Origin of the sequence: Bacillus cereus group sp. MG16 (assembly GCF_040459875.1) — a bacterium.
GTDB classification, from domain to species: Bacteria; Bacillota; Bacilli; order Bacillales; family Bacillaceae_G; genus Bacillus_A; species Bacillus_A paranthracis.
The window spans coordinates 4,625,172-4,740,514 of the sequence record NZ_JARVHE010000001.1; the positions used below are offsets into that span (position 1 = coordinate 4,625,172).

Below are 115,343 nucleotides of genomic sequence, written 5' to 3' on the forward strand. Positions count from 1 at the left end.
AAAGACTTATCGGCTACGTTATGGAATCCTTTCCCACGTTCACGAGCAGCAGACGATCCAGGGATTCCTTCTAACTCAGCAACGTTTGCTCCTTCGCCGACTAATTCACGAATGTAATCACTAGCCATTTGACCACCTTCGATATTATTAGATGCAATGTGAGAAACAACCTTACCTGAATTCGCAACGCGGTCTACTGTAATAACAGGAACATTCGCTGCATTTGCTGCACTTACTGCTGAAGCAACAGCATCTGAATCGGTTGGATTAATAACAACTACATCGACACCTTTTTGAATTAAATCTTCAACATCATTTGTTTGCTTTGCTGCATCATTTTGCGCATCAACAGCAATCAATTCAATGCCGCTATCTTTCGCTTTCTTTTCTGCACCCTTTTTCAAAGTTACAAAAAATGGATTGTTTAAAGTTGAAACAGAGAATCCAACTTTAATAGTTTTATTTCGACCTTTATCGCTAGAATCCTTTGCCCATTCTGGTGGTTCCATTGAACAACCAGCAGTAATGACCATAATACATGCAACGAGTATAAGTAACCATTTCTTCATGAACTGTCCCTCCATTACGCTTCTTTTCGGCGATCAATTAATACAGCTAGTAAGATTACAAGTCCTTTTACAACTTGTTGGAAGAAAGAAGATACACCTAATAAATTTAAACCGTTATTTAGTACACCGATAATAAGTACACCGATGAATGTACCAACAATCCATCCTCTTCCCCCAGAAAGACTAGTTCCACCTAATACAACTGCTGCAATTGCATCTAATTCGTAAGAAGTACCTGCAGTCGGCTGTGCAGAATCTAGTCGTGATGTTAAGACAATACCTGCAAGCGCTGCCAAAATTCCGGAAAGACCGTAAATCATTACTTTAATTCTCGTAACATTAATACCTGATAATGCTGCTGCTTCATTTCCACCAATTGCAAATGTACGGCGACCAAATGTTGTTTTCTTCAAAATGAAGTACAGTACTGCGAAAGCAATCATCATTGTAACAGCTGGTACCGGAATACCAAGAAAATAACCGCGGCCAAACATTTGGAACATTAAATGATCACCAAGGCCAGTGATCGGACGTCCGTCCATATAAACAAGCGTCAACCCGCGAAAAATAGTCATTGTTGCTAAAGTTGCAATAAATGGAGCTACTTTTCCTTTCGCAATGATGATACCGTTTACAATCCCCATTACAAGACCTGCCAATAATCCAACTGCCATTGCAAGAAACGGATCCATGCCACTTGCCATCATTCCAGCAACAAGTGCACTTGATAATGCTAAAATAGAACCTACCGATAAGTCAATACCCCCTGTTAAAATTACAAAGGTCATTCCGAATGCAATAAGCGCATTAATCGATACTTGACGCAGTATATTAAATAAATTTGGAATTTCAATAAACGCTGGATTTAAAGCCGTAATTACTACAATAATTAGCGCTAGTCCAATTAAAGACCCAAGTTGTTGTAATACATTCCCCTTCTTAGCCATCCTTACTCTCCCCCTGTAGCTAGTGCCATAATAGACTCTTGTGATGCCTCATCTTTCTCTAAAATGCCGCCGACTTTTCCTTCATGAATAACAAGAACGCGATCACTCATCCCTAAAACTTCTGGAAGCTCAGATGATACCATAATAACGACATCTCCTTCTTCGGTAAGCTTATTCATAATAGAGTAAATTTCTTTTTTTGCTCCAACATCAACACCCCTTGTTGGCTCATCTAAAATGAGTAACTGCGGGTGGATACCTAGCCATTTTGCAATTACAACCTTTTGCTGATTTCCACCAGAAAGAGATTTCACAGCTTGCTCTCCACTAGATGCTTTCACATTAAGAAGCTTCATCATGTCCGCTGTAAACTGTTGTTCTAGTTCGTTACTTACGACACTCCCCTTTGAAAGACTTTCTAAATTCGTTAAAGCCAAATTTTCCCGAATTGAGAAATCTAACACTAATCCTTCAGATTTTCTATCCTCTGTAATGAAAGCTATTCTTTGTCTAATCGCATCTATCGGACTATCAATCTTTACTTCTTGTCCATTTATAAAAATTTGGCCAGAATCTAAAGGTTCGTATCCAAATATCGCTTTCATAATATCTGTACGGCCAGCTCCCATCAAACCAGCAACACCAAGGATTTCACCTTTTCTCACCTGAAACGATACATTTTCAAACTTCCCTTTTTTCGTTCCATTACGCATCTCAAAAATCACATCGCCAATTTGACTATTTCGTTCTGGGTAACGTTCACCAATGCTGCGTCCCACCATCATACTCACTACTTCATCAAACGATGTTTCCGGAATGGATCTCTTTCCGACGTATTCCCCATCACGTAAAATCGTAATGGTATCGCATATTGAAAAGATTTCTTCCATTCGGTGTGAGATATAAACGAACGAAACGCCTTCTTTACGTAATTTATTAATGACAGTAAACAACGTTTCAATTTCACGATCTGTTAATGCAGCTGTAGGCTCATCCATAATAATAACGCTTGCATTTGTCATTAATGCTTTCGCAATTTCGATAATTTGCTGTTGTCCAACCGATAACTCTCCTGCCAACATAGCTCCTTTTACATGTAATCCTAACTCTGCTAGTTGCTGCTGCGCAATAGCGTTCATTTGACGCGTACGTAAAATACCTGTCTTCCCATACATTAACTCTTTACCGAGAAACATATTTTCAGCTACTGTTAAATTCGGTAATATGTTCAATTCTTGATGTATAAATGCAATACCGTACTCTTCAGCTTCTTTCGCATTTTTAAAAGTTCGTTCTTGTCCATCAATCGTGATCGTTCCACCATCTCTTTTGTATACACCTGTTAAAATCTTCATGAGCGTTGATTTACCCGCTCCATTTTCCCCCATCAATGCATGGACTTCTCCTGTTTCAATCATAAATTGTGCATTCTTCAAAACAGGATTTCCATTGAACGCCTTTGAAATATTTTTCATTTCAATACGCATTCCCATCACTTCCCTTTATTAAAAAATCACGCCTGCATGTAAAATTACATTGGCATAAGGCGTAGCCTCGCCTGTACGAATAATGGCCTTCGCTTTCTTTGTATGCTCTTTAAATTGTTCATGAGATACATATTCAAACGCTGGCTCTACTAATTTCAGCTCAATCTCTTTATTTATTTCTGCATTATTGTTAATAACCTCTTCTGCTAACGTCACTTTTTCAATTGCCATATCATCAGCTACCACTTGCAATACATCTAAAAAGCTAGGTTTTCCTATTTCAACAGCTAAATCAATTCTTTTTACTCCGTCAGGAATTGGTAAACCGCAATCAGCAATTACAATCGTATCCGTATGCCCAAGTGAAGCAAGGATTGATGCAATCTCACTATTTAATACGCCGTGCTTCTTCATCCGACAATCACCTGCACTTCACGTACTTTATCTCTCGTTGGCATACCGCCTTGCGCCCCAAGTTTCGTTACAGAAAGACCACCAGCAATATTCGCAAAACGAATTGCTTTTTGAAGTGTTTCTCCTTCAGAAAGCGCAACTGCTAATGCACCATTAAATGTATCACCAGCTCCAGTCGTATCTACTACATCAACAGCAATGCTAGGAACATGTACAATCTCCGTACCATTATGGAAACGTACACCGTTAGAACCTTCTGTCATCAATAGTTTATTTGGATATTTAGCTAGTAAATCTTCAATTGGCGATGTGAAATCATCTAATACGATGCGGCACTCATGTTCATTTGGCGTAATATAAGTTGCCTTTTCTAAAATATCTTCTGATAACACTTGTGCTGGCGCTGGATTTAACATAACCGGGATTTTGTGTTCCTCACAAATAGCTAATACATATTTTACTGTTTCAAGCGGAATCTCTAGTTGAAGCACAACCATATCAGCTTTTATAAGAAGATCTTTTGAACGATTTACAACCGACTCATTGACAAGAGCATTCGCCCCTTGCACGACAACAATACTGTTATCCTCTTCTGCTAAAACGATATGAGCAATTCCGGTCGCTACATCTGTAACCGGTACCACATAGTCGATAAAAACGCGTTCGTTCTCTAAATTTTTTCTAACTACAGTTCCATAATTATCGTCTCCTACCGCTCCAACCATCGCTACATTTGCGTCTAATCTAGCTGCAGCAACCGCCTGGTTAGCTCCTTTTCCTCCTGGAATTGTATGAAATGCTTCACCAATTACTGTTTCTCCTGCTTTCGGACGTTTTTTTGAAACAGCCACTAAGTCCATTGAAATACTACCTACTACTGCAATATTTGGCATCTATTTCATCTCCTTATTTCGTTGTATTTCGTTCTATAATTTCAATCGGTAAACGATAGTGTTTCTCTTCTAATACGTTTCCTTCCATCTGCTCTAACAGCAGTTCTGTTGCAATTTTCCCCATTTCATAAATTGGCTGTGCAACAGTTGTAATAGATGGATACATCATCTCTGTTAAAGAAATTCCATCGAATCCGATAATTTGTAAATCATCCGGAATAGAAATCCCTTTTTGAAGCGCAGCCTTTACGATACCTATTGCAATTAAATCATTCCCAGCAACAATTCCATCAATATGCGGGTATTGTTCTAATAGTTCCACCGCTACACGCTCACTATTAGCTGGATCAAATGTACTCTCTGCAATCATGTAAGAAAGATTATTTTGCGTAATAACGTCTACAAAGCCTTCAAAACGTTCATTCGCTGTACTTACGTCACGCGGTCCACGAATATGCGCAATATGTTTACAGCCTTTATCTATTAATAACTTTGTCGCTGCCTGACTTCCCGCATAGTTATCTGCATACACAGCAGGTATACGCTCATTAAACATACGGTCAATTGCAACGACTGGTACTGACAAGTTCATGTAATTCACACTATTTTGTGGATTTGTCGCTACAATAAATCCATCTACATTATTTTGCCTAAGTACATCAATATATTGCTTTTCTTTCTCTAAACTTTCATCAGAGTTACAAAGTACAACTGTATACCCTTGCTTATGCGCTACATCTTCTACGGCACGTGCAACTTCTGGAAAGAATGGATTCACGATATTTGGAACAACTAAGCCAATTAAACGAGATTTTTTATTATACAGTGAACGCGCTACTGTACTAGGCTTATAGTCTAGCATCTCAATCGCTCGTTCTACTTTCTTTAACGTATCTTCATGAACATATCCATTTTTATTTAACACTCTGGAAACGGTCGCAACAGATACTCCCGCTAATTTCGCAACGTCTTTAATCGTACTCATTTTCTTCCCTCTCCATTTCATGTAACCGTTTACAGAAAATAATATAACGTATTTCTAGAAATACGTCAATCATTTCTCACGAAAAAGCTTTTAAGGTTATACTCAAAAAAGCACCGCCATAAGGCGATGCTTTTTCATTACGAATAGGATACAGTTTGTTCTTTTTCCTCTGTAGCTGGCTCTTCAGCATCTTTTTTACGATCTGACAGTTTAATCTTCTGTAAGAAAATCGTAAAGATAGCGCCTACTACGATAAATACTAATCCTGTTAAGAATACAGTATGAAGTGAGTCTACTAAAGAGTTTTTCAAAATTGGTACAATGCTATTAGCGAATGCTTCTGGCATTTGTTTTAATGCCTCTGGACTAAATAACATTGAATATAAGCCTTGCGGATCTGTATGAATCATATCTTTAAATTTCGTTACCATTTGTCCCGCTTCTTTTGGGAATGTATCTAATACAGGTACTAAATTTTTTGTTAACGTTGTACCTGAAGTGTTATTCATGATTGATCCTAAAATTGTAATACCAAATGTTCCGCCGATTTGACGGAAGAACTGACTTGATGATGTTACGACACCAAGATCTTTTTTCGGGAAGCTTTCTTGTAACGCTAACGTTAATGTCGGCATTACAAGACCCATTCCTAAACCGATAACCATCATATAAGAAGTAGCAGTCAATTTAGTTGTGTGCATATCCATCGTTGTTAATAACCAGAACCCTCCGGCCATTATAAGCATTCCTGTAATAATTTGTGGTTTTACACCAACTTTTAATACAAGTTGCCCACCAATAATACTCATCACAATCATTGTAATCATCATTGGCGTCATAATTGTACCTGATTCAGCAGCACTTACTCCTACAATTCCTTGCATAAAGAATGGTACGAACATAATCGCACCGAACATTCCAATACTCATAAAGAATCCAATCGCATTTAGTAATGTAAATGTACGATTTTTAAAGAAATGCATCGGTAAAATGGGTTCTTCCGCTTTCGTTTCAACGATAACAAAGCTAACGATACCAATTAAAGCTAATGCAAATAACCCGATAATTTGCCAAGAATCCCATGCGTAATCTTTTCCACCAAACGTTAATGCAAGTAATAAACTTACAACACCGAGAATCATCGTAAAGATCCCAGCGATATCAATTTTAATTGGTCCTGTTTGTTTATGTGATTTTAATCCCATTGCAATAAAGATTGTTGCTAAAATACCAACTGGCAAGTTAATGTAGAATACCCATCTCCAGTTCACTGCATCTACAATCCAACCACCCACTTGTGGTCCAATTACAGAAGCAAGACCGTATAACGCACCAAAAATACCTTGCCATTTCGCACGTTCTTTCCCCGTGAACATATCTCCAATAATAATCATAGCCATCGGCATCATAATACCGCCGCCAAGACCTTGAATACCACGGAAAATAATTAATTCTGTCATACCATTTGCCATACCACATAATGCTGAGCCAACCATAAAGATAACTAGCCCTGTTATATATACGTTACGACGGCCAAGTAAATCCGCTAATTTACCTGCGATTGGTACAACTGTCGTTGATGTTAACATATAAGCTGTTGTTAACCACGTCATTAAGCTTAATCCGCCTAGTTCACCAACGATACGTGGCATTGCTGTACCAACGATTGTTCCATCTAAGGCAGCAAATAGCATCGCAATGATTAAACCGATTAACAACAACTTTCTATTTATATTTTCTTGTTGCTCCATGTAATCTCCTCAATTCCTCTTAGTTATTCTCTTTTTTCTCTTGTGTCCCGCAAATAATTGTTTCTAACTTCTCAAAGAGGCGTAACAAATCTTCTCTTTCTTGTAATTCTAAATGTGAGAAATATTTTGCAATGTGCTCATTACGAGCGGTCATTGCCTCTTCTACTCTAGCTTTCCCCTTTTTGGTTAACTCAATGACGACAACACGACGGTCCTCTTTGTCGTGATAACGCTCTACAAGCTCTTGGTCAATTAAGCGATCGATCATCACTGTAATTGCACTAGGCTTTACATACATCTTTTTTGCTAATTTTGTCGCCCTTGAAGCTCCATAATGATCTAAAATCTTTAAAATATAAAACTGCGGTGGTGTAAGTCCTGTTGCTTGCATTTGTTCTAATAACTCTGTCTGCATTTTCTTTCCAATCGAAAAGGCAAGAGCTTGAATTTTATCGATATGCGTCATATCATTTGGCATGTTATCCACCTCTTATTTAAACAATAAAATATTTAATGTATTTAAATATTAATCCGACGAACAAAATCCGTCAATACTTTTTATCCGTAAAAACGTTTACATTTTTGTCACAAAGTTGTATAATTTTCGACGAAGTTAATATTGACAGTCACGGAGAATCGGAGTACACGGCTATGAATCATAAAAAAGGAAACTTTTTTATATTTCATGGCCTTTTTATATTCTCTCTGACTTACGACACTTCGAATTAATTTGGGGAGGATTTTCATTTTATGTTTTTCACACAATTCTTTAAACCTGCGCCCCACGCGGAACGCTTACCAGCTGATCGCGTTGATAGTGAATACCGTAAATTACGTTTACAAGTATTTTTAGGTATCTTCATCGGCTATGCAGGTTACTACTTTGTTCGAAAAAACTTTTCACTAGCAATGCCATACTTAATTGAACAAGGCTTTAGTAAAGGGGAGCTTGGGGTTATCCTTTCAGCAGTTTCTATCGCTTACGGATTAAGTAAATTTCTTATGGGTATCGTATCCGATCGTTGTAATCCTCGCTACTTTTTAGCAGCTGGACTATTTTTATCAGGTATCATTAATATTATTTTCGGCTCATTTTCTTTCATTACAACGAGCATTATACTTATGTTTGTACTTCAGTTTTTAAATGGATGGGTACAAGGGATGGGATGGCCTCCTTGTGGTCGTACAATGGTTCACTGGTTCTCTATTAGTGAACGTGGTACAAAAATGTCTATTTGGAACGTCGCTCATAATGTCGGTGGCGCACTTATGCCTTCCCTTGTAACATTAGGGTTATATTTCTTTGCAAATGACTGGAAAAGTATTTTTTACTTCCCAGGTATTCTTTCAATTTTAGTTGGTATTTATGTATTAATTACGATGAGAGATACACCTCAATCTTGCGGATTACCTTCTATTGAAGAACATACTGGAGAATATCCACCAGATGAAAAAGTACAAGATCGCGAACGCGAACTTTCGGTAAAAGAAATTTTATTTAAATACGTATTAAACAATAAATTTTTATGGTACATCGCTATTGCAAACGTTTTTGTTTATTTCGTACGTTACGGTGTTGTAGACTGGGCTCCTACTTATTTAGTAGAAGAAAAAAGCTTTACTCATAGTAGTTCACGTACAGCCTATGCTCTATATGAATGGGCTGGTATTCCAGGTACACTTCTTTGCGGCTGGATGAGTGATAAACTATTTAAAGGACGCCGCGCACCTGCTGGTATTTTATTTATGGTTGGTGTATTTATCGCCGTTCTTGTGTACTGGCTAAACCCTCCTGGTAATCCAATGGTTGATAGTATCGCACTTGTTGCAATTGGATTTTTAATTTACGGACCTGTTATGTTAATTGGTCTACACGCTCTTGACTTAGCACCAAAGAAAGCGGCTGGAACTGCAGCTGGATTAACTGGCTTCTTCGGTTACTTAGGCGGAGCAGCTTTCGCTAGTGCCGCTATGGGCTTTATCGTCGATGCATTCGGATGGGATGGTGGATTCATCTTATTACTTGTATCTTGTGTACTTGCAATGTTCTTCCTTGCTCTTACTTTAAAGACAGGATCTCCAAAACAAAAGCAAGCTTAAGCACTAATATTATTCTTATCAAAAAAAGAGAGACTGTTCTTTCCAGAACGTCTCTCTTTTTTCTACATATAATACTTTTTTCTTACAAAAGATTTATTTCCCTCTCTTATACATGTTAGCGTTTTCAAAGCGCTTCAACTACTTATATACATGCATCCAATCTCTATATAAAAAGATTTTTGAATATTTTCTCAACTTATGCTTGTCAAACATTGTCAATTTATATTAAAATAACAACAACATACAAAATATTTAGTCTTTTCAGAAAGATGGAGGGATAGCCATGAAGAATCCACTTCTTCGCATTGAAAACTTACAGACTTCCTTTCGCATACAAGATCAATATCATGCCGCAGTTGATGATGTTTCGTTAACTGTCCATGAAAATGAAATTGTCGCGATAGTTGGTGAATCAGGTTGCGGAAAAAGTGCACTTGCCCTTTCCATTATGCGACTGCATAATGAAGCAAATACAAAATTACAAGGGCAGCTTAACTATAGAGATAAGGATTTACTAACGATGTCAGCCGCAGAGATGAATAAAGTACGCGGATCAAACATCGGTATGATTTTCCAAGAACCTCTTACAGCACTCGATCCTCTTATGACAGTTGGAAAACAAATCGAAGAAAATTTAGACTACCACACAAGCCTTTCAAAAGTTGAAAAGAAAGAACGTACCTTAGAACTACTTCATCAAGTTGGTATTCCAAAACCAGAACTTACATATAAACAATACCCACACGAATTATCTGGCGGAATGAGACAAAGAATTGTTATCGCAATTGCAATTGCTTGTAACCCAGCACTTATTATTGCAGATGAGCCAACAACGGCTCTTGACGTAACCATCCAAGCACAAATTTTAGACTTACTAAAATCTATTCAAGAACAAACGAAAATGGGCATTATTTTAATTACTCACGATTTAAGTGTTGTCGCAGAAACAGCCGATCGTATCGTCGTTATGTACGCTGGACAAGTTGTAGAAACAGGAAAAGTTGAAGAAATTTTTAATAACCCTCTTCACCCATATACTCGTTCTCTATTAAACTCTATTCCATCTGCGTATGCTGAAAAGGAAAAATTACATGTTATTCAAGGTGTTGTGCCGACATTAGCTAAGTTACCTCGCACAGGTTGTCGATTCCAAGCACGAATTCCGTGGATTAGACCTGATCAACATGAAGAAAATCCCGTTTTACATGAAGTAAAACCAGACCATTGGGTACGTTGCACTTGCTACAAACATTTTAACTTCCAAGATAAGAAAGGAGATGACGTAACTCATGGCACTGCTTAAAGTAGAAGATTTAAAAGTACACTTTCCAATTAAAGGTGGTGTTTTCGGTCGTACATTAGATTACGTTCGTGCTGTTGATGGCGTAAGCTTCGAACTACAACCTGGCGAAACGTACGGAATCGTTGGGGAATCTGGGAGCGGCAAATCAACAACTGGAAAAGCAATTATGCACTTAACAAAAGCAACAGGCGGTAGCATTCATTTTAATAATAGAGATTTAACAAAATTAAGTCGCTCAGAACTAAGAGAACAACGAAAAGATATTCAGATGATTTTTCAAGATCCTTATTCATCCTTAAACCCGAAGAAACGTGTTATGGATATTATCGCTGAACCACTTCGGAATTTTGAGAAACTCTCACCTGATGAAGAGCGTAGAGCTGTTCAAGATTATCTTGATAAAGTTGGCTTAAATCCAGAGTCTATTTATAAATACCCACATGAATTTTCCGGTGGACAAAGACAGCGGATTGGTATTGCACGCGCACTTACACTAAAACCGAAGCTTATTATCGCAGATGAACCTGTATCTGCACTTGATGTGTCAGTACAAGCGCAAGTTTTAAACTTCTTACAAGATTTACAATCTGAACTCGGACTAACATACTTATTTATTAGTCATGATTTAGGTGTAATTCGCCATATGTGTGACCGTATCGGTGTTATGTATCGCGGACGCATTGTGGAAGAAGCAACTAGTACTGAAATTTATAATAACCCACAGCACATCTATACGAAGCGCCTAATATCAGCTATTCCTGATATTCGTCCGGAAAACCGCGAACAACAGCGTAAATTGCGTCGTGAAGTAAGCGCTGAGTACGAAAAATCATACGAAAATTATTTCAATGAAAATGGACGTGCTTACGATTTAAAACCAATCTCGCCAACTCACCGGGTGGCATTACCATAAGGGAGTGATAAAACATGTGGAAATTTATATTACGCCGGATTTTAGTTATGATACCGCAATTATTCGTATTAAGCGTACTCGTCTTTACACTTGCTAAAGCAATGCCAGGTGATGCATTAAGTGGCGCTGAACTCGCAAACCCAAAAGCCGATCCAAAAGTAATTGAAGAACAACGTGAGAAACTTGGGTTAAATGATCCTATTCCCACACAATATGTAAGGTGGATTTCAAATGCCGTACAAGGGGATTTCGGTATTTCTTACGCACATAAAATACAAGTAACAGATATTATTGGGGAACGCCTTGGTAATACAGTGCTGTTAGCTCTTCTAATTCTTATTCTTACTTATTTAATCGCCATTCCACTTGGCGTTATAAGTGGGCGTTGGAATGATACGTGGGCTGATCGACTCATTACACTCTATAACTTTTTAGGATTTGGTACACCCCTATTTATTTTCGGATTAGTAATGTTATTCTTATTCGGCTTTTTATACCCGATCTTCCCTACAAGTGGTAGCGTTGATCCACAAGTGGCAGCCGGATCATTTGATTACTATTTAAGTAAATTAAATCATATGATTTTACCAGCTTTATCTGGGGCATTAATTGGCACTGTAGGAACTGTACAATATTTACGAAGTGAAATTATTGATACGAAACATAAAGATTTTGTACGCACAGTAAAAGCAAAAGGTGTACCAGAATCTAAAGTATATTCCAGACATATTTTACGAAATTCATTTTTACCAATTGCAGCATTTTTAGGATATGAAATTACAGGTTTAGTTGGTGGCTCTATTATTCTAGAAAATATTTTCGGCTACCCAGGAATTGGACAACTATTTTTCCAATCTATTACTCAACGTGATTTCAGTGTCGTAACTGCTCTTGTATTATTTACTGGATTCGCAACGCTACTCGGGACTCTTCTTTCCGATATTATTCTAAGCATCGTTGATCCACGTATTCGTATTGATTAATGGAGGTGAAGAAACGTTATGTTAGCAAATCCTGAAAAACAAACTGAAGTCATTCATTACGAAAAGAGCCCTTCTGGTTTCTCCATTATGTGGCGCGAATTTCGTAAAGATAAACTAGCAATGTTTTCCCTATTCTTTTTAGCTTTAATATTAATAGCCGTTTATACAACTTCATTTATTATGAAACAAGAAGATATCGTTCGAGTCGATCTGTTCGCCATTTATGATCCTCCTTCTGCTGAACATTGGCTAGGAACTGATTATGGAGGCCGTGATATTTTCGGACAATTAATTATTGGTACACGTAATTCCTTTACAGTTGGTTTAGCCATCACTCTTTTATCAACTCTTATCGGTCTTACAATGGGACTAATTGCTGGCTATTTTGGAGGAGTTGTCGATAACATCATCATGCGTTTTATCGACTTTATGATGATTTTACCATTCTTAATGATTGTTATCGTATTTATCTCACTCGTTCCAACTTTCAATATTACTACATTTATTCTCATAATGACCGCTTTCTTATGGGTCGGAAAAGCAAGACTTATACGCTCTAAAGTATTAACTGAGAAAGAACTTGATTACGTATCTGCATCCAAAACGTTAGGAACACCAAATTGGAAGATTATCTTCCAGCAAATATTACCTAATTTAAGTTCTATTATTATCGTAAATATTACATTAAATCTTGCTGGTAACATCGGGATTGAATCTAGTTTGACTTACTTAGGATTTGGTCTACCAGAAAGTACACCGAGTCTTGGTACACTTGTAAGTTATGCAACAAACCCAGATGTATTGCAAGAAAAATGGTGGATCTGGTTACCCGCATCAATCATGATTTTAGTGTTGATGCTGTGTATAAATTTTATTGGTCAAGCGTTAAAGCGTGCGGCTGATGCGAGACAAAGAAAAGGTTAAGGGGTGGAGAAGTTATGAACAAACCAAAATTGTACAAAGTATTAAGTACACTTGCTGCTTCAACATTATTACTATCTGCATGTGGGGGTGCTGATAGCGGTAGCAAAAAAGCAAATACGAAAAAAGTAGAAACAAATAAATTTAGTGCTGCTGTAAAAAATGATGGTAAAGAAATTAAAGACGGATCATTAACTTATGGACTCGTTTCAAATTCACCTTTCTCTGGTGTTTTAAGTAGGGTATTGTATGAAGTTGCTCCAGATTCAGAAATTATGGATTTCTTTGATGAACAATTATTAGCTACAGATAAAAACTGGGAAATTACAAATGATGGTGCTGCAACGTATACAATTTCTGAAGATAAAAAAACAATTACAATTAAGATTAAAGATAATGTAAAATGGCACGATGGTAACCCTTTAACAGCTGAGGATTTAGAATATTCTTACTTAATTATTGGGAATAGTAAATATACAGGTATCCGTTACGATACACAAATGCAAATGATTGAAGGTATGGAAGAATATCACACTGGAAAAGCTGACAAAATTTCTGGTATTAAAGTAGTCGATCCAAAAACAATTTCCATTACTTATAAAGAAGTAAACCCTTCACTGAAAACTGGTATTTGGACATATCCTACACCTAAAAAATATTTAGGTGATATACCAATTGAAAAACTGGCTGAATCTGATAAGATCCGTCAAAATCCAATTGGATTCGGACCATTTAAAGTGAAGAAAATCGTCCCTGGTGAATCAGTTGAGTATGAGCGCTTCGATGATTATTGGGGTGGCAAACCTAAACTAAAAAATGTAACATTAAAAGTTGTAAACCCATCTATTGTTAGTGCATCTCTGAAAAAAGGTGATATTGATATTGCAGCAATTACTGCTGATCAATATCCGAACGTAAGTAAATTAAAAAACACACAACTAATTGGTAAAACTGACCTTGCATACACTTATATCGGATTTAAGTTCGGACATATGGACAAAGCAAAGAATGAAGCTGTAATGGATAACGATAAGTTCAAAGACGTTCGTTTACGTCAAGCGATGGCGTATGCAATTGATAGAGAAAAATTAGGAGAAAAAGTATATCACGGACTTCGTGTTCCAGCTAATTCTCCAATTCCACCATCTATGCCAAAGTATCATAATAACAATGTTGGCGCATATAACTTAGATGTAAATAAAGCGAAAAAACTATTAGACGAAGCTGGCTATAAAGATAAAAATGGTGATGGATTCCGCGAGGATCCAAAAGGTAATGAATTTAAAATTAACTTCCTAGCTAGTAACGGTAGTGAAACAAGTGAACCACTGGCTAAATTCTATATTCAATCTTGGAAAGATATCGGCTTAAAAGTAGAACTTGTTGACGGACGCTTACATGAATTTAATGCTATGCGTGATATGATTAAAAAAGATGATCCGAAAGTTGATATTTTCTCTGGTGCTTGGAACACTGGCTCTGACCCTGACCTTTCTGGCCTATGGGGCAAAAATGCTGGATTTAACTATCAGCGCTGGGTAAATGATGAAAATACGAAGTTATTAGACGCAGGATTATCAGAAAAAGCTACTGATGAAAAATATCGTAAAGAAGTATACGATAAATGGCAAAAATTAATTCATGACGAAGCACCGATGATTCCAATTCATTACACATTTGATTTAACAGGTGTTAATAAGCGCGTAAAAAATTATGATGTCAACACTGAAGTGAATCAAATAACTTCACATTGGAAAGACGTTACTGTAACAAGTGAAAAGCCAGAAGTAGAAAAATAATCATAAAAATAGCTCCTAGCATCTACATACATGCCAGGAGCTATTTTTTATTTACAACCTTTTTAGTGCTATTAATAACAACCAATTCCTTCCCCACTCTAAAATCAAAAGATTTGATGAATCATCTTTATTACAACAGCTAACGTAACAGATGCAGCAAATCCCCCTAAACAAATAAGACCGACACCTTGGCTATATGATAAATCTTGAAATGCTTTCATCTTTTTCATCCTCCCTCTCTCCCCTTCGATACTTTTATTTTACCAATGGAATAATTGTCATAACATCGATTTTTCTGACAACAAACTTACAAATTTGTAAGTTAATATTTTCTAAAACTTATATACCTATTATGTCCACACTCTCCCCTTCTATACGTCAAAAAAGACCTTGAATTATATCAAGGCCCTGCTTACACTACAGAATATCTCACTCAATTTATTTAATAATCATTACCGGACATTTCACACGCTTTGTTATTTTATGACTGACACTACCAAGCACCATTTCTTGCAATGTATTTAACCCTCTACTCCCAGCAATAACAAGATCTATATCTCCTGTATTTACGTATTGAACAATTGTATCTCCTGGATCGCCATGTAATATCGTAATTTTATAAGAAATGTTCTCTTTCTTTAATAAACCTTCAATCTCTTTTAATTTATCTTTTCGACTAGCTGATACTGTTTCTAAATCCGTTTGGCCTTGTATAATATCTGATTTTGCCGTTCTATTATCTACTACGTACACAACTTCAACATTTGTTTCTTCACTACATTTCGCAATATATGTTGCATGTTCCGCTGCTCGAAGTGCATGTTCAGAACCGTCACATGCTAATATAATTTGTTTATACATATGCTGAATCCCCTTTTCGTTATCCTACTCATATTATATAGTAAAGCCCCCTAAAAAGGAGGCTTCTAACTAGCAATTCTTTTATTATAAGTAGCTAAATTTGTAACAAGTTTTGCGCTACGTTCATTTAATCCCGTTATACTTACTTTCACGCCACTTTGTTCATACTTCATGATAACTTTATCAATTGATGCCACTGCTGAATCATCCCATATGTGTGCGTGAGTAAAATTCAACTCAATGTCTTTTACATCTTCCTCAAATGAAAAATTATTTATAAAATCTGCCGTAGATGCAAAGAAAAGTTGGCCGTGAATTTCGTATATTTTCTTATTTTCAATATATAAATGTTTCACGTGAATCTTTGCCATATTGAATGCAAATAAAACCGCACTAATTACTGTTCCGATAATTACACCTAATGCTAAATTATGTGTAATTAAGACAACCACAACTGTTACGATCATAACAAATGCATTTCCTTTTGGTACTTTATGAATTGTTGTTACAGAGTTCCAATCAAATGTTCCGATTGAAACCATAATCATAACCGCAACTAAAGCTGCCATCGGAATATGAACAACATAGTCCCCTAAAACGAATAGTAATACGATCAAAAATCCACCCGCTACAAACGTCGATAATCGTCCACGTCCACCTGATTTAATATTAATAACAGATTGACCAATCATTGCACATCCTGCCATTCCTCCGAAGAAACCAGTGACAATGTTTGCAATCCCTTGTCCACGTGCTTCCTTATGCTTATTACTTTCCGTATGCGTCATATCATCTAAAACTGAAGCTGTTAATAAAGACTCTAGTAAACCGATAATTGCAAGCATAACTGCGTACGGTAAAATAATCCCTAATGTCTCAAGTGTAAAAGGCACGTCAGGAATACTAAAGAACGGTAATTCTTTCGGCAGGCTTCCCATATCCCCTACTGTTTTCAACTGTAATCCACTCATAATTGCAATACTTGTCACAATAATAATGGAAATAAGTGTAGACGGTACAGCCGTCGTAATACGTGGAAATACATATATAATTACAAGTCCTAATGCGACAAGCGCGTACATTTGCCAAGTTGCATTTTTAAAATGTGGCAATTGTGCTGTAAAAACTAAAATTCCAAGTGAATTTAAAAAACCACTCATAACAGATTTCGGAACAAACTTCATAAATGAGCTCAGTTTGAATACGCCGAAAATAATTTGGACAATACCTGTTACTATTGTTGTAGCAAATAAATATTGCAAACCATGATCTTTAACGAGCGTTACCATTAATAATGCCATCGCACCTGTTGCAGCTGAAATCATTCCAGTTCTTCCACCAACAAATGAAATGGTAACTGCAATACAAAAGGCTGCGTATAAGCCTACGGTCGGATCCACACCTGCAATAACAGAGAAAGCAATTGCTTCAGGGATTAACGCTAAAGCAACAACTATTCCTGATAGCACATCCCCTTTCACGTTGGAGAACCAATCATTTTTTATCGTTTGAAACAAAATACCACTCCTCTACTCTTTTACCCCGCTATTTGCCGGGCAGTAAGACCCTACCTCAAAATTCAGAGACAGCAAAGAAGTTAGGTGGGGATCAACTGCCCATAAAAGCTCGATTGGTGAAGGTTAATAATCATTGGGGGATGCCCCCCAATGATTAAAGTTTCACTTTATCATTTGATTTTCTCCATAAGAAAATCTAGCCGACTGCACGAAAGTTATTATATAACGAGTAGAGGATTTTGTGCTATGTAAAAGTTTCCTAAAGAAAAAGACGCTAACTTAGTAGCATCTTTTCTCGTTTCATTAATGTCCACCGTGACCTTGACCACTTTCTTGCACAATCTCTAATCTCTCATCTAATATTCCTTGTGTTTCAAATGAAATATCACTCGTACTTCCTAATAGGAAGCCGTGGTTATACGGTCCAAGTGTTGGGTCATCTTTAAACTTCGGTTGAATACTTGCAAGGAAGTCATACACTGGTTGTGAAGCTTTTCCTTCCTCTAAAAAGATAACAGGTGCATGTTTACCCATATGTGAAAATGGTGCTCCTGCAACTGCTAAGTCTGGTGTTTTGTTTGAAACAAATGATACACCATGGCCTGGTTTCGTGAACCCCCATCCAAATTTTGTTCTTTCATCTTTAAATTTCGCAAATGCAATAGAATTCTCTATCGGAGTCTCTCCACTAATACGCGTTACTTTTCCATATTTGCTTAACTCTTTTTCCACTTCTTTTGAAACAACTTTTTCTGGTCCTAATACATATATATTCGCTTTATCTTTTCTCATCTTTAATGCCTCTATCGTCGCTTCTGGCACTTTATTCTTGTCTGTATAAAGTAGTGGTTCTGGCATATGAGAAATCCAGTTTACAGCTGGTGTTGTATATAAACGTCCTTCTTCTTCAGATGAACCGATAATAACACTATTCGGATAACTACCTGTTATATCCGCATACTCTTTATCAACATCTTTTGCAAATGTAGCTGGATCCGTTTCTTTTATTTGCTTTACTTTATACTCTTTTAATTGCTCAAGGATAGATGCATCGACATCCCCCATCACCATAATTTGTGTTCCATCTTTCGTTCCGAGCGGATTTAATCGTTTTATTTCTTTTAATGTCATTTCGGGTACCTTTTCTTTTTCTATAAATAGAATCGGTCCGTTATTCGGATGATGAATAAGGTCTGCACTTACAATACCTAATTGCCAGTCTTTTACTGGTACTAAAATAATAGCACCGGGTTGATTCTCTTTATGCGTTGCTGGCCATATCGTCTGCGAAGTTAATACTGCCATTTGAAGAGGATCATTTGTGTTTAATCTCGTTACATTTTTTAAACTTGTCGTTAATAAATCATTTGATGCACCCTGATTCATTTCTTTCGGCGCAGTTACTTCCTGATTCATTTTCATTTCCTTCTGCTCTGTTTTCTTCTCTTCTTTAGATTCATGATTTTTATGATCTGTATTTGTTTGTCCACATGCCGCAAGACCAACTGCTGTAATTATTGTTATCCCAAAAACTCGGGTCATCTTTTTCACTATACCGCCTCCGTATGAATCATTTTCGAGCCAATATCATTACCTAAAATGGAATTTCAACTTTACAATAACAAGCAATTCTGAAGAAATTATGCAGACGTATTACAATCTGCACCATTTCTTCATGATTTTGCATTACAATTTAAGTAAAGATTACATATGGAGGGCTCTCTATGATTGATATACTGCTCGTAGACGATGAACCGAGAATGCTTGAATTATTAACGCTTTATCTTACTCCAATTGGATATAACTGCATATGTGCACGATCAGGAGAAGAAGCGATTTCACATATAGAAAATCAAAACTTTAAATTTATTTTACTCGATATTATGATGCCAACGATGGACGGATGGGAGACGTGCAAAAAAATCCGCTCATTTAGTAACGTTCCTATTATTATGGTTACCGCTCGTGATCAAACAGTAGATGTCGTCCAAGGGTTAAAACTCGGAGCGGATGATTACGTAACGAAACCTTTCCATGAGGAGGAGCTTTTCGAAAGAATTGAAGCTGTTTTAAGGCGCACAAATGAACATAAACAAATCCAATATCACGGGATTGTATGGGATGAAGCGAAGCACTCCGTTTCTGTCCATAATGAAGAACTTCTTCTTACTCCAATCGAATTCTCTTTACTCGGATTATTTTTACGTCATGTGAACTACGTATTAAGCCGTGATCAGCTCATTGAACGAATTTGGGGATTAAATACAAATACAGAAGATAGAACAGTCGATTCACATATTCGTAATTTGCGTGATAAATTACGAAAAGTAAATTTCCCTATTGATGATCATTTAAAAACTGTTTACGGAGTCGGATATCGATGGGTTGATACTCTAGATTAAGGAGCAAAGCAATGAAGCGAATTTCTATTCAGCTCGGATTTTATTTTTTAATTGTTACACTTTTAATCGAAAGTGTTCTATTTGTCTCGCTTTATTATAGCCTTGTCAACAATAGAGTAAATGAAGAAATGACAGCTTTATTAAAGCGCGGAAATAGTCACAGAGATGTCCTTGAAAAGTATTTTGATAAGCAAACAATCTCTCATGTTGCACTAATGGAATCCGAAGCCGAAACCACTGTTGTTATTACAAATGCAAATAAGGAAGTACTAGCTAAATCCAATGAAATAAATACTACTATAAAAAAGCATATTGAAAAGATGCAAACGCGGACAGATCATGACGGAGCAATTATAGAGAATCACTGGAAAACATCTAATTATATATGTACAGTTAGTCCAATTATAGTCGCAGGAAAAACAGAAGGCTATGTATATATGTTTCTTGGAACAGCATCAATAGAAGAAATGGTGAACGGGCTAACAAGACAATTTATTATTGCTGGAGTCATTACTTTTCTATTAACAGCCATCACCATCTTTCTATTATCACGGTTGTTAACAAAACCATTGTTACACATGAAACATGCCACTGAAAAACTGAGTAAAGGTGATTTATCCGTTTCGTTAACGACTACTCGAAATGATGAAATTGGTGAACTAGCATCGTCTATTCAAACGCTTGCTAATGATTTACATTATATGAAAACAGAGCGAAGTGAATTTCTAGCAAGTGTTGCTCATGAATTACGAACACCGTTAACATATATAAGGGGTTATGCGGATATAGCATTAAAAGAAAGCACATCGCCTGAACAACGTTTACGATATTTATCTATTATAAAAGATGAGTCTGATTACATTACAAACTTAGTTCAAGATTTATTTTCACTTGCACAAATGGAACAACATAACTTTTCTATTCAAGTAAAGGAAGTACATTTACACACCTTCCTGACTCGCATATCCGAAAAAGTAAACGCCATGTATAAAGAAAGATACATTACAGTTTCTTTCTCCTGTCCTCCTACACTGCTAGTAAACTTAGATGAACAACGATTCGAACAAGTTGTGGTGAACATTTTGAATAACGCTTATAGACATTCAAAAGAACATTCTCAAATTCATATTTCTGTTATAGAAGAAAATAAACGTATCTCCATTACAATGGAAGATGAAGGCGAAGGTATTCCGTTTGAAGACCTCCCTCACATTTTTGACCGCTTTTATCGAGTGGATAAAGCTAGATCACGAGCTACAGGCGGAACTGGCTTAGGTCTCTCTATCGTGAAAGAAATTGTAGAACTACACGGCGGGAATATTACTGTAACGAGTGAAGTCGATCACGGATCTTGCTTTATCATTTCATTACCATCTGTAAAGAAACACGACTACCATCAGTAGTCGTGTTTCTTTATCATTTTACTGTATAATATAAATTTACAAATTGCCCAAAACGTTTCGTATCCGTTAAAGTTAAATTAATTTCGGGATTCTTATCTTGAAATAACGGAACTCCAGAACCTAATATATGCGGTGTAATTGTAACAACATATTCATCAATTAAATTATTCTTAAAGAACTCTCTCAGTAGACTCCCTCCACCGACCATCCATATTTTAGATCCTTCTTGCTCTTTCAACCTTTTCGTAAACTCCACTACATCTTCATTTACAAACTCCACATGTTCGTTTGAACCTTTTTCTGAGTTAGAGAAAACATAACATTTTTTATCTACATACGGGAATGTGTCCATATGCTCTACTACATAATCGTACGTTCTTTTCCCCATAATTATTGTATCAATCGTTTCATACATTTCTGTATAACCGTTATCTCCCTCTCCTTCCGTTTCCATTAACCACTCTAAATCATCATTTTCTTTCGCAATATATCCATCTAAGCTCGCTGCAATAAATAAAACAATTTCACGTGACATATCTTTTCCTCCTTGCATCTCATCTTGATAATCATCTTGATAACATATGATGTAAACAATATACTAACAATAAAACATGACAATTTATGTCATGTTAAAAAGAAAAAAGGTGATACATTTGTCAAAAGCTAAACGCTTATTAGATATTCTTATATTTGCTTCTGCCAAAAAGACATTTACAGCGCAAGAAATAGCTGATGAATTTAATATCTCCGTTCGTACTGTCCATAGATACATTTTAGATTTAAGTGATATGGGGTTGCCCATTTACGCAGAACAAGGTCGTAACGGCGGCTATAAAGTATTAACGAATAGAGTCATTCCACCTATCTTATTTACGGAAGAAGAAGCAGTCTCCATCTTTTTTGCTTTTCAATCTTTAAGTTACTATCGCGACTTGCCTTTTAACACAGAAATCAATTCCGTTACACATAAACTGTATAGCTCCCTACAACATGATGCGAAAACGAAAGTTGATAAAATACGTTCTTATATTGCTTTTTGGAATCCGAAGAGAACGATTGATACACCTCTTTTAAATGAAGTACTAACTGCGGCTATTAAAAATAAAAATTTACACTTTCAATACGAATCTAAATCGGGGATAAAAACAAAGCATGTTCATCCTATCGGTGTATATGCTCATGACGGGCTATGGTACTTACCATCCTATGACTTCAGTAAAAAAAAAGTATTACTGTATCGCGTTGATCGTATTCTTTCTATATTATCAACGGAAGAAAATGAAGATACATTCATGAATTTAGAAGAGTGGTTTGCCTCTAACTCTAACGTAATACATAGTCCTACTCAGTTACATGTTTTACTAACAACAGAAGGTGTACGCCAATGTAAAAGCGTGCCTTACCTTGAAGAATTCGTTGTAGTAAACGGGGACGGGACAGGATATATACATTCAACAATTGATAAAGGTGAAATAAATTTTATTATCCCTTTATTTTATAGACTTGGGAAAGATGCACGAGTTTTAGAACCGAAAGAATTGATAGATGGTTTACGTATACGTGCGAAAGAAATTTTACATATGTATGAAGACGAAAAAAGCTGCTAGATGTAAGCAGCTTTTTAGTCTCTTTGTTACTATTGACGAATATCAATCCACCAACGATATTCCGCATTCATATTTTCAGTGCCACCATTCCCTCTGTAATGGAAAGCATCCAAAAAGATTGAATCTAGTTTATCCTCATCTACAAAATAACCTAAGTTAACCTTCACCGTTTGTCCAGGTCGGATACTGCCAATATTATAAAAGCTTTTTCCGTCTCCGTGAGGTTCCAAGTAATCAACTTCACCCGTCATAATACGCGTTGCGTCCATTCCTTCTTCTTTAGCGTAGTTCCATGCATTCCCTTCAAATTTAAGCTGTTTTATAGATGGATGCATATAGATTTCTTCTGTCGACTTTTTACCAATATTTTTCACTGTTGTTGTTAAATAGACAAATTTAACATTAACTAATTTGGAATCTACTAATGTATCAATTGACTCTTTACCATTCCCTAATTTATATTCATCTCGTCTGTACGATAGTAATTTTCCCGTCTGATCTAAAGCCTTATTCTTGCTTAATATCTCTAGGCCAAGTTCATTAAAGTTCTCTTGTTTAAAATCTTTGATTGAATCAAAGACTTCAACTTTTTCTATCACATATTCAATTTGGCTGTTATCCATAGATATCGTTACTGGAACCTTTTGTCCTATATGAAATAGTCGTTTACTATCTTTTTTCAATGGAATCACCTTATTTTCTTTCGGTTCAGCTGCTTTGGTAAAGCGATTTTCATCATAATCTGCTATATATGATGCCTTTCCTTTTGACGTAGGCTCAAGTGAAATACTCCCTAACACATCTATCATTTGTTCTTCGTTTACATCGGATCCAATATAACTTTCTAACATAATCCCTTCTTTCTCAAAAAAGAGAAAGACCTTTCTGTCAAACATTACGTTGTTGTTTCCAGTTTCTTTATGAACAATTACTGCTTTCCTGCCATTTATCTCTTTTTCTTCATAACTTTTTGAATATAAAGTTTGAAAATCCGCATTTTCTCCCACTCTCGAAAGAGCGAATGAAAATCCCCCCATTGCGTAGTTATCTTTAAATGAATATTTCATAGCACTATCATCAATTGCTTCCATATTTTCTGGCAATTTACCAACCTTCAACTTATACCACTTATTACTCTTTTGCGAGTCCTTATTTGTTACTGAAACATTTACTTCGTAATTTTGTTTTTGGACAATCATATTATAAACTTTCACTGCACCAAAAACGGTTGTCGGCATACCAATCAATAAGCAAGCAGCAGCAATTAACATACGATGTTTTTTACGCTTTTTCTGTGGCTTCTCGTCTTTCAGCTTCATTTCTTCCATAAACAATTTCTTTTTGCGCGTATATGTATGTGAAAATTCATGTTGTTCTTCGAGTTTATCAAAATCATCTAAAGCAATTTTTTCAGCAAGTTCATATATTTCTTTGGAGTTCTTTGAATTCGTCATGTTGTATACCTCCTATCATATTTTGGACTCTTTTTCGAGCACGCTCAAACTGCTTGCGGACATTAGCCTCCGTTATTCCCATGACGCTTGAAATTTCTTGATACGTTAAGTTATAGAAGACTTTATACTTAAACACCTGTCTATTAGACTCATTTAACTCTTTTAACAATGCATCAATTTGAACCTCGGACATTACACGTTTTTCCCACTCTTCAATATTTTCATCTACTGCTTCTGCTGATTCTCTTTCATATTCTTCTAAAAATGTTTCATGTCGTCTATTTTTCCGGTAGCTATCAATCGCCTTGTTTTTCGCAACCCTCAAAATGTATCGTTTAAGCTCTTCAGTACTCAAGCTATGGAGCTTTTCCAAGTTCTTATAAAGATTAATAAACGTCTCTTGAACTGCATCTTCAGCCTGTTGAATATTATTTAAAATAGAATACGCTACATAATAAATCTTTTGTTCATACAACTCATATAGCTCTTCCATCTTTTCATAATCGTTGTTTGTAACTTTCATATAATTCCTCCTCTCACTCTATATAACGAATGAACCATATACTTTGTGACACTACAAAATCTATTTATAAATAAAATTTAATAATAAAATAAACAAAAGCCCAATTTCTCTATTTTAACTGAGAAACTGGGCTTTTTAATATTAGAATTTTCCTGACTGCTACGCCTTTTCAGTAAGCAGCATATGCTCTATCGCTTCTGTTAACAAATTCTGTGTCTCTTCCAATTTATGATTCTGCTTTTCTCCCGGTTGTACCATATAAAACTCAGCAAATGAGCGCTCTTTATATCTTGGTACGACATGCATATGGTAATGTGTTAACTCGTTAAATACTCCACCATTTTGACAAACTGTAACTCCATCTGGTTTATATAATGCCTTAATCGCTTTTGCAATAAGCTTAGAAGCATCCATAATGGATTTTGCTACAACATCATCTAATTCATCTACTTCTACAACATGCTGTTTTGGCACAATTAAAGTATGTCCTGGATAGAAAGGTGCATGATCTAAAAAGCATGTTACATACTCATCTTCGTATACTCTATAAATTTTTTCCTCTTCGTTTGCTAATTTACATCCTAAACATTCCATCATACTTTCCCCTCTCTCTAAAACAGAAAAACGTGAGAGCCGTATTCTCACGTTTTTCTGTTTTACTTTATCCCGCATTAACGGGCAGTAAGATCCCTATCTCAAAATTCTGCTGTAAAGCAAAGAAGTGAAATAGGAGATCAACTGCCCGTAAAAGCCCGATTGGTTCAACTAGTAATCAGTGGGGATAAACACTCCCACTGATTACAGTTTCACTTTATTAATTCAATCGTTTCCGTAACTTTTATACTATCCTTTACAGACTGAACAATTGTGCAATTTTTCACTGCAAGCTGCAGCGCCTTGTCCAACTGCTCCTCTGTAATGTTTTGTGCTTTAATTTTATAATGCAAATGAACACTTTCAACCGGTTTTGATAATGCTTCACTTCTACCAATTTCCGTTTCAATTGTAAACGTATCGTATGGAATACGTTTCTTTTCTAAAATTGTTCGAAAGACAATTGCACTACATCCTGCGATTGAAGAAATGAGTAATTGTAACGGTGAATACCCGTTTTCTTTTCCAATCGCTAATTGACCATACGATAAATCTGCCTCAATATCATCTTGTTTGATGGTTAGTTTCATTTGTTGTCTCCACCTTCATCGGTTTCTGCCGTTTCTTATTTATATAATAATATATATAGCAGAAAATGATAAATGGAATACCACAATATAACGCCATTCTTTGTTCTGGAATAAACGCTAAACTAATAACGACGATACTATTTGTAATTAAAGCTAAAATAGGAACAATTGGATATAACGGTGTTCTATATTTTAAGTCCTCTAACTTTCCTCCGCCTTTTATATACTGACTTCTAAAGCGCAATTGCGACAGGGCAATAATGATCCAACTTGAAACAGCTGATAAACCAGCTATAGATAATAAGTACATGTATACTGTATCTTCTGCAAGGAAACTTGTTAATAAAGATAAAGCAGCTACAGCAATTGTTACAACTAGTGCTGTAATTGGAATACCACGCTTATTTACTTTCTGGAAAGACTTTGGTGCCATTCCTTCATTTGCAAGTGACCATAGTATACGAGTTGCCGCATATAATCCTGAATTCGCTACAGATAGTAACGCTGTAATAATAACGAAGTTCATAATATCAGCTGCATATGGAATACCGATTTTATCAAATACAACTACGAACGGACTTTCAATTACGCCAGCTTCTTTCCAAGAAATTAATCCTACTAAAATCGTCATTGTTAAAATGAAGAATAACATAATGCGCCATACTGTATTACGGATTGCACGTGGAATTGTTTTTTCTGGATTTTCACTTTCTCCCGCTGCAATCCCGATTAACTCTGTTCCTTGGAACGAGAAGTTAACTGTAATCATCGTAAGTAATACGGCAGCTAGTCCATTCGGGAATAATCCACCTTCGCTTACAAAGTTAGAGAAAAGAGGTGCTGCTTCTTTTCCGTCATATGATATAAACCCTAGTAACGCACTACCACCAAGAACAACAAAGGCAAGAATGGTAACTACTTTAATACTAGAAAACCAAAATTCTAATTCAGCATAACTTTTCGCCGAAATTGCGTTTGAAGCATATAAAATAACGCCGAATACAAGACACCATACCCAAACATCAACATTCGGAAACCATCTTTTCATCATTAAACCGATTGACGTTAATTCTAATCCTACTGTTACTGCCCAGCCAAGCCAATATAGCCAGCCGATCATAAAGCCCGTTCCTGGTCCAATAAACTTCGTCGCATACTTTTGGAAAGAACCTGAAACTGGCATCGCTGCCGTTAACTCTCCAAGACAAAGCATTGTTAAATACATAATAAATCCGCCTACTAAATATGAAAGGATGGCTCCCCCTGGTCCAGCCTGATTAATGGTGTAACCAGAACCTAAGAAAAAACCAGTTCCGATTACACCACCTAGTGCGATCATAAATAAATGTCTACTCTTCATCGTACGATGTAATTTCTCATTCGTTGGTTGCTGCATCTAAATCCTCCCCCTACCAATACCCCTATATCTTGTTAAAATTTTCTGATAATAAAAATATACACGAAAGCGATTACATTTTCTATATAAAATTAAAACTTTTCTGATAAAATAATATAAAAAATCGAATTATTGCAAGATTTAGATTCTATTTAGAGGAAAATAAGGAGAAACAAGGAAAAAACCCTTACATATATTGTAAGAGTCAACGGAGTTCTAACCTTCTCGATAAAATTGATAAACTATAATTTACGATAAAATATATACAAGCTACTACTATAAACGTTGGAATCGTATAATTCACATTTTGTCCGCTAATAATTTGAGCATTATGCATAAGCTCTGGCAGTGATATAACGACTGCTAGCGATGTATCTTTCAGCAATGAAATAAACTGACTGACAAGCGGCGGGACCATTCTTCTTAATGCTTGTGGCAAAATAATATGCCAAAGTGCTTGAACATACGTTAATCCTGAAGATCTTGCGGCCTCAATCTGTCCTTTTTCAATAGATAATAGGCCACTTCGAACAATTTCAGATATCATTGCTGCTTCAAATATTGTTAAAGCAACAATTACAGCTGTTATAATTTCTAATTTCAATCCTGCTTCTGGAAGTGCAAAATACGTGAAAAATATAATTAAAAGTAGGGGTAAGTTTCGAATCACTTCAACGACAATTCCTAATATTTGTGAGACGACAGGGATTTTCATGTAGCGCAATATTCCTATTACGCTACCAATAATAAAACTAAGTATAATTGCTACGAGCGCTACCTCTAACGTTATAAGTAGTCCTTTTAATAAAAACAGGATATGATCTCCTGTAATTGCTCCCTTAAAATCCATTTACACCGCCTCCTTTGCTAAGCGTTTTTCTAAATAACGCACTAGCATACTGAGCGGAATTGTTAATATTAAATAAAACATCCCGACAAATATATAGACGTCGAACGTAACAAATGTCTTCGTTGAAATTAAATCTCCTTGATACATTAAATCCGTACCAGCGATAATTCCGAGTATGGAAGAGTTTTTTACTAAATTGAGAAATTGATTTCCTAAAGGAGGGATTACAATTTTCATCGCTTGAGGTAAAACAACATGGTACATTGCTTGCGTATAAGTCAATCCTGAGGAACGTGCTGCCTCCATTTGGCCTTTCGCAACTGATAAAATACCAGCGCGAATGACTTCAGCTATAAACGCTGCAGTATATACGGTAAGCGTAGCTGTTCCTGCTACAAAACCATTTAAAGTAATTCCTACTACAGGTAAAGCGAAATAGAATATAAATGCAATTAATACGAGCGGAATATTTCTTACAAATTCTACAATAGCAGCTCCCAACCAATTTAAAATGCGAATCGGTGCAATACGCATTACCGCCAAAATTACTCCTAAAATAAAGCTTCCTATTAATGCAAGTACACTAGACATAACTGTATACTTAAAGCCTTCTAAATACATATCAATGTTATTCGTTAATATAGAAAAATCAGGCACATATTCTCCCCTCTTTCTTTACAAGAAGAGGATGAGTACTCTCATCCTCTCACTTTTACTATTTATCACTTTACTTCTCTGGTTTCTGCCCAATCCATTTCTCATATAATTTGTCATACTCTCCGCTTGCTTTCATGTCTTTAATTAAATTATTAATCTCTTTCGTTAAATCATCTGCACCTTTTTGCACTGCAATTCCGTACGGCTCATCCGTGAAAATTTTCCCGACAACTTCATAATTCGAATCTTGTTTTGCCATACCGTAAAGAATTGCATTATCTGTCGTTAACACATCACCTTTTCCTGCTTTTAACGCTGTAAACGCCTCACTGTAATTTTCAAATTCTAATACAGTCGCTTCCGGTGATTTTTGGCGAATGTTATTTGTCGATGTTGAACCTTTTACTGCTAACACTTTTACGCCCTTTTTCACATCAGCAATACTTTTAATATCGCTCCCTTTTTTCACGAGTAACGATTGCCCTGCTTTAAAATATACATCTGAAAAATCGACTTCTTTTTTACGTTCTTCTGTAATTGTCATTGTTGCAATAATTGCATCAATGTCACCATTTTTCAGGAGTGGAATACGCGTTTTAGATGTTACCTCTTTCAACTCTAGTTTCTTTTCATCCCCAAGAATCTTTTTCGCAAGCGCCTTTGCAACATCAACATCAAATCCTTCTACCTGCCCTGTCGAAGGATTTTTCAATCCAAATAAGTTCGTATCATTCTTCACCCCAACTACTAACTTCCCTCGCTTCTTAATTTGTTCAACAGCACCGCCTTGCTTCGTGTTCGTTTCTTTTGCCTCATCTTTTTTACTTCCGCATCCAGCAACGACAAGTACGAATAGACATGAAAATACGATTAACGTAAACAACTTTTTCATTTTAAGCATAAAACTCCTCCTTTAATGGTTTAACACTCGGCTTAAAAATAGACGCGCTCTTTCTTGTTCAGGACTTGCAAAAAATTGCGCCGGTGTTGTATCCTCAATGATTTTTCCATCATCCATAAATAAAATCCGATCGGCTACCTCCCGCGCGAATCCCATCTCATGCGTGACAACAACCATCGTCATCCCTTCTTTAGCTAGCGTTTTCATAACATCAAGTACTTCCCCGATCATCTCCGGATCAAGAGCAGACGTAGGCTCATCGAATAGCATAATTTCCGGCTGCATCGCGAGCCCCCTAGCAATCGCTACCCTTTGCTGTTGTCCTCCGGATAATTGATGTGGATATACACTGGCCTTCTCCGGGATTCCTACTTTCTCTAAATAAAACATCGCCGTTTTCTCAGCTTCCTCTTTTGAAATTTTATTTACTTTAATAGGTGCTAGTGTAATATTTTGCAGAACCGTTTTATGTGGATATAAATAAAAATGTTGAAAGACCATTCCGATATTTCGGCGTAATTCATTCATATCTGTTTTTGCATTGTGTACCTCTGTATTTTGTACAATTAACTCTCCCTCTGTAATTGACTCTAGCTGGTTTATACACCGAAGCAACGTGCTTTTTCCTGATCCTGAAGGCCCAACAACTACTACCACTTCACCTTTTTTCACTTGCACATTAATATCTTTTAATACTTGAAAATTGCCATAATATTTATTTACATTACGAAACTCTATCAACATACTCACCCCTTCCCCTAACAAAGCATGTACATTCTTTTTATATTCAAAAATAGGCAAAAAAATAACTTCCAGCCTCATTTTGTCCATAAAAAAAGCAAAGGCATTTTCCCTTTGCTTTTTCATTTCTATTTTATTAAGATACTTCTTCTTTCTTATCTTTTCCGTATTCATGTTCCCAGAAATCAGCATTTTTAATGCCTAATGGCCCTGGATTAAATACTGGATCTTTTCCTTCTTTCTTCTGCTTTTCATAATCCTTTAATGCAACTAATGCAGGTTTTTGTAACAATAAAATCGCAATGATATTTACCCATGCCATAATCCCTACACCGATATCACCTAAAGCCCAAGCCGTTGCTGCTGTTTTGATACAACCGTAGAATACAGCTCCTAAAAATAAAAACTTTAGTACCATAGACAGCCAAGGGCGGTCTTTATCACGATTTAAGTACGCGATATTCGTTTCTGCAATGTAGTAATACGCCATAATTGTTGTAAATGCAAAGAATAGTAACGAGATTGCAACGAAACCGTTTCCAAATCCAGGGAAAACAGATTCTACTGCTGCCTGTGTATATCCCGGTCCTGGCTGTGCACCATTTAATTTATTTACGATAAAGTTTTTTCCGCTTGCATCAAATACGTTATACATGCCTGTAATAATCATCATAAATGCTGTTGCTGAACAAACAAATAATGTATCAATGTAAACGGAAAATGCTTGCACTAAACCTTGCTTAGCTGGATGTGATACTTCAGCTGCTGCAGCTGCATGTGGTCCAGTTCCTTGCCCTGCTTCATTAGAATAAATACCACGTTTTACTCCCCAAGAAATTGCTAAACCGATAATACCACCAAATGCTGCTTCTAATGCAAACGCACTTCTTATAATTAACATAAATGCTTCTGGCAATTTTTCAATATTCATAGCGACAATAACACAAGCTACTAAAATATATCCAATAGCCATAAACGGTACGACAACTTGCGCTACGTTAACAATTCTCTTTACTCCACCGAAGATGATAAGAGCTAATACAACAACTAATAAAGCCCCTGATAATGTAGTGTTAATTCCAAAAGCTGTCTCTAAACTTACAGCAATACTATTTGCTTGCACGCCTGGTAATAAAAGCCCAGTTGCAAGAATTGTCGCTGCAACAAATACTAATGCATACCATTTAACCCCTAAACCTTTTTCAATGTAATAAGCAGGTCCACCGCGAAACTGTCCTTGATGCTTTGTCTTATAGATTTGCGCGAGTGTTGATTCTACATAAGCTGATCCTGCTCCTAAAAAGGCTACTGCCCACATCCAAAATACAGCCCCTGGTCCACCGAAGGCAACCGCTGTAGCTACCCCAGCGATATTCCCTGTCCCAACGCGCCCTGATAACGAAAGTGCTAACGCTTGGAATGAAGAAACACCAGCCTCTGATTTTTCTCCTTTAAATGTCAGCTTCACCATTTCTCCTACGTGCCTTACTTGTAAAAACCTCGTTCGAATAGAAAAATATAAACCTGCTCCTAAACATAAATAAACAAGTGCTGGACTCCAAACAATATTATTTAACCAATTTACGAAAGCTTCCAATATTCCCCCTCCTTTTTATCAAGAATATTCAGAATATATAAAAATTATAAGTGTATACCGAATCTATGACAATATTATTTTAATAAAACAAACATATTTTTGTATAAAAAAACAAAGTATATATTTGCTTTATATACTTTGTTTTGAACAGAATGTATTATATATTCACAATTGCTTCTTTTTTTATAATTCTTTCGTATAGCTCTTCTGATAACTTTCGGAAATTATCTGGCATATCTTTCCCTTTAAACTTCTTTTGGATCGTGCCATATAAACCTATATCGCGTAAACGTAAAAATAACGGTAACGATTCATACCAACTATCCGCTAGCTTATGTTCATATTCGTATCCTTTTCTTAACACTTGTAATTGTTTACGAGCAAAATCTGTCTTCTCTTCCGCTGTCCACGGTGTAAATAGAACAGAGTAATAAAGAACCATCGCTAAATCATGTATAAAGTAATTATAAGCCGCATCATCAAAATCAAAGATTGTTAGCTCTTTACCATCATAATGAAAATTGCCTGGATGAATATCCCCATGCATAAGGCCGAACGTTTCTCTTTCAATTGGAAGGGCCTTTATCTCATCCATTAATACCGCAGCGATCTTTTTCACTTGATCATTTTCTAATTCATTAACAATCCCACTCTCATCTTCTTCCCACGTATCACGGTAGTCTGTTTTAGGATAATCCATTGTAAGGCGATGCAGTTGTCCAATCGCTTTTCCCCATGCTTCAAAGTAAGCGTCTCCCCAATAAGGCGATTCCGCTCCTTTTACTTGCTCACCTTTTGCATATGTAAATAAAGAAGCGAAAAAGAAAGTTTCATCCTCTGCTCTGATGTCTTCTACAAGATTTTGAGATGCTGAATAAAGGGGGCCTGCTACCTTTGCCCCATTCTCCGCAACATATCGTAAAAAATCTAGTTCAGCCTCTACCTCTTGTTTAGAGCGATGAGAAGAATGTGTTAAACGTAATACGTAATCTTCATCATTATCACCCTTCGCCTTAAAAATATAATTCTCAAAATCTCCAAGCGGCTTTTCGTCCACTGTTACATGAAACAAACTCGCTGCTCTTTTTAAAATCTCTTTCGTAAAAATACGTTCTACAGCTATTTCCATATGTATCCCTCCTATATATCTTCTTAATTCGACATAAATGTTAAAAGTACTGCTATGAAATTGAATAATGCGTGGGCAATCATAGCCGATAAAATAGAATTTGTTTTCTCATATAACCCAAGCATAAATTTCTCACAAAAAGCAAAAATTAACAGAAGTAACTTTATCTAAAAGAGGTGGAAATTATGACAGAGCAAAAAGAACAACAAGAGAGTACGGATCAAAAGCATATGTTTCCATCACTTCCGGAAAACATTAATTATATCGAAAATAAGCTCTGTCATTCAGACGATATAAAAAAATTAGATCTTCCTTTCCAAAACGGCAAAGGAACAATCTTATATATCGAATCTTTAGCAGACCCAAATTTGATTCACCAATTAGCTCTTGAGCCTTTATTAACTCGGTCGGATTTGTCTTTAGATAAAGCTTTTGCCACATTAAGTATGAAGAAAGAAACAAATTTAAATTACGGTGTGCAACTTTTATTACAAGGCAAATCATTATATTTTCATGAACAAGTCGACAGTTTTTGTATTTTCGAAACAGCTTTATCTTTAAAGAGAGATATAGCAGAGCCTGATAATGAAGGCATTGTACGTGGACCACATACTGGTTTTGTAGAAGATTTAGCAACCAATTTAGCTTCCATTCGTAAACTTATAAAAAGTCCAAACGTCGTCGTTAAATATTTCACACTTGGTGAAGAAATGCATACGAAAGTGGCAATTGCTTATATGCAAAATATAGCGAATGACGATTTAGTTACAGAAGTAAAAAGAAGGTTAGAAACGATTAAGACAGATGCACTTATGCCTCCAGGATATATACAAGAATTTATAGAGGATACGTCTTTCTCACCATTTCCGCAGCAATTAAATACAGAGCGTCCAGATAGGACCGCTGCAAATTTAATGGAAGGACGAGTTGCTATTTTATCTGATGGAGATCCAACAGCGCTTATCGTTCCTGTTACGTTATTTGCTTTCTATCAATCACCAGATGATTACAATAACCGCTGGATTGTCGGTTCTTTCGTCCGAATGATTCGCTTAGTGAGTTTTTTGATTGCTTTTCTCTTACCAGCTATATATATCGCAACCGTAGCCTTTCATCCTGATGTATTGCCACTCGAACTTGTGTATACAATTAAAGCTTCATTAGAGAAAGTACCACTTCCTCCTATTTTTGAAGCTCTCTTAATGGAACTAATTTTCGAATTATTACGGGAAGCTGGTATTCGCTTGCCGAGCCGAGTTGGACAAACAATCGGTATTGTAGGCGGTTTAGTAATTGGGGATGCAATTGTAAAAGCTGGACTTGTTTCTTATACGATGATCATCGTTGTAGCTTTAACTGCTATCTCATCTTTTCTCGTTCCATCAAACGATATGAGTTCAGCAGTTCGGATTCTTCGATTTCCATTAATGCTCCTTGCTGCCCTATTCGGATATGTAGGAATATCATTCGGTCTCATTATAACTTTCGTTCACCTATGTCAGCTTCATTCTTTTCATACACCATATCTTTCTCCTGTTGCCCCAATGCGGATTAAAGATATGAAAGATTCTTTTGTAAGACTACCAATTTGGTCATTTTGGGAACGACCACATGATCCAAAACCGAAAAAAATGCAGCGCCAACATGTAACGAGAGAGGATGAGGACGGTGACAAACACGCAAAGTAAAATTTCGCTAGTTCAATTTACCTTTTTCGTTATTCAATGCCAAATTGGAGTGGGTATACTTTCCCTGCCTAACCGTCTTCATCCAATAGCAAAAGGTGGTGGATGGATTTCCGCGCTCATCGCCGGGCTTGCGATTCAGCTTATTATTTTACTTATGTGGCTTTTCTTAAAACGATTCCCTGATGCAGATATGTATGAAAGTGTTTGTATGCTATTTGGTAATAAGTTTGGAAAACTATTAGGTTTTGCTTATGTTTTTTACTTTACTCTTATTGGTATGACGGTTATGTTGAATGCTTGTAATGTCATTAAAGTATGGATTTTACAAGCTACTCCTTGGTCTGCCATTCTGATGCTATTTACAATAGCTTGTTGTTATGTAGCTTATAACACTTTTAAAGTCATCGTACGATTTTATGTCATGGCCTCTATCCTCATTATTCCAATGGCCCTTTTAATTGCCCTAGGGCTTTCCCGAGCTGATTTCTCTTATATTTTTCCCATTACAGAAGCCGGCTGGTGGAATATAATTCAAGCATCCAAGGAAACAATTACAGCCATGTATGGTTTTGAAATTATTCTTATCGCTTTTCCAAAAGTAAATGGCAGTTCTGTCGCAAAACTAAAGGCAATTTCTATCGCGAATGGATTTGTAACCCTTTTTTATACTTTTACTGTTTGGATTTGCTTTATCGTATTTAGCCCAAAGCAAATTGAGCTTATTCCAGAACCAGTTGCTTACTTATTACGCTCCTTACATATCGGGATTATAGACCGAACTGATTTACTATTCATACCAATTTGGATGATAACCGTTGTAGCTTCTATCGCTAGTTATTACTGCGCTGCTTCTATAGGAATTGGACATATATTCAATCTTGGTAATCATAAAAAGGCTGTCCCAATCGTTGGTATTATTGCTTTTAGTGTAGCCCTATTTATCGATACACCTGAAGAATTAAAAGTGATTGCAACTTTCACAGATAAGTTCACCTATATTTTCATCGTTGTCCTCCCTCTTTTATTTCTACTTTATTCAGTAATAAGAAATAAGAAAGGAGAACAGTATGTCCAAAAAAAGAGTTAAATTACTTTTTGTATTATGTACTAGTGTATTCCTTGCTGGCTGTTGGGATCAAGAACCATTAAGGGAAGCAAGGTTAGCTTATAGTATTGGATCTGATATTACGGAAGAGAATCAACTCCAGCAAACAATTGAGCTCGTAAAAAGTTCAAGCGGCGAACAATCTTCATTCGAGAATGAAATACATTCAGCAACAGGGCATAACATAAGGGATACAAGCGATGCCCTAAAAAAAAATGTGACTGGGAATATTCGCTATTTTAAATATGGTGTTCAATTACTAGGAACCAAAATTTTTAAAAAAGGGGTACTACCCTATTTAGATGCCAGCTTTCGGGACCCAACAAATCCAACTGCTTTAGTAAAGCTTATTGCAGTAGATGGTGAAACATCGGAGATACTAGAAAAAAAGAAAGTAGGAAATTTACTAATTGGAGATTTTCTAAAGAAAAAAGTGAAAAGCTTAGAAGATATGAGTGTATTTCCAAAAGAAACTTTAGAAACAGCTGCTACAAAAATGTTAGATCCCGGTAAGGACTTTCCCCTCCCTTCTATAAAAATAAAAGGAAAAGAAGTAATTACAAACGGATTAGCTTTATTTAACAATGATAAATTAACTGGGCATTTACCTTTGAAACAATCTGTTTTATTCGTATTATTAACCGGAAAAATGGGAACAAGTGCCCGTATAACTCAAAAACTTACTAGCGATGAATCCGAGAAGACATCTGACTATTTAACAATGGAAGTGAGTAATCGGAAATTAAAACGAGATTTAAAAATAACAACAGATAAAAAAGGCAATGTTTATGCTCATATTAAGCTTCAGTTAAAAGTTATAGCCCTTGAAGCTCCAAGAGATAACCTTTATAAAATGGATGAAAGAAAAAAGCTAAATAAAGAATTATCAAAGCAACTTACAAAAGAAGCGAAAAAAATAACAAATAAACTACAAAAGGCAAATTGTGATGCTTTCGGAATTGGTAGACATCTTATTGCTTATCATCCTGACTTATGGAAGAAAAAAAAGTGGAATAAAGATTATTCAAAAGTAAAATTCAAACCAGAGGTAGAAGTAAATATTTTATACAGCGGTGTCTTAAAATAAAAGATTGTATGCCTTGCGGGCATACAATCTTTTATTTCGTATATCGATAGACAATTGATTCGTATGGTCTTAAGTTAAGTTTTGTAATATCCTTGCTGGAATCTTTATAATTCGACAGTAGTACTTCTTGTTTCATTCCATCTAATTGAACATGAGCTGGTACAGAATACGTTATTTCTTCTCCATAGAAATTATTTATAACAAGTAGCACTTCACTTTCTGTAGTACGAGTATATGCCCAAATTTTAGGATCATTTTCATCCAAAATAGCATATTCTCCTTCTGTAATTACATCATACGTTTTTCGAAGTTCAATTAACTTTTTATAATAATAAAATACGGACTCTTTATCTTCTAATGCCTTCTCTACGTTTATTTCTTTAAAGTTTTCAGCCACCGAAATCCAAGGTGTACTTGTTGTAAAGCCACTGTTCATCTCTTCATTCCACTGCATTGGAGTACGGGAGTTGTCACGAGATTTTTGTTTTAAGATCCCGATAATCTCTTCTTTTGATAATCCTTCTTCCAGCTTTATATCGTATATATTTAACGATTCTACATCGCGATATTGCTCAATAGACTCGAATTTAGGGTTCGTCATACCGATTTCTTCCCCTTGATAAATATAAGGTGTGCCCTGCAACATATGCATAGCTGTCGCTAACATTTTCGCAGATTCATTTCGGTACTCTCTATCATCACCGAAGCGTGACACAATACGAGGCTGGTCATGATTACACCAGAATAACGCATTCCATCCCCCGCCCTTTTGCATTTCAATTTGCCAATTAGACATAATCTCTTTTAATTTAATAAAATCAAAATCAGCCTTCGTCCACTTATCACCATTCGGATAATCAACTTTTAAATGATGGAAACTAAACGTCATACTTAATTCATTACGCTCAGGGTTTGAATATTTAATACAATTATCAATTGTCGTAGATGACATTTCTCCAACTGTAATTACCTCTTTCCCTTCAAAAACATTTCGGTTCATTTCTTGTAAATATTCATGCACACGCGGGCCATCTGTATAATATTTACGTCCATCGCTTGTCGCTGTACTTCCGTCATCATTTAAGAATTGTTGATCTTTTGAAATTAAATTAATAACATCTAATCGGAATCCAGTTACCCCTTTATCGAGCCAAAAGCGCATCATATCATATACTTCTTCACGAAGTTTTTCATTTTCCCAGTTTAAATCTGCTTGTGTCTCATCAAATAGATGTAAATAATATTGCTCTGTCTTCTCATCATATTTCCAAGCAGATCCACCAAACTTAGATTGCCAATTATTTTTTTCATCACGCCAAATGTAATAATCTCGATATGGACTATTTTTATCTTCCTTCGCTTCCTTAAACCACTTATGCTCCGTCGAACTATGATTTACAACGATATCAAGCATAATTTCAATATTACGTGCTTTTGCTTCTTCTAAAAGCTCTTCAAACTCTTCCATCGTTCCGTAAGATGGATCAATACGGTAGTAATCACTTACATCGTATCCATTATCATTTTGTGGCGATTGGTATATCGGTGTTAACCAAATATAATCTACTCCGAGTTCTTTTAAATAATCTAGTTTCTCTGTAACCCCTTTTATATCACCGGTTTCTTTATTGTAATAGCTATTAAAGCTCTTCGGATAAATTTGATAAACTACACTTTTATGCCAATCCTTCATGTTTAACTTCCTCCTACTTCTGTTTTACTCGTTTGGCAAATAACCACGTTAACGTAAATGGGATTACAACTGCGATAATCATTCCGACAATAAACATGGGAATCGATTTCGGAATGATAGAAATAAATGCTGGTAATCCGCCAATTCCGATAGCCGGTGCTAATACACCATTTAACGTAATAAATATTGCTGCCACAGCCGATCCTATAATTGCTGCATAGAATGGGAATTTATTTCGTAAGTTTACACCAAACATAGCAGGCTCTGTGATACCGAAATATGCCGAGATTGCTGATGTAGATGCCATACTTTTATCATTTTGATTTTTAGAAATCCAGAACATCGCAAGTGCCGCACTACCTTGCGCAATGTTAGAGAGAGCAATCATTGGCCAAATGAATGTACCTCCGTGTTGTGCAATTAATTGTAAGTCAATAGCAATAAACATATGATGCATACCTGTAATTACAAGCGGTGCATATAATGCTCCAAACAATACTGCTCCAACTACTGGTACTGTTTCATATACACCTACTAATCCAGCTGTTAATAAATCTCCAATATGACGTGTAACTGGACCAATAATCCCTAATGCTAACACACCTGTTACGACAATCGTTGTAATTGGTACAACTAACAATTGAATTGCATTTGGTACATGTTTCTTTAAGAAGATTTCCACTTTACTTAATACAAATGCAGCTACTAAAACCGGCAAGATTTGACCTTGATACCCTACTTTTTCAATTTGAAATAATCCTAAAATATCGAAGTACTCAATCTTTTGTCCATCTAAACCAGTCGCTGCTTTTCCGTAATCCCACGCGTTTAATAAGGCTGGATGCACAAGCATTAATCCCATAACAATCCCTAATATCGGACTACCACCAAAACGTTTTGTTGCTGACCAACCGACAAGTGCTGGTAAGAATACGAATGCTGTATTCGCCATCATATTAATTAAATCCCAAAGCCCACTTAAGTTTGGATACACATCTAATAAATTTTTACCTTCAAAAAATAAGTCCTTCGCCCCTAATAGATTGTTAATTCCCATTAATAAACCAGCTGTTACGATTGCTGGTAATATCGGCATAAATACATCTGAAAATACTTTTACAAACTTTTGAGCTGGATTTAACTTTTGGTTTCCAGAATCTTTTACATCAGCTACTGTCGCTTCCTTCATACCTGCAAGCGTTATCAATTCAGCATATACTCGATCAACATCTCCTGGACCGATTACAATTTGAAATACCCCAGCGTTATGAAACGCTCCCTTCACTAATGAAACAGACTGCAATTTATCGTTATCTATTTTACTTTCATCCTTTAAAGCGATACGGAGTCTCGTTACACAGTGCGCAGCTTGTTCAATATTGTCTTTCCCGCCAATATACTGCAACACTTCCTCTGCTGTTTTACGATAGTCTTTCCCCATATTCCCGTCCCTCTTTTCTTTTTTTGATACCGTTTACAATTACATATTAACTCGTATATATAAGTTAGTCAACACTCGTATATACGAGTTTGTCATTTTTTTATAAAAAAAGAGATGAAACATTACGTTCCATCCCCTTATTTTCTCCGCGCCACATCCGAAAAATGAAAAATATCTAAGCGGTGGCGGGATTCTGTATATTCGAACTGACTTCCATCATACAAATGCGTAAAGTTTTTCACGACAACAACATAATCTGTTCCATTTAAATCTAAATACTTTCTATCGTCCTCTGTACATGGTTGCACTTCAATTACTCTCTGTGAGTAACTAATATGAAGACCTAGTTCTTTCTCAATATATTTATAAATGGACCCCGCTGCAATTTCACTCGTTAATCCAGGAATATATTCCGATACAAAATGATTAATATCCAAAATTACTTTTTCTCCATCAATATTTCGTACGCGTTTAATATAATCTATTTCTGTTTTCTCTTTCACATTTAATAGCTTTGCAACCTCTTTTGTCGCTTTTACTTTCTCCATTTCCACGACTTCTGTAATACAATGGCGTCCTAAACGTTCATTTTCTTCTTGGAAACTTACAATACCACCAAAGTTGAATTCAATGTTTTTTCGCTTTAAAACAAAAACACCTTTTCCGTGTATTTTTTGAACATATCCACGTTCTTGTAATAAATCTACAGCTTTTCTTACAGTACCGCGGCTCGCTTCATATTGCTTCATTAATTCAGTTTCTGATGGGATTTTGCATCCCTCTTTTAATTGCCTATTATCAATAGAATTACTGATTTCTGTATAAATTTGTTCATACTTACTCATCATCTACAATAGCCCCTTGTCACCTTCTAGTTCTATATGTATTATACCATGCTACACTCTTCTGCCAATCTCTCACTTATTTTCCAGTATAGGAAAAATAAAGGTAAATATTTAATCTCTAAAACGTATTTTTATAAAAATTTTTATATTTTTCTTTTCATTCAAAAAAACATGTAGTATACTAACTTCAAAATCAGAGGAGAAAGGGAGCAAAGAACTATGCTTACTTATACAACAATTGTAGTTACATTTGCACAAAAACATCATCATCATACGTAACCCTTGAAACCTAGCGGAAAAATTACGCGTAGGTACAAGGGTTATTCCCGTTGTACCTACGTTAGGCGAAGAGCCATGTAGGTATTTTTTATCTACATGGCTCTTTTTTTATTGCCAAAAAGCTAGTAAAAAATGATGTTTAAGCAAATCTTACTACAAAGGAGTTAACAAAAATGGAAACGAAAAAATGGGGATTATGGGTTTTAACAGCTTTTGTTATCGGGAATATGGTTGGCGGTGGCGTATTTATGCTCCCAGCAAATTTAGCACAAGTATCAGGTCCAATGGGTTCTACACTTGCATGGAGTATTACAGGACTTGGCGTATTTATGATTGCACTCGTATTTGGAAATTTAGCAATCCGAAAACCAGAATTAAAAGCGGGGCCACAAAGCTATGCTCAAGCGATGTTCCCTTCAAAAAAAGCGGGTAAAGTTGCAGGCTATAGTATGGCATGGGGATATTGGGCTGCGAACTGGGCTGCAACAGCATCTGTTATTATTTCCTTTGCTGGATATTTATCAACATTCTTTCCAGTTTTACAAAGTAAGCAAATTCTCTTTTCAACGAACGGATTTTCACTAGAACTTGGAAAAGGATTAACGTTCCTCGTATGTAGCCTTATGTTATGGGGAATTCAATATATTCTTTCTCAAAATATTGATCGTGCTGGAAATATGAATCTTCTTGCTACTATTGCAAAAATTATTGGATTTACAATGTTTATTGTAATCACATTATTCATTTTCAATGCCTCTAATTTCGGAGACGGGCAAACATTTATGAATGAAGCAGGACAATCCATTTCTTTAGGTGGACAAATCAATTCAGCTGCTATTGCAACACTTTGGGCGTTCATCGGTATTGAATCGGCTGTCATGCTTTCTAATCGTGCAAAATCTCAGCGCGATGTAAAAAAAGCTACCATTTTTGGATTAATTATCGCTCTTCTTATTTACATGTCAATTACTCTACTTACAATGGGCGCTCTCCCGCAAGATGCTTTAAAAGAGTCTCAAAAACCATTAGTAGACGCATTAAATTTAGCAATTGGCAATAAAGGTGCCTATATCATGGCTCTACTTGCACTTGTATCTTTATTTGGATCTACAGTGGGCTGGATTGTTGTTAGTTCAGAAGTACCTTACCAGGCTGCAAAGAACGGACTTTTTCCTAAGCTGTTCGCAAAAACAAATAAAAAAGGGAGTCCTTCAAAATCATTATTGATTACAAATGTGATGACGCAAATTTTCTTATTTTCAACGATTTCTGGTACCGTATCAGAAGCTTATAATTTCGCTATCGTTGTAGCAACATTAGCTTATTTAATTCCATACCTTGTTTCTACGCTGTACCAATTCAAATTAGTTATTACAGGAGAAACGTATGATATAATGCCTGGCTCTCGAATAAAGGACGGCATCATTACTACATTAGCATTCATATATTCTATTTGGGTTATCAAAACGGGAACTGCTGATTTAAAAACGTTCTTCTTAGGAATCGGATTGTTCGTATTAGGTCTTATTCTCTATCCAATACTAATGAAAAACTCACAAAAATGAATTAAAAAAGAGAAGCTACGCTTCTCTTTTTTATATGAAATCTGTAGTTAATTTTTCTTTTAACTCTCCTACAGATAAAGGTTTCGCATAATAAAATCCTTGCACATAATCACAACCCATAGATTGTAATAAACTTTCTTGCTCTACTGTCTCTACCCCTTCAGCAACTACTGCTAAATGTAAGCTATGGGCAATTTCAATAACAGATTTTACAATCGTTCGCTCTGGCTGTGCATGATCATAATGAAATTCACGAATAAAATTACGATCAATTTTTACTATATCCAGCGGTAATTGTTTTAAATAATATAAGGAAGAATAACCCGTTCCGAAATCATCTAAAGCAATTAAAATACCCATATTTCTTAATTCTTGTAATGTAGCAATAATATAATCAAAATGACGAACAGCAATGCTTTCCGTTATTTCTAAAATTAAACGATTCGGAGGAAATCCAGTTCTCTTTAAAATGCTACGTACAGACAAAATAAAACGTTTCTGCATTAATTGTTGGATAGATAAATTCACAGATAACTTTAATCCTTCTTGATAATTTGGTAATGTTTTAAATAAGCGACATGACTTTTCTAATACCCAATCTCCTAATTTTATAATAAGTCCTGATTCTTCAGCTATAGGGATAAATTCACTTGGGGAAATAGGCCCTTCTTCTGTCGTACAACGTACTAAAGCCTCGATACCAGTATATTTCTTCGTTTTCAAATCAATAATAGGCTGCAACGCCACATCTAACTCTTCATCACGAATTGCCTTTTGCAAAGCAAATTCAATTTTCATTCTACGATTTATTTTCGCACGTAACTCATCTGTAAAGAAACACGCTGCATTTCTTCCCTGTTCTTTCGCACTATACATAGCTAAATCTGAATTCTTCAATAGAGTTTCTACATCTTGTCCATCTTGCGGATATGAGCACAGTCCTAGACTAGCTGAAATGTATACTTCATGACCTTCAAGTATAAATGGCGCCTGAAAGCATGACAACACAGATGTCGCTAGCTGCCTCATCTCATCTTGTGTATGATTTTTTGTTAACAACACAAATTCGTCGCCACCCAGCCTAGCCAGAACATCTTTCTCTCCTAGCACATAATGCAACCGTGAAGCAACTTCGCTTAAAAGTAAATCTCCTATCATATGACCTAGCGTATCGTTTACTAATTTAAAACGATCCAAATCAAAATAAATCATACCAAACTCTCTTTTATCTGCAATTAATTCGTTAACAGTCGTTATTAATTGTAAACGGTTCGGTAAACTCGTTAAAGCATCATGATACGCAAGCTCCCTATAACGACTTTCGCTTAACCGTAACCTCTGTTCTGCTTCTTTCCTACTACTAATATCATTTCGAATCGCAATAAATTGATATGGCTCTCCTTTTTCATTTAAAAATGGAACAATTGTTGTTTTAACCCAATAATATGTACCATCTTTTGCTTGATTTCGAATCTCACCTCTCCATACTTTTCCGCTCAAAATACGCTTCCATAGCATTTGAAAAAATGTTTTCGGGTGATATCCTGAATTTAAAATACGATGATCTTTTCCTATTAACTCTTCTCTTGTATATTTGGAGATTTCACAAAACTTATCATTTACATATGTAATAAGACCCTTTCGGTCTGTAATCGCAACAATTGAAGACTCATCTAATGCTAACTTTAAATCTCGCAATGAAGATTCATATAATGCATGACCTCTTTGTTCTAGCATGCGCATCTCTCCTTGCTTCCTATCTGACTAAAACATAACTTGTTTCTTTTTATAGAAATAGAGATATTTCATTTCCTAATAATCGTCCTTTACATACATCACGTTTTGAAATATGCCGATTAAAATAACATAATATTATTTGTAATAAAAAGCAATATAATACCTTTTCAATTATACGTAGCAGTTTCTTATAGCTAACTCTATACAACTCTTCAAGAACATATATATAAAGTGAAACTTTAATCAGTGGGGAGTGTTGATCTCCGCCTAACTTCCTTGCTTCCGCTGAATTTTGAGGTGGGGGGCTTACTGCCCTTTAATGCGGGATAAATTAAAATTATTATATATGTTTTTTGAATTATAATAACAAAATATTAACATATTTTCACCTTAATTTTGGAAGTATTTTATAAATAAATACCGTATTAAACAAAAAAAGAGGATAGCCTCTTTTTTTGTTTAATACGGATATGGTGTTTGTTGATACCCCGGATATGGTGTTGGATATGGAACTGGATATGGCGCTGGATAAGTTACTGGGTACGGCGCTGGATAGTAGCCTCCACCTGCTGCACCCGTTAGTGCGCCAGCTGTAAGCCCACCTAACACACCTCCAGCAAAACTTCCAGGGAAAAATCCACCGCCCCATGAGCCGCCACCCCAGCCCCATCCACCTCCGTGATGGTGATGATGATCATGGTGATTGTGCCCTCCATGGTGGTGATGTCCGCCGTTATGATGGTGCCCTCCATGATGATGATTACGATAATACAATCCGTTATTTTCTATATAATTCATATTTCCCCTCTCCTTTTCCATTTTCTCATCTTAATAGGTATTGTAAGAATAATATGGATCTTGTTGGTAACCTGTATAATAAGAATAATCCGAGTAATACGGATAACCATATCCCCCATAACCAAATCCAGGGCTGAGTAATGCTCCTGCTACAAACCCTGGAAAGAAACCTCCACCAAAAAATGGTGAATGTCCAAAACCACCATGAAAACCTCCGTGACCGAAACCACCACCGTGACCAAATCCTCCAATTGGACGACCATACATTTTATTCACCCTCCTTTTCTCTTTAAAAACGTAACAATACACTGTATGTAGGACAAATGCGGAAAGTATGGGGATATACCTACATTTTGTAAAAAACAGAAAACACTTTATAATAAAGTGAAACTTTAATCAGTGGGGGTCTTACTGCCCATTAAAGTCGGATAAAAATGTCACAATACATCTGTTATTTAGGAAGTCTATATTGAGGAAAGATTAGAGGAATTATATAGAAATGAAGAAACCTATCATCCAATTACTATTAATATTTACAATTGTATCTATCGTTCTTTTCCTATTAAATACATCTTATATTTCGTTATATACATTTGTCGGCGTTCTCTGGTCCATCACAATTGTAGGAATTTCATTCGTTATTTTTATCGAAAATAGGTCTCCTCAAAGTACCTTAGCGTGGTTTTTAGTATTAGCACTTCTTCCCGTTATAGGTGTGCTTTTATACTCTATTTTCGGACGTAGCCGTTGGAGAAGAAAAAAGCATCTCCATCGTTCAGAAGAACAAAGAAAATTATTCCGTGAAATATTAGAAGGAAGACGGCTAGAGTTATCACTCAAAGTCCCATTAAGTGAACGCTCCGCCCATTTAACAGAAGTCGTACAAAAATTTGGAGGCGGGCCTGCCGCAGATAGAACAACTACAAAACTTTTAACAAACGGAGATCAAACATTCTCAGAAATTTTGCAAGCTATTGAGCAAGCAAAACATCACATACATATTCAATACTATCTTTATAAATCTGATGAGATTGGTACAAAAGTTAGGGATGCGTTAATAAATAAAGCAAAAGCTGGTGTTATTGTACGTTTCCTTTATGATGGATTAGGAAGTAATACGTTAAGAAGACGCTTTTTAAAACCTATGAAAGAAGCTGGGATTGAAATTGTTGAATTTGATCCTATTTTTTCAGCTTGGTTACTTGAAACAGTTAATTATCGTAACCACCGTAAAATTGTCATTGTAGATGGAGAAATCGGTTTTACGGGGGGACTCAATGTTGGTGATGAATATCTTGGCCGTTCAAAAAAATTTCCCGTTTGGCGTGATAGTCATTTAAAAATCGAAGGAAAAGCGTTATATAAATTACAAGCAATTTTTCTAGAGGACTGGCTCTATGCATCTAGTGGGTTAAAAACCTATTCTTGGGATCAATTTATGAATAGACAATACTTCCCAGGTAAAGAAATTTCAAGTGCAGAAGGTGCTGTGCAAATTGTAGCGAGCGGACCAAGCTCAGATGATAAAAGCATTCGTAATACGTTATTAGCTATTATGGGCTCTGCAAAAAAATCTATTTGGATTGCTACACCATATTTTATTCCAGATCAAGAAACTTTAACATTATTACGTTTAAGTGCAATATCTGGCATAAATGTACGCATTTTATATCCTGGTAAAAGTGATAGTATTATTAGTGATCAAGCATCCCAGTCCTACTTCACTCCACTTTTAAAAGCTGGTGCCTCCATCTATAGTTATAAAGATGGCTTTATGCATGCAAAAATTGTAATTGTTGATGATAAAATTGCAACAATCGGAACAGCAAATATGGATGTACGCAGCTTTGAATTGAATTACGAAATTATTAGCGTACTGTATGAATCAGAAACTGTTCATGATATTAAACGTGATTTTGAAGAAGACTTTAAACATTCCACTGAAATTAAATGGAACGCTTTCCAAAATAGAAGTATCAAAAAACGAATATTAGAGTCTTTTATGAGGCTCATTTCTCCTTTACTATAAGCAATCAATGTACTATTGATTGCTTTTTCTTTTATATTTGTCCCCTCTCCTTTTCTTTGCATACCATATTAAAACAAGTTATCATAAGATGTATTACTTTATGAAAATAATGTTAGGTGGGAAATACATGTTAGAACAATTTCATATACATGCTGATTTAAAACAACAGCTCTCTACAATTCACGAAAAGAATAAGCAAGAAGCTGGTGAAAATGCACATTTAATCGGTACAAAAATATATAAAGCATCTGATAATAGCATTATCGAAGATGCCATTACAGCACTTCTTCTTGGCAAAAACATTCTATTAAAAGGGCCGACTGGTAGTGGTAAAACAGTACTAGCTGAAACGCTTTCTTCTTTATTCCAAAAACCAATGCATAGCATTAACTGTTCTGTCGACCTAGATGTAGAAGGTATTTTAGGATACAACACACTACAAACGAAAGATGGCGCATCTGAAGTTGCATTCGTTAACGGTCCTCTTATGAAAGCAATGAAGAACGGTCATTTCCTATATATTGATGAAATCAATATGGCAAAACCTGAAACGTTACCACTTCTTCACGGTGCATTAGATTACCGTAAAATGATTACAAACCCGTTTACACAAGAAGTTGTATACGGTGATGACGAATATCGCGTAATCGCTGCAATTAATGAAGGTTACGTTGGTACAAGTGAACTAAACGAAGCGTTAAAAAACCGTTTCGTTATTATTGAAGTTCCTTACATTCAAGGTGATACATTAAAAGAATTATTATTAGCAGAATCAAAATTAAAAGATGTTACAACAATTGAAAAGTTTGTTGCATTTGCAAGCGATCTTATGCCTTTAGCTCGTGATGGCCGCGTAAGTGAAGAAGCAGCAAGTATTCGTGGCATTATCGATGCATGTGATTTAGGTGTATATATTCCTGTTATGCGTGCAATTGAACGTAGTATTATCGCAAAATTAAACGATGAAACAGAACAAATGACTGTCCGTGAATTAGCAGAAAGTTATTTCTTTGAGGGATAATTCATGAGACAAATTTTTAGTGACAAAAAAATTGATGCGTCGCTGTTTCTACAAATGGAAAACTTAATGTATGCCCTTCTCAAAGAAGATGATGCCTACCTTGAGTATGGCTATAAAGCATACTACGACGAAATTGAAAAAAAGGTTGTCATTAGTCACTTTTGGGATGATCGAAAAGAAGAGGATACAGTAATCGGATTAAAAAGCGAAGTGTTTTTAAAAGCACTTGGTAATAAACATTACTCGGACATGACTTTAATTCGTTCTTATGCAATTGAATTGCAAGAATCACCCTTAAAAAAGTTTTTAACACAATTATTTGTTCTATTAGAAGATTTACGTGTTGAGGAAATCGTAAAAAACTTACGCCCTGGCACAAAGCATGTTTTTAAAAGAAGAAAAGAAATGTATCGCAATTACTTTAGCTCACAAAATGAAATCAATCGCGTTCGTAACTATCACGGTGATCGTCTATTTTGTCTATGCTATCTTTCATTAACGAGCGATAAATATGAAATGTTTAATAATGAATATTTCGAGCAAATTGAAGCTATTTTGCATGAAACATTCCAAGCTCGTAATACGGAAGATATTATGTATATCGTTGAGAAAATTCGCTATCGTTTAGAGGAGCTTCTTGAAAGTGATATGCTTAACAATTATTTCGGACATGCTCCGCTCTACTTATCTGTTATTGCAGATGAGAAAGACAGCCGTCCTGAAAAATTAGCAAATGATGATACGCAAATCGTTGATGATGAAAATAAAAATAAAATGAATGAAAGCTTCTCGACATGGCATCGTGAAAATAAAAACAATGAAAACGAGAACTTTTTACGCTTTGAATTAGAAAGCGGTACAAAAACAAATATGATGGGTGACACTGCTCGCGAATCAGAAGATGGTGACCAAGCACTTGGTTCTGTACAAGGTACTTCTCAAAAAAGTACACAATCTAACTTTGATGGTGCTGATACAGAAGAAGCAAGAGCTTCACACGCTTCTAATCAAAATGATGGTGCATACGGTAAGTATAACGTTGGTGCTTCTCATACATTTAAAGAAGCTCGCAAATCAACTCCTGACGAGAAAAAGGATTACCAAGCCATCAAATCAGTGGTTAATAAAGATGTAAAAGAATTAAAGAAAATTATCGAAAAAACGATTGAAAATAAGACGAATGCAAATAGTGATAAATATTACGGAAGACTTCGTAAGAAATTCCTTCGTATTTATACTGAAAAGCAGCCGCGCATGTTTTATAAAAAAGGACAAGAATCGCAAGAGCTTGACGTTGCATTCCAACTGTTAGTGGACTGTTCTGGTTCTATGTATAACAAGATGGAAGAAACGAAAAAGAGTGTGGTTCTATTCCATGAAGCGTTAAAATCTTTAAAAATCCCGCACGCTATTAGCGGATTTTGGGAAGATGCTTCTAGTGCGAAACCTGAAGATAAACCGAACGTTATCCATGAAGTTGTAACGTATAAAAACTCAACGTTACCAAACGTTGGTCCAGAAATTATGCAGCTTCGCGAAGAAGAAGATAACCGCGACGGATATATTATTCGTATCGTTTCTGAAAAGCTTGCAAAAAGACCAGAAAAACATAAATTCTTACTTGTCTTCACAGACGGTGAACCTTCTGCGCTAGACTACCAACAAGACGGTATTTTAGATACGCATGAAGCTGTCAAACTTGCTCGTAAAAGTGGTATGGAAGTAATCGGAATTTTCATCGAAGAAGGCGAAGCGAAAGAAGCAACTTATCAATTAATGAAGAACATTTATAACCATCACTTCTTAGTTGCAAATCACGCTGAAGATTTACGTCTGAAGATTAAACCACTATTGAAAAAGTTATTACTGAAGACGATTGAATAGAAAAACAGGAGCCTTGCGCTCCTGTTTTTTTCTTTCAATCACTTTGTTTCTGGCTGAAACTTGTATGGAATGGCTACTGCTAATAATGAATCGAATCCTCCATCGTAGAATGGGAATCGTTCATTTGCGATTGATCGATCCACCCACTCTATTGCGGAAATTTCCTCTTCATCTTCTGCCATAAGTTCCCCTTTTACTACACTTGCTCGGAATGTAAATAATAGTGCATGATTCCCTGATTCTTCAAAGAATTTTTCATTAATCGCAACAAGTCCACCTGCCACAGCAGTTACACCTGTCTCTTCTTTTACTTCCCTTACTAAAGCTTCCTCTAACGTTTCACCCTTTTCAACAGCCCCACCCGGCAATGACCAAACATTTTGTTCTACATTATGTACCATTAATATTTTATCTGCTTCTTCGTCATGTATTAGTGCGTATACGACATCAACTCTTTGCATGTTGCTTTTCTCCTTCAATTAACTCATCCATTGTAAATAAAGAATGTAGTTGTAAGCCATCTTCTAATAAGTTTTCTCTTCCCTCTTTTGTTCGTTCAATTACGCCTAAAACATGATGTACCTTCGCACCTAGTTCTCTTAAATCTTTCGTGCTTAATAATATTTGACCACCTGTCGTAATAACATCTTCAACAACACAAACATTTTTCTCAGTAATATCAACGCCTTCTGCTAACTTGCATGTACCGTACTTCTTCGCTTCTTTTCTTACAAATACAACTGGTATACCCGTTTGTAAAGATAATGCTGTTGCTACTGGAATTCCTCCCATCTCTAAGCCTGCGAGCACTTCTGTCTCAGGAGGAATGAGCTCTTTCAATTGTTTAGCAATTTCTACTAACAATGCTGGATTAGATTCAAATAAGTACTTATCAAAGTATTGATTTGATACTTGTCCTGATCGAAGCTTAAACGTTCCCGTTAAACGTGACGTATTGTAAATTTCCTTTGCTAACTCCCATTTCTCCATTCCCTGTCTCCCCTTTACACACAAATTAACTCATTCTATCACACTTGTAATTATTTGTATATTCCTAAAATACAAATAAAAAGGGTCGATTCCTAAGAATCGACCCTTCCTATTAATTCATCACTAACTCAGCTGTGAGCTTTTTTTTTAACTTAGCCAACATGTCCGTTGTCATTTTGTCTAAATCGTATTCTGCTTTAAAGCCCCACTCTTTCATTGCTGCTGTTGCATCAATAGAGTTTGGCCAACTATCAGCGATTGTTTGACGAGCTGGATCTACAGCGTAGTCCATTGTAAACGTCGGAATGTGTTTACGAATTGATGCTGCGATTTGCTCTGGCTCAAAGCTCATTGCTGTAATATTAAATGCATTTCTATGCACAAGTTTACTTGGATCAGCTTCCATTAATGAAATGATCGCTTGTAAAGCATCTGGCATGTACATCATATCCATGTATGTTCCTTCTGCAATGTATGAGGTGTATGTGCCTTTTTTAATCGCCTCATAATAAATTTCAACTGCATAGTCAGTTGTTCCGCCTCCTGGAGGAGCTACGTAAGAAATTAAACCTGGGAAACGTACACCGCGCGTATCAACGCCAAATTTTTGATGATAATAATCACACAGTAATTCCCCTGCTACTTTGTTTACCCCATACATCGTAGTAGGACGTTGAATTGTATCTTGTGGTGTATTATCTTTCGGTGTTGATGGACCGAATGCACCGATAGAACTTGGCGTGAAAAACTTACAGTTTAATTCACGAGCTGCTTCTAATGCATTTACAAGTCCGCCCATATTTAAATTCCATGCAAATAACGGATTTTTTTCTGCTGTTGCTGAAAGTAAAGCTGCTAAATGAATAATTGTATCTACTTCATTGCGCTTTGCGATATCATGTAGTTTTTGTCCATCTGTTACATCTAACGTTTCAAATGGACCAGACGTTACTACTTCACTATCTGTTTCACGAATATCTGTTGCAATAACATTTGATGCGCCGTATACATCACGAAGTTTCATTACTAGTTCAGAACCAATTTGCCCTAAAGAACCGGTTACTAGAATTTTTTTCATTTTCCCCACTCCTCATTTGCAAGCTATTCAAAAGATGTCGTTACTTAAATGATGCCCATTTCTTTCCCTACTTTTTCATACTTACGAATTGCTTCATCTAACATTTCTTTCGTATGAGCTGCTGTTGGCATATTACGAACGCGTCCGGTTCCTTTAGCTACAGTTGGGAACACGATAGATTTTGCATATACGCCTTCTTCATTTAGGCGTTTACTAAATTCTTGTGTTAATACTTCGTCACCAATAATACAAGGTGTAATTGGCGTTTCACTTTCCCCGATGTTAAAGCCAAGTTCTTTTAACCCTTGTTTTAAATAGCGACCATTTTCCCATAAACGATCGTGCAACTCTGTGCTTTCCATTAAGATTTCAATTGATCTCATGCAAGCTGCTGCATCAGCTGGTGTTAATGCTGTAGAGAATAAGAATGGACGTGAACGAACTTTTAACCAGTCAATTAAGTTTTGTTTCCCTGCTACATATCCACCAATTACCCCAATTGCTTTTGATAATGTACCAATTTGGAAATCAACTTTATCAGACAGACCGAAGTGCTTTACCGTTCCTGCACCTTTTCCAAGTACACCTGAACCGTGTGCATCGTCTACGTATGTCATTAAATCTAATTCTTCCGCAATCTCAACAATTTCTGGTAGTTTTGCAACATCTCCATCCATTGAAAAGACACCGTCTGTAATTACCATTAATTTATTGTAAAGTCCTGATTCTTTCGCCGCGATTGCTTTTTGGCGTAAATCTTCCATATCAGAATGTTTATAAACAATAATTTTTGCTTTTGATAGACGACTACCATCAATAATAGAAGCATGGTTTAACTCGTCTGAAAGAATCGCATCATTTTTATCCATAACAGCTGAAATCGCTGCCATATTACAATTAAATCCTGATTGATAAGCAATCGCTGCTTCTGTATGTTTAAACTTTGCAATTGTTTCTTCTAATTTAATATGCAAATCTAAAGTACCGTTAATTGTACGAACCGCTCCTGCTCCAACGCCGTACTTATGAATTGCACCAATTGCAGCTTCTTGCAAACGGCTATCTGTTGCTAATCCAAGATAGTTGTTTGAAGATAAGTTAATATATTCTTTTCCGCCAATTGTAATGATCGGTCCATTTGAACTTTCGAGCGGATCAATTACGTTATAAAGCCCCTTTGATTTTAAATCCTCTAAATTTTCTTCTAAAAATTTCGCAAGTGTTTTACTAGACATCGTGAAGCCTCCCATCGTTCATGTAAGCGAATTATTGTCTTAATAGTTCTAATAATCCCTCTACTAGCTTAACACGTTTTCAGAATTTATTATAGAAAAATAGTTTAAAGTAACCGCTTACAATTCTAGATTATATACGATTCATTACAAGAAATCTATCATTTACTTTTCATATTTGGTAGAATTAAAAAAATATGTAAGGGGGCTTCAATCATGGCATTTACTGAATCTGATGTATATAATAACGAAGCATTTTTTAAACAATATATGAAACGAAGATACCGAGAAAATAGCCCAAATGAATCACTAGAAAAACCAGCCTTCTTTCAACTCGTTGGTGATGTGAAAGGAAAGAAAATCCTTGATTTAGGCTGCGGTGACGCAAAATTTGGCAAGGAATTATTAGAAAAAGACTGCCACTCTTACACTGGTATTGAAGGCTCCGAACTTATGTATGAAAAAGCTAAAAAACAACTAGAAAATAAAAATGGGATCGTCCATTTTTTAAACCTCAAAGACTACACATACCCTCCTGCTACTTTTGATTTAGTAACATCTAGACTCGCCCTACATTATATCGAACATCTTCCTATCATTTTTCAAAATGTGTACGAAACTTTAAAAACAAATGGAATCTTTACTTTTAGCGTTCAACACCCTGTTATTACTTCTTCATTTGAAAGCTTGCAAACGAGCGGAAAGAGAACGAGCTGGCTCGTCGATGAGTATTTTAAAACGGGAAAACGCGTTGAACCTTGGATTGATCAAGAAGTTATTAAATATCATCGTACAACGGAAGAATATTTCACACTATTACAACAAACTGGATTTACAATTACAAACTTAAAAGAAGCTACACCAGATCAAACTTATTTTCAAAGCGAGGAAGAATATGAACGTCGTTTACGTATTCCCCTCTTTCTCTTATTCTCTTGCCGAAAATAAAAAAGACGATGATTTCCTCATCGTCTTTTTCTTTATCTCATTGCATGAGCAACTTCTTTACGTACACGTCTTCCTTTTCCATGCGGGATACAAAGTGGCGTCCCAAATAACGGATCCGTACTAATTTGACATTCCATTCGGAATACATCACGTACTAGTTTCTCATCCACTACTTCTTCTGGCTTACCTTGTGCATATATTTGTTTATCTTGAATGGCTACAATATTATCTGCATAACGGCATGCTAAATTTAAATCGTGTAGTACCATAACAATTGTTCTTTGTTCTGTTTCATTTAATTCGAATAATAAATCTAGCACTTCAATTTGGTGAGTCATATCTAAATAGGTAGTAGGCTCATCCAATAAAATAATATCTGTATCTTGTGCAAGCGTCATTGCAATCCAAGCACGTTGACGTTGTCCACCTGAAAGAGCATGTACATCACGCTCAGCAAATTCTGTCATACCTGTTGCTGCAAGTGCTTTCTGTACCATTTCCTCATCTTTTTCTGACCATTGCTTCAGCCATGTTTGATACGGATAACGTCCTTGCTTTACAAGTTGCAATACTGTAAGCCCTTCTGGCGCTTGCGGTCCTTGCGGTAAAATTGCCATTTGACGAGCGATTTGCTTCGTTTGCATATTTTGAATGGCTTGATTATCTAACAAAATGTCACCAGCTGTTGGTTTTAATAATCTAGCTAGTGAACGTAATAAGGTCGATTTCCCGCAACCGTTAGAACCGATAAAGATGGTAATTTCACCTTTTGGAATTTCTAAATTCAACTCATCAATAATAATTGTTTCACCGTAAGACAACGTCAAACGTTTCGTCTCCAATGCTTTTTGCATATTCATCTTCCTTTATGAATTCCGACTTTTATAAAGTAAATAAATAAAATAAGGTGCACCAATTGCTGATGTAAATACCCCTGCTGGAATTTCAAGTGGGGTGAAAACTGTACGCCCAATTAAATCTGCAGCAAGTACTAAAATCGCACCGACAATAGCCGCAACCGGGAGTAATGCACCGTATAAAGAACCAACTAGTCTTCGTGAAATATGAGGTGCCATTAAACCGACAAATCCAATTCCACCAGCAAAGGCAACTGCTCCACCAATTAAAGCTGTACTAAGTAATAACATAAATATGCGTGACTTCGTTAAAGGAACACCAAGCCCTACCGCAATATCATCCCCTAGCTCTTGCGCATTTAAATGTCTAGCAGCTATAAACGATATTACCGTTAAAATGAGAACCCATGGCGCAAGTACCATGACGTTTTGCCAAGAAGAACCGTAAACAGTGCCTGTAATCCATACATTCGCTTGACTCGCTTGGTAAATTGGCGCTAACAACATAAACAAAGTCGTTGCCGCTTTCGTTAATGCCCAAAAACCAACACCAATTAAAACAAGACTAATCGGTGATAATCCGTCATTTCTCCATGCAAATAAATATACAAAAAGTGCTACAATCGTTGCCCCAATAAAAGCTGCTAACGGCATATAATGAATGCTTACAGTTAGCGCATTATTTTTATCACTAAATATAGCTAAAAATAATACAACTGCAACACTTGCACCACCTGTAATCCCGATGATATCCGGAGAAGCAAGTGGATTTCGAACGAGCCCTTGTAAAATACATCCTGCTACAGCAAGTGCGATTCCTACAAGGATAGCAATTAAAATACGCGGCATACGAAACTTATTTACAACCATATTGGACATCGCATCGCCATTTCCAGTAATCGCTTGCCATACATCATACGGAGCAATTTTCATGTCTCCCATACCTGCACTCGCAAAAAATAATCCTATTAAAACAACTAGTAAACTGAATAAGACGAGACAAGCTCGTTTATACATTAAAAACGAGAGCCCGCCTTTTCCTATACGAAACGGAATATACTTCTTCATTTGCTAAGCCCTCTCTTACGTGCAATATAAATAAAGAATGGGGCCCCAATAAATGCTGTCATAACCCCTACTGGTACTTCTTGTGGCATAATGACATATCTTGCTGCTATATCAGCTAAGATTAATAGTATTGCACCTAACAAACCACTATACGGTACTCTCCATCTGTGATCGACCCCAACAAGAAATCTGGCAAAATGCGGGGTAACAATACCAATAAACCCAATCGGACCAGCGACCGCAACTGAACCACCAGATAACAGGACAATAATAAGTAGTACGAATGATTTCATTAAAATCGTTCTTTGACCAAGTCCTTTTGCAACGTCTTCCCCCATCATCAATGTATTTACTTTCCCTGCCATCATAATAGATGCCATCCAGCCTATTAATAAATACGGGAATACTGATTGTAAAATTTCTAACTTTCTTCCTTGCACAGATCCGGCAAGCCAAAATAATACTTCTTCAAGCGCCTTTTCATTTAACACAAGTAATCCTTGTGTTAATGATGAAAATAACGCACTAATTGCCACCCCTGCTAACGTTAATTTAAGAGGCGTTGTCCCCTCTTTTCCTAAAGAACTAGAAGCAAATACAAGTACAGCTGCAATTGCTGCCCCTAAGAAGGCAATCCACGTGAAGGCTGATAATGATGTCACGGAAAAAATAACAATTGCTACAACTATGAAGAAAGCAGCACCTGAATTTAATCCAATAAAATCTGGAGAAGCAAGTGGATTTTTCGTTAAAGTTTGCATAAGACAACCTGCAATGGCTAAACTAGCACCAACACTCGCTGCAATTAATGCCCTTGGTAGACGCACATTTTGAATAATAATATGTTCATTGGACCCATTAAAATGGAAAAAAGCATCTAACGCTAATTTCCAACTCGTATTTGTATATCCGAAAATAATACTTCCCCAAATACAAGTAATGACTGCAATGATCCCAACAAATAATCCAATCCATTTTGCTCGATTTGTTTTTAATAACATGCAGCGTTTCCCCTTCAATGTATAATGATACGTTGTAAGTGTATTTCAACTTAATTCTCATTGTCAACGGAAATGAGAATTATTTTCAACCGTATATATTGACAATCTAAAGATAAAGGCTTAATATCATGCTTGCTATTGAAAAAAATTCTCACTATGTAGGGGGTACATAATGAATTTCATGCGAAAGAAATCGTTTACAGTATTTGTATTTTTATTAGCCTTTTCACTACTTTTAAGTGCTTGTGGAAAATCAAATACGAAAGAAGAATCAAAAGAAGATACGAAAAAAGAAATGATTCCTGTGGAACATGCAATGGGTAAAACAGAAGTTCCTGCTAATCCAAAACGTGTAGTCATTTTAACAAATGAAGGTACTGAAGCTTTACTTGAATTAGGCGTGAAACCAGTTGGGGCTGTAAAATCTTGGACTGGTGATCCATGGTATCCACATATTAAAGATAAAATGAAAGATGTAAAAGTTGTTGGTGATGAAGGACAAGTAAACGTAGAAACAATCGCTTCTTTAAAACCAGACTTAATTATCGGTAATAAAATGCGTCACGAAAAAGTGTACGAGCAACTAAAAGCAATTGCACCTACTGTGTTCTCTGAAACATTACGCGGTGAATGGAAAGATAACTTCAAGTTTTATGCGAAAGCATTAAATAAAGAAAAAGATGGCCAAAAGGTTTTAGCTGATTACGATAAACGTATGAAAGATTTAAAAGCTAAACTAGGTGATAAGGTAAATCAAGAAATCTCTATGGTTCGCTTCATGCCTGGTGATGTTCGTATTTATCATGGTGATACATTCTCTGGTGTTATTTTAAAAGAACTTGGCTTTAAACGTCCTGGCGATCAAAATAAAGATGACTTCGCAGAGCGTAACGTATCTAAAGAGCGTATTTCTGCAATGGATGGTGATGTATTATTCTACTTCACATTCGATAAAGGAAACGAGAAAAAAGGCTCTGAATTAGAAAAAGAATATATAAATGATCCTCTATTTAAAAATTTAAATGCAGTAAAAAATGGTAAAGCATACAAAGTTGACGACGTTATTTGGAATACAGCTGGTGGTGTAATGGCTGCTAACCTACTATTAGATGATATCGAAAAACGCTTTGTTAAATAATATTTCCCTAACCAGCTCCCCTTCTATGGAGCTGGTTATTTTTCAATTCACTTAAATGTCACATTATTTCATTTTGTATTTTTATTCCCAATATGTTATATTATAAAAGTAAATAGAATATATTTTCTCTATATCAGAATAAATATTTTAATCTAAATTTTCTGATTAATCACTATTTTATTTTCTTTTAGAATTCAATTATTACATTTGAAAACGCTTATCATCTTGTTTTCAGGGCAAAATACAGTAACGGTTGAAGTAAAATAGAATTATATGGAAATTTTCTTTCTATTTCCATATAATTCTATTGACTTCTAAATATTTTGTAAATTAAAATGATTACATAAATATCCGTTATACAGGATTAGGGGGAAACAAAAATGGATGCAGCTTTAAAATTAGACAAAGCTGGAGAGCAACAATCACCAAAAAAACATCCACCAGGGTTATACTTGTTGTTCTTTACAGAGGCATGGGAAAGATTTAGTTATTACGGAATGCGTGGCTTATTAGTTCTTTATTTAACAACGAGCTTAGTAAGCGGCGGTTTAGGATTTGATAAAGCAGTTGCAGTTCAAATTTACGGTATTTTCACAATGTTAGTATACTTCACACCAATTATCGGTGGTTGGTTAACTGACCATTTCATTACGAAACGCCATGCCATTACTATTGGTGGTATCATCATGGCGATTGGTAACTTTGTACTATTCTCAATGAACACAAAAACTGGACTATTTTTAGGATTAGGATTATTAGTTATTGGTAACGGATTCTTCAAACCAAATATTTCGACTTTATTAGGTCAATTATATAGCGAAAACGATTCTCGTCGTGATAGTGCCTTTACTATCTTCTACATGGGAATTAACTTAGGTGCTCTTATCGCTCCTTTCATTTGCGGTTACTTCGCAGATTATAGATACGGTTTCTTAACAGCTTGTATCGGTATGATTATTGGACAGCTTGCTTTTAATTTCTTAGCACCTCGTTACTTAGGGTCTATCGGAACAACTGTTGTAGGGAAAAAATCTAAAGAAAAAAATGCAAAAGCAATCGAGAAAAAACCTTTAACAACACAAGAGAAAAAACGTACTGCTGCAATTTTAATTTTAACTTGTTTTGTAGTATTCTTCTGGGCAGGATTTGAGCAAGCTGGTAGTTCTTTAACACTTTACACAGATAAATTTGTGGATCGTACAATTGGTGGATTTACAATTCCAACACCTTGGTTCCAATCTGTAAACCCACTATTCATTATCTTACTGGCATTACCTGTTTCTGCATTATGGATTAAACTTTCGAAAACGAAAAATGGTGATTTGAAAATCCCAACAAAAATGGCATTTGGTATGATTTTACTAGGGATTGGATATTTAGTTCTAACTTTAGCTGTATTAAAAACTGGTAGCGACGAAGGTAACATTACAATGAAAGCAAACTTACTATTCATTGTATTCACTTACATGTTCCATACAATTGGTGAATTATTCTTATCACCAATCGGATTATCTATGGTAAGTGCAATCGCTCCTGTTAAATTAGCATCATTATTAATGGGTGTATGGTTAGCTGGTACTGGCTTTGCAAACTTACTAGCAGGACAATTAGCTGCTTTCACTCAATCTTTAGGATATTTAGAAGTATTCGCAAGTATCGGTATTATCGTAATCGTACTCGGATTAGTACTTCTTATGTTCTCTAAGAAAATTGCACATATGATGGAATAAATAAGAAGACGCTTCTAAATATTAGAAGCGTCTTTTCTATTACTTCTCCTCTAAAGCCGTCACGTTCACGTGAACGCTTTCTCCAGGATTAGATACATCATACACTTGAGCAACCCCGCTCTGCTCGTCACAGCTCTCGATCCATACTGGTATGCCCTCATATGTAACGTCAATTCTGCTTGAAGAAGATAATATTTGTTTCACACGTTTTACATCCATACTACTATTCCTCCTTTTACTTACTACACTCCTTTCTATCTTTTCTTTTCCCTTTAGAATCTATTCTATATAGCGACATGTAAATTGATAGCCTTTTCTTCCTTACATGCTAACATTTACTCTCATATCACCTTTCTAACAAATAAAAAAAGACGTATATCCCACACGTCTTTTTCCATAATATTCAAATTTTAAGAAAATAATGTTTTTACTACTTCACTTACTTTATCATTATGAATTTGATAATACACTTCTAGTCCTCGTCGTTCAAAGCGTACTACTTTATTTTGTTTTAATTTCGTTAAATGTTGCGAAACTGTTGATTGCGGAATTTCTAACACTTCCTGTAATTGTGTTACATTACATGTTCCACGTTGCATTAGTTCCATTACTAGGCGTAGACGCAACGGATGCGCTAACGCTCTTAACATTTGTACATCTTCTTCTGAAATACGACATTCGAATTGATTTTGGCTCATAAAGTTCCCCTCATTTTCGTTTTTATTTTCTTTTTATTTATTTATATATCTGTTCTTATATTTCCTGTTACGACATAACTTTATCAACCTATAAAGCTGAAAATTTTTTCCACCTTAACCAACAAAAAACTCAGGAAAAATTCCTTGCTGATTTTGAATATTATACTATATGATATAACGAAAAAGCAAAACAACGGACTGCAAATACTTTGCTTGCAAACGTTGTTTTATCAGGCTTTTTGTTATATTTTCACCTCATTGCAACGTGCAGTAATGATATTGTAAAATACCGTCTATAATTGATAACCTATCGTAAAGTAGTTGGAGCATATTTAACCTCTTTGTTACACTAAAAGGAATTTTCAGTAAAAAAAGATACCGTAATATTAAAAATTAAATTATTGCTTTTTTATTCGTATTTAATAGCTTGAACTATGATGAAATACTTCCTATTAAATACATTTACTGTCCCACTCCTAATTTGATCAAATAGGGCAAGCGCTACATTCTGCAGCTCTATATTTAATACAAAGACGGTCTCTATTATAGAGCTGTAGGATCAATAATGTATAAACAACTCTAAGAAAAGAATATGCAAATCATTTATCTCACCCACTCAAATAGATTTGAGTGGGCTTTTTGTCTACTTTATGAACAAAATGTTTCTTTTAACACTATTATGGAATAATTATACTTTTTCACGTTGACAATAGTGTTGAAGGAGAATATACTAAGCATGTAAGTTGTTTGTGAATAGTTTCACAAATAATGTGAATTTCTTCACATATAATAGATAGGAGTTGTCATTATTATGAGTACTTGGACACAAATTTATGACCCATTAAACAATATTTGGTTATCTGCTCTAATCGCAGCACTTCCAATTTTTTGCTTCATCATTTGTTTAATGGGACTGAAAATGAAAAGTTATATCGCTGGTCTTTACAGTGTGATTGTCGCTATTATTCTTGCTATATTCGTTTATAAAATGCCAGCAACAGTAGCTGTAGCATCTGCCGGATTCGGTATTTTATCCGGATTTTACCCAATTTGTACTATCGTTATCGCAGCAATTTTCCTTTACAAATTAACTGTTAAAACAGAGCAATTCAACATCATTCGTGATAGTATTTCAAGCATTACAAATGATCAACGCTTACAAGTATTATTAATCGCTTATTCTTTCGGTGCTTTCTTAGAAGGCGCAGCTGGTCTAGGGGTTCCAGTTGCTATTACAGCTGCACTACTTGTAGGTATGGGCTTTAATCCATTAAAAGCAGCAGGTATTTGTTTAGTAGCAAACATCGCTGGTGGTGCTATGGGGGCTATGGGTATCCCAGTTACAGTACCAGCACAATTAACTGAGCTAGATGCATTAACTATCGGTCGTCAAACTGTTCTTATTTTACCATTCATCAGTATTGTATTACCTTTCTTACTTGTTTCAATGGTTGATGGAATTAAAGGTATTAAAGAAACTTGGCAAGGTATTCTTGTAAGTGGTGTTTCTTTCGCAATTACTCAGTTCGTTGTAACTTACTTCTTAGGTGCAGAACTTACTAATATTTTCGCAGCCGTTGTAAGTATGGTCTCTCTTGCATTATTCTTACGTGTTTGGCAGCCAAAATCTTCTACTAAAGAAGAAAAACAAGAAGAAAAAGTATCACATACATTCAATCAAATTTTATATGCTTGGTCTCCATTCGTATTCTTAACTGCATTCGTAACAATCTTTAATTTAAAGCCAATTAAAGCTTTATTTGCTCCGGATGGTGCACTAGCAAACTTAGTATTTAACATTCAATTCCCTGGTCTTCATAACGCTGTTATGAAAACTACACCAATTACAAAAGCTGATACACCTTTCGCAGCTGTTTTCAAATTTGATGTATTCTCATCTACAACTACTGCAATCGTATTAGCAATTATCGTTTCACTTATCGTGTACCGCGTAAAAGGTAAAATGGTTAAAGAATTAATGTTTGAAACAATGAAAGAACTAAAAGCTCCAGTATATACAATCTGTAGCGTTATCGCGTTAGCTTACGTAGAAAACTACTCTGGTATGTCATCTACACTTGGACTTGCATTCTCTTCTACTGGTAATGCATTCCCAATTCTTTCTCCAATCTTAGGATGGATCGGCGTATTCATTACAGGATCAGTAGTATCAAGTGGTTCATTATTCGCACCGCTTCAAGCAGTAACTGCAGATCAATTAAACATCGTTCCTTCTACTCTTGTTGCCTTAAACGTAGTAGGTGGTACAATGGCAAAAATGGTTTCACCTCAATCTGTAGCAGTTGCTTGTGCAGCAGTTGGACTAGTTGGTAAAGAATCTGCCCTATTTAAAACAGCAATGAAATACAGTTTAATCTTCTTAGCTATCATTAGCTTACTTCAATTAAACGCTGTATTTAATATCTTTTAAAAATAAAACACCGATCCAAATGGATCGGTGTTTTTTTACATTACATCTTCTTATTCTTTAATAAAGAAGCCCCAGCAATTTCAGGATGCGTCATTTCGAATGGATCTAAAATAATATCCAATTCTTCTTCTGTCAGTACACCATGCTCTAAACATAGCTCCCTAACAGATTTTCCTGTTTCAATTGCTTCACGTGCAATGCGAGATGCTGCTTCATAACCAATATGAGGGTTAACTGCTGTAATAATTCCAACACTTTTCTCAACATATTGCTTCAGCAGTTCTTCATTTGCTGTAATTCCTTTAATACAATATTCACGGAATACACGGAATCCGTTATTCATAATGCTAATAGATTGAATTAAATTAAATACAAGCACCGGCTCCATTACGTTGAGCTCCAGTTGTCCTGCTTCAGACGCTAAGCAAATTGTATGATCATTACCAATTACTTGGAAAGCGACTTGATTAATTACTTCTGCCATAACAGGATTTACTTTACCCGGCATAATAGATGAACCTGGTTGACGAGCTGGTAATTGAATTTCCGCCAATCCAACACGTGGACCAGATGCCATAATACGAAGGTCGTTCGCAATTTTAGACATATTCATCATACATACTTTTAACGCTGCAGATACTTCTGTGTATGCATCTGTATTTTGTGTTGCATCAACTAAATGCTCTGCACCAACAAGTGGGAATCCGCTAAATGTTCGTAAGTGTTTAACCACTTGTTCAATGTAGGTAGGGTTTGCATTTAATCCCGTACCAACAGCTGTCGCCCCCATATTCACTTCATATAAATGTTGGCGAGATTGTTTAATTCTTTTTATATCACGCGCAAGCACTCTGCTATACGCTTCAAATTCTTGTCCAAGACGAATCGGAACAGCATCTTGTAAATGCGTACGTCCCATTTTAATGACGTGATCGAACTCGTTTGCTTTTGCACGGAAAGCAGCATGAAGTTCTTCCATTGTAATAAGAAGTTCTTCTAACATCATAAGAGTTGCAATATGAATTCCCGTTGGGAACGCATCATTCGTTGACTGAGCCATGTTTACATGCGTATTTGGGCTAATTTTTGCATACTCGCCTTTTTCATATCCCATACGTTCTAACGCTCGATTAGCAATTACTTCATTCGTATTCATATTAATAGAAGTTCCAGCACCGCCCTGAATTGGATCTACGATAAATTGATCATGAAATTTCCCATCAACAATTTCTTGCGCTGCCTCTGCAATTTCGTGCCCAATGTCTTTCGCTAAGTAACCAGTATCGATATTTGCAAGTGCCGCCGCTTTTTTCACAATTGCCATTGCCGTAATGAGTGACGGATGGATGCGATATCCTGTAATCGGGAAGTTTTCTACCGCACGTAATGTTTGTACACCATAATAAGCTCTACTTGGTACTTCCTTTTCACCTAAAAAATCTTTTTCTATACGTATATCCTTCGTTGCTATCATTTTCATCACCTATACTTTTCATTCTAAATCCCTATTTAAAAAATTCGCCCTCTAAAAATACGAGTATCATTCAGAAGAATTTTTCAGTGTCCACCTTCACTATATAGTACCTTTTTTGAAAGCACAAACATTTAATTTTCTATATATACCTTTTATAGAAAATCATTCTTCTCCCTTCTTTATTTCCACTCGTTTAATTTGATGCATATCTTTTTCCAGAACTTTAAAAGAAAAGCCGTGTTTTTCAATAATATCTCCTTCAACAACGATTTGCTTTTGTACCATAATCCACCCACCAATTGTATCTACATCATCAGCGATTAAGTGTATGCCAAATAAATCATTTACTTCACTAATAAGCACTTTCCCCTCTACGATTTTACACCCTTCACTTATATGCTCTATAGGCGGGTGTTCATCTTCATCGTATTCATCTCGAATTTCCCCAACAATTTCTTCTAAAATATCTTCTAATGTAACAATCCCAGCTGTACCACCATATTCATCATACAACACAGCTAATGGAATGTGTTTTCTTTGCATTTGTAATAGTAAATCATGAATTGGAATATTTTCTAGCACTTCAATGACCGGCCTTGTATATGGCATAATCGAGCACTCCTCGTCCCGATTACCATCCATATAACGAATAAATAAATCCTTTACATTAACCATTCCAATGATTTCATCTTTATCTTCACCAAATACAGGATACCTCGTATATTTTTCTTGTGCGATTATTTTAATATGTGTTTCAAATGGTTCGTCCTCATATAAACCTACAACTTCCGTACGAGGCACCATAATTTCCTTTGCCACTCTATTATCAAATTCAAAAATATTATTTACATATTTAAATTCCCTTTGATTAATCTCTCCGCTCTCATAACTCTCAGATAAGATTAATCGTAATTCTTCTTCCGAATGAGCAACTTCATGTTCAGAAGCCGGATGTAATCCGAATAACCCTGTTACAAGCCTTGCTGAACCATTTAAAGCCCAAATAAACGGATACATTACTCGGTAAAAATAAATAAGTGGTTTCGATAATAATAAGCTAACTTGCTCTGCTCTTTGTATGGCGAACGTCTTAGGAGCAAGTTCACCAATAACAACATGTAAAAACGTAATAACTGCAAAAGCAATAATAAATGAAACGGTACTTGCAATTGCAGAAGATAGGTGTAGTTTTAAAAACAACGGCTCTAGTAAATGTTTTATAGTCGGCTCGCCTAACCACCCAAGCCCTAAAGCGGTAATGGTAATACCTAACTGACATGCTGATAAATATTCATCTAAATTTGAAGTTACTTTTTTTGCTGCCAATGCTCCTCGTCGTTTCTCACTAACGAGTTGGTCAATACGACTGCTACGCACCTTAATAATTGCAAACTCAACAGCTACAAAAAAACCTGTTAATGCAATAAGAATGACTACCATCAGTAATTTTAAAATATCCACATATATCCTTTAGCTTTCTTAGCTAAAGTGACACCTCCTTTAAAAAAGAAGTTTCACTTTAGTTTCTTCATTTACTCAAAAGCAACCCTATATAAAATTCACCAATTTCAAACCTCATACAATTCTAAAGGTAAACCATCCGGATCTTGGAAAAAAACAAATTTTTTTCCGGTTATTTCATCAATACGTATCGACTCAGTTTCAACACCACATTCGTTTAAATGTTTTACAGCCTCTTCTATATTTGTAACAGCAAATGCTAAATGTCTAAGTCCAGACGCTTCTGGAAAACTCGGGCGCTCAGGCGGACTTGGGAATGAAAATAATTCAATTTGATACTCTCCCCCTACACATAAATCTAATTTATAAGAATCTCGTTCCTTTCTATATACCTCATTTACCTCTTCAAAACCTAATATCCTAGTATAAAAATCTTTTGACACATCATAATTTGAACAAATAATTGCAACGTGGTGTACTCTACATATATTCATACTCTCTCTATTCCTTTCTTTACCAAAGATGCATATTCTCCCTTGAAATGAAAAACATATATAGCAGAATATCTCTATTAGGGGGCTTACTATGAAATTTATTACTTTTTTCGCAGGACTTATCGTTGTTTTCTTCCTTGCTTATATTGCTAGTAACAATAAGAAACATATTAAATTTAAACCTATTTTCATCATGCTTATTATACAGTTAATTTTAACCTATTTGTTATTAAATACAGAAATCGGTCTCATACTTATTCGGGTCATTTCCAGTCTGTTTACAAAGCTACTCGAGTATGCTGCTGATGGTATAAACTTCGTATTTGGCGGCCTTGCCAATAAAGGTGAAATGCCCTTTTTCCTTACTGTCTTATTACCAATTGTCTTCATTTCCGTCTTAATTGGTATACTGCAACATTTCAAAATACTACCATTTTTCATTCGTTGGATCGGTTACTTCCTCAGCAAAATAAATGGTCTTGGGAAATTAGAATCTTACAATGCTATCGCTTCTGCCATTGTTGGCCAATCAGAAGTTTTTATTACGGTCAAAAAACAATTAGCTCAAATTCCAAAACACCGTCTTTATACACTTTGTGCATCTGCTATGTCAACTGTATCTATGTCTATCGTAGGTGCCTATATGACAATGATCGAACCTAAATATGTAGTAACCGCACTCGTTCTCAATTTATTTAGCGGTTTTATTATCGTACTTATCATTAATCCCTACGACGTGAAAGATGACGAAGATATTTTAGAAATAAAAGGCGAAAAGCAAAGCTTTTTTGAAATGCTTGGAGAATACATTCTAGATGGCTTTCGAGTAGCTATCGTTGTCGGTGCTATGCTTATCGGATTCGTCGCATTAATGAGCTGCATTAATGATCTATTCCTCATTATATTCGGCATTACTTTCCAGCAATTAATCGGCTACGTCTTTGCACCAATTGCATTTCTTATCGGTGTACCAAGTTCCGAAATTGTCTCGGCTGGTAGCATTATGGCAACTAAGCTTGTAACGAATGAATTTGTAGCCATGATGGACCTTAGTAAAATTTCTAATAGCCTTTCTCCTCGTACAGTTGGTATTATTTCTGTTTTCCTCGTTTCTTTTGCCAACTTTTCTTCTATCGGCATTATTTCAGGTGCGGTAAAAGGGTTAAACGAAGAACAAGGAAACGTCGTTGCCAGATTTGGCCTTAAATTACTATATGGAGCTACCCTCGTTAGCATTTTATCTGCAATTATCGTAAGCATTATGTTGTAATTAGGTAAAATTTTATCATTTTCTTCTCCCTATCTTTTGTATACAATAACGAATAGATGTCTTTATAAATAATCAAGACATCTATTTTTTATACATGTACAATCGCTTTTATTTAGCGTACAATATTTTTTATGTGTTTAAATGCGCTTCTAGATGTATATACTTTGATAGTTTTAAAGGAGAAAAAATGATGAAATCCGATATGAACAAAGATACTCGAGCCAAAAAAGGACGCTCAAAGAAAAAACGCCTACTTTGGTTCCTGCTTATTCCATTACTGGTTGTAGCACTTGGAGCCGGAGGCTATTCCTTCCATATATACAGTAAAGCAAAGTCTGTGTTAAGTAATGCCTATTCTGAACTGGGCCGTGGGGATAAATCCAGCAAACGTGAAAAAGCCGTTAAACCTATGACTGATAACATTTCTGTACTCATTATGGGAGTTGATGAAAGTGAAATCAGGGACAAAAATTACGGAAAAGCAACTCGTACAGATGCACTATTACTTGCCACAATTAATAAAAACGATAAATCTGTTAAGCTTGTCAGTATTCCACGTGATTCACGTGTATACATTAAATCACGTGATAAATACGATAAAATTACACATGCGCACGTATTCGGTGGTGTAGATAGCACGATTGATACGGTAGAGAACTTTTTAGATGTTCCAGTTGACTACTATGTAAAATTCAACTTTAAATCCTTTATCAAAATTGTCGATTCCCTTGGTGGAATTACTGTAGATGTTCCAGTGGAGTTCACAGAACAAAATAGTAAAGATGAAGCAGATGCTGTTCACCTTAAAAAGGGACGTCAACATTTAAATGGAGAGGAAGCACTGGCACTAGCAAGAACTCGTCATATCGATAGTGATTATATGCGCGGTCAACGACAACAACTTGTTTTAGAAGCTATCGCTCAAAAAGCACTATCACTTAATTCCATTAATAAGATCGGTGGTCTATTAGATGCTGTCGATAAAGACTTAAAAACAAATTTAACTTTTGATGATATGATGACAATTGCAAAAAATTCAATGGATTCCAATTTAAAAATGGACAAAATGCAAGTAGAAGGTACTGATAAATATATAGGTGGTATTTATTATTACGTTCCAAACGAAAAAAGCATCAATACGATTTCGACAACACTACAAGAACATCTCGGTGTTACGAATAAAAATGAACATAAAAAATTATAATAAAAAGGCTGCTAGAACTTTCTAGACAGCCTTTTTATTATAATTTTCAACATATTTTTCGTACACATTGTGACAAAAAGAGACAATTATTACAACAGCGTAACATTTTTTATAAAAACATTACAAACATAGTGAAAATAATAGTATACTAGTACGTACATAATGTTATTTTCATCATTTTTATACAAAAAATGTAATACATATATTTATACAAAAATTTCTGGGGGGAAATAAATGAAGCTAAGTAAAATACTGATCGGTTCTGCAATTGCTGGAGGCATATTACTTTGTGTTGGCGGTGTTGGCGGATATCAATATGTATCCAAACTAAATAATCAATTAGATACTACTGCATTACCCAATACTACATTTGAAGGTATTTCTCTCGATGGAAAAAATAAAAAAGATATTCAAGCTATTATTAATCAAAAAATCACTGAATTAGATCAAAAATCACTTACGTACATATTCCAAAACGATAAACAAACTTACACATGGAAAGATTTAGGGATAAATTATAAAGAAAAAGATATTATCGACAAAATCTTTAAAGAACAAGAAGGCAACGCAATAAATCGTTACAAAATGCGGAAACAAGCTGAGAACGGTGAATTAAAACGTGCCTATAAATTAACACCTCAATTAAATACAACTGCTTATAAAAGCTTTATGAAGGATAAATATAATGAAACATTAAAAAATCCCGTTAATGCTGAATTAAGTATTGAAGGCACTACAGTAAATATTAGCCAGAGCCAAAATGGAGAAAAAATCGATAAAGAAAAGTTAACTGATTTAACGCGGCAAGCCATTACTTCTGGCACATCTGACGTTACATTACCCGTTACACTATTAAAGCCTGAACGTTCTACAGAAGATATACAGAAAATGGGGATTAAAGAAGTAATTGCTGAATATTCAACTCCAATGGCTGGCCGTAATGGGAATCAATCCTTTAACGTAAATAAGTCAGCTAATACTTTAAGTGGAGTGATTGTCGCACCTGATGAAACATTTAGTTTTAATGGCCGCGTTGGCGTAACGGATGCTGCTCATGGTTATAAATCCGCAGCTGTATATTCACAAGGGAAAGTTATACAAAGTGCAGGCGGAGGCGTTTGCCAAGTGAGTAGTACTTTATATAGCGCAGCTTTAAGAGCAGATTTAGGAATTGTTTCTCGAAGCAATCATTCTATGCCCGTAAATTATTTACCACTTGGGCAAGATGCAGCAGTAGCAGATTATGGTCCAGATTTAAAATTTAAAAACAATACAGGCAATCATATTTATATTCAAGCATTTTCAAATGGAGGTAGTATTACTACACGTATTTTCGGCACAAATACTGGTAAAAATGTTGAAGTTTCTTCTCAAGTAATTAGTAGGACTAATGATAAAATAACAGCAGTTACATATAAAAAAGTTACACAAAACGGTGAAGTAATATCTAATGGGCAAATTTCAAAAAGCGTATATAAAAGCGCTCTAAAACAATAAGACACTATTAAACGAACAAATCCCAAAAAGAAAAGGCGTGAATAAGTCACGCCTTTTTCTTTTGCAATAATACTAAAAAGGTTGTAAGGTGGTCTTTCGTTTCTTCTAACGACCACATACGATTTCCTTGCTTCGCAGCTAGTACGCACGCCTCTTCCCAAGCATCCTTTTTCTTCATATATAATAATTCATCACGTAATTTCAAAACAATTTCTTCATCTTCTTGCTCTATAAACTCTTCCATCACGCCTACTATTTCATCTTCATGGATACTTAACGTACAATACGATTTGAAAAAATATTGTAATGTCGTATACATATTTACTCCCCCTTCTTATTTATCAGATGGATAAGAAGTAATGATCTTATATCCTAAATCTCCTGACTTATCTCTCGCTAAAACAGTAACAGTTTTTACTAACTTGTCTTTTACATTCATATTTTTCTTTATTACCGTTTTTCCAACCGGGAATGAATGTGTTGTATTTAATACGAGACGAGCCTCTTTAGAATTTTTTAACCAATCTTGAATTTCCTTATCATGCTGCTTCAAACTATCTTTTACAGCTTTCGTCGCTGTTTCCTTGTCATAGTATGTACTTGCTGCTGATACTTTATCTGTCTTCAAGCGATTCTTCAAATCTTCTTCTGATTTGCCTACATGTCTTTCAATCGTGTGACCATTTTTAGGTGGCCCTTCCATTTCGTCTAAAATATTATCACTAATTTTTTCTACTGATGTCGATTGATTCCCTGTTTGTTTCTCTGTTTTTTGTTCTTTTCCTGCACATCCACTTAAGATCAACATGAGTGCCAATAAACTACTCACGAAAAGACTACTTATTCGTTTCATCATATCACCTCTTTCATGATTATTATCGTAACTTCACTAAAAGTCAATTTCACACCGAAAAAACATATACATTTTTCAAATTCCTCATCTATTTTTCATAAAACCGCTATTTTTGACCTTTTATAAATATACCCCTATGTTTTTATAATTATTTCCCAAGTTTAAATACCTATAAAAACACCAAATAAAACCTTTAAATAAAGGGTTTATTTGGTGTTTTTATAGTCATTGAAATATACCCTTTATCACATATACCCAATACCTATATAAGGTATATTAATGGTGTTTTATCAACGTTTTCTACATTATGTAAATTTGCACTTGCCTATACAATGGAAATATGGTGTAATGCAAAAAAGATAAAGGATTTTAAACAATGGCTGAAACAATTCAAAACTTCTTAACAGACTATTATTCAATCGCAATTCCACTTAGTATCTTAATCAACATAGTCATTAGTCTTTTAGGTGTTATCCCTAGTATTTTTTTGACCGCTATTAACATACAGCTCTTTGGTGTAGCAAATGGAACTATTATTTCGATCGCTGGTGAGGCATTAGGGGCTATTATCTCGTTTTATATTTATCGTATAGGTCTTCAGAAATTCACTCACAGCAAAGTAAATAAGTATCCAAAGGTAGAACGCCTACTTTATGTAGAAGGTAGAGAGGCCTTTCTACTCGTCCTATCGTTCCGCCTCATTCCTTTCATTCCGTCTAGTATCGTGACTTTATTTGCAGCTCTAGGCAAAATGTCATTACTATCCTTCAGTATTGCCAGTACAATAGGTAAAATACCGGCATTATTAATCGAGGTATATTCTGCTTATCATGTCATGAACGGAACAAATGAAGCGAAGTGGATTGTTACAATCGCAGGTTGCATTGGGTTGTATTATTTGTGGAAAAAATGGAGAAAAAAATAAAGAAGGAGCATAGGCTCCTTCTTTATTTTTGAGGTATTTTATTAATAGCTATCCTCTAAAACCTTAGTTGATACCAACAGCACTAAATGATTGCTTAACTGCTGCTACTTCTGCAGAATTCGCACCATATAAATCAGCTGCAGCTTGTACCGCACCAGCACGCGCTTGACTAAATGTAGTAGATTGCGTGAAATATTGTGTGTTTGCACGGTAATAGATTGCACCTAGCTTATCTTTACCGATACCAGTTACAGTTACACCGTAATGCGTACCGCCATTTGCTAATAAATAAGCTTGTTTATTAATGATACCACTGTTTGTATGAACCCCACCGTTATCACTTGAACCCGTGTAACGCTTAGAATAATGATCTGGATCACCATACTTCGTAGGGTCACTCATAGAACGAAGTGCATCTCCTGCTTTACCAGGTGTGTAAATATCTTCACCAATCTCCCAATCTGGGTTACGGTTATCATAGAATTCTACTAAAGTACCAAAGATATCAGAAATCGCTTCATTTAAAGCTCCTGATTCATTTTGATAAATTAAATTAGAACTATTTTCCGTAACCGCATGCGTTAATTCGTGACCAATTACATCAATACCGCCAGATAATGATGTAAACGTTACACCATCACCATCTCCGTAGACCATTTGTGATCCGTTCCAGAATGCATTATTATAATTACTTCCGTAATGAACTGTTGATTTTAACGGCGCTCCTGCATCATTAATAGAATTTCTATTAAATGTAGCTTTATAGTAATCATATGTTTTACCTGCATAGTAATGAGCATCTACTGCCGCTGCATCATACGCTGCATTGAACACATTATCTGCATCTGCCCATAATGTTCCTGGTAATGTTGAGCGATTTTTCGCATCATATGTGAAAATTGTTGCTCCGCGCGTATTATCTTGCAAGTAGTAAGAGGAGCCAGATAACGTTGTATTAATCGACTTCGTATCCCCTAATACACCTTTACCAGTACCTACTTTATTCGTTCCTGTTACAGGCTTTATAACAGCTTTCGCATCCTGTTTAGGAGCATCTTGTTTAACAGGTGACTTATCATCATTCGTCACATGATCGATTGTATTAAACTTATTTAACACTTTACCGCTTTCCGCCTCAATGAAATAGTAGTAATTTCCTGGACTTGGATCTAAGAAGTTTAGATTTACAACGTATGCATATGTTGTTTCTTCACCGTTTTGATATACATATAAGTCCGCTTTTGGTTCTACCTCATATTTAGGTGTAACCCCTAAATCTTTTTGCGCAATTTCAATTGCTTTTGCGCCTTCGATCTTATTTTTATTTTTCAATTTTTCTTTTTTGTCTAAATCAGGCGCAACTGTTCCAGACAATACTTTTAAAGAACCATCTTTACTTACATGAGCTACTTGCGTAGACCCCCATACAGGTACTCCTTCGTATACTTGTTGCAGACGTAATACTGTTGAATCAGTTACAGCATCTTTCTTCACTTGTTTCACTTTGAAAGAATCTTGTGCACTCTTTTCCCCTAACTTATAATCACCTTTTGCCGCGTTTAAGTAATCAAACACAACAGATTCTGCTTGCTTACCAGTTGCTCCAGTTAGATCCCCAGAAATAAACTCCGGTGACTGTACTGTCTCATTGTACTTCTTCGTAGAGAGCACATTTTTAGAATCTGCAAATGCAGAGCCTGTCCCTCCAAACGTTGTAACTGCCATTCCTGTCGCTAACACTAACGCTAAACTTTTCTTTTTCATGAACCTTCCCCCTAATAAATTATTTTTTGAAAAAGAGTAGTTTCATATTAGCATTATGTTTCCACTATTAATATACTAAAAATTCAATTAATTTTTTTCTCAAGTTTTGTAGAATTTTGAGGAACAAATATTGAAAAAACCCCTTTCCGGTTGGAAAGGGGGTTTTTCATTACGATTCAATTGTTTCAACTATTTGTTGTGTTCCTTGCGTCAAAACATCTGGTCTTGATGAATACTGTTCAATAAACTGTGTCAAGAATACAACCCCAATTACCATACCTAAAAACATCAACTTTTTCATATTATTTCTCCTCCCCTTTTTCCAGTAATGAAATAGTTTCTTTATAGTAGCGACTACTCTCTTCGAAGTTACGAATCCCTTCGAAATAATGTGCAATTTCTAAATATACTTGTTTTAAATACACTAAATTACCTTCACTTTTAAAAAATGGTATAGCTTCTAATTCTAGAAATTTCTTATATTCATCCGATGTACGGAAATATTTATATTGTAAAATAATTAATAAATATAATACCCTTTTATGCTTTTCATGGCGCTGAGCAATAGAGATACCTTTTTCTATCCACTGGTTTGCTTCATCCATTTGTTTTAAATGAATGCACTGTAATGCTGTATGATATAAAGTATCTAAGTAATTATCATCTTCATGTTGATGATATTGCAAACTTTTCAAATAATATTCCTTAGCCTTTTCATATTGTTTTTGGTTACCATAGACTTCGGCAATATTACTTAATGCGATACTCATAATTACCTCATTTTCAGAAAACGAACTCGCTTCACGTAAAATACTATTGTACATATCCAAAGCCTCTTTGTACTGCCCTTGCCTTACAAAACAAATTGCAATAATAAATTGACAGTTTATCACATTACGGAATTTATATTCACTACGGAATCCCTCTATTGCAATGTTGGCAAAATGCAGAGCTTTATACGGATTTTCCAAATGACTATACGCTAATGCTAAATTATAATAAATACCATTCTCATGATAATTTAGCTCTTTCGCCATTTTTTCTGTTTCAATTAAACTCTCTAATCCTATCTTCCATTTGTTTTGTAAACAATTCAACAACGAAACATTATATGTGAATAACATTTTTTGAAACGGGGATAATTTTTTATACCCTTTTTTTAATTTATTTAATCTTTCCACTCCGTTATCAATATCACGTTTAATCATAAGATAACGTACATATAATAGCTCATAATAATTCATAATTTCAAAATCCGTTACTTGCTCCATTTGTTCTTGTAAATCAGCATATATTTGCTCAATGCGTTCTCTTTCTAAATGGACGATAGCTTTATGCCAATCCTCCAACTTCCCCTTCACATCTTCTTCTACATCTCTCAAATCCGTCACGGCAATTTCTAATCTTGCGCAGAGCAATTGTAGAATCTCTTCTGATGCTTCAATCTTTCCATTTTCGATTTTACTTAAGTATGAGACAGAACAAATGCCCTGACATAATTCTTCTTGTGTCATTTTTTGCTGTAGCCGTTTGTAAAAGACTTGTTTGCCTATTTTTTCTAATGTTTGTTGCATTGTCCTCCTCCATTCTCATTTACCCCCATTACTTTAATAATACATAAAATCTTGAGAAATATAAATTGATAAATGTTAATTTTCTAAAAAATATGCATTATTTCATTTTTTTCCCTCTTGACTACACCTTCATATCCATTCTTTGCTACAAGCGGTGAAAAATTGGTATACTATAACCAAATTATGGAGGTGGTTTCGCGATGACTTATTATAAAGACGATAGCTATGCCTTACATACAGATTTATATCAAATTAATATGGCTTATACATATTGGAAAGATGGTATTCATAACCGCCGCTCGGTGTTTGATTTATACTTTCGAAAGCTTCCATTCGAGAACGGTTATGCTGTTTTTGCTGGCCTTGAAAAAATTGTAGAGTACATAGAAAACTTCAGCTTTACCGAAAGCGATATCGCTTATTTAGCAGAATTACAATTTGAAGAAGAATTTCTTCAGTATTTACAAAATATGAAATTCACTGGGACGATTCGAAGTATGCAAGAAGGTGAAGTTGTCTTTAATAACGAGCCTTTATTACGTGTCGATGCACCGCTCGGCGAAGCACAAATTATTGAAACCGCCCTGTTAAACATTGTGAATTACCAAACATTAATCGCAACGAAAGCAGCTCGTATGAAGCACGCTGCAAATAACGATGAACTTTTAGAGTTCGGCACAAGACGTGCCCACGAGTTCGATGCAGCCCTTTGGGGTACACGTGCTGCCTTTATCGGTGGTTTCTCATCTACGAGTAACGTACGGGCTGGGAAACGCTTCGGAATACCTGTAGCCGGCACACATGCACACTCTTTCGTTCAAGCATACCGTGATGAATATGTTGCTTTCAAAAAATATGCTGAGACACATAAAAAATGCGTCTTTCTCGTTGATACATATGACACATTAAAATCTGGTGTTCCAAATGCAATTCGCGTGGCAAAAGAGTTCGGGGATCGCATCGATTTTTACGGAATTCGCCTCGATAGTGGTGATATGGCTTATTTATCTAAAAAGGCAAGAAAACTACTAGATGAAGCCGGGTTTACAAATACAAAAATTATTGCTTCTAGCGATTTAGATGAATACACCATTATGCATTTAAAATCTCAAGGAGCAAAAATTGATGTATGGGGCGTTGGAACAAAATTGATTACGTCCTTTGAGCAACCAGCATTAGGGGCTGTTTATAAACTCGTTGCGATTGAAGGTACTGATGGAAAGTTAAATGATACAATTAAAATTTCATCTAACCCGGAAAAAATCACTACTCCAGGACTGAAACGAATTTATCGCATTATCAACCGAGTTAATGATCATGCAGAAGGCGATTATATTGCATTAGATTGTGAAGAACCAGGAAAAGAAGAACGCTTAAAAATGTTTCACCCTGTTCACACGTATATAAGTAAATTTGTAACAAACTTTGAAGCGCGCGAACTGCATAAAGACATTTTCGTTAACGGTGAAAGAACATATGAACTACCTGACATATTGGATATTCAAAAATACAATGAACAGAGTCTCGCGTTATTTTGGGAAGAGTATATGCGAACTTTAAATCCTGAAGAGTACCCTGTCGATTTAAGTCAAGAATGCTGGGATCATAAAATGAATTACATTCAAACTGTTCGAGAACAAGTTGAAAAAAATATACAAAAATAAAACAGAGAAGTTGCTCCTTCTCTGTTTTCTTCAATGCTATATATCTTTGTAAAAAATATATTAAAATAACAAGACAAATATTTTTTATTTGCAAATTTTAATATTACGTTATTTATTTTAAAAATAATATTTGTTATTATTTTATTGAGTCAATTTCAACAGAATAACCTAAAAAGGAGGACGCAGGTTGCGTCCTCTTTTTTATCCCGCATTAACGGGCGGTAAGACCCCCCACCTCAAAATTCAGCAAAAGCAAGGGCGTTAGATGGGGGATCAACTGTCCGTAAAAGCCCGATTGGTGAAGGCTAATAATCAGCGGGGGATGAACCCCCCCACTGATTAAAGTTTCACTTTATAAATCTTTCACTCGTAGTACACGCATTGCATTTAACACTGCCAGTAGTGTTACACCAACATCTGAGAAAACAGCTTCCCACATTGTTGCAATACCGAAAGCACCAAGTAGTAAAACTAATCCTTTTACCCCTAATGCAAAGATAATATTTTGCCACACAATGCGTCGTGTACGTTTTGCAATGTTTACAGCTGTTGCAATTTTTGAAGGCTCATCAGTCATAATAACGATATCTGCCGCTTCAATTGCTGCATCTGATCCTAAACCACCCATCGCAATACCAACATCGGCTCTCGCTAATACCGGTGTATCATTAATACCATCACCAACGAAAGCAACTTTTTCTTTTCCATGCTTTGCTGCATCAATTTTTTCAATCTCTTCTACTTTTTGTTGCGGTAATAGTTCCGCGTGAACTTCATCTAAACCTAATTCTTTACCAACAGCTTCACCAACTGGTTTTGCATCACCAGTTAACATGACTGTCTTCTTAATACCTAGTTCTTTTAACTTTTGAATTGCTTGTTTTGAATCTTCTTTTACCTCATCAGAGATAACAATATAACCTGCATGTTTTCCATCTACAGCAACGTGAACTAATGTACCTACTGTTTCTGGTTGCTTAAATGTAATGTTCTCTTTTCTCATTAATTTAGCATTACCTGCAAAAATTTCTTTTCCTTGTACTTTTACGACTGTACCGTGACCAGAAATTTCGTTATAATCATCGATCATTTTTTCATCAACTGATTTTCCATATGCATTTCGAATCGATTGTGCAATTGGATGGTTAGAATACACTTCAGCAAATGCTGCATACTCTAATAATTCTTCATTTGTAATACCTTCGCTCGGTTCCATTTTTGTAACTTTGAAGACACCTTTTGTTAATGTGCCTGTTTTATCAAAAACAATATATTTCACATCATTTAAAGCTTCTAAATAGTTACTCCCTTTTACTAACACACCACTTTTAGATGCACCACCGATACCTCCAAAGAATCCAAGAGGAATAGATACAACTAACGCACACGGACAAGAAATTACTAAGAACACTAAAGCTCTATAAATCCAATCCGAGAATGTAGCTCCTTCTAAAATAAGTGGTGGAATAAACGCCATGATCGCTGCTGTAATTACTACAACTGGAGTGTAGTAACGCGCGAACTTCGTAATAAAGTTTTCTGTTGGCGCTTTTTTACTGCTTGCATTTTGAACTAAATCTAAAATTTTTGATACAGTTGATTCACCAAATTCTTTTGTAACTTCAATTGTTAATACACCATTTTGGTTCACAAAACCACTTAATACATCATTTCCAATTTCAACTTCACGTGGTACAGATTCACCAGTCAATGCTGAAGTATCTACCATTGATGTTCCTTCAACTACTTTTCCGTCTAACGGTACTTTCTCACCAGGTTTCACGATAATATAATCGCCGATTTGTACATCTTCTGGTGATACTTGTTTCGTTTCATTTCCAATCTTTACATTCGCGTAATCAGGACGAATATCCATTAATGAAGTAATTGATTTTCGAGAACGGTTTACCGCAATACTTTGGAATAGTTCTCCTACTTGATAGAATAACATTACTGCAACCGCTTCTGGGTATTGTTGAATTGCGAAAGCTCCTAGTGTTGCAATTGCCATTAAGAAGTTCTCATCAAACACTTGGCCACGAGTTATGTTTCTTACTGCTCTCCAAACGATATCTCCACCAATTAATACATACGCAAGGACGAATAACGGAATTGTGATCATTTGTGGTAAGCCAGCTAATGCAGCAATTGCTGTCAAAATTCCGCCAACCACTAATCGTCCTACCATCTTTTTCACATTTGCTTCACCATGATCATGACTATGTCCATGGTCATGACCACCCTTTTCTTCACGAAGAACTTTCACATCTGGTTCTAACTTTTGAACGACATTTGTTATATTGGCTACAGTCGCTTCTAATTCTCTTTTATTCGCTACCTCAACTCGTAACTTCTTTGATACGAAATCAACAGTTGCTGTTGAAACAGTCGGCATTTCTTTCACTTTATTTTCAATCTTCATCGCACAATTTGCGCAATCTAAACCTTCTAATATAAATACTTCTTTTGCTACTTTTGTGCTTTTTTCTTCTTGCACTTTAATGTGCGGTTCTAATTTTGTAACGAGTTGTTTTGCTTCTGTAACAACTTCGTTTTCTTTATTTTGTTCTGTCTCTAAAACCATTGTTTTTGTTGCAAAATTTACAGAGCAAGAATTTACTCCTTCTATATTCCCAACGCCTTTTTCAATTTTCATTGCACAGTTTGCACAATCTAAACCTTCTAACATCAGTTTCTTTTTCACTAATGCTTCAGCCATCGTTCTCCCTCCTCGCGTTCTATTTATTCTTCCTCGTTTACGTGTTCAAACGCTTGCTCGAAGATATGAATTACGTGTTGGTCAGCTAACGAATAATAAACGACCTTTCCTTCTTTACGATTCTTTACAAGTTTCGCTTGCTTTAACACACGAAGCTGATGTGAAATAGATGATTGTGTCATTCCTAATAAATACGCTAAATCACAAACACACATTTCAGCCTCAAATAACGCATGTAATATTCTTGTACGTGTACGATCGCCTAATACTTTAAATAATTCTGCTACTTTACTTAAACTTTCATCCGTTGGAATTGTTTGTTTTACTTGATCAACAACTTCTTCATGAATTATCGTTTGAGAACATGTCTCTTGTGGTGTTTCTACTTTATTTCCAGCCATTATAGCTCACCTCTTTATTTGAACATATGAACAATCATTCATATATCTTATACCTTTATAATATGAGCGTCCATTCATATGTGTCAATGAAATCTCATACATTTTTTTGAACATTTCGTTCACATTTTAAAAAGATCTACACATATTTTCCGCATCCATTACATTCTCATACAAAAAAGAATATACACTTTACACAAAAGAAAAAGCCTTGCGCGTTCCCTAGACGCACAAGGCTTACTATACTTATATCCCTTTTAACTAAGCTTTTAATTAGCTTGTTCTAAATTATCCTGCGAACTTCCATCGTCTTTTAAATGACTATGCTTTTTCGAATAAACAAAGTATACAACTACTCCAATTGCTAACCAAATACCGAAGTAGATCCATGTTGTTAATGGTAGGTTAAACATTAAGAATAGACAACATGCGATTGAAATAAGCGGTAGCGTTGGTACAAGTGGTACCATAAAGCCACGTTTTAAGTTCGGATGTGTTTTACGAAGAATAATAACTGACACACCTACCATCGCAAATGTTAACAATGCTCCAATATTCGCTAAATTCGACAATTCTTTTAAATCGATAAATCCAGCAATTAAAGCACTACCAATACCTGTTAACCAAGTTGAGAATACTGGTGCTTCTGTCTTTTTATTAATTTTCGCAAATGATTTTGGTAATAAACCATCACGGCTCATCGCGAAGAATACACGTGTTGTTGCATAAATGTAAGCAAAGATTACAGCCATAATACCAATTACAGCTCCAACTGCGATTACACCCGCTACTTTATCTTGTCCTACAACTTCTAACACATATGCCATAGCTTCTGGTACATCTAATTCTTTATAAGAAACCATACCTGTCATAACGAGACATACTACAACATAAATAATTGTACAAATAACTAACGAAGCAATAATACCAATCGGTAAATCACGTTGTGGATTTTTTACTTCTTCAGCAGAAGTTGCTAATGCATCAAATCCTAAGAAAGCAAAGAATACTGCTGCTCCGCCGGCAAAGATTCCGCTAATACCGTATGGTGCAAATGGTGTCCAGTTTTCTGGTTGTACGTAGAACGCACCAACTGCAATGAATAAAATAACAATACCAATTTTAATTAATACCATTATGTTATTCACACGCTTACTTTCTTTCGTACCTCTTGATAGTAACCAAGTTAAAACTAATGTAATGACTACTGCTGGTAAATTCACGATCCCACCCTGTGATGGAATCTTTAACAACTCTGTTGGAATTTCTAATCCGAATCCACTCACTAAGTTATTAAAATAACCTGTCCATCCACCTGCTACTGCGGCAGTTGTTACGACATATACAGATAGTAATGTCCATCCCATTAGATGGGCAATAAACTCACCAATTGTCGCATATGAATATGTGTACACACTACCTGAAACCGGAAGTGTAGATGCAACTTCTGCATAACACAACGCTGCAAATCCACAAACAATCGCTGCAATCATGAATGAAAAGATAACTGCTGGACCAGCATCTCTTGCTGCTACTAATCCTGTTAATACTAGTACTCCTGTACCAATTATCGCACCAATCCCTAGCATTGTTAGGTCAAATGCCCCTAGCGTTTTCGTTAAAGTTTTACTTTTACTTTCCCCTAACAATTGCGTAACGGATTTCTTTTTAAATAGGTTGGCCACGATGTATGCCCCCTTTTGCCAAGAAGAGCTAAGAGATATTCACTCTTAGCTCTTATCATGTTGGTTTATATATTGTTCGATTTTGTTTTGTATAATGCTTGTATTAGCAAGATACTGTTTCTGCTTCTAATAATTCTTTAGCACCTTTGTACTCTACACCGTGAGCTTCTGCAACTGCTTCGAATGTTACATAGCCATCTAATGTGTTAATACCTTTTAGTAATGCAGAGTTGCCTAGGCAAGCTTCTTTGTAGCCTTTGTTAGCAATTTGTACTGCGTATGGTACTGTTACGTTTGTTAATGCAAGAGTTGATGTACGTGGAACCGCACCTGGCATGTTTGCAACTGCATAATGAACAACGCCGTGTTTTTCGTAAGTTGGGTTATCATGAGTTGTAATACGGTCAGTTGTTTCGAAAATACCACCTTGGTCAATCGCGATATCTACAACAACAGAACCTGGTTCCATTGATTTAATCATTTCTTCTGTTACAAGTTTTGGCGCTTTTGCACCTGGGATTAATACTGCACCAATTACAAGATCAGATTCTTTTACAGCTTCTGCAATATTGTACGGATTAGACATTAAAGTTTTTACTTGGTTTCCGAAAATGTCATCTAATTGACGAAGACGTTCTGCACTTAAGTCGATGATTGTTACATCCGCACCTAGTCCAACTGCAATTTTAGCAGCATTTGTACCAGCTTGTCCACCACCGATGATTGTTACTTTACCACGTTTAACCCCTGGAACACCTGCAAGTAAAATTCCTTTACCGCCTTTGTTCTTCTCAAGGAATTGTGCACCAATTTGTGCAGCCATACGACCAGCTACTTCACTCATAGGTGCAAGTAATGGTAGAGAACGGTTTTCTAATTGTACTGTTTCATATGCAATAGAAACAACTTTCTTTTCGATTAATGCTTTTGTTAATTCTGGTTCTGGAGCTAAGTGTAAGTATGTGAATAAAATTAAACCTTCGCTGAAGTGTTTGTATTCGCTTTCAATTGGTTCCTTAACTTTCATAACCATTTCCATGTTCCAAGCTTCTTCAGCTGTATCAACAATTTTCGCTCCTGCTTCAACATACTGAGCATCTGTGAAACCAGATCCTAAACCTGCACCCTTTTGAATGAATACTTCGTGATTGTTACGAATTAAATGTACAACACCTGCTGGTGTCATTGCCACACGGTTTTCGTTGTTTTTAATTTCTGCTGGTACCCCAATACGCATAATGAAATGCCCCCTTATAATTAACAGAAAAAAGAAAGTCTTTTTTCTTTTTGTAATAATTAATAACTTATGTCCTTATTCTAGCATAACTTAAAAGTTATGAAAACGCTAACATACTATATTTTTAAAGTTTATATATTTAGAATAGTGTAAATATATGAAACATTGATTCTATTAGCCTCTTTGTTCCATCTCATTATCTATCACTCTATTTTTATTATACTCCTTTAAAATAAGCAGCAATCATTTGTTATTCGACAATAATGTAACAATGTAAGAAATACCAATGATGCCGTATACATATACAGTTACAAGTTTAAACAATACTTTAGAGATATATTCTTTCCCCAAAAAAACAGCTGCTAGCATTTAACTAGCAGCTGGATAACTTATAAATAACTTGGAAAATAAATCATCTGTTGTTTCCGTAATTTTATCAAACAGATCACTTTCTTCCTCTTCTTGCACTTTTAACATCTTAATTGTTTCACGTGCCGATTCAGGATAATCGGTAATGATACCATCTACGTTCAATTTATAATATCCCTTTAAACTTTCCATATCATTTACCGTCCATACGTAAATTGGTTTATTTAACTTCCTTGCTTCTTTTACTAATTTCTTATTTAACATGTATTCTTCCGCTACATAAAAATCAGCCTTTACATTCTTTAAGTGAGCTCTACTTGCATATAATATATATCCTACTTTTATATTTGGATTTGCACGCTTAAACTCTTTTATAAGCGGGTAATGTAACGTTTGAATAACACATTGCTTCTCAAATTCATTATCTTTAATCGTTTTTAATACTTTGTTTACAAAGTCTTTTTCGCCCCCATGAAGCTTCACTTCAATATTGAGTTTGATTTTACCCTTTGCCAACTTAATGATTTCATCCAGCGTACTGATTTGTCCTGAAAAACCATCTTGACTAAGGGTAAGCTGCCTTAACTCTTCCATCGTTAAATCCGAAACATGAACATTAGCATTGGCAAGACGTTTCAACTTCAAATCATGTATAACTGCTAGTTCACCGTCTTTCGTTTGTAGTACATCAATTTCAGCGTAGTCTGCTTTCGCATCAATAGCTCCCTGCACAGCTTCTTTCGTATTTTCTACACCTTTTGAAATATAACCGCGATGAGCCATAATAATCGGTTCTTTATATGTGTTTGTAATAAAGGTCACAATGAAAGCAACAACCATTCCCGCCGTAATAATTCCTACAATATATACACCAATAAATTTCCAACGATGTTTTTGGAAGAAACATTTATCTGCCTTCGTCTTTGAATAATCTAATCCTTCTTCTAATAAAACATCTTCGACTGGAACCTTTTGTAAATACAATCTTGTTAACGCCATAATATAGAACGGCGTCATAATAAAGCTAAATAGATACAATGTACTTGTTAGGAAAACTGAAATAGTTGACTCTGCTAGTAGTGCAAATGTCCCTTCTGGGTTTGTAAATTCATATACTCCCCACAGACAAAGTAAATAAACTCCTACACATAAAAGAAAAACAATTCCTACAGATATGAAAAAACCTACTAAAAAGAACAAAACTTTAAAGAAGCTTTCTTTTACTAAGTTTGCGCTTTTGCGTGCTGCCGTACGGAACGGCTTCTCCTCTAAAACGATAATAGGTAAAACAAAAATCCAACGAAGGTTCAAATAGGCAACTACAGCAAAGAAAGTATAATATCCAACTTGCCCCATTGTTGTCTTAAATAGTTCGCCTGTAATAAAATTAGGAATTTGAATTTCAGGAATCAATGCAGATTTATATCCCATACTTAATAGTGGTAATAGTACAACTGCATACAAAACAAAGCCAGGTAAGCAATATGTAAACAGAGAAGGTAAATACGTTACTGTTTTATATAAAATTGGACGTAATCTCACCTTTTGCCTTTTATGAGCGAAGTACGAAATGATAATAAGTACTGCAAACTCTGTAAAGATCAGGAACAATGCCAATATAGATAAAATTACGATCGCCAAAATTCCGTATGGTGTTTTCAAAAATGCTAATAACTCGTCATTTGTTGCGTTTGCATACCCACCAAAGTACAACAACTTATTGAAAATAATACCAAAAAGTGGGATAAACACAATCGCTGCTAACAATTTATAAGCAAGTTGGAATGTTAACACATTCCAAAAGGCAAATCTAACAGTTTGAAAGGAATGTCTCATTACTCCTGGTATAGATAGTCTTTTACGGTGTTGCATATATTCCTCCACATTCTAAAACGATATTTGAGATGGATTCCACATTTCCATTTCTAACCCATCCCTTTAATAATAATATATTCCGCTTAACATGAACACTCTTATACATACAATGAAAAAAGTGATGGCTACTTCCCATCACTTTTTCACTTACTCTATTTTTTCTCTAACCCTTGTCCAAATGCTTTCAAGAAGCTAAATCCGAATGTGATGGCTCTATTGATATCTGGATCTTTTAACACTTTAAAGAAGTCCATCACTTTTGTTTTTTTACCACTCTTTAATTCATCTGTTGCAAATTGCAATCCAGTGACTAAACTCGATGTGATTTGCTTTGTTACTTCTGGGTCAACTGAGGACAGTGCTTCCCCCGCCCCCATCATGTTGTTAAGTGCATTTTTAACTGGTTCACGATTTAATTGCTCCACAGCGATTTTTGAAACATCTTCCTTCGCAGCAAGTAAACTAATCGCCGCATCTAATATTCCAGCCTTCTGTAACTGCGCTAACAGCTGCATCGTTTCTTCTACTGCTTCACGATTATTAGATAGCTCATTTAGAAGTTCATTTGCTACTTGCTGTTTCTGTTCTTCCTCTGTTACAACTTTCTTTTTAATTAAAGTAATTTCTTTCGCCACTATCTCCGCCCCCTAGTCCACGAGTGATACGTATTGTTTTCTTTGCCATTTTTGCTCGATTTCAACACCATTTTGCGGATTACGCTTTTTATCTCGCGGGTTTGAAGATGGTAACGGACGATTTCCTTTTTCACGTAATACACGCATTTTCACCATCGTTTGTTTGTACGCCGGTGTACACGTATAAAGGTCTGTTGCCGTCCCAGTTAAAATATTGATCGCTTCTTCATTTATCGTTGCATGCATCGGTAAGTATAGCTCTTTCCCCGTTACACGCTCAGTAATAAGCGCTTGTACTTTAATTTTGCCAAATGGTGATGCTAATTCTACAAGACCACCATCTTTCACATTGCGCTCTATAGCAAGTTCAGGTGAAATTTCAACGAACACTTCAGATACTTTAGATAAAATACCAGCCGACTTATTCGTCATATTCCCTTCATGGAAATGTTCTAGCATACGTCCATTATTTAAAAGTAAATCATACTCATCTGGCGCTACAACTGGTGGTACCCATTCATCTAATGATAAACGAGCTAGTTTATCTGGGAAGTTAAATCCGTCTACGTATAATAGCGGTGTATCACTACCATCATGACTACCCCAACATAAACTATTCCATCCTTCTAGACGATCGTACGTTGCTTGAGAGTATAACGGTGCAAGCGATGCGATTTCGTCCATAATTTCACTTGGACTTTCGTAATTCCAATCCCCGCCGAGTGCACGAGCAACTTTTTGTAAAATCCACCAATCCGGTTTTGAATCACCTAGTGGTTTTAATACTTCATATAATCTTTGAATACGTCGCTCTGTATTCGTAAACGTTCCTTCTTTTTCTAAGCTTGGTGCCGCTGGTAAAATAACATCAGCAAAACGAGCTGTTTTTGATAAGAACATATCTTGAACAACGAGGAAGTCTAAATTCGCTAAAATATGTTGCACATGGTTCGCATTGGAATCGACTAAAGCCATTTCTTCCCCCATGACATACATACCACGTAGTTTTCCTTCTTCTGCCGCAAGTAACATTGCGATATTATTTAATCCTGGTGCTTTCGGAATCGTTGTGCCGTATGCTTTTTCAAACTTAGCACGAAGCGTATCATCCGATACTGCTTGATAACCTGGAAGCCAGTTTGGTAATGTCGCCATATCACAAGCACCTTGTACGTTATTATGACCTCGTAATGGATATGCGCCTGCACCAGGACGACGATAGTTCCCCGTAACAAGCAGTAAATTTGAAATGGCAGCAGATGTTGTACTTCCTCCTGTATTTTGCGTTACACCCATTCCCCAAAGTATACAAGTTCCATCTGCTTCATATACCATACGAGCCATTTCTTTCAGGTTTTCTTTCGAAATTCCCGTAATTTCTTCTGTATAATCAAGCGTATACTTTTCTAACATTGTGCTATATTCATCAAAGTTCTTCACATTTTCAGCTATGAACTTTTTATCATGCCAATCTTGATCAATAATATATTTCGTAATACCAGCAAGCCATACGTAATCTGTACCTTGGCGCGGATGAATAAATAAATCCGCACGCTCTGCCATTTCATGTTTACGAAGATCTGCTACAATCAGTTTTTGCTCGTGTAATTTGTGAGCACGTTTTACACGCGTCGCGAGTACAGGATGTCCTTCTGTTGGATTCGCACCAACGATAATGACAAGGCCTGCTTCAGCTATATCTTTCACTGTTCCAGCATCGCCGCCCATACCGACAGTTTTAAATAAACCATCAGTTGCTGGAGATTGGCAATAACGCGAGCAGTTATCTACATTATTTGTTCCATATATTTGACGAGCTAGTTTTTGCATAAGATAATTTTCTTCATTCGTTACTTTCGAAGAAGAAATAAATCCAAATGCATCGCTTCCGTATTCTGATTTAATATGTTGCATGTTAGAAGCCACAACTTCTAATGCTTCTTCCCATGAAGCTTCAACAAACATATCTCCTTGGCGAATTAATGGCTTCGTAATTCGATCTTCACTATTTACAAAGTCCCATCCAAATTTACCTTTTACACATGTGGAAATGCCATTAACCGGTGCATCAGAAACAGGTTGCACTTTTAATATATGGCGATCTTTCGTCCATACTTCGAATGAACAACCGACACCACAAAATGTACAAACTGTTTTTGTTTTATTCACTTTCGTCTTACGCATCGCAGCCTCTACTTCTGAAACTGCTAAAATACTACTATATCCAGGCTCTACATCCTTTACAAAATCAATCATCGGATCTAACACATCTGATTTTAATCCTGTCATGAATCCAGCTTCACCTAACATTGATTTTTCCATTAACGCATTACATGGACATACTGTTACACACTGCCCACAACTTACACAAGATGAGTCATTTATACTTACACCATGATCCCATATAACACGAGGACGATCTAAGCTCCAGTCTATCGATATCGTTTCATTAACCTGTAGGTTTTGACATACTTCTACACACTGTCCACAAGCAATACATTGATTTGGATCATACCGATAAAACGGATGTGACATATCCACTTCACAAGCACTTACTTTCGGCTCATACGGATATTTCTGTTCTTCAATTCCCATCATATGTACTGTATTATGAACCTTACAATTACCGTTATTGTTATCACATACGGTACAATACAATAAATGATTCTCTAATATTCGATCCATCGCCTCAGTCTGCGCCTCTTTCGCACGCTGTGACTGTCTTTCAATATGCATACCGTTCTCTAATTTCGTTGAACAAGCACGCATTAACTTCCCATCTACTTCTACAATACACGTATCACAAGTTTGAATTGGATCTACTTCTGGTACATGACAAATTTGAGGATGTTCCAAATTACTCTCGTTAAATAATTGTAGTATCGTCTTTTCACCTGATGCTGAAAATTCTTTACCATCTACGGTTACACGGACTGTCTGTTCTGCCATAGTTTCCCCTCTCCTTACAACCAACTGTACAACAAATTTATGAATCCGTTTTCATAAATGGATTACTGTACATATTTTTGAAACGCCCTGCTCAAATACTTTTCTTATGAAGTCGATTCTAGATGTTTATAAGGTATCAATACGAAAGCTTGAAAATTTCACTATTCTACATTTCTATTATATCGTATATATACAATAATAACCAAAATAATCTGATACCTTCCTTCTAATAGATGTTTTTATTTTTTCAATGTTTTATGATGAATGTGGGAGAAAATACATATAAAAGGGGAATTTCATATGGGGCCTACGCAAGAGAGTTATACAATTGTACGCTATTACTCTGGTACATTTTCAAAACAAACTGATGAGATTGTTACAGAATCTCCTATTACTATTAAATTAAATGGAGAAGAATATGTAACAGTCGTATGTACACCAAATTACATCGAAGATATGGTAATTGGTTTTTTAATTTCTGAGGGGATTATTTCTTCCTATAAAGATGTTGGAGAACTATGGGTTCAAAAAGATAACGGAATTGTCCATGTAACATCATCCAAAGTAAATCCGCTCTATCAAAATTTATATAATAAACGATACATCACTTCTTGCTGCGGAAAAGGTAGACAAGGTTTTATTTTCGCTAACGATGCCGCAAAAGCAAAAAATTTACATAATATACATGTGACAATTACTCCTGAAGAATGTTTTCACTTAATGAATACTTTACAACAATCTTCCACTACATTTCGCCAAACCGGCGGTGTTCACAATACCGCGCTATGTGATCGAAATAATATCCTTATATCAAGAATGGATATCGGAAGACATAATGCATTAGATAAAATATACGGCCATTGTTTGCGTAACGATATATCTGTCAAGGGAAAAATCATTGCATTTAGCGGGCGTATTTCATCCGAAATTTTACTCAAAGTTTCAAAAATCGGATGTGAAATTGTTCTATCTAAGTCCGCTCCAACAAAACTAGCATTGCAACTCGCCCATGATTTAGGCATTACAGTCGTAGGATTTATTAGAAATGAATCCTGCAATATTTACACACATCCACATCGAATTGATGGTTATCAATCGAATAACTAAAATAGCTCCTCGATTGAGGAGCTATTTTAGTTATAAAAATGTAATATATTAAACACTTGAATAGTTAATAAAGTTAATATATAATTTCATTACATATTAAAGCAAAATATTGTAGCATATATCTTTTCATTCTTTTACACATTAAAAGAGACTGCTAACAAAACGCATACACATTCTTATAAAAATAATGGATTTATTTTATTTAAAATCACCCAAGGAGGTTACAACGATGGAAATTCGCTTATTAACGACAGAGGACGCAGAAATATATTTAAAAGTTTGTATGGAAGGTTTAACGAAGAACCCGGAAGCTTTTAGCTCTTCTTATGAAGATGTTCTGAAACATGAGGATCCTGTAGCTGCTATGGCAAAACGATTAAGCAATCCGGATAAGTATACTCTAGGGGTCTTCAAAGATAACGATTTAATCGGCATTGCTACTTTAGAAACAAAGCCTTTCATTAAACAAGAACATAAAGCAAAAATCGGTTCCGTTTTTGTTTCCCCTAAAGCACGTGGCCTTGGAGCAGGACGAGCTCTTATTAAAGCAATTATTGAAAATGCCGATAAATTACATGTAGAACAACTTATGCTCGATGTTGTAGTTGGTAACGATGCAGCAAAAAAATTATATGAGTCATTAGGTTTCCAAACTTACGGCGTACAAGAGCGTTCATTAAAACATAACGGTCAATATTGGGACGAAGAACATATGGTTCTATTCTTAAATGATTAATACTTCAATCTAGTTTTCCAAAAGCATCTTTTTATTAAGAAAGATGCTTTTTTCATTACAACAATGTAATCTTCATGTCACCTTTATCGATCGTACCAAACCTTTCCATTCATTATACTAAAAATATAAAGTGAAACTTTACTCAGTGGGGAACTACATCCCACGCTGATCGCATGTACTTGATATGTAGAGGAGAATGTGACATGAAACAAAACAAACGAGCTATGCTTTTAATATTTACTACAGCAATTGTAACTTCTGGATTAGCAATTTTACCTTGGTTTATTATATAAAAATACTCCCCCTAACAACGAAAAAAGCTTATTGCTTCTTTTCTTAAGAAGCAATAAGCTTTTTTTATATTATAAAATCCCCAAAATTTTATTTACACAACTTATAATAATAACCATAGATACGGCAACGCACATGACAACCGTATTACGATCTTGCTTTTCTTTTTTTGAAATTTCTTCTTTTGGATTCATGTGTATGATCTCCTTTAAAAAAAAGTGTGAGATAGGAAATTTTTCTTATCCGATGCGAGGTGAATACGAAAACCCTCTCTATCTCACATACACAATAGAATGGAATTGTCATTTTATAAATAAAATGACATGACGTTATGTCGCAACATAGGGTATTTTGTGTCGCTACGTTTTCTATTATAAAAAATAGTTGTGCAAAACTAGTGCATTTTTTATGTCAATTACTCTGAGCGAGAAATAACTCTTCCACTCAATCACATAAAAAGAGTTTTTTATCATTTTCATGTAAACTATACAAGTAGAATGAACAGTTTGGGGTGCACAAGATTATGGTAAAAATTTTATTAGTAGACGATGAAGAACGTATGTTACGATTATTAGATTTGTTCTTAAGTCCGCGTGGCTATTTTTGTATGAAAGCTACCTCTGGCCTTGAAGCACTAAAGTTAATAGAACAAAAAGACTTTGATATTGTTTTGTTAGATGTAATGATGCCGAATATGGATGGATGGGATACTTGCTATCAAATTCGTCAAATCTCCAACGTTCCAATTATAATGCTAACAGCTCGTAATCAAAATTACGATATGGTGAAAGGTCTTACTATGGGCGCAGATGACTATATTACAAAACCATTTGATGAACATGTATTAGTCGCAAGAATCGAGGCTATATTACGTCGTACTAAGAAAGATGGATTTGTCAGCTTCAATGGTATTGAGTGGGATAAAACGAAACATACTGTCACAGTTTATGATGAGAAAATCTCACTAACACCTATCGAGTTTTCGTTACTTGGACTATTTTTACAAAATACAAACCGTGCTTATAGCCGAGATGATTTAATCGAGAAAATTTGGGGCTATGAAACAGATATTGAATATAGAACAATCGATTCACATATTCGTAATATCCGCGATAAATTACGGAAAAAAGGATTTCCAGTTGAAAATTACTTAGAAACTGTTTATAAGGTCGGATATAAATGGAAAAGTGAATAATCACTTCGGTCAGTGGAAACTAGTATACCACTGACCCTTTATTATGAATAAGGTATGGTGAGAAAATGAGTAAACTTTCACTTAAAATCGGGACATACTTTTTAATATTAGCTTTATGCATTGAAACGATTGCTTTCGTATCTTTTTACAAAAGTATTTCTAAAATGCGCATTGAAGAGGAAACACTCGCTCTTTTAGAAAAAGGTAATCGCTATAGTAAAAAAATTAAAAACCGCGAGAGACGGGATGAATATTATAAAGAAATGCAACACACTGAACATAATAAAAATCCTAAACGCCCCGTGTACCCCGAGTTCGATATTGCGAATGCGGCTGCACACTTAGTTGAATCGGAATCAATTTCTAACTCCGATATAGCTATTATTATTACTGACCATAACGGCAAAATTATTTCCACCTCAGAACCCGTAACAAAAGAAATGCAAAAACAACTTACTTGTAAAACAGAATCTGTCCCAGAAAGCGGATTAATCGTTGAAAGAAACTGGAAAAAATCAAAATTCATCACCACAGTAAGCCCACTTAACACAACAAAGTTTCAAGGAAAGTTATATATGTTATTAAAAACATCTTTCTTAGAAAACATGTTACTTAAACTCATGAAGCAATTTCTTATTATTAGTGTTTTGACGATTATTTTAACGACTATTTCTGTCTTTATTTTTTCTCGTGTTATTACAGAACCGCTCATCAAAATGAAGAGGGCAACAGAAAAAATGTCAAAATTAAATAAGCCAATTCAATTAGGTATTAAACGGAATGATGAACTTGGAAGCTTAGCAAAAACGATTGAAGATTTATCCAGTGAACTGACTTATATGAAAAAAGAAAGAGGGGAGTTTCTCGCTAGTGTTGCTCATGAATTATTAACTCCATTAACCTATATGAAAGGTTATGCGAAAGTGGCAAAGAGAGACTCTTTAACGAAAGAAGAGCGTGAAGAATACTTGCAAATCATCGAGGATGAAACAGATAGTGTAACCGACCTCGTCCAAGATTTATTTATGCTGGTACAATTAGAACAACACCAGTTTGTTATAAAAAAACAAAAAGTACTTCTTAGACCATTTTTAGAACGAATGGTTGAAAAAACAAAAACAACATTAACAAATAAACAAATGCAACTTCATGTATATTGCAAAGATGATTTAGAAGTTTGCATAGACGAAAGACGTATGGAACAAGTTATGTTAAATTTATTACACAATGCTTATCAACACTCACTAGAAAACACTACTATTACGATACGCGTACTCGCAGAAACAAATTCTTTTACAATAAGTGTACAAGATGAAGGAGAAGGTATTCCTGAAGAAGATATTCCGCATATTTTTGATCGTTTTTATCGTGTTGATAAATCCAGAACGAGAGCTACTGGAGGAAAAGGTATCGGGCTAGCTGTTGCGAAAGAAATTGTAGAATTGCATAACGGTTCCATTCTAGTAACAAGCAAATTAGACGTAGGAACAAACTTTATAATCGAGCTACCTTTTGAATAATATGTGTGTGAAAACACCAGTAGTAGTAAAAACTACTGGTGTTATTTTGTTCATAAAATCAGCTTATATAAGCTAAGCTTTTGAAATTATTCTTATTTCAATATAAAATAAAGATACATTTGTCAAAGATTTGGAGGGTGATATAATTGGATATCCATGTATTAACAAAAGACGAAGCGGAAATTTACTTAGAACTTCGTGTAGAAGGATTAAAGCAAAACCCTGAAGCTTTTAGCTCTTCTTATGAAGATATTATTAATAAAGAGTGTGCGATTGAATATAAAGCACAAAAATTAGCACAAGATGAAAACTATACGCTAGGCGCATTCAAAGATGGAAAATTAATCGGGGTTGCAACACTGGAAACGAAACCATATGTAAAACAAGAACATAAAGCCAAAATCGGTTCTGTATATGTATCTCCAAAAGCACGCGGACTTGGAGCAGGAAAAGCACTTATTAAAGAATGTCTTGAGCTTGCTAAATCTTTAGAGGTGGAACAAGTTATGCTTGATGTTGTTGTTGGCAACGATGGAGCAAAAAAACTTTATGAATCATTAGGATTTAAAACATTCGGTGTGCAAGAACGTTCATTAAAATATAACGGACAATATTGGGACGAAGAGCATATGGTCTTATTCTTAGATGAAAATAAATAATAAAAAAACATCCTCATGCTTGGAGGATGTTTTTTTATTTTCTTGTATACCATGCCTTATGCAATAATTGAATCGCTTTCGCAATTTCTTCTTCTGATAAAATCGCAAACCCAAGTAAAACTACATTTTCAGGTGCAGTACCGTCTTTATAGTACGTAGAAACAGGATATATTTTAATACTATATTTCGCAGCTTCTTGAATGAGTTCCTCTTCTCGCATTCCATTATGCACTTTTAATAAAATGTGTAATCCCGAATCTTCCCCTATCACCTCAACACAATTAGAGAAATATTTCTCTATTTCAAAGACGAGCCGATCCCTCTTTTTCCGGTAGACGACACGCATTTTATGAATATGTTTTTCCCAATAGCTTTCATTTAAAAACTTTCTAATCACTTCTTGGTCCATTCTTGAAACACTTTGTGTATAAAATAAATATTGCTGTTGATACTTTTTAATTAATTTCTTCGGCAACACCATATAGCTCATCCGTAGCGATGGCAATAATGCTTTAGATAGCGTCCCCATATAAATAACTTTCCCCTCTGTATCTAACCCTTGCAGCGCCGGTATAGGCTTTCCAGAATAGCGAAATTCACTATCATAATCATCTTCAATAATATACCTGTCTTTCGCTTTCTTCGCCCATTGTAAAAGCTGCGTCCTTCTCGTAATAGGCATAATCATTCCATACGGAAACTGATGGGAAGGTGTAACAAATACAACATTTGCATTACTATTTTCTAAATCTGCCATACAAATGCCGTCCCTATCTAAAGACAACATTTGAACCTTCTCTTCTCCCTGTTCAAAAACGACCATTTTCCTATGATACCCTGGGTTTTCCACTGCATAATTGCTTCCCTTTAGCAATTGAAACAATAGTTTCACTAATATTTGTGTTCCCGCACCTAATACAATTTGACTAGCTGAACAACGTACACCTCTAGATTCATACAAATAGTTCGCAATTTCCTCCCTTAAGCTCAATTCCCCTTGAGGGTGTCCAAGAAAAAGCAACTCATTATTATGTGGCTGCCATACATCATTAATAAGCTTACGGTACGTAGTGAACGGAAAAGTATTCGTATCAACCCCTGTTTGTGTGAAATCAAATGTATAGTTCTCCTCTCGAAACGGTACTTCTTCTACTTTCGCTTCGCTTCCTTCTACATCAATCATTTGTTCAACTTTACATACAAAATAACCTTTTCTCGATGCCGACTCAATATAACCTTCTGCAAGTAATTGCTCGTAAGCCGCTTCTACTGTATTCTTACTTACTTGTAAATAACTCGCCAGTTTTCTTTTTGCAGGTAATTTTGTAAAAGCCGGAATCGTTCCATCTTTAATCTCTTTTTTTATATACTCATACAATTGCACATACAATGCTATTTTGCTTTTCGCATTTAAATTAGGCGTTAATTCTAACATAACATCTGACCCCTTGATAAAACTTAAATCTGATACTTTCTACAGTACCAGAAGTTATATATAATTCCTTTTATCATGTCACACATAAAAAATCAAATACTCGAGAGGAGATGCATGATTATGAACAACAGTAGACGGATTGGACTCATTATGATTATTACAGGAGCTACCTTATGGGGATTATCTGGCCCGATGATTCAGTGGCTATTTCAACATACCAACGTATCATCAATTGATTTTTTAACAATTCGCTTGTTGCTTGCGGGATTATTTATTTTATCTTTTTTACTGATAAAGAAACAAAACATATTTCAAATTTGGAAACACCCTAGACATTCTATACAACTTATTATTTTCTCTATTCTCGGCATGCTCGGTGCGCAATACGCCTTTATCGAAACAGTTCATATTAGTAACGCGGTCACAGCGACATTATTTCAATTTCTAGGTCCTGTTCTCATTACCATTTATGTCGCATTTGAACAACGAAAATTCCCTGCTTCTATGCAACTACTCGCAATTATAACTGCACTAACGGGAACGTACTTTATTATTACAAACGGTTCAATTGAAAATATTGTTTTATCGAAAGAAGCCATTATTTTTGGCCTATTAACAGCAATTGGATTTGCATTTTATACCCTCCATCCAGCTTCTCTTATTAAAGAATGCGGAACAACCATAGTAATTGGCTGGGGGATGTTAATTGGAGGAATTGCACTGCTTATTTGTAATCGATCGTTTGAATGGGATCAGCTTTCACAAACTTTTACACTAAAAACTTTTTCTATGCTTATTCTTATCATCATAAGTGGCACCCTTTCTTTCCTCCTTTATATCGGTAGTCTGAAATATTTAGCAGCAACAGAAACGAGCATTTTATCTAGCATTGAACCACTTGTAGCAGCTATCGTTTCAATCGCTTGGCTAAATGAATCATTTGGAGCGTATCAATTACTAGGCGGCGTATGTATCGTTCTTTCTGTTATTTTCTTAACGATGCCTCAAAAAGAACGAGAACCAACCTTTTCAACTGAACAAATATAAAAAATGTCAAAAGAGGTCGTACAAAACTTACGACCTCTTTTTATACTTTAAAGGAATTGTCCCTCTTTCTGGCAAATACAATTACACTAACAGTAAAAATTAGGAGTGTGACACCATGAAAAAAATTGGAACTATGCTACTTTTCTCCTTTCTCATCACTGGATGCTCGCAATTGCAGCCTGATTCAGAAGCACCTAAAAAAGAAGTTATCGCAACGTCATCCACTCAAGTTAATGCACCTTCCTTCTTTCACCTTAGCGTTTTAAAAGATGTAAATTGGGAAGAAACACCCTCCTTCATACAAGAAAAAATACCTTTAAGAGGTATCGAAGACAAAATTGCAATGGCTGATGGCCCTATTATCGCAAATGAAAAAAACGAAATGATGTGGTACTTTTTAGATCCTGAAATGCCAACTGGAAAACTATCTATTATTGCACTAAAACAAGGATCAGTAACCCCAACACCCGTACTCTTTCAACAAGAAACTTCTAAACCAACTTGGACTACTTCAAATACAATTGATTCTACTACAACCGAACTCCCACTCACTATGTCACTACCTTCATCTGGATTATGGGTATTAAATATATACGTGAATGAAAAATATTATGATCAGTTTGTAATTACTGCTGAGTAAAGTGACAAAACTAAAACACTTTCTTACAACAATGTAATTTCTACGTCATGTACTTCGATAGTTGAAGTAACTCTCTTCTCTTATACTTAAAGTAAGAAATGACACGAGGAGAGATGAGAGATGAAAAAAATGATAGAAGTGATCGTAGCAGTAACTGAGGTTTTAGTAAATGGTAAACAAGTTGCAATGGAATTAAATAAATAATGAGGAAACATAAATAATGTTACACTTCTTCATTATTTTGATTTCTTATCTCAAAAAAGCAGTGCCTTTTTAGGCACTGCTTTTAGCTATTAATAACTTGGTATTTTCGTAATTTGCGCCACGCCTGAATCAATAGCTGCCTTCGCCACAGCTTCAGCAACACTTGGAACAACTCTTTTATCTAATGGATTCGGGATTACATAATTCGCATTACGTTCTTCGTCCGTAATGATGTTAGCGATCCCATACGCTGCCGCTAATTTCATTTCTTCTGTAATATCAGTCGCGCGCACATCTAACGCACCGCGGAATATTCCTGGAAACGCCAATACATTATTTACTTGATTCGCATAATCCGAGCGCCCGGTTCCTACTACAGCTGCCCCAGCCTTTAATGCATCCTCTGGGAAGATTTCTGGAATTGGATTCGCCATAGCGAACACAATTGCTTTCTTATTCATCGTCTTTACAAGCTCTTTCGTTAGTACATTAGGAGCAGATACACCGATAAAAATATCAGCCTGATAAATCGCTTCTTTTAACGTTCCACGTACATGTTCTCGATTTGTCTTTTTTGAAACTTCAATTTGTGCTTCGTTCATCCATGCTTCACCTTCACAAACAATACCTTCTAAGCTAACTAATGTAATGTGCTGTGCACCAGCCTTTAATAATAATTTTCCAATTGCAATTCCTGCCGAACCCGCACCGTTAATAACAATTTTCACATGATCCATTTGTTTGCTAACAACTTTTAATGCATTAATAACAGCTGCTAAGACGACGATAGCTGTTCCATGTTGATCATCATGGAATACAGGAATATTCGTTTCTTCTTTTAATCGTTTTTCAATTTCAAAACAGCGTGGTGCCGCAATGTCTTCTAAGTTAATTCCTGCAAACGTAGGCTCTAAATTTTTCACAAGGGTAACGATTTCATCCACATCAGTCGTACCTAAACATAATGGGAAAGCATCTACATTCGCAAATTTTTTAAATAATATACTTTTTCCTTCCATAACAGGCATAGCCGCTTTTGGTCCAATGTTTCCTAAACCAAGTACCGCTGTTCCGTCTGAGACAACTGCCACCATATTTCCACGTGCTGTATAGTCGTACACTGTTCCTTCATCTGCTGCGATTGCTTTGCAAGACTCCGCTACACCTGGTGTATATGTCAGACTTAAATCATCCGCTGAATTTACTTCTACTTTACTTGTAATCTCAATTTTTCCTACTAATTCTTTATGCAATAACAATGATCTCTCATTAATTTGATTTTCTAACATACTTATAATCTCCCCTTAATTTGACAAGCTAGCTATATTTATATAGCTAGCTTGTTTGATCATGAAAACATTTTTAATAAAATTGTCGCTGTTACAACCATTGCTGCCCCGCCTAAACGAGTCGAAATTTGCGCGAACGGCATTAATTCCATTCGATTTGAAGCTGATAAAATAGCAACATCTCCAGTTCCGCCTAAACCACTATGACATCCAGTTACAATTGCTGATTCAACTGGATACATTTTCATCACTTTCCCTACAAGAAAACCTGACGCTACCATTGTAAGAACAACCGATGCACATACGACAACATATCCTACTGAAAGAACTGCTGCTACGTCTTTTAGCGGAATATATAGCAATCCTAGTCCAACCATTAACGGCCAAGTTAAATTCTTCGAAATAAATTTATATAAATGGAATGCTCCTTGCTCCATTTTTGCGGGCATTAATTTAAAGTATTTCACAAGTGCTGCTGAGAAAATCATAATGATTGCCCCAGGGATACCGATGAACTTAGAAGCAAATCCTCCGAAGATGAAGAACGTACACGCGATTAATAAACCTGCTCCCATTAATGAGAAGTCAATTGGCTTCTCTGTATTTTGTTCTTTTAATAATTCTGCTTGATTGTCTGTTTTCACTAATACACCGTTACCACTAAGCTCCGGTTTCTTCTCACCTAAACGCTTCATATACCCTGCACTCACAATTGCGAACATATTCCCAATAATAGCTGCTGGAATAAGCTGTGATACAAACGTTGCTGATGATTCGTTTAAAATATCACTATAAGCTAGCGATAATGGTAAAATCCCTTCCCCGATACCACCACTCACAATTGGTACGATGATAAAGAAGAATGTTTGCTTCATTTCAAATCCAAATAATGAACCGACCAATAATCCTACCGCTACAGAAGCTAACGTTCCTACCACTAAAGGAATAAACATGCGAACGAAACCTTGTACTAACACTTTACGGTTCATTCCTAAAATACTTCCGACTACTAAACAAGAAATATATAAATATAAAAAGTTCGATTTTTTCATTAACATAGTCGCAGCTTCCATTGAAGCTGGATTCATCCAGTTAAAAAATACAAGTAATGATGGAATAAATAACGAAAGTATTGCTGGACCACCGATATTTTTTAAAATTGGAATTCTCATCCCAATGTCTCCTAAGAAAATACCCATGATCATAATAACTGCAAATCCACCAATCATATCTGCTGGCAATTTATTATATACAGATGCCCCATAAATAATAGCAGCCAATACTACATATAACGGTAAAGGTATAACACCGATTTTCACATTCATAATTTTAGAAGCGAAAGATTCTCTTTGTACTTCATTTCCTTCAGAAAATGATACCGCTTCCACATTCTTTTGAATTCCCATATGGCACCCCCTTGTTTTCTTAATAACAATATTAAAACGCTTTCAATAGTAAAAATAGTTTTTGTAAGTTTTGTAATTGATTTTGTAATTAAAAAAAGTATAAGCGACTTATAATAAGTCGCTTATACATAAAACTCTATTTTATTTTGGTCAATACATCTTAATTTACTCACTGGTCTCCCTACATGTTGATACACCATTTCGTTTTCTAACACTCCAATTTCAGTCAAAAACATTACATACTTTCGAATAGAAACCCTTGAAACACCAACTAATTGCGCCATTTCCTCTGTTGTAAATGCTTGTCCATTTAGCGACTCGATCTTCCGCCAAATTAATTGCATCGTTTGCTTCGTTAACCCTTTCGGAAGCTCTTTCGTGACAGTAGGTTCTCTTTTTTCTTTTTGCAAAATTAACGAATCTAATTCCGATTGACTAATTTTTTGTTGTTCTTTCATGAAAGTAAGTTTTTCTCGATATATAGTTAACGCCTCTTTAAATCGTTCAAATGTAAATGGCTTAATTAAATAATCTACTACGCCATATTGTAATGCTTTTTTAATACTCCCCATATCATGTACAGCTGAAATCATCATAATATCGATTTCTTTTTCTTGGTTCCGAATATGCATTAAAAGCTCAAATCCAGTCTCTTCAGGCATAAAAATATCAAGTAATACTAAATCTACTCTTGATTCCTCTAATACTTCTATCGCCGATTTTACCGAATTAACTGCTTGAACAAGTTCAAACCCTCCTACTTGCTCTAAATAATGCGTATTTAACATTGCTACCATCGGGTCATCTTCTACAATTAAAACTTTAATCATATTTGCCTCTCATCCCTACCTTTAGGTATTTCAATTGTTATCGTTGTTCCCTTTCCTACTAATGAATACACATGAATTTCCCCATTTATTCGCTGTATACTTTCTTTTACAAGATACAAACCATAACCACGGTTATCTCCCTTTGTGGAATAACCTTTCGTAAATAATGCCCCTATTTCTTCTTGTATACCTTTTCCCGTATCTTGTACTGTAATAATTAGTGTATCCCCATATTGTATCTTAACTTCAACTTGCTTCTTTTCACAATTTGCCACTGCCTCTAATGCATTATCAATTAAATTTCCTACAATCGTAATCAGTTCATGAGTAATACTTTCATCCTCTATTTCTGGCATGTAAGAATCTTCACTTATAATTAATTTTATATTCTTCTCTCTAGCATAGCTAAGTTTCCCGAGTAAAAAACCAGCAAATACTGGACTTTTTATTCTTTTCATAATCCCACCAATTTCATATTGATGCTCTGATACCATACCGCTTATATACTTCTGTAATTCTTCATACTGTTTCATGTGTGTAAGCCCTAATACGACGTGCATTTTATTCATAAATTCATGCGATTGTGCCCGTAATGCTTCTGCATATAACCTAATACCAGTTAATTCTTCTGCTAATTTTCTAATCTCTGTTTTATCACGAAATGTTGCAATCGCACCAACTATTTCTCCTTTTACATATAAAGGAACACGATTCGTTACAATCGTAATTCCATAAATATTTTGTTCTTCGTTTAATTGTACCTCTCCAGTTTGTAATACTTCCTTTATACGCGAATTAGGCATATACAACTCAACGTCTTTACCGATAAAATCTTCTTCAAGTCCACTTTTCTTAAACAATCGTTTTGCCTCATTATTTATTAAAGTTACATTGGCCTCTTTATCTACAGCAATAATACCTTCCTTTACAGATTGTAGCATCGTATTTCTTTCTTCAAGAATTTTCGCTATCCTGTGAGGTTCAAGACCAAATAAACTTTTCTTTATATGTCTGGCTAGCAATATTGCTCCTATCATTCCGACTAGTACCCCAACTCCAACTCCAATATAAATGATATGTCTACTTTCCTTAACTCTCTCTTTTACATTATCTGCTGAAATACCAACGGCCACCGCTCCAAGTTGTTCACCTGTTTCAGAAAATATAGGTACAAACACTCGCATTGAAATACCTAAAGTTCCTTCTGCCAACGATACATGTTCCTTTCCTTTCAATGCAGGCCCTTCATCTCCCCCAATAAAATGATGACCTATTTTTTGAGGATTTGGATGTGACTTTCTTATTCCATTCATGTCCATAACTACAATAAATTGAACACCTGTGTTTTTTAATATTCTATTTGTATACGTTTGGATTGCAGCAGTATCTGTTTTCCCAATTAAACCATCAATTACAATTGAATCATTCGCCACAATGTGTGCAATTGTTTTTGCTTTCTCTGCTTGGCTATCCTCCGTTGTCCGTTCTACATTGTGACTAATTAATATATCTGTCACAAGTAAAGAAAAAATTACAACTGTACAAACTAACAATGTAATCGTTTTCCACAAATTCCATAGTCTTTTTCTTTTTTTCATCCCGTTAATGACTCCCCTAATTGCTGAATAGAAAAATAAGTAAGGTGATATTATTCTCACCTTACTTATCTGCTGTTATTATACTTTAAATTTACTAGTCATCGCTTGTAGTTCTTCGGCCATCTCAGCTAAGTTTTGTGAAGCTGAACTAATTTCTTCCATTGAATTCACTTGTTCTTCTGTTGAAGCAGCAACACTTTGCATACTAGCTGTATTTTCTTCTGCAGCCGCTGCAATTTCATCAATAGCATTTGTCACTTCATTTGCATCTCCAGCAATTCTCTTCGTTGTTTCTACCATTTCATTCACTTGAGAAACAATATGTGTAGTAGAACTTAAAATTTCCGTAAAACTTACTTTCGTTTTTGTTACAACATCAAGACCTTGTTGAACTTCCTCATTCACATTATCCATCGCTTTAACAGTATGTTCAATATCAGCCTTAATTTCTGCAATTAAATTCGCAATCTCTCCAGATGATTCTCCTGATTGCTCCGCTAATTTTCTAACCTCATCTGCTACAATAGCAAACCCTCGGCCCTGTTCACCTGCTCTTGCTGCTTCAATAGCCGCATTTAAAGCTAAAAGGTTCGTTTGAGTAGCGATATTTTGAATTGCTTCAGAAATAGCTCCTACCTGCTTTGATTTCTCATCAAGAAGTTTAATAATGGCATCTGACTCGGATACCGACCTAGAAATAGACTGCATTTGTTTTGCTGTTTGTTCAACCAATTCCTCCCCTTCTTCAGCTCTTTCTCTCGCATGCAATGAGGAGATAGAAATTGATTCTGCACTTCCAGTTACATCTTGAATTGCTGTATTTACTTGTTGTAATGTAGCCGCACCTTCTTCAACACCTTGACTTTGTGATTCAGCCCCACCTGATACTTGTTCCATTGCAATTGTAATTTGATCTGTCGCATCATTTGCTTGCTGTACGCTCGCTGTTAACTCTTCAGCCGATGCAGCGACATGTTCTGCTGAAAAACTAATTTGAGTAATCACATCTTGTAAAGAGGCAGACATTTCATTAAAGGAATTCCCTAATTTCCCTATGTCATCCTTGGAATGGATTGTAATTTTCTCTGTTAAATCTCCCTTACTAATTTTATGTGCCGAGTCAGCTATTTTTCTTAATGGTCTTGTAATAGACTTTGTAATGAAATAAATTAATACACTACCAAATACAATAGCGATAGCAATAACAATAAAAGTCTTATAAAATACTGGATTCGCAGCTTGGGTAATTTCTTCATCAAACATAACTCCAACTACTTTCCAGCCCGTTTTCTCATTTGTTGCAAAGATTAAATTCTTTTTATCATCTTGTTCTGTATAAGAGACATTTCCTTGTTTTTCTTCATAAATCGGTTTAATCCAAGGGTCAGTAACTTTTGCACCTGGTTTTCTAGATGGATGACTAACAATTTGCTTATTTTGATCTAAAATAACTGCATAACCTTTTTCACCAATGTTAATCATTTTGGAAATTTTCAAGATGTTATCTAAATTTAAGTTAATTCCTATAACACCTTTACCATCTTTTACTTCTTTTGCAATTGTCACTACCATATTTTTTGTAGATGCTGATTGATATGGTGCAGTAACAATTACTTTCCCTTTATTTTCATGTGCTTCTTTATACCAAGATCTATCTGTTGGATTATACCCATCATCCATTTTGATAAATGGTTCTCTTATAAACTTTCCTGTCTGCGTTCCAATATAAATACCTTCTACTTCTGGATGAAGTTTTATATATTGCGCTAACTTTGTTCTTACTATTTCTTCTTGTCCGTTTGGATATGTATCCTCTGTTAAGATGTCTGCAAAGTATGCTGCATCAACAAATTTCTCTTCTATATTTTGAGAAATAACAGTATTTAAAATCGAAATGTTTTCCTTTGCTTTACCTGTGATTTGTTGTTCAAAATTTGTTTTGGCAGTTTGATATGAAACACCACCGATAATAAGTCCTGGTATAGTTAAAATTAGAAAAAATGAAATGATTAATTTTTTCTTGATACTCATACATTTAACCCAGTTAAATATTTTTTGCATAATAAGCCTCCTTTATGTAATGTGAATACTTGTGTAATTTTATACAAGTAACATATATAAAACAATATATAATGATAACATGTAATATTTTCGTCAATTATGCATTTTTACATATTCACTACTTCTAAAGATTTAAGCATAAAAAATAAGAGAACTTTAGCTTATTATATATGCTGAAGTTCTCTTATTTCGTAACAAAAAGCCCCCACAAAAACTCCTCTTACAATTCCTTACATCCCTTTCCTTACTAATTGCTTTTCACATAACTAATCGCCTGACTACCCATTTGCATCCATGCCTTTTCAAAACTTTCTCTCGATACTTTTACATCTAAACTTTCATTAAGAGGATCTCGAATATATACAAATTCCTTATCATATCCAATAAGCACTACACAATGTTCATTATACGTAATAGAAACATCTCCACTATTTGTTTCCCATGTAGTAAATTCATCTTCATCTAATGGCGCAAATGTTGCATTTGTAATCATGACTACCGGTTGCCCTGATTTTACACTCTTATAAAGCTCTTCTATACTCTTCCCTGTTAAGTCCACAGCTTTGTTAGGTAAATACTTTTTCGCTAATTGAAAAAGTGGTCCATGATATACACCATATCCTGATTCAGAAAAGGTATAAATATTTCCTACGAATCCTTCATTCGGATTCCCACGTACACCATCGTTCATAAAATCAACTTTCTTTATTTCGTTTGCTAATTTCATCTTATCCACTGTAATACCTGCGTATTGTAACATCATCGCTAAGCTCGTTACTTCACAGCCTCTATCTAACTCTGGTAATTGCTGAATGAAAGGTACATTTGATAAGATGACCTTTTCATCACGATTAAACTCTACTTGTTTTCCACTTTTCATATTGAAGAATGTTAATTTCTCCACATACTTTGTAATTCCATTTGTATAGATCCCCCATACTGCTATAACGAGTAAAGCCATACCTATATACCACTTAAACTTCCGTATCACTTTCACGCCCTTTTTAGTTCGTTAAATAAGAATAAAACGCGTCCGCATCCGTTCGAATTACCGGTACAAAATTTAGTTCTTTTCCTTTTTCAGGCTGATCTTTTTTTATTTTTTCTGCTAGTTCTTGAGTGTTCATATTCGTTTTATCCATATTAAGCTCATCTGCCATTTGTAACACCTTTTGTTCATTAATTTCGCTTAATACTTGATATATATCTTTACCATACAAATCGATATGATATTCTTTTGCTTCTTCCTGTACTTTTTGTTCGTACACTTCTTGTGCTAACTCTTCTATCTCTTTTCCTTTTTGTGAAATACCTAACTTGCCTGCTTCCTCTCTTACTTTCGTTCCATAGATTTCTTCTGCAATGTCCTCTATTTCTTTTCCATTTGTCGAAATACCTAATTTATCCGCCTCATCATTAATTTTAATCGTATTAATTTGAGTAATCAAATTTACAATTGATGTATTTTCTATTGATATGCCTAGCTTTAACGCTTCTTGCTTCACTTTTGTTTCATAGATTTCTTCTGAAAGAGTTCCAACATCTTTTCCTTCAATCAAAATTCCTAACTGTTCTGCTTCTCTTCCTACTTCCGTCTCATGGATTTCTTTTTCTAACGTAATTTGTTCTTTCCCTTTCGTTTCAATACCTAGATTCTCCGCCTTTTCTTCTGTATGTACAGCATGTATCTTTCCATTGTTTAATTGTTCTTTGCTACGCTGCGTGTAATCTGTCTTTCCTTTTGATGTTTCAGAAGGAGAGGCACCCCCTAATATACTTAAACTCATTACTCCAATAGTGAATACCATCATCATTTTCTTTTTCAAAATTAATTCCTCCCTCTTACACTTTCTTTTCCATCATTCCCTATTCATAATCGAAATAACATTATGATCGATGTAATCTACTCAAATACCTTTTTATAATCGCTTCTTTATAGGGCGAACTTTCCGTATACAATACATGTTAAAAATAGTTTCTTAACTTTCCCTTAAAAAAAGACGACCTTGTAAAAACAAGATCGTCTTCTTACTTATATTTTTTGGTTTTTAGGGAAAATCACTTCAAAACAAGTAGCATCTCCCCATTTGCTCTCTACTGATATTTTTCCGTAATGTTTTTCTACAATCCAATTTGCGATTGAAAGACCTAATCCAGCTCCTTCTGACGTACTTCTTGCTTTATCCCCTTGATAAAAACGATCAAATAATTTCGGAATATCTTCTTCTTTCACTCCTATCCCATCATCTTTCACTCGTATACGAATCGAACTGTTCGTTTGCGTACAATCGATTTGAATATGACCACCTTCATTCGTATACTTCATCGCATTATCTAACAATATGACCATCATTTGATGAATCCGCTCTCTATCACCCATAAAAGATACGCCACGTTCTACTTTTAATATCATTTCTTTTTCTTGATAAGAGGCAATCTCCTTATATGGAGCTACTATTTCTTCTAACAATTTATCGAGTTCAAATGTTTTCTTATCCATCTCAATTTGATTAGAATCAGAACGTGCTAGCAATAATAAATTACTAACAAGTTTTGATAACCGCCTACATTCTTTTGAAATTGTAGAAATATCCATCGCTTTTTCTTCTATCGTAGCGGATGGTGACTGGAATAAAACATCTGTTTTTGATTGAATAACTGCAAGCGGTGTCCTTAGTTCATGTGATGCATCAGAAACGAATTGCTGCTGTTTTTCCCATGAATTTTGAATGGGTACAAGTGCCCTGCCAGCTAAGAAAAAGCCGATTCCTATTGCACATAAACTTCCTATGCTACAACCTATCACAAGAATTAAAAATAAAGTATGTAACATTTCTTTTTCGGCTGTTATCTCCCTTACAATTTGAACTATTTTTGTATCTTGTTGAAATGAAAATATTCTAAAATATTGCCCTTGCACTTCTATATCTTGCAAAGTTCCTAATTTCTTTGGCGAAAACTTTTCCAAATTGTCTTCAAAAATAAAACGACGTTTGCCGTTTTCAATATCTATCTCCACCGTGTTTCCAAGCCAAGTTAACTCCATTATCCTTGGATCCCCAATTGGAGGATATCCTCTAATTTTTTTAGGTAGTTTTTTATCATCTGCATTCTTTCTATGTTGAACGGCTTTTTCTATCGATTCATTTACTCCACTATAAATACGCTTATATGTGTAAGAATAAATGATACTACCTAATACGGCTATCAAAATGATAAATACTAATGAATTCAATATAGTCAATCGAATACGCGTCTTCTGAAACATACTTCCCTTTTTCATTGTTCTTTTAATATATATCCAATACCTCGAACGGTTTGAATATCTTTCTGATAACCGAATGGTTCTAATTTTTTACGTAAATGATGTACATACACTTCTACAATTGCCACTGTCGTATCTGAATCAAATCCCCAAACACGATCAAAAATTTGTTCCCTCATTAAAATCTTTCCGCTATTTTGAACGAGGTACTCTAGAAGCTCATATTGTTTTAATGTTAGCTTCATACTTTGTCCATCTACTTGAACATCTTTATCTTTTCCGAACAGTTCAATCCCTTTATATCGAATAGTCTGCTTCGTTGTTAAACTACCACTTCGCCTTAATAAAGCACGAATTCTTGCTTTTAATTCTGGGGCCTGAAACGGCTTAACGATATAGTCATCCCCTCCAAAATCCAACCCTTTCACGCGATCTTCTAAAGAATCTCTCGCTGTCAAAAATAAGACAGGTGTTTCAATCTTTTCATCACGTATTTTTTGAATTACTTCAAACCCGTCCATTTCTGGCAGCATCACATCCAGCAAAATTGCATCATATATATTTTGAAGCGCTAAAAACAATCCATCTTCTCCATTCAATGCCGTATCTACTTCAAATTCATCACGCAAAATTTGTACGATAGACTCTAATAAAGAAGCATTATCTTCTACTACGAGTAAGCGCATATTCTCACCTTCCACCATATTGTTCGATTCTATTTATAATTACATTCCTGCTTTTCCTAACAAAAGAATATCATTATATTTTGTAACTTCATTTTTAATTCGTTCTTTCTACACTTTTTCTTGATACAGAATTTTAAAGATTAATTATAAAGGCTCTTTCTTAAATTTAGCTTAATAAAAAATTGAAAGAAATAAGATTTCCCTTATCTCTTTCAATTTTTTACTACATATACCTTTTTACTTGGCAATTCCAAACAATTTAGCTGACCACCATACACAGCCCCGCCATCAATTCCAATAATTCGATTACTACCAAAATACACGCCACAATTCTCACTACCGTGAAGCGTTTTTGTTTCCGTATGGCCAAATACAACAACCTTTTCGCCACTATATCCATTATGAAACTCATTACGGATCCACATTAACGTATATGGTTCACATTCAGAAACTCGTTTCATAGGCTCAACACCAGCATGTACAAATATGTACTCTTCTGTTTCAATGTAATGATCTAATTCTTGAATAAACTTTACATGATCTTCTAAAACATGCGATTGTAAAATTGGTTTTTGGAAGTCTTCCTCATTAACTACAATATCTTCTTCTACAAATCCATAGCTATATAATGTCTTATCTCCACCATTCCTTTTTACCCAATGGTTCCATGAACGTTCCTCATCAGTCGTTAACGCCTTAATCATCATATCTTCATGATTTCCCTTTAGAACGAGGGCTCCATCTTCTTTTAACTCTTTTACCCTTTCAATTACTGCACGTGCATTTGGACCACGATCTACATAATCCCCTAATAAAATTAGTTGATCCTGTTTTGCATCGTATTGAGCTTCTTCTAATAACTGTTCGAACTTTTTTATTTCTCCATGAATATCACTAATAACAAGAATTCTTTTCATATTATCACCCCTCTTTCTAATTATAGTTCAAAACAACAGAAACTTCAGAATTGTAATTTAAAACCGTATTTATTACAGATACAACGATTATCCTTACAACAATGTAAGTCTCTTGTCATCCAATTCGATAGTTGCGATTGCTATATTTCCTTATACTAAAAGTAAGAAATGAAACAAAAAACAAGGAGAGATGAGATATGAAAAAAGTGATGGAAGTTATGGTAGCAGTGGCAGAAGTTTTCGTAAATGGCAAACAAGTTGCAATGGAGTTAAACAAATAATGAAAAGGACAAGATTCATTCTAGACCCTTTACTCATATAAAAGAGATAAGACTTCTTCATTTTTTTGATCCCTTATCTCCTAAAGAAAGCCGTATCCTTTTTCGGATACGGCTTTCTCTTATTTTTGACTCGTACGAGCTGAAATGCTAATTGCTCTATCTGTCGCTTTGGCAGCTTCATCTAACGCTTCTTTACTATTCTTTCCGTCATACATTGCTTCTAATGCTTTTACAACTGCATCTCGTGATTCTGGGAATACACTAATTAAAGCACCTTGTGTTGCTGGAGATTGTTTCGTCGCTTGCAATTGATCTACTGTTACTTTTAACTGTGGATATTTTTCATATTGCTCTTTTACTAATGGTTCATTATATGCATCTGGATTAATAGAGAAATAACCTGTTGCAGTATGCCATTTTGCTTGTACGTCTTGCTTCGTTAAATATTTCATAAAGTCCCAAGCACCTTGTTGTGTTTCTTCTGAAACCATATTCGTCATCCATAATGATGCTCCACCAATAACAACACCATTTTGTTTCGAATCCTGTGGATATGGAATATATGACACGCCTACATTAAACTTAGATGCATCAATTAAGTCGCGAACACCAGCTGAAGAATCTAAATACATAGCAACTTGTCCAGACTGGAACGCGGCACGAATATCATCCCAACTTGCTCCATACTTTCCTAGTGCACCAGCTTTATTTAACTCATCTAGCATCCCAAATACTTTCTGTCCTTCTTTACCGTTAAATACAGCTTTCTTTGCAGCATCTTTACGACCATTTTCATTATCTACATATAAAGCGCCTTGTGTCGCTAACAATTCTTCAAAGAACCAACCATAATTCAGCATTGAAAATCCATATTGTTTTACATTTCCGCCTTCTTTAATCGTTAACTTTTTCGCTGCTTCTTGCAATTCCGCATATGTTTTTGGAGCTTTCTCTGGATCTAAGCCCGCCTTTGCGAAAGCATCTTTATTATAAATTAATACTGGTGTAGATGAATTAAATGGCATAGAATACATTTTTCCATCAACTGAATAATAATTTGTAATTGCTTTTTCCAATTTTGAAGTATCGTACTTATCTTTTTTTATCTAGCTATCAATTGGTGTGATTTTTTTGCTATCAATCATATATTTCGTTGTAATTTCACTCGATTGAACAAGAGCTGGCGCTTCTTTCGTTGCAGACATCGTTCTAAATTTCGTTAAAGACTCTTCATATGTCCCTTGGAACTCTGCCTTTATCTCATATTTATTTTGTGACTTATTATAGTCTGCAACAAGCCCATCTAGTACACCTTGTGTTTTTCCACCCATCGCATGCCAAAAACGAATTACAGTTTTATCACCATTTTTTTCAACTGGTGCTACTTTTGCCTGTGCTTCAGGTTTTCCCTCTGTTTTACTATTTGAACAAGCAGCACTAGATAATGCCATTGTTGCTACCATTAATAGAGCAGCACCTTTTTTAACCAGACCCATTTTAATCTCACCTTCTCTTAATTATTTAATTGCACCTTTTGTTAATCCTTGTTGTAATTGCTTTTGTCCTAAAAATAATAGAATCAATGTTGGTATAACGATAACCGTAACGCCAGCCATTACGCTTCCCCAATCAGTTGCAACTTCTTGAGATTGAAGCTGCTTCACACCAATTTGAACTGTTCTTACCTTTTCATCAGTGGTCACTAAAAGTGGCCATAAGTACATATTCCATGTTGTTAAAAAACTATATACTCCAAGCGTAATAAAACTCGTTTTACAATACGGAATTACAACGCTGAACAAAAATCTTACATTTCCAATCCCTTCAATAAAAGCAGCTTCTTTCAGTTCATTCGGAAGTGTCATAAAATGTTGGCGTAACAAGAAAATACCGAAAGCTGTTGCAAAAAACGGCACTGTCATCCCAGCGAAACTATTGATCCAGCCAAAGTTTTGAATCGTTAAAAAGTTAGGTACCATCGTCGCTTCCCACGGAATAAGCATCGTTGAAATAAACAGGAAAAAAATAAGATTTCTTCCCTTAAACTGAAGAAAGACAAAAGCATACGCCGCTAAGCTTGACACGATAAGTTGTCCAATCATAACAACTGTCGATACAACTAAGCTGTTATATAAATATGTAAAAAGTGGTACTTTCTGAAAAATATTAATGAAATTATCAAAAGTAAATTGAGTTGGAAATATCCTTCTCATTTGAATATCGTCTGGTGTCATAAAGCTTATTAAAAACGCATACAGCACAGGAAAAAATACCATTACTGCACTAATTATGAGCAGCATGTATAGCAGGAAATTTTGTTTCCACTGTTTAACGATCATTTATAATGCACCTTTCTCTCAGCAAACTTAAATTGAAGTAATGTAGCAATGAAAATGAAAACAAATAGTACCATCGCTTGTGCACTTGCTGTCCCAAATTGATGATTCACAAATGCCTCTTTATAAATCGAATATACAATTAAATTTGTTGCATCATTCGGTCCACCGTGCGTTAAAATATCAATCTGTCCAAAGCTTTGGAACGCACTAATTAACGTTACTGTCACGATAAAGAATAAAGTTGGTGATAGCATCGGTAATGTAACACGACGAAGCTTATATAAATAGCTAGCACCATCTATAGATGCACTTTCATATAAAGACGTATCAATGTTTTGTAAACCACCTAATATAACTAAAAATGCAAATCCTGTATTCACCCAAACCGTTGTAACTGATACAGAGAACAATGCCCAATCTGGACTCGTTAACCATGCGATTGCAGGTAGATTCATAGAGGCTAATATATTATTAAATAATCCGACACTTGGATGAAATAAAAATAGCCAAATCACCGCACTAGCAGCTACTGATATTCCCATAGTGGAAGAAAATAACACACGGAATACCCCAATACCTCTTACTTTTCCATTTGCAATCAATGCAAGAAATAAAGCGAGTATAATACTCGTAGGCACTGTATATACAACAAATAATAAAGTTGACTTTATGCTTTTGTAGAAAGCAGGATCAGAAAATAAATATTGATAATTTTCTAAGCCAACGAAAAGATTAGCTTCTCCGTGTATATCTGTTAAATAAAAGCTATAGTAAATCGTCCTAAATAATGGATAAAAAAGAAAAATCGAGAACAATAAAATAGATGGCGCTAAAAATAATAATCCTATTCTTAAATCTTTCGTTCTACTCCATTAATTCTTCTTTTTTGCCACCTTTGCTTGGGCTGGTAACTTACCTACTTCAATCATTATTTCGCCACCACTTTCAACTCTTCTTCAGCTACCACTTTTAATCGTTCATTCGTATTTTGATGAAAGAAGCATAACTTATCTTGTGAGAATAATAATTTTACTTTGTCACCTTTGTTCAGGAGTAGCTGTCCAATGACTTTTGCACTCCAAGTTGTTCCATTTATTGCGAAGTTTAATATAGATTCGTTGCCTAATACTTCTACAGATTGTAGCGTAACTTCTTGTCCTTCCTCAGACAGGGCAATATGCTCAGGACGCATGCCTATGCGAATTATTCCTTCTGGTAATTGCTTTAACTGTCCAATAGATAACGGAATTTGCAATTGCCCTATATGTAATACACCTTTTTCTTTGTTTACTTCTCCATCATTTATATTCATCGAAGGAGACCCTATAAAACTTGCAACAAATTCATTTGCTGGTTCGTTATAGATGTCAAGCGGTGTTCCAACTTGCTGTATACTTCCTTTATTTAAAACCATGATGCGATCTCCCATAGTCATCGCCTCTATTTGATCATGGGTAACGTAAATCATTGTAATTCCTAAACGCTGCTGAATTTCTCTAATTTCAATTCTCATTTGCGCACGTAATTTCGCGTCTAAATTCGAAAGTGGTTCATCCATTAAACAAATCGGTGCTTGGCTCACAATCGCTCTAGCAAGCGCAACACGCTGTCTTTGTCCACCTGATAATTGACCTGGTTTCATTTTCACATACTCTTTCAGCCCTACCATTTCAATAGCTTCCATTAATCTCTTTTGCCGCTCTTCTTTTTGTACTTTCCTTACCTTAAGTCCAAATAAAATATTTTCTTCTACAGATAAGTGTGGGTATAGTGCATAATTTTGAAATACCATTGATAGATTACGATCTTTCGGCTCTAAATCATTTGCAACAGGTTCATTAATAATTAAATCCCCCGAAGAAATTTCTTCTAGGCCAGCGATCATTCGTAATAATGTGCTTTTCCCACATCCTGAAGGCCCAACTAAAACAAAAAACTCACCCTTTTTAATGTGAACCGATACCCCCTTAACCGCTGTCTCTTCTGCATTTTTATATACCTTTGAAACATTTTTCAATTCAATCACAAAGTTGCACTCCTTTTTTCTTCTTGTATCCATACTTCATAATGACTCGTTGAAATTGCACTTGCGCCTGCACGAATAGCAATTTCCGCATCTTCTCGTGTTTGAATCAGTCCGCCTGCAATGATAGGAAATTC

At 35.4% G+C, this 115,343-nt stretch carries 101 protein-coding genes and 4 pseudogenes (2 of these 105 cut by a window edge); 32 read left to right on the forward strand and 73 right to left on the reverse strand.

Going from position 1 to position 115,343, the window contains the following annotated elements; all coding sequences use genetic code 11:
• From rbsB to QCI73_RS24200, 8 genes are all read right to left on the reverse strand, one after another.
• Nucleotides 1–569, reverse strand: the 5' portion of a protein-coding gene (gene rbsB, locus QCI73_RS24165) for a ribose ABC transporter substrate-binding protein RbsB (RefSeq protein WP_000758975.1). 358 nt of this gene lie to the left of the window's left edge; only the first 569 of its 927 coding nucleotides appear in the window; the start codon lies at nt 567–569; its stop codon lies beyond the left edge, outside the window.
• Between the two features lie 14 nt (nt 570–583).
• The gene (locus QCI73_RS24170; protein ID WP_353823911.1) at nt 584–1,516 is read right to left on the reverse strand and encodes an ABC transporter permease subunit; all 933 of its coding nucleotides are present in this window, start codon (nt 1,514–1,516) and stop codon (nt 584–586) included.
• Nucleotides 1,517–1,518: 2 nt separating this feature from the next.
• The gene (rbsA, locus tag QCI73_RS24175) at nt 1,519–3,003 is read right to left on the reverse strand and encodes a ribose ABC transporter ATP-binding protein RbsA (protein WP_353823912.1); all 1,485 of its coding nucleotides are present in this window, start codon (nt 3,001–3,003) and stop codon (nt 1,519–1,521) included.
• A gap of 18 nt (nt 3,004–3,021) precedes the next feature.
• On the reverse strand, nt 3,022–3,417 hold the full coding sequence (rbsD, locus tag QCI73_RS24180; RefSeq protein WP_000716155.1) for a D-ribose pyranase: 396 nt from the start codon (nt 3,415–3,417) through the stop codon (nt 3,022–3,024).
• Nucleotides 3,414–4,310 carry a ribokinase gene (gene rbsK / locus QCI73_RS24185; protein WP_353823913.1) on the reverse strand — a complete coding sequence of 299 codons (897 nt, stop codon included), beginning with the start codon at nt 4,308–4,310 and terminating at the stop codon, nt 3,414–3,416. The genes rbsD and rbsK overlap by 4 nt, the downstream gene beginning before the upstream one ends.
• A gap of 13 nt (nt 4,311–4,323) precedes the next feature.
• Nucleotides 4,324–5,295, reverse strand: coding sequence for a ribose operon transcriptional repressor RbsR (gene rbsR, locus QCI73_RS24190; RefSeq protein ID WP_046198899.1), 972 nt, complete (start codon nt 5,293–5,295; stop codon nt 4,324–4,326).
• A gap of 137 nt (nt 5,296–5,432) precedes the next feature.
• Complete coding sequence (locus QCI73_RS24195; protein ID WP_000437635.1) at nt 5,433–7,046, reverse strand: MDR family MFS transporter; 1,614 nt, start codon at nt 7,044–7,046, stop codon at nt 5,433–5,435.
• 19 nt (nt 7,047–7,065) lie between these two features.
• On the reverse strand, nt 7,066–7,524 hold the full coding sequence (locus QCI73_RS24200) for a MarR family winged helix-turn-helix transcriptional regulator (RefSeq protein ID WP_001132364.1): 459 nt from the start codon (nt 7,522–7,524) through the stop codon (nt 7,066–7,068).
• A gap of 272 nt (nt 7,525–7,796) precedes the next feature.
• On the opposite strand from QCI73_RS24200, the gene glpT reads away from it, so the two are divergent.
• From glpT to opp4A, 6 genes are all read left to right on the forward strand, one after another.
• Nucleotides 7,797–9,146, forward strand: coding sequence for a glycerol-3-phosphate transporter (glpT, locus tag QCI73_RS24205; RefSeq protein ID WP_000466370.1), 1,350 nt, complete (start codon nt 7,797–7,799; stop codon nt 9,144–9,146).
• Nucleotides 9,147–9,429: 283 nt separating this feature from the next.
• Nucleotides 9,430–10,449 carry an ABC transporter ATP-binding protein gene (locus tag QCI73_RS24210; RefSeq protein WP_000795378.1) on the forward strand — a complete coding sequence of 340 codons (1,020 nt, stop codon included), beginning with the start codon at nt 9,430–9,432 and terminating at the stop codon, nt 10,447–10,449.
• Nucleotides 10,436–11,362 carry an ABC transporter ATP-binding protein gene (locus tag QCI73_RS24215; RefSeq protein WP_327923620.1) on the forward strand — a complete coding sequence of 309 codons (927 nt, stop codon included), beginning with the start codon at nt 10,436–10,438 and terminating at the stop codon, nt 11,360–11,362. Before QCI73_RS24210 ends, QCI73_RS24215 begins: the two co-directional genes overlap by 14 nt.
• A 14-nt stretch (nt 11,363–11,376) precedes the next feature.
• Complete coding sequence (gene opp4B, locus QCI73_RS24220; protein ID WP_000265445.1) at nt 11,377–12,345, forward strand: oligopeptide ABC transporter permease; 969 nt, start codon at nt 11,377–11,379, stop codon at nt 12,343–12,345.
• A gap of 18 nt (nt 12,346–12,363) precedes the next feature.
• Nucleotides 12,364–13,269 carry an ABC transporter permease gene (locus QCI73_RS24225; RefSeq protein WP_000880733.1) on the forward strand — a complete coding sequence of 302 codons (906 nt, stop codon included), beginning with the start codon at nt 12,364–12,366 and terminating at the stop codon, nt 13,267–13,269.
• Between the two features lie 14 nt (nt 13,270–13,283).
• Nucleotides 13,284–15,065 carry an oligopeptide ABC transporter substrate-binding protein gene (gene opp4A, locus QCI73_RS24230; protein WP_327923621.1) on the forward strand — a complete coding sequence of 594 codons (1,782 nt, stop codon included), beginning with the start codon at nt 13,284–13,286 and terminating at the stop codon, nt 15,063–15,065.
• Nucleotides 15,066–15,169: 104 nt separating this feature from the next.
• On the opposite strand, the gene QCI73_RS24235 is transcribed toward opp4A, so the two are convergent.
• The 4 genes from QCI73_RS24235 to QCI73_RS24250 all read right to left on the reverse strand — a co-directional run bounded on the left by QCI73_RS24235 (nt 15,170) and on the right by QCI73_RS24250 (nt 18,994).
• Nucleotides 15,170–15,295: a DUF4027 family protein gene (locus QCI73_RS24235; RefSeq protein ID WP_080776439.1), complete on the reverse strand. Its 126-nt coding sequence runs from the start codon at nt 15,293–15,295 to the stop codon at nt 15,170–15,172.
• 208 nt (nt 15,296–15,503) lie between these two features.
• Nucleotides 15,504–15,926: a universal stress protein gene (locus tag QCI73_RS24240; protein WP_353823914.1), complete on the reverse strand. Its 423-nt coding sequence runs from the start codon at nt 15,924–15,926 to the stop codon at nt 15,504–15,506.
• 65 nt (nt 15,927–15,991) lie between these two features.
• The gene (locus QCI73_RS24245; RefSeq protein WP_353823915.1) at nt 15,992–17,443 is read right to left on the reverse strand and encodes a SulP family inorganic anion transporter; all 1,452 of its coding nucleotides are present in this window, start codon (nt 17,441–17,443) and stop codon (nt 15,992–15,994) included.
• A gap of 303 nt (nt 17,444–17,746) precedes the next feature.
• Nucleotides 17,747–18,994 carry a cell wall-binding repeat-containing protein gene (locus QCI73_RS24250; RefSeq protein ID WP_353823916.1) on the reverse strand — a complete coding sequence of 416 codons (1,248 nt, stop codon included), beginning with the start codon at nt 18,992–18,994 and terminating at the stop codon, nt 17,747–17,749.
• 173 nt (nt 18,995–19,167) lie between these two features.
• Between QCI73_RS24250 and QCI73_RS24255 the strand changes: the two genes are divergently transcribed.
• Entirely contained in the window at nt 19,168–19,845 is a 678-nt protein-coding gene (locus QCI73_RS24255; RefSeq protein WP_353823917.1) for a response regulator transcription factor, read from the forward strand.
• An 11-nt stretch (nt 19,846–19,856) separates the two neighbouring features.
• Nucleotides 19,857–21,248, forward strand: coding sequence for a sensor histidine kinase (locus QCI73_RS24260; protein ID WP_327923626.1), 1,392 nt, complete (start codon nt 19,857–19,859; stop codon nt 21,246–21,248).
• A 13-nt stretch (nt 21,249–21,261) separates the two neighbouring features.
• On the opposite strand, the gene QCI73_RS24265 is transcribed toward QCI73_RS24260, so the two are convergent.
• Nucleotides 21,262–21,783 (reverse strand): dihydrofolate reductase family protein, encoded by a 522-nt coding sequence (locus QCI73_RS24265; RefSeq protein WP_353823918.1) that lies wholly within the window; start codon nt 21,781–21,783, stop codon nt 21,262–21,264.
• A 76-nt stretch (nt 21,784–21,859) separates the two neighbouring features.
• Between QCI73_RS24265 and QCI73_RS24270 the strand changes: the two genes are divergently transcribed.
• Nucleotides 21,860–22,855, forward strand: a complete 996-nt coding sequence (locus QCI73_RS24270; RefSeq protein WP_353823919.1) for a helix-turn-helix transcriptional regulator — start codon at nt 21,860–21,862, stop codon at nt 22,853–22,855.
• Between the two features lie 29 nt (nt 22,856–22,884).
• Here QCI73_RS24270 and QCI73_RS24275 read toward each other — a convergent pair whose 3' ends face one another.
• From QCI73_RS24275 to QCI73_RS30880, 12 genes and pseudogenes are all read right to left on the reverse strand, one after another.
• Nucleotides 22,885–24,309 (reverse strand): DUF4367 domain-containing protein, encoded by a 1,425-nt coding sequence (locus QCI73_RS24275; RefSeq protein ID WP_353823920.1) that lies wholly within the window; start codon nt 24,307–24,309, stop codon nt 22,885–22,887.
• Nucleotides 24,275–24,832 (reverse strand): RNA polymerase sigma factor, encoded by a 558-nt coding sequence (locus tag QCI73_RS24280; RefSeq protein ID WP_327923632.1) that lies wholly within the window; start codon nt 24,830–24,832, stop codon nt 24,275–24,277. The genes QCI73_RS24275 and QCI73_RS24280 overlap by 35 nt, the downstream gene beginning before the upstream one ends.
• 159 nt (nt 24,833–24,991) lie before the next feature.
• Complete coding sequence (locus tag QCI73_RS24285; protein ID WP_157441014.1) at nt 24,992–25,477, reverse strand: HIT family protein; 486 nt, start codon at nt 25,475–25,477, stop codon at nt 24,992–24,994.
• 161 nt (nt 25,478–25,638) lie between these two features.
• Complete coding sequence (locus QCI73_RS24290) at nt 25,639–26,016, reverse strand: OsmC family protein (RefSeq protein ID WP_044791368.1); 378 nt, start codon at nt 26,014–26,016, stop codon at nt 25,639–25,641.
• The gene (locus tag QCI73_RS24295) at nt 25,991–27,412 is read right to left on the reverse strand and encodes an amino acid permease (protein ID WP_353823921.1); all 1,422 of its coding nucleotides are present in this window, start codon (nt 27,410–27,412) and stop codon (nt 25,991–25,993) included. The genes QCI73_RS24290 and QCI73_RS24295 overlap by 26 nt, the downstream gene beginning before the upstream one ends.
• A 205-nt stretch (nt 27,413–27,617) precedes the next feature.
• Entirely contained in the window at nt 27,618–28,262 is a 645-nt protein-coding gene (locus QCI73_RS24300; protein ID WP_327923634.1) for an amino acid ABC transporter permease, read from the reverse strand.
• Entirely contained in the window at nt 28,263–28,919 is a 657-nt protein-coding gene (locus QCI73_RS24305) for an amino acid ABC transporter permease (protein ID WP_262725071.1), read from the reverse strand.
• A gap of 70 nt (nt 28,920–28,989) precedes the next feature.
• Nucleotides 28,990–29,820, reverse strand: coding sequence for a glutamine ABC transporter substrate-binding protein GlnH (gene glnH, locus QCI73_RS24310; protein ID WP_327923636.1), 831 nt, complete (start codon nt 29,818–29,820; stop codon nt 28,990–28,992).
• 12 nt (nt 29,821–29,832) lie between these two features.
• Nucleotides 29,833–30,561 (reverse strand): amino acid ABC transporter ATP-binding protein, encoded by a 729-nt coding sequence (locus tag QCI73_RS24315; protein WP_171484669.1) that lies wholly within the window; start codon nt 30,559–30,561, stop codon nt 29,833–29,835.
• Between the two features lie 136 nt (nt 30,562–30,697).
• The gene (locus QCI73_RS24320; RefSeq protein WP_353823922.1) at nt 30,698–32,158 is read right to left on the reverse strand and encodes an alanine/glycine:cation symporter family protein; all 1,461 of its coding nucleotides are present in this window, start codon (nt 32,156–32,158) and stop codon (nt 30,698–30,700) included.
• 157 nt (nt 32,159–32,315) lie between these two features.
• Nucleotides 32,316–33,287: a phosphotransferase enzyme family protein gene (locus tag QCI73_RS24325; RefSeq protein ID WP_327923640.1), complete on the reverse strand. Its 972-nt coding sequence runs from the start codon at nt 33,285–33,287 to the stop codon at nt 32,316–32,318.
• A gap of 23 nt (nt 33,288–33,310) precedes the next feature.
• Nucleotides 33,311–33,403 (reverse strand): annotated as a pseudogene (locus QCI73_RS30880) (CPBP family intramembrane glutamate endopeptidase); the annotation flags it as partial.
• A 69-nt stretch (nt 33,404–33,472) separates the two neighbouring features.
• Here QCI73_RS30880 and gerKA point away from each other — a divergent pair.
• The 3 genes from gerKA to gerKC are packed head-to-tail and all read left to right on the forward strand — an operon-like array spanning nt 33,473 to nt 37,167.
• The gene (gene gerKA / locus QCI73_RS24335; RefSeq protein WP_327923642.1) at nt 33,473–34,975 is read left to right on the forward strand and encodes a spore germination protein GerKA; all 1,503 of its coding nucleotides are present in this window, start codon (nt 33,473–33,475) and stop codon (nt 34,973–34,975) included.
• Entirely contained in the window at nt 34,956–36,062 is a 1,107-nt protein-coding gene (locus tag QCI73_RS24340) for a GerAB/ArcD/ProY family transporter (RefSeq protein WP_000185776.1), read from the forward strand. Before gerKA ends, QCI73_RS24340 begins: the two co-directional genes overlap by 20 nt.
• Complete coding sequence (gene gerKC, locus QCI73_RS24345; protein WP_353823923.1) at nt 36,043–37,167, forward strand: spore germination protein GerKC; 1,125 nt, start codon at nt 36,043–36,045, stop codon at nt 37,165–37,167. Before QCI73_RS24340 ends, gerKC begins: the two co-directional genes overlap by 20 nt.
• 31 nt (nt 37,168–37,198) lie before the next feature.
• Here the strand turns inward: gerKC and treC are convergent, their stop codons facing one another.
• The 3 genes from treC to treR all read right to left on the reverse strand — a co-directional run bounded on the left by treC (nt 37,199) and on the right by treR (nt 41,149).
• Nucleotides 37,199–38,860: an alpha,alpha-phosphotrehalase gene (gene treC, locus QCI73_RS24350; protein ID WP_327923643.1), complete on the reverse strand. Its 1,662-nt coding sequence runs from the start codon at nt 38,858–38,860 to the stop codon at nt 37,199–37,201.
• 13 nt (nt 38,861–38,873) lie between these two features.
• Entirely contained in the window at nt 38,874–40,301 is a 1,428-nt protein-coding gene (gene treP / locus QCI73_RS24355; RefSeq protein ID WP_000513952.1) for a PTS system trehalose-specific EIIBC component, read from the reverse strand.
• A 137-nt stretch (nt 40,302–40,438) separates the two neighbouring features.
• Entirely contained in the window at nt 40,439–41,149 is a 711-nt protein-coding gene (treR, locus tag QCI73_RS24360) for a trehalose operon repressor (RefSeq protein WP_353823924.1), read from the reverse strand.
• A gap of 449 nt (nt 41,150–41,598) precedes the next feature.
• Here treR and QCI73_RS24365 point away from each other — a divergent pair, with 449 nt between their 5' ends.
• Nucleotides 41,599–42,990, forward strand: coding sequence for an amino acid permease (locus QCI73_RS24365; protein ID WP_353823925.1), 1,392 nt, complete (start codon nt 41,599–41,601; stop codon nt 42,988–42,990).
• Nucleotides 42,991–43,020: 30 nt separating this feature from the next.
• On the opposite strand, the gene QCI73_RS24370 is transcribed toward QCI73_RS24365, so the two are convergent.
• The 3 genes from QCI73_RS24370 to QCI73_RS24380 all read right to left on the reverse strand — a co-directional run bounded on the left by QCI73_RS24370 (nt 43,021) and on the right by QCI73_RS24380 (nt 45,792).
• Nucleotides 43,021–44,727 carry a putative bifunctional diguanylate cyclase/phosphodiesterase gene (locus QCI73_RS24370; RefSeq protein ID WP_327923646.1) on the reverse strand — a complete coding sequence of 569 codons (1,707 nt, stop codon included), beginning with the start codon at nt 44,725–44,727 and terminating at the stop codon, nt 43,021–43,023.
• A 459-nt stretch (nt 44,728–45,186) separates the two neighbouring features.
• Nucleotides 45,187–45,525, reverse strand: coding sequence for a hypothetical protein (locus QCI73_RS24375; RefSeq protein ID WP_001106394.1), 339 nt, complete (start codon nt 45,523–45,525; stop codon nt 45,187–45,189).
• A 30-nt stretch (nt 45,526–45,555) separates the two neighbouring features.
• Complete coding sequence (locus tag QCI73_RS24380; protein WP_000274352.1) at nt 45,556–45,792, reverse strand: hypothetical protein; 237 nt, start codon at nt 45,790–45,792, stop codon at nt 45,556–45,558.
• 232 nt (nt 45,793–46,024) lie between these two features.
• On the opposite strand from QCI73_RS24380, the gene QCI73_RS24385 reads away from it, so the two are divergent.
• The 3 genes from QCI73_RS24385 (at nt 46,025) to QCI73_RS24395 (ending at nt 50,459) form a co-directional block, all read left to right on the forward strand.
• Nucleotides 46,025–47,554 carry a cardiolipin synthase gene (locus QCI73_RS24385; RefSeq protein WP_353823926.1) on the forward strand — a complete coding sequence of 510 codons (1,530 nt, stop codon included), beginning with the start codon at nt 46,025–46,027 and terminating at the stop codon, nt 47,552–47,554.
• Nucleotides 47,555–47,681: 127 nt separating this feature from the next.
• Nucleotides 47,682–48,575 carry an ATP-binding protein gene (locus tag QCI73_RS24390; RefSeq protein WP_070805203.1) on the forward strand — a complete coding sequence of 298 codons (894 nt, stop codon included), beginning with the start codon at nt 47,682–47,684 and terminating at the stop codon, nt 48,573–48,575.
• A gap of 3 nt (nt 48,576–48,578) precedes the next feature.
• Nucleotides 48,579–50,459 carry a vWA domain-containing protein gene (locus QCI73_RS24395; RefSeq protein ID WP_353823927.1) on the forward strand — a complete coding sequence of 627 codons (1,881 nt, stop codon included), beginning with the start codon at nt 48,579–48,581 and terminating at the stop codon, nt 50,457–50,459.
• A 38-nt stretch (nt 50,460–50,497) separates the two neighbouring features.
• On the opposite strand, the gene QCI73_RS24400 is transcribed toward QCI73_RS24395, so the two are convergent.
• From QCI73_RS24400 to QCI73_RS24415, 4 genes are all read right to left on the reverse strand, one after another.
• Complete coding sequence (locus QCI73_RS24400; RefSeq protein WP_353823928.1) at nt 50,498–50,920, reverse strand: NUDIX hydrolase; 423 nt, start codon at nt 50,918–50,920, stop codon at nt 50,498–50,500.
• On the reverse strand, nt 50,907–51,449 hold the full coding sequence (gene pyrE / locus QCI73_RS24405) for an orotate phosphoribosyltransferase (protein ID WP_071729806.1): 543 nt from the start codon (nt 51,447–51,449) through the stop codon (nt 50,907–50,909). Before pyrE ends, QCI73_RS24400 begins: the two co-directional genes overlap by 14 nt.
• 112 nt (nt 51,450–51,561) lie before the next feature.
• The gene (locus tag QCI73_RS24410; RefSeq protein WP_000723139.1) at nt 51,562–52,527 is read right to left on the reverse strand and encodes an L-threonine 3-dehydrogenase; all 966 of its coding nucleotides are present in this window, start codon (nt 52,525–52,527) and stop codon (nt 51,562–51,564) included.
• A 44-nt stretch (nt 52,528–52,571) separates the two neighbouring features.
• Nucleotides 52,572–53,762 carry a glycine C-acetyltransferase gene (locus tag QCI73_RS24415; protein WP_000095906.1) on the reverse strand — a complete coding sequence of 397 codons (1,191 nt, stop codon included), beginning with the start codon at nt 53,760–53,762 and terminating at the stop codon, nt 52,572–52,574.
• A gap of 213 nt (nt 53,763–53,975) precedes the next feature.
• Between QCI73_RS24415 and QCI73_RS24420 the strand changes: the two genes are divergently transcribed.
• The gene (locus QCI73_RS24420; RefSeq protein WP_327923655.1) at nt 53,976–54,707 is read left to right on the forward strand and encodes a class I SAM-dependent DNA methyltransferase; all 732 of its coding nucleotides are present in this window, start codon (nt 53,976–53,978) and stop codon (nt 54,705–54,707) included.
• 32 nt (nt 54,708–54,739) lie between these two features.
• Here the strand turns inward: QCI73_RS24420 and QCI73_RS24425 are convergent, their stop codons facing one another.
• Genes QCI73_RS24425 through QCI73_RS24435 form a run of 3 tightly spaced genes read right to left on the reverse strand, consistent with a single transcriptional unit; the run spans nt 54,740 to nt 57,633 of the window.
• Nucleotides 54,740–55,561 carry an ABC transporter ATP-binding protein gene (locus QCI73_RS24425; protein WP_061131300.1) on the reverse strand — a complete coding sequence of 274 codons (822 nt, stop codon included), beginning with the start codon at nt 55,559–55,561 and terminating at the stop codon, nt 54,740–54,742.
• A gap of 12 nt (nt 55,562–55,573) precedes the next feature.
• Nucleotides 55,574–56,632 (reverse strand): FecCD family ABC transporter permease, encoded by a 1,059-nt coding sequence (locus QCI73_RS24430; RefSeq protein ID WP_000760066.1) that lies wholly within the window; start codon nt 56,630–56,632, stop codon nt 55,574–55,576.
• On the reverse strand, nt 56,629–57,633 hold the full coding sequence (locus QCI73_RS24435) for a FecCD family ABC transporter permease (RefSeq protein ID WP_000925218.1): 1,005 nt from the start codon (nt 57,631–57,633) through the stop codon (nt 56,629–56,631). The genes QCI73_RS24430 and QCI73_RS24435 overlap by 4 nt, the downstream gene beginning before the upstream one ends.
• Before the next feature lie 172 nt (nt 57,634–57,805).
• Here QCI73_RS24435 and QCI73_RS24440 point away from each other — a divergent pair, with 172 nt between their 5' ends.
• Nucleotides 57,806–58,771 carry an ABC transporter substrate-binding protein gene (locus QCI73_RS24440; RefSeq protein WP_001010261.1) on the forward strand — a complete coding sequence of 322 codons (966 nt, stop codon included), beginning with the start codon at nt 57,806–57,808 and terminating at the stop codon, nt 58,769–58,771.
• A gap of 380 nt (nt 58,772–59,151) precedes the next feature.
• Nucleotides 59,152–60,501: a peptide MFS transporter gene (locus QCI73_RS24445; protein ID WP_000338308.1), complete on the forward strand. Its 1,350-nt coding sequence runs from the start codon at nt 59,152–59,154 to the stop codon at nt 60,499–60,501.
• 39 nt (nt 60,502–60,540) lie between these two features.
• Here QCI73_RS24445 and QCI73_RS24450 read toward each other — a convergent pair whose 3' ends face one another.
• Nucleotides 60,541–60,720: an acid-soluble spore protein H gene (locus tag QCI73_RS24450; protein WP_088667462.1), complete on the reverse strand. Its 180-nt coding sequence runs from the start codon at nt 60,718–60,720 to the stop codon at nt 60,541–60,543.
• A gap of 191 nt (nt 60,721–60,911) precedes the next feature.
• On the reverse strand, nt 60,912–61,199 hold the full coding sequence (locus QCI73_RS24455; protein ID WP_000081429.1) for an ArsR/SmtB family transcription factor: 288 nt from the start codon (nt 61,197–61,199) through the stop codon (nt 60,912–60,914).
• Nucleotides 61,200–62,010: 811 nt separating this feature from the next.
• On the opposite strand from QCI73_RS24455, the gene QCI73_RS24460 reads away from it, so the two are divergent.
• A complete protein-coding gene (locus tag QCI73_RS24460; RefSeq protein ID WP_353823930.1) occupies nt 62,011–63,630 on the forward strand; it encodes an L-lactate permease in 1,620 nt (539 codons plus the stop codon).
• A gap of 40 nt (nt 63,631–63,670) precedes the next feature.
• Here the strand turns inward: QCI73_RS24460 and aspA are convergent, their stop codons facing one another.
• The 3 genes from aspA to gloA2 all read right to left on the reverse strand — a co-directional run bounded on the left by aspA (nt 63,671) and on the right by gloA2 (nt 67,059).
• Nucleotides 63,671–65,104: an aspartate ammonia-lyase gene (gene aspA, locus QCI73_RS24465; protein ID WP_000562151.1), complete on the reverse strand. Its 1,434-nt coding sequence runs from the start codon at nt 65,102–65,104 to the stop codon at nt 63,671–63,673.
• 162 nt (nt 65,105–65,266) lie between these two features.
• Complete coding sequence (locus QCI73_RS24470; RefSeq protein ID WP_353823931.1) at nt 65,267–66,565, reverse strand: hemolysin family protein; 1,299 nt, start codon at nt 66,563–66,565, stop codon at nt 65,267–65,269.
• Nucleotides 66,566–66,672: 107 nt separating this feature from the next.
• Entirely contained in the window at nt 66,673–67,059 is a 387-nt protein-coding gene (gene gloA2 / locus QCI73_RS24475; protein ID WP_001017665.1) for an SMU1112c/YaeR family gloxylase I-like metalloprotein, read from the reverse strand.
• Between the two features lie 91 nt (nt 67,060–67,150).
• Here gloA2 and QCI73_RS24480 point away from each other — a divergent pair, with 91 nt between their 5' ends.
• The 3 genes from QCI73_RS24480 (at nt 67,151) to QCI73_RS24490 (ending at nt 71,030) form a co-directional block, all read left to right on the forward strand.
• Nucleotides 67,151–68,329: a NupC/NupG family nucleoside CNT transporter gene (locus QCI73_RS24480; protein ID WP_000668834.1), complete on the forward strand. Its 1,179-nt coding sequence runs from the start codon at nt 67,151–67,153 to the stop codon at nt 68,327–68,329.
• A 187-nt stretch (nt 68,330–68,516) separates the two neighbouring features.
• Nucleotides 68,517–69,533: an LCP family protein gene (locus QCI73_RS24485; RefSeq protein WP_070805194.1), complete on the forward strand. Its 1,017-nt coding sequence runs from the start codon at nt 68,517–68,519 to the stop codon at nt 69,531–69,533.
• A gap of 234 nt (nt 69,534–69,767) precedes the next feature.
• Nucleotides 69,768–71,030 carry a VanW family protein gene (locus QCI73_RS24490; RefSeq protein ID WP_353823932.1) on the forward strand — a complete coding sequence of 421 codons (1,263 nt, stop codon included), beginning with the start codon at nt 69,768–69,770 and terminating at the stop codon, nt 71,028–71,030.
• A 46-nt stretch (nt 71,031–71,076) separates the two neighbouring features.
• Here the strand turns inward: QCI73_RS24490 and QCI73_RS24495 are convergent, their stop codons facing one another.
• Both QCI73_RS24495 and QCI73_RS24500 read right to left on the reverse strand, forming a co-directional pair.
• Nucleotides 71,077–71,349 (reverse strand): hypothetical protein, encoded by a 273-nt coding sequence (locus QCI73_RS24495; protein WP_070805192.1) that lies wholly within the window; start codon nt 71,347–71,349, stop codon nt 71,077–71,079.
• A 15-nt stretch (nt 71,350–71,364) separates the two neighbouring features.
• Nucleotides 71,365–71,883, reverse strand: a complete 519-nt coding sequence (locus QCI73_RS24500; protein ID WP_070805191.1) for an RNase A-like domain-containing lipoprotein — start codon at nt 71,881–71,883, stop codon at nt 71,365–71,367.
• A gap of 376 nt (nt 71,884–72,259) precedes the next feature.
• Between QCI73_RS24500 and QCI73_RS24505 the strand changes: the two genes are divergently transcribed.
• Nucleotides 72,260–72,808, forward strand: a complete 549-nt coding sequence (locus QCI73_RS24505; protein ID WP_262725662.1) for a TVP38/TMEM64 family protein — start codon at nt 72,260–72,262, stop codon at nt 72,806–72,808.
• Nucleotides 72,809–72,871: 63 nt separating this feature from the next.
• On the opposite strand, the gene QCI73_RS24510 is transcribed toward QCI73_RS24505, so the two are convergent.
• The 3 genes from QCI73_RS24510 to QCI73_RS24520 form a co-directional block, all read right to left on the reverse strand.
• Nucleotides 72,872–74,572: a M4 family metallopeptidase gene (locus QCI73_RS24510; RefSeq protein ID WP_327923662.1), complete on the reverse strand. Its 1,701-nt coding sequence runs from the start codon at nt 74,570–74,572 to the stop codon at nt 72,872–72,874.
• Nucleotides 74,573–74,741: 169 nt separating this feature from the next.
• Nucleotides 74,742–74,873: an NprX family peptide pheromone gene (locus tag QCI73_RS24515; RefSeq protein WP_000735750.1), complete on the reverse strand. Its 132-nt coding sequence runs from the start codon at nt 74,871–74,873 to the stop codon at nt 74,742–74,744.
• A gap of 1 nt (nt 74,874) precedes the next feature.
• A complete protein-coding gene (locus QCI73_RS24520; protein WP_061131298.1) occupies nt 74,875–76,146 on the reverse strand; it encodes a tetratricopeptide repeat protein in 1,272 nt (423 codons plus the stop codon).
• A 200-nt stretch (nt 76,147–76,346) separates the two neighbouring features.
• On the opposite strand from QCI73_RS24520, the gene QCI73_RS24525 reads away from it, so the two are divergent.
• Nucleotides 76,347–77,810, forward strand: coding sequence for a nicotinate phosphoribosyltransferase (locus tag QCI73_RS24525; RefSeq protein WP_353823933.1), 1,464 nt, complete (start codon nt 76,347–76,349; stop codon nt 77,808–77,810).
• Between the two features lie 352 nt (nt 77,811–78,162).
• On the opposite strand, the gene QCI73_RS24530 is transcribed toward QCI73_RS24525, so the two are convergent.
• The 7 genes from QCI73_RS24530 to fdhF all read right to left on the reverse strand — a co-directional run bounded on the left by QCI73_RS24530 (nt 78,163) and on the right by fdhF (nt 89,677).
• Entirely contained in the window at nt 78,163–80,529 is a 2,367-nt protein-coding gene (locus QCI73_RS24530) for a heavy metal translocating P-type ATPase (protein ID WP_353823934.1), read from the reverse strand.
• Nucleotides 80,530–80,552: 23 nt separating this feature from the next.
• Nucleotides 80,553–80,930, reverse strand: a complete 378-nt coding sequence (locus tag QCI73_RS24535; protein ID WP_000918377.1) for an ArsR/SmtB family transcription factor — start codon at nt 80,928–80,930, stop codon at nt 80,553–80,555.
• 266 nt (nt 80,931–81,196) lie between these two features.
• Complete coding sequence (locus QCI73_RS24540; RefSeq protein WP_001284877.1) at nt 81,197–82,612, reverse strand: amino acid permease; 1,416 nt, start codon at nt 82,610–82,612, stop codon at nt 81,197–81,199.
• Between the two features lie 103 nt (nt 82,613–82,715).
• A complete protein-coding gene (gene ald / locus QCI73_RS24545; protein WP_001219742.1) occupies nt 82,716–83,849 on the reverse strand; it encodes an alanine dehydrogenase in 1,134 nt (377 codons plus the stop codon).
• 369 nt (nt 83,850–84,218) lie between these two features.
• On the reverse strand, nt 84,219–86,090 hold the full coding sequence (locus QCI73_RS24550; protein ID WP_353823935.1) for a glycerophosphoryl diester phosphodiesterase membrane domain-containing protein: 1,872 nt from the start codon (nt 86,088–86,090) through the stop codon (nt 84,219–84,221).
• A 155-nt stretch (nt 86,091–86,245) separates the two neighbouring features.
• A complete protein-coding gene (locus QCI73_RS24555) occupies nt 86,246–86,728 on the reverse strand; it encodes a helical membrane plugin domain-containing protein (RefSeq protein WP_044791413.1) in 483 nt (160 codons plus the stop codon).
• A 12-nt stretch (nt 86,729–86,740) separates the two neighbouring features.
• Nucleotides 86,741–89,677, reverse strand: coding sequence for a formate dehydrogenase subunit alpha (gene fdhF, locus QCI73_RS24560; RefSeq protein WP_327923666.1), 2,937 nt, complete (start codon nt 89,675–89,677; stop codon nt 86,741–86,743).
• 300 nt (nt 89,678–89,977) lie between these two features.
• Here fdhF and fdhD point away from each other — a divergent pair, with 300 nt between their 5' ends.
• Together fdhD and QCI73_RS24570 are read left to right on the forward strand one after the other, a co-directional pair.
• Nucleotides 89,978–90,784, forward strand: a complete 807-nt coding sequence (gene fdhD / locus QCI73_RS24565) for a formate dehydrogenase accessory sulfurtransferase FdhD (RefSeq protein WP_070805182.1) — start codon at nt 89,978–89,980, stop codon at nt 90,782–90,784.
• Nucleotides 90,785–91,013: 229 nt separating this feature from the next.
• On the forward strand, nt 91,014–91,520 hold the full coding sequence (locus QCI73_RS24570; RefSeq protein ID WP_000405875.1) for a GNAT family N-acetyltransferase: 507 nt from the start codon (nt 91,014–91,016) through the stop codon (nt 91,518–91,520).
• 362 nt (nt 91,521–91,882) lie between these two features.
• Here the strand turns inward: QCI73_RS24570 and QCI73_RS24575 are convergent, their stop codons facing one another.
• Entirely contained in the window at nt 91,883–92,005 is a 123-nt protein-coding gene (locus tag QCI73_RS24575) for a hypothetical protein (RefSeq protein ID WP_001068392.1), read from the reverse strand.
• A 329-nt stretch (nt 92,006–92,334) separates the two neighbouring features.
• Here QCI73_RS24575 and QCI73_RS24580 point away from each other — a divergent pair, with 329 nt between their 5' ends.
• From QCI73_RS24580 to QCI73_RS24590, 3 genes are all read left to right on the forward strand, one after another.
• Nucleotides 92,335–93,006, forward strand: coding sequence for a response regulator transcription factor (locus QCI73_RS24580; protein ID WP_327923667.1), 672 nt, complete (start codon nt 92,335–92,337; stop codon nt 93,004–93,006).
• Nucleotides 93,007–93,071: 65 nt separating this feature from the next.
• Complete coding sequence (locus QCI73_RS24585) at nt 93,072–94,526, forward strand: sensor histidine kinase (protein WP_070805181.1); 1,455 nt, start codon at nt 93,072–93,074, stop codon at nt 94,524–94,526.
• Nucleotides 94,527–94,672: 146 nt separating this feature from the next.
• Entirely contained in the window at nt 94,673–95,185 is a 513-nt protein-coding gene (locus QCI73_RS24590; RefSeq protein WP_000351212.1) for a GNAT family N-acetyltransferase, read from the forward strand.
• 34 nt (nt 95,186–95,219) lie between these two features.
• On the opposite strand, the gene pdxR is transcribed toward QCI73_RS24590, so the two are convergent.
• The gene (pdxR, locus tag QCI73_RS24595) at nt 95,220–96,620 is read right to left on the reverse strand and encodes a MocR-like pyridoxine biosynthesis transcription factor PdxR (protein ID WP_353823936.1); all 1,401 of its coding nucleotides are present in this window, start codon (nt 96,618–96,620) and stop codon (nt 95,220–95,222) included.
• A 120-nt stretch (nt 96,621–96,740) separates the two neighbouring features.
• On the opposite strand from pdxR, the gene QCI73_RS24600 reads away from it, so the two are divergent.
• Both QCI73_RS24600 and QCI73_RS24605 read left to right on the forward strand, forming a co-directional pair.
• Nucleotides 96,741–97,667: a DMT family transporter gene (locus QCI73_RS24600; protein ID WP_353823937.1), complete on the forward strand. Its 927-nt coding sequence runs from the start codon at nt 96,741–96,743 to the stop codon at nt 97,665–97,667.
• 115 nt (nt 97,668–97,782) lie between these two features.
• Nucleotides 97,783–98,307, forward strand: a complete 525-nt coding sequence (locus QCI73_RS24605; RefSeq protein ID WP_353823938.1) for a DUF4871 domain-containing protein — start codon at nt 97,783–97,785, stop codon at nt 98,305–98,307.
• A gap of 293 nt (nt 98,308–98,600) precedes the next feature.
• Here the strand turns inward: QCI73_RS24605 and QCI73_RS24610 are convergent, their stop codons facing one another.
• From QCI73_RS24610 to QCI73_RS24680, 16 genes and pseudogenes are all read right to left on the reverse strand, one after another.
• The gene (locus QCI73_RS24610) at nt 98,601–99,800 is read right to left on the reverse strand and encodes an NAD(P)-dependent malic enzyme (protein WP_353823939.1); all 1,200 of its coding nucleotides are present in this window, start codon (nt 99,798–99,800) and stop codon (nt 98,601–98,603) included.
• A gap of 59 nt (nt 99,801–99,859) precedes the next feature.
• Nucleotides 99,860–101,206 (reverse strand): 2-hydroxycarboxylate transporter family protein, encoded by a 1,347-nt coding sequence (locus QCI73_RS24615; RefSeq protein WP_000512725.1) that lies wholly within the window; start codon nt 101,204–101,206, stop codon nt 99,860–99,862.
• A 122-nt stretch (nt 101,207–101,328) separates the two neighbouring features.
• A complete protein-coding gene (locus QCI73_RS24620; RefSeq protein ID WP_000598675.1) occupies nt 101,329–102,036 on the reverse strand; it encodes a response regulator in 708 nt (235 codons plus the stop codon).
• Nucleotides 102,033–103,634: a sensor histidine kinase gene (locus tag QCI73_RS24625; RefSeq protein WP_353823940.1), complete on the reverse strand. Its 1,602-nt coding sequence runs from the start codon at nt 103,632–103,634 to the stop codon at nt 102,033–102,035. Before QCI73_RS24625 ends, QCI73_RS24620 begins: the two co-directional genes overlap by 4 nt.
• Before the next feature lie 78 nt (nt 103,635–103,712).
• Entirely contained in the window at nt 103,713–104,660 is a 948-nt protein-coding gene (locus QCI73_RS30885) for a methyl-accepting chemotaxis protein (protein ID WP_438881204.1), read from the reverse strand.
• Nucleotides 104,652–105,695 (reverse strand): annotated as a pseudogene (locus tag QCI73_RS30890) (HAMP domain-containing protein); the annotation flags it as partial. The gene QCI73_RS30885 and the pseudogene QCI73_RS30890, both read right to left, overlap by 9 nt.
• Nucleotides 105,696–105,942: 247 nt before the next feature.
• Nucleotides 105,943–106,686, reverse strand: a complete 744-nt coding sequence (locus QCI73_RS24635; RefSeq protein WP_353823941.1) for a C39 family peptidase — start codon at nt 106,684–106,686, stop codon at nt 105,943–105,945.
• A gap of 13 nt (nt 106,687–106,699) precedes the next feature.
• Complete coding sequence (locus QCI73_RS24640) at nt 106,700–107,521, reverse strand: transporter (protein WP_070805174.1); 822 nt, start codon at nt 107,519–107,521, stop codon at nt 106,700–106,702.
• A gap of 206 nt (nt 107,522–107,727) precedes the next feature.
• Nucleotides 107,728–108,978, reverse strand: coding sequence for a sensor histidine kinase (locus QCI73_RS24645; RefSeq protein WP_070805173.1), 1,251 nt, complete (start codon nt 108,976–108,978; stop codon nt 107,728–107,730).
• Complete coding sequence (locus QCI73_RS24650; RefSeq protein WP_070805172.1) at nt 108,975–109,646, reverse strand: response regulator transcription factor; 672 nt, start codon at nt 109,644–109,646, stop codon at nt 108,975–108,977. Before QCI73_RS24650 ends, QCI73_RS24645 begins: the two co-directional genes overlap by 4 nt.
• A 212-nt stretch (nt 109,647–109,858) precedes the next feature.
• Nucleotides 109,859–110,563, reverse strand: a complete 705-nt coding sequence (locus QCI73_RS24655) for a metallophosphoesterase family protein (RefSeq protein WP_000821995.1) — start codon at nt 110,561–110,563, stop codon at nt 109,859–109,861.
• A 400-nt stretch (nt 110,564–110,963) separates the two neighbouring features.
• Nucleotides 110,964–112,340: pseudogene (locus QCI73_RS24660) on the reverse strand (ABC transporter substrate-binding protein).
• 21 nt (nt 112,341–112,361) lie between these two features.
• Entirely contained in the window at nt 112,362–113,183 is an 822-nt protein-coding gene (locus QCI73_RS24665; protein WP_000635931.1) for a carbohydrate ABC transporter permease, read from the reverse strand.
• Nucleotides 113,180–114,112 (reverse strand): annotated as a pseudogene (locus QCI73_RS24670) (carbohydrate ABC transporter permease). The gene QCI73_RS24665 and the pseudogene QCI73_RS24670 overlap by 4 nt, the downstream one beginning before the upstream one ends.
• Nucleotides 114,112–115,209: an ABC transporter ATP-binding protein gene (locus QCI73_RS24675; RefSeq protein ID WP_353823942.1), complete on the reverse strand. Its 1,098-nt coding sequence runs from the start codon at nt 115,207–115,209 to the stop codon at nt 114,112–114,114. Before QCI73_RS24675 ends, QCI73_RS24670 begins: the two are co-directional and overlap by 1 nt.
• Nucleotides 115,206–115,343, reverse strand: partial view of a glycerol-3-phosphate responsive antiterminator gene (locus tag QCI73_RS24680; protein ID WP_353823943.1) — the final stretch only. 429 nt of this gene lie beyond the right edge of the window; the window shows 138 of its 567 coding nt (coding positions 430–567); its start codon lies off the right edge, out of view; its stop codon occupies nt 115,206–115,208. Before QCI73_RS24680 ends, QCI73_RS24675 begins: the two co-directional genes overlap by 4 nt.

Bases quoted from the DNA above. Each gene is read 5' to 3' on its own strand.
- QCI73_RS24170 (WP_353823911.1), bottom strand. From the start codon at position 1,516: ATGGCTAAGAAGGGGAATGTATTACAACAACTTGGGTCTTTAATTGGA.
- rbsA (WP_353823912.1), bottom strand. From the start codon at position 3,003: ATGCGTATTGAAATGAAAAATATTTCAAAGGCGTTCAATGGAAATCCT.
- rbsD (WP_000716155.1), bottom strand. From the start codon at position 3,417: ATGAAGAAGCACGGCGTATTAAATAGTGAGATTGCATCAATCCTTGCT.
- rbsK (WP_353823913.1), bottom strand. From the start codon at position 4,310: ATGCCAAATATTGCAGTAGTAGGTAGTATTTCAATGGACTTAGTGGCT.
- rbsR (WP_046198899.1), bottom strand. From the start codon at position 5,295: ATGAGTACGATTAAAGACGTTGCGAAATTAGCGGGAGTATCTGTTGCG.
- QCI73_RS24195 (WP_000437635.1), bottom strand. From the start codon at position 7,046: ATGGAGCAACAAGAAAATATAAATAGAAAGTTGTTGTTAATCGGTTTA.
- QCI73_RS24200 (WP_001132364.1), bottom strand. From the start codon at position 7,524: ATGCCAAATGATATGACGCATATCGATAAAATTCAAGCTCTTGCCTTT.
- glpT (WP_000466370.1), top strand. From the start codon at position 7,797: ATGTTTTTCACACAATTCTTTAAACCTGCGCCCCACGCGGAACGCTTA.
- QCI73_RS24210 (WP_000795378.1), top strand. From the start codon at position 9,430: ATGAAGAATCCACTTCTTCGCATTGAAAACTTACAGACTTCCTTTCGC.
- QCI73_RS24215 (WP_327923620.1), top strand. From the start codon at position 10,436: ATGGCACTGCTTAAAGTAGAAGATTTAAAAGTACACTTTCCAATTAAA.
- opp4B (WP_000265445.1), top strand. From the start codon at position 11,377: ATGTGGAAATTTATATTACGCCGGATTTTAGTTATGATACCGCAATTA.
- QCI73_RS24225 (WP_000880733.1), top strand. From the start codon at position 12,364: ATGTTAGCAAATCCTGAAAAACAAACTGAAGTCATTCATTACGAAAAG.
- opp4A (WP_327923621.1), top strand. From the start codon at position 13,284: ATGAACAAACCAAAATTGTACAAAGTATTAAGTACACTTGCTGCTTCA.
- QCI73_RS24235 (WP_080776439.1), bottom strand. From the start codon at position 15,295: ATGAAAAAGATGAAAGCATTTCAAGATTTATCATATAGCCAAGGTGTC.
- QCI73_RS24240 (WP_353823914.1), bottom strand. From the start codon at position 15,926: ATGTATAAACAAATTATATTAGCATGTGACGGTTCTGAACATGCACTT.
- QCI73_RS24255 (WP_353823917.1), top strand. From the start codon at position 19,168: ATGATTGATATACTGCTCGTAGACGATGAACCGAGAATGCTTGAATTA.
- QCI73_RS24260 (WP_327923626.1), top strand. From the start codon at position 19,857: ATGAAGCGAATTTCTATTCAGCTCGGATTTTATTTTTTAATTGTTACA.
- QCI73_RS24265 (WP_353823918.1), bottom strand. From the start codon at position 21,783: ATGTCACGTGAAATTGTTTTATTTATTGCAGCGAGCTTAGATGGATAT.
- QCI73_RS24270 (WP_353823919.1), top strand. From the start codon at position 21,860: ATGACAATTTATGTCATGTTAAAAAGAAAAAAGGTGATACATTTGTCA.
- QCI73_RS24275 (WP_353823920.1), bottom strand. From the start codon at position 24,309: ATGACGAATTCAAAGAACTCCAAAGAAATATATGAACTTGCTGAAAAA.
- QCI73_RS24280 (WP_327923632.1), bottom strand. From the start codon at position 24,832: ATGAAAGTTACAAACAACGATTATGAAAAGATGGAAGAGCTATATGAG.
- QCI73_RS24290 (WP_044791368.1), bottom strand. From the start codon at position 26,016: ATGAAACTAACCATCAAACAAGATGATATTGAGGCAGATTTATCGTAT.
- QCI73_RS24295 (WP_353823921.1), bottom strand. From the start codon at position 27,412: ATGCAGCAACCAACGAATGAGAAATTACATCGTACGATGAAGAGTAGA.
- QCI73_RS24300 (WP_327923634.1), bottom strand. From the start codon at position 28,262: ATGGATTTTAAGGGAGCAATTACAGGAGATCATATCCTGTTTTTATTA.
- glnH (WP_327923636.1), bottom strand. From the start codon at position 29,820: ATGCTTAAAATGAAAAAGTTGTTTACGTTAATCGTATTTTCATGTCTA.
- QCI73_RS24325 (WP_327923640.1), bottom strand. From the start codon at position 33,287: ATGGAAATAGCTGTAGAACGTATTTTTACGAAAGAGATTTTAAAAAGA.
- gerKA (WP_327923642.1), top strand. From the start codon at position 33,473: ATGACAGAGCAAAAAGAACAACAAGAGAGTACGGATCAAAAGCATATG.
- gerKC (WP_353823923.1), top strand. From the start codon at position 36,043: ATGTCCAAAAAAAGAGTTAAATTACTTTTTGTATTATGTACTAGTGTA.
- treC (WP_327923643.1), bottom strand. From the start codon at position 38,860: ATGAAGGATTGGCATAAAAGTGTAGTTTATCAAATTTATCCGAAGAGC.
- treP (WP_000513952.1), bottom strand. From the start codon at position 40,301: ATGGGGAAAGACTATCGTAAAACAGCAGAGGAAGTGTTGCAGTATATT.
- treR (WP_353823924.1), bottom strand. From the start codon at position 41,149: ATGATGAGTAAGTATGAACAAATTTATACAGAAATCAGTAATTCTATT.
- QCI73_RS24365 (WP_353823925.1), top strand. From the start codon at position 41,599: ATGGAAACGAAAAAATGGGGATTATGGGTTTTAACAGCTTTTGTTATC.
- QCI73_RS24370 (WP_327923646.1), bottom strand. From the start codon at position 44,727: ATGCTAGAACAAAGAGGTCATGCATTATATGAATCTTCATTGCGAGAT.
- QCI73_RS24375 (WP_001106394.1), bottom strand. From the start codon at position 45,525: ATGAATTATATAGAAAATAACGGATTGTATTATCGTAATCATCATCAT.
- QCI73_RS24380 (WP_000274352.1), bottom strand. From the start codon at position 45,792: ATGTATGGTCGTCCAATTGGAGGATTTGGTCACGGTGGTGGTTTCGGT.
- QCI73_RS24385 (WP_353823926.1), top strand. From the start codon at position 46,025: ATGAAGAAACCTATCATCCAATTACTATTAATATTTACAATTGTATCT.
- QCI73_RS24390 (WP_070805203.1), top strand. From the start codon at position 47,682: ATGTTAGAACAATTTCATATACATGCTGATTTAAAACAACAGCTCTCT.
- QCI73_RS24395 (WP_353823927.1), top strand. From the start codon at position 48,579: ATGAGACAAATTTTTAGTGACAAAAAAATTGATGCGTCGCTGTTTCTA.
- QCI73_RS24400 (WP_353823928.1), bottom strand. From the start codon at position 50,920: ATGCAAAGAGTTGATGTCGTATACGCACTAATACATGACGAAGAAGCA.
- pyrE (WP_071729806.1), bottom strand. From the start codon at position 51,449: ATGGAGAAATGGGAGTTAGCAAAGGAAATTTACAATACGTCACGTTTA.
- QCI73_RS24410 (WP_000723139.1), bottom strand. From the start codon at position 52,527: ATGAAAAAAATTCTAGTAACCGGTTCTTTAGGGCAAATTGGTTCTGAA.
- QCI73_RS24415 (WP_000095906.1), bottom strand. From the start codon at position 53,762: ATGTCTAGTAAAACACTTGCGAAATTTTTAGAAGAAAATTTAGAGGAT.
- QCI73_RS24420 (WP_327923655.1), top strand. From the start codon at position 53,976: ATGGCATTTACTGAATCTGATGTATATAATAACGAAGCATTTTTTAAA.
- QCI73_RS24425 (WP_061131300.1), bottom strand. From the start codon at position 55,561: ATGCAAAAAGCATTGGAGACGAAACGTTTGACGTTGTCTTACGGTGAA.
- QCI73_RS24430 (WP_000760066.1), bottom strand. From the start codon at position 56,632: ATGAAGAAGTATATTCCGTTTCGTATAGGAAAAGGCGGGCTCTCGTTT.
- QCI73_RS24435 (WP_000925218.1), bottom strand. From the start codon at position 57,633: ATGTTATTAAAAACAAATCGAGCAAAATGGATTGGATTATTTGTTGGG.
- QCI73_RS24440 (WP_001010261.1), top strand. From the start codon at position 57,806: ATGAATTTCATGCGAAAGAAATCGTTTACAGTATTTGTATTTTTATTA.
- QCI73_RS24445 (WP_000338308.1), top strand. From the start codon at position 59,152: ATGGATGCAGCTTTAAAATTAGACAAAGCTGGAGAGCAACAATCACCA.
- QCI73_RS24450 (WP_088667462.1), bottom strand. From the start codon at position 60,720: ATGGATGTAAAACGTGTGAAACAAATATTATCTTCTTCAAGCAGAATT.
- QCI73_RS24455 (WP_000081429.1), bottom strand. From the start codon at position 61,199: ATGAGCCAAAATCAATTCGAATGTCGTATTTCAGAAGAAGATGTACAA.
- QCI73_RS24460 (WP_353823930.1), top strand. From the start codon at position 62,011: ATGAGTACTTGGACACAAATTTATGACCCATTAAACAATATTTGGTTA.
- aspA (WP_000562151.1), bottom strand. From the start codon at position 65,104: ATGATAGCAACGAAGGATATACGTATAGAAAAAGATTTTTTAGGTGAA.
- gloA2 (WP_001017665.1), bottom strand. From the start codon at position 67,059: ATGAATATATGTAGAGTACACCACGTTGCAATTATTTGTTCAAATTAT.
- QCI73_RS24480 (WP_000668834.1), top strand. From the start codon at position 67,151: ATGAAATTTATTACTTTTTTCGCAGGACTTATCGTTGTTTTCTTCCTT.
- QCI73_RS24485 (WP_070805194.1), top strand. From the start codon at position 68,517: ATGATGAAATCCGATATGAACAAAGATACTCGAGCCAAAAAAGGACGC.
- QCI73_RS24490 (WP_353823932.1), top strand. From the start codon at position 69,768: ATGAAGCTAAGTAAAATACTGATCGGTTCTGCAATTGCTGGAGGCATA.
- QCI73_RS24495 (WP_070805192.1), bottom strand. From the start codon at position 71,349: ATGTATACGACATTACAATATTTTTTCAAATCGTATTGTACGTTAAGT.
- QCI73_RS24500 (WP_070805191.1), bottom strand. From the start codon at position 71,883: ATGAAACGAATAAGTAGTCTTTTCGTGAGTAGTTTATTGGCACTCATG.
- QCI73_RS24505 (WP_262725662.1), top strand. From the start codon at position 72,260: ATGGCTGAAACAATTCAAAACTTCTTAACAGACTATTATTCAATCGCA.
- QCI73_RS24510 (WP_327923662.1), bottom strand. From the start codon at position 74,572: ATGAAAAAGAAAAGTTTAGCGTTAGTGTTAGCGACAGGAATGGCAGTT.
- QCI73_RS24515 (WP_000735750.1), bottom strand. From the start codon at position 74,873: ATGAAAAAGTTGATGTTTTTAGGTATGGTAATTGGGGTTGTATTCTTG.
- QCI73_RS24520 (WP_061131298.1), bottom strand. From the start codon at position 76,146: ATGCAACAAACATTAGAAAAAATAGGCAAACAAGTCTTTTACAAACGG.
- QCI73_RS24525 (WP_353823933.1), top strand. From the start codon at position 76,347: ATGACTTATTATAAAGACGATAGCTATGCCTTACATACAGATTTATAT.
- QCI73_RS24530 (WP_353823934.1), bottom strand. From the start codon at position 80,529: ATGGCTGAAGCATTAGTGAAAAAGAAACTGATGTTAGAAGGTTTAGAT.
- QCI73_RS24535 (WP_000918377.1), bottom strand. From the start codon at position 80,930: ATGGCTGGAAATAAAGTAGAAACACCACAAGAGACATGTTCTCAAACG.
- ald (WP_001219742.1), bottom strand. From the start codon at position 83,849: ATGCGTATTGGGGTACCAGCAGAAATTAAAAACAACGAAAACCGTGTG.
- QCI73_RS24550 (WP_353823935.1), bottom strand. From the start codon at position 86,090: ATGCAACACCGTAAAAGACTATCTATACCAGGAGTAATGAGACATTCC.
- fdhF (WP_327923666.1), bottom strand. From the start codon at position 89,677: ATGGCAGAACAGACAGTCCGTGTAACCGTAGATGGTAAAGAATTTTCA.
- fdhD (WP_070805182.1), top strand. From the start codon at position 89,978: ATGGGGCCTACGCAAGAGAGTTATACAATTGTACGCTATTACTCTGGT.
- QCI73_RS24570 (WP_000405875.1), top strand. From the start codon at position 91,014: ATGGAAATTCGCTTATTAACGACAGAGGACGCAGAAATATATTTAAAA.
- QCI73_RS24575 (WP_001068392.1), bottom strand. From the start codon at position 92,005: ATGAATCCAAAAGAAGAAATTTCAAAAAAAGAAAAGCAAGATCGTAAT.
- QCI73_RS24580 (WP_327923667.1), top strand. From the start codon at position 92,335: ATGGTAAAAATTTTATTAGTAGACGATGAAGAACGTATGTTACGATTA.
- QCI73_RS24585 (WP_070805181.1), top strand. From the start codon at position 93,072: ATGAGTAAACTTTCACTTAAAATCGGGACATACTTTTTAATATTAGCT.
- pdxR (WP_353823936.1), bottom strand. From the start codon at position 96,620: ATGTTAGAATTAACGCCTAATTTAAATGCGAAAAGCAAAATAGCATTG.
- QCI73_RS24600 (WP_353823937.1), top strand. From the start codon at position 96,741: ATGAACAACAGTAGACGGATTGGACTCATTATGATTATTACAGGAGCT.
- QCI73_RS24605 (WP_353823938.1), top strand. From the start codon at position 97,783: ATGAAAAAAATTGGAACTATGCTACTTTTCTCCTTTCTCATCACTGGA.
- QCI73_RS24610 (WP_353823939.1), bottom strand. From the start codon at position 99,800: ATGTTAGAAAATCAAATTAATGAGAGATCATTGTTATTGCATAAAGAA.
- QCI73_RS24615 (WP_000512725.1), bottom strand. From the start codon at position 101,206: ATGGGAATTCAAAAGAATGTGGAAGCGGTATCATTTTCTGAAGGAAAT.
- QCI73_RS24620 (WP_000598675.1), bottom strand. From the start codon at position 102,036: ATGATTAAAGTTTTAATTGTAGAAGATGACCCGATGGTAGCAATGTTA.
- QCI73_RS24625 (WP_353823940.1), bottom strand. From the start codon at position 103,634: ATGAAAAAAAGAAAAAGACTATGGAATTTGTGGAAAACGATTACATTG.
- QCI73_RS30885 (WP_438881204.1), bottom strand. From the start codon at position 104,660: ATGTCTGCCTCTTTACAAGATGTGATTACTCAAATTAGTTTTTCAGCA.
- QCI73_RS24645 (WP_070805173.1), bottom strand. From the start codon at position 108,978: ATGAAAAAGGGAAGTATGTTTCAGAAGACGCGTATTCGATTGACTATA.
- QCI73_RS24650 (WP_070805172.1), bottom strand. From the start codon at position 109,646: ATGCGCTTACTCGTAGTAGAAGATAATGCTTCTTTATTAGAGTCTATC.
- QCI73_RS24655 (WP_000821995.1), bottom strand. From the start codon at position 110,563: ATGAAAAGAATTCTTGTTATTAGTGATATTCATGGAGAAATAAAAAAG.
- QCI73_RS24665 (WP_000635931.1), bottom strand. From the start codon at position 113,183: ATGATCGTTAAACAGTGGAAACAAAATTTCCTGCTATACATGCTGCTC.